We start from the raw sequence: 113,116 nt of genomic DNA on the forward strand, positions 1-113,116 counted from the left end.
CGGGTGGTACAGCCCCGTGGGGTGGAACTGGATGAATTCCATGTTGGCCACACGGCAGCCCGCGCGCCAGGCGGCGGCAATGCCGTCGCCCGTGGCGGTGTCGGGGTTGGTGGTGTACAGGTACACCTTGCCCGCGCCGCCCGTGGCCAGAATGGTCTGCGGCGCGCGGAAGGTCACAACCTCGTCGGTGTCGCTGTCCAGCGCATACAGGCCCAGGCAACGGTTGCCGGGCAAGCCCAGCTTGCGCGTGGTGATCAGGTCCACCAGCGTGTGCTGCTCCAACAGCGTGATGCCGGGCGTGGCGCGCACCACGTCGATGAGGGTGCGTTGCACCGCCGCGCCGGTGGCGTCGGTCACGTGCGCAATGCGGCGCGCGCTGTGGCCGCCTTCGCGCGTCAAATGCAGCTGGTCGCCTTCGAGCGTGAAGGGCACGCCCAGCTCGCGCAGCCAGTCGATGGAGGCGGGGGCGTTTTCCACCACAAAACGCGTGGCGGCCAGGTCGCACAGGCCCGCGCCCGCCACCAGCGTGTCTTCGATGTGCGCGGCAAAACTATCGTCATCGGCCAGCACGGCGGCAATACCGCCCTGGGCCCAGCCGCTCGATCCATCCTGCAGCGCGCGCTTGGTGATCACCGCCACGCGGTGTGTGGGCGCCAGGTGCAGGGCGGCAGAGAGGCCAGCGAGGCCGCTGCCTACGATGAGAACGTCAAAGTCGTGGGATGCCATGGCTTGTTTTCAAAGGGGTAAAGGGCCACGGCCACCGGCCAGGGCGGTGAACACTGGACGGGCCGCTACACCGGCGTGTAGGCCAGGCGCACGTAGATGGGCGCAAACGCCTCGGCCTGCGTGATCTCGATCAGCGTCTCTTTGGCCAGTTCCAGCAGGGCGATGAAGGTCACCACCAGCACGGTGCTGCCTTTTTCGGGCTCGAAGAGTTCTTCAAACTCCACAAAACGTCGGCCCTGCAAGGTTTTGAGCACCATGCTCATGTATTCGCGCACGCTGAGTTCTTCGCGCGTGATCCGGTGGTGCTGCACAAGCTTGGCGCGCTTCAAGATGTCGCGCCAGGCGTCTTGCAGCTCCACCACATGCACATCCGGAAAGCGCGGCTGCAGGCTTTGCTCGATGTACACCTGCGCCTTCAGAAAGTCGCGCCCGTATTGCGGCACCTGCGACAGGCGCATGGCGGCCATCTTCATCTGCTCGTATTCGAGCAGGCGGCGCACCAGGGCTGCGCGCGGGTCTTCAGGTTCTTCGCCCTCGGCCTGCTTCTTGGGCGGCAGCAGCATGCGCGACTTGATCTCGATCAGCATGGCCGCCATCAGCAGGTACTCGGCGGCCAGCTCCAGGTTGCGGCTGCGGATCTCGTCCACATAGCTCAGGTATTGGCGCGTCAACCCCGCCATGGGGATGTCAAGAATGTTGAAGTTCTGCTTGCGGATCAGGTACAGCAGCAAGTCCAGCGGGCCTTCAAAGGCTTCCAGGAAGACTTCCAATGCATCGGGCGGGATGTACAGGTCGGTAGGCATGGCGAACAGCGGTTCGCCATACAGCCGCGCCAGCGCCACCTGGTCGACCACCACGGGCATGCCGCCCGCGTCCAGCGCTTGCGCGCCTTGCGAGTCGGCGGCCTTGGCTTGGCTCGCAGTGGTCATGAATTGCTATGCTAAATATAGCTACTAGCGCTTATTGGATAAGCGCTAGAGGCCAATTTGATGCTTATTCTGCGTTCGTCTGGTAGACGTACGGCTTTTGTTCGACCTGGCCATCGCGGTACTCGACCCAGATCTTGCGGTCCACGGCCTTGTCCCACAGCAGGGCGCGGCCTGCGAGCTGTTCGGCTTCCAGTTCGGGCTTGCTGGCCTTGAGCTGGTTGATGAACTGGGTGGTGTCGGACTGGTAGTCGGGGCGGCGGAAGATGGACATGGACTGTTAATCTCTTTCTTGGTTCGCGTCAGGCACAGTGACGCACCAAAGGTCCAAGATTTTACCGGGACGAACTTATGCCCTTGATATATCGCGCCGCGGCCTTCGCAGCCGCCGCCTTTTCCCTGCTGGCGCTCGCCGCCTGCGACCCCCAGCGCATCAGCGAACTGCAGCCAGGCGTCTCTACCGAGGCGGACGTGCGCGACCGCTTTGGCGCCCCCGAAAACGTGTGGGACGAGCCCGGCGGCGCCCGCACCTTTGAATACAACCGCCAGCCCGCGGGCCAGGTCAACTACATGATCACCCTCGGTGCCGATGGGCGTTTGACCGCGGTGCGCCAGGTGCTGACCCCCGAGAACTTTGCGCGCGTGGTGCCCGGCATGCGCATGGACGAGGTGCGCCGCCTGCTGGGCAAGCCCGCCAAGGTCACTCCGTATGAACTGAAGAATGAAACCTGGGCGGACTGGCGGTTTTTGCAGGCGTCCAACCAGGCCCAAGTGTTCACCGTGGTCTATGGGCCGGGGCAGGTGGTGGTGCGCACCCAGACGGGTGCCGACACGGATGCACCGGAGTTCAAAGGCGGCAAGTAGACAGAGATAGCGGAGCGAAAGCCCTACACGTCCACCGACGCACCGCCCTGCGCCGCCAGCCGGTGGGCAAACCCCGAGCGTTCGATGAGCGAGCGCGGTTGTTCGTGCAGGTGGACCACGCTCAGCCGCCCGCCGCGCGCGGCCACGGCTTTCAGGATCTGCTCCAGCGCGTCCAGCCCGGTGGTGTCCAACGCCACCAGCTCGCAGGCGTCCAGCACCACATCCGTGCCGTGCGGGCCGGTCTCTATCGCTTGAATGATGGGGTCGACCTTGGCCGCGGCACCAAAGAACAGCGCGCCATGCAGGCGCCAGGTGGCAACGGGGTGGACGGGGTGAACGGCGGCCGACGGTGCCTGCGCGGCCAGATCGGTGGGCGGCAGTGGCGCCACATCGGGCTGGCGCTCGGCCCGGAACAGCCCGCTCATGCGGCGCACAAACAGCGCGCAGGCCATGAACAGGCCCACCTCCACCGCTACGGTCAGGTCAAACACCACGGTGAGAAAAAACGTGCTCAGCATCAGCAGCCGGTAGTGGTTGCTGAAGTGTTTGAGGCGCGCAAATTCGTGCCACTCACCCATGTTCCAGGCCACGAACAGCAGGATGCCCGCCAGCACCGCCAGCGGGATGTGCAGCGCCAGCGGCGCCCCCACCAACACGATCAGCGCCAGCGTGGCCGCGTGCACCATGCCCGCCACGGGCGACGTGGCGCCCGAGCGGATGTTGGTCACCGTGCGCGCAATGGTGCCGGTGGCGGGCATGCCACCAAAAAACGGCACGATCATGTTGGCCGCGCCCTGGGCCATCAGTTCCTGGTTGGGGTCGTGTTTTTTGTGGTGCGGGTCGGTGGCCAGCTGGTCGGCCACGCGGGCGCACAGCAGGGATTCGATGGCGCCCAGCAGGGCAATCGTCAGGGTGGGCGTGACCAGCAGCCGCACCGTCTCCCACGAAAAAGCGGGCAGCGCAAACACGGGCAGCCCTTGCGGAATGCCGCCAAACCGCGACCCGATCGTCTCCACCGGAAAGCTGAACGCCCAGGCCAGCAGGCTCAGCACCACCAGCGCCACCACGGGCGCGGGCACCCGCGCAAACTGGCGCACCTTGTGGCCTTCCAGCAACCGGATCACGGGCGAGTCCTTGAGGAACAGCCGCGGCCAGACAAACAGCAGCGCCACACAGGCCAGCCCCAGCGCAAAGGCGTAGGGGTTGAAGGTGTCGATGTGCTGCGCCACTGTGGCGACCTGCGAGAAGAAGTTGCCTGGCATCCGGTCAATCGACAGCCCCAGCCAGTCCTTGACCTGCGACAGCGCAATCAGCACCGCAATGCCGTTGGTAAACCCGATCACGATGCTGACTGGCACAAACCGCACCAGCGTGCCCAGGCGAAACAGCCCCAGTAGCACCAAAATCACGCCCGCGCAGGCGGTGGAGATCAGCAGGTTGGCTACGCCATAGCGCTCCACAATGCCGTAGACGATGACGATAAAAGCGCCCGCAGGCCCGCCAATCTGCGCATTGGTGCCGCCCAGGGCCGATATCAAAAAACCCGCAATGATGGCCGTCCACAGCCCCGCCTCGGGCTTGAGGCCACTCGCAATCGCAAACGCCATGGCCAGCGGCAGCGCCACGATGCCCACCGTCACCCCCGCGCCCACGTCGGCCAGACAGCGGGTTTTGGTGTAGCCGCGCAGGGCGTCGATCAGGCGGGGGCGAAAGGCGGTGGAAAACTGCATGAAGGCTCCGGGGCGTGTGAACGGTGGGCGTGTGGGGCGCGGCGCGTTCAGCTCGGAGGGCTGCCCCCGCGTGCGCACGGTGCGCTGCAGAGAGCTATGGGCTGGGGTTCTGACATGGAGGCGTTCAGTGTAGTGAGCACTTCTTAATGTGCAACCGATGGCAACTCCTGCGGCGCCAGAGCGCCACCACTCCGCACAGCGGCTTCAGCGTCGTGTCAGCGTTGTGCGGTAAACACTACACAATTGATAGCTGGTAGCGCTTGATGGATAAGCGCTAGAGGCCTAAAACACTTAAAAATGGTTCGAAAAGGATGATCGATGGAGTGGCTGCGCGGCTGCCCTTGCAAACTCCTCGGCATGCCGCACAGGCGTCGCATATCCTCCGTCCACCCCTTTCCTTGATTGGCGCGTTGCTTGCTAGCAGTGCCCCCAGGCAGATACCGCCCGGCACCGCACCACCCGCCCCTATGCACGACACTCCACCCCCTGCCATGCAACCGCCCGTCATTCCCCCCACGCCTTCGCTACGCCACGGCATGTTTGAAGACGCGCAGGCGCTGTTCGCCGGCACCTTGTTTGTGGCGATGGCGCTCATGCTGTTCAACCAGGCGGGCTTGCTGGTGGGCGGCACGGCGGGGGTGGCGTTTTTGCTGCACTACATCACGGGCATCTCGTTCGGCAAGCTCTTTTTTGTGGTCAACCTGCCGTTCTACTGGTTTGCGTGGACCCGCATGGGCCGCGAGTTCACCATCAAAACGTTTGTCTGCGTGGCCCTGCTGTCGCTGCTGACCGAACTCTTCCCGCACGTGATGCATGTGGACTACCTGAACCCGTTGTTTGCCTCGCTGCTGGGCGGGCTGCTGCTGGGCACGGGTTGCCTGTTTTTGGCGCGCCACCGATCCAGCCTGGGTGGCGCCACCGTGGTGTCGCTGTACCTGCAGGCACGGTATGGCATGCGCGCAGGCAAGGTGCAGATGATGATTGACGGCACGGTGGTGCTGCTGGCCCTGTTCGTGGTGCCGGTGGACCGCGTGGCGTATTCGGTGCTGGCGGTGCTGGTGATGAGCGGGTTTTTGTGGATCAGCCATCGGCCAGGGCGCTACACCGCAGAGTGAGCGTGCGGCGGGCCCCGCCGTTGGCCGGGGTCAGAACCGGTACAGAAACCCTGCCGTTACCGCTGGCTGACTCGACCGGTTGACCAAGGGGCTGTTGCGGATGCTGCTGCCCAGGCGGGTGGTGCTCACGTCCACAAACAGCCACTGGCGGGGTGCCAGCGTGTAGCCCACCCGCACGCCGACTTGCAGGTTGACGGCTGAACTGCCCTCGTAGGCGGGGCGGGCCAGCAAGGCCTCGCTGCTCTCCACGCCGTAGTAGTAGTCCACATACTTGCGGTCCTGCTGCTGTACCGCGAGGCGTGGCGTGATGTCGAACGCGCCCACCTGAAAGCGGCGATCGGCCTTGAGCGTGAACTGCCGCCCCTTGCTGTGGCCCGATGCATCGGCCAGCAGTTCGGCAGACAGTTGCACGGCGTCGGTGTGCCAGGTGGCGGCGGCGCCCAGCCACACGCTGCCCTTGCGCTCGTTCATGCCCGCCAGCCAGGGCGAATCCTTGGCTTCATAGCCCTCAAACCCAAAGCGCGACCGCAGCCGCAGTCCCACAGGGCCCACCGAGGGCAGCTTGAAGTCCACACCCGGACCGGCAATGCTGATCCAGCGGTTTTCGTAGGTCAGCAGGGGCAGTGGCTGCACCTTGTCATCAAAGTCGCGGTACGGCTTGCGGTCGGCGCTCACGGCCAGGCCGAGGCCCCAGGCAGACGCCGAGGCATCGGTGGTCGACTGAGCACAGGCGCTGGCAGGGGCCACCAGCGCCAGTGTGGCGGCCACGGACGCCACGGTGGCGAGACGGGGAACCTGCGCCAGGCAACGGGCAGCAGAAAATACAGCGGCAAAAAACGGCATGGTTGAGATGTCCACAAAAGAATGAAGTACGAAGGCAAGGCGGCCAGCCGTGGACACTTTGGCGCCCCGGTGTGAGCGTGCGGCGCAGAAAAATCTGGCCGAACGCGGCTGGCCAGGGCACTGTAAAAGCCGTTTCTTAGTGCCGCGTTAGCGGGGCTTTTGCGGTCTTTGCCGGGAAAGCGTTGTGGGCCCGCATGGTCTGCACAACACCTGCCGTGCTCATCCCCTGCTAAGAAACCCGCGTTACGCTCTGGCCCACCATCCCCAAGGAGACCCTGTTGCGTGTACTGCTGGTGGAAGATGACGACATGATCGGGCGCAGCCTTTCGCACGCGCTCAAGGGTGCGGGCTGGTCGGTGGACTGGGTGCGCGATGGCGCCCTGGCCCACAGCGCGTTGGCCGATGGCGACTACCGCTGCGTGCTGCTGGACCTGGGCTTGCCCGGGCTGGACGGCACCGAGGTGCTGCGCCGCGCCCGTGCGCGTGGTGACCTCACCCCCGTAGTCGTGCTCACCGCGCGCGACGGGCTGGATGACCGCATCCTGGGGCTGGATATCGGTGCGGACGATTACCTGCTCAAACCCTTTGAAGTGCCGGAGCTGCTGGCGCGCATGCGCGCCGTGGTGCGTCGGCGCAGCGGTGTGGCCCAGTCCATCGTGGGCAATGGGGCCGTGCAGCTGGACCTGGCCACGCGCGAGGTGTTGCTGGGTGGCGTGCGCGACGCGCTCACGGCGCGCGAATTTGCGCTGCTGCATGCGCTGCTGGAGCGCCCCGGCGCCATCCTGTCGCGCGAGCAGCTGGAGAACCGCATCTACGGCTGGGGCGAAGAGGTCAGCAGCAATGCCGTGGACGTGCTGATCCACGGCATGCGCCGCAAGCTTGGGCCCGACGCGATCCGCAATGTGCGCGGCCTGGGCTGGCGGGTGGCGGCGCCATGACGGGCGGCACACCGCAGCAGGCGGATGCCTCCGCCCGCTGGTACCAACCCCGTTCGCTGCGGGGGCAACTGCTTTTGTGGCTGACGCCCTGGGTGCTGGTGGGCGCCGTGGTGGCGGGCGGGGCGTTTTACGCCAGCTACGGCTACCTGCTGCAGACGTTTATGAAGAACCAGATGGAGGTGCTGGCCCGGTCCCATGTGCCGAGCGACGCGGGTGATGCGCCGCAGGCCCTGCCGGTGCTGGACGAAGAAAACATCGTGCGCTGGGGCGCACTGGTGGTGCAGGTGTGGTCCGCAGACGGACGTTTGCTGGCCACCTCCAGTCCCGATGTCGCTGTGCCCTTGCAGGCCGCTGTGGGCCATTCGCTGGTACGGCCGGGTTCTGCGTGGGAATACGGTTGGCGCGTATTTGCCGCAGCGCCCGCGGGGCCCGGTCGGCACCGGGTGCAGGTGCTGCAGAGCGAGCAGTTCCTGCGCGAAGAGGTGCTGGGGCGCACCTTGTACGTGCTGCTGCCGCTGGCCGTGCTGGTGCCCGCTTTGCTGTTCACGTTGTGGTGGGTGGTGGGGCGGGCATCGCGCTCGCTGCGCCGTGTGGCCGACGAGGTTGCGCAGCGGGACGACCGCAGCCTGGGCGCCATCCCGATGGGTCCGACAGACCGGGTGCCCGAAGAAATCGTACCGCTGGTGTTGTCCTTCAACGCCCTGCTGGCGCGGCTGGGCGAATCTTTTGCCGCCCAGCGCCGTTTTGTGCAGGACGCTGCACACGAGCTGCGCACCCCCATGGCCGCCATGGCGTTGCAGATGGAGAACTTGCGCCCTTGGGTGCCGTCGGGCGAGGCGCAGCAGCAGTTCGCGCAGCTAGACGCTGGCATGCGGCGCGCGCAGCACCTGATCGGCCAGCTCCTTCGCCTGTCAAGGCAGGAGGCGCCCGCGTCCTCCCAGCCGCTGGCCGCCGTAGACATCACCGCCTTGCTGCGCGACAGCGTGGGGCAGCTGATGCCACTGGCAGACCAGCGGCAGATCGAAGTGGGGTTTGAAGGTGCGGACCAGGTGATCGTTCAGGCCTCCGCCGGAGACCTGCGCAGCGTGTTTGACAACCTGCTCGACAACGCACTGCGCTACACGCCAGAAGGCGGCTCGGTCGAGGTGCGCCTGTACCGCCTGGAGGAAGGGGCCGTGGTGGACGTGGTGGACAGCGGACCGGGCATTCCCCCTGAACTGGTCGATCGGGTATTTGACCGCTTCTTCCGCGTGCCCGGCACCACGGCCGATGGCAGCGGGCTGGGCCTGTCCATCACCCGGGCCGCCGCGCTGCGGCAGGGGTTGCGCGTGGAATTGCGTGCGCGGGACGACGGCGCTGCCGGACTCGTGGCGCGGGTGTATCTGGGGGCCGAGGGCCTGGCTCATTCAGCGCTAAGTCGGTGCTAATGCTGGGCTGAGTCTCGCTTTCTAGAGTGGATGAACCTTCATCCTCTCGAAAGTTTTAGTCATGAAAACACGCCACCCCCTTGCAACGCTGGCCTGGGGCCTTCTGCCGCTGTCAGCCCTTGCAGTGGGCCTCTTCTCGCTGCGCTATGCGTTGCCTGGCATGCCCTTTCCGCTGGATCTGCCCAGCCTGCAGCTGTCGCGCCAGGCGTTCATCGTGCATGCGGTCAGTGCTTCGCTGGCACTGATGCTGGGCCCGCTGCAGTTTGTGGCTTGGCTGCGCAGCCGTTTTCCGGCTGTCCACCGCTGGACAGGCCGTGGGTACGCGCTGGCCATTGCCGTGGCCTGGCTTTCATCGCTGCCCATGGCTGTGCACACCATGACGGGCACCGTGGCGGCCACCGGGTTTTTTGCCCTGGGCCTGGCATGGGTGGTGACGACAGGCATGGGCGTGGCCTGCGCTCTGCAGCGGCGCTTTGCGGAGCATCGGCGCTGGATGATCCGCAGCTATGCGCTCACGGCGGCGGCCATCACGCTGCGCATCTACCTGGGCGCCAGCATGGCTGCGGGCATCGACGAGCAGCTGTCGTACCCCTTCATCGCCTGGCTCTGCTGGGTGCCCAATCTGCTGGGTGCCGAGTGGTATCTGCGGCGGTCACTGCACCAGCGGTTGTCACCGCTCAGCGTCGCCTGATGAAGGGGGGAGCTGCAGGGTTGGGGTGCACCGCAACAGATTGCGGGGCGCTTCGCCGCGCGGTTTAGCGCACGCGCATGCCGGGATTGGCTGGTGCCGCGCGGCTCTTACCCGTCTTCTCGCCGTTGTTTGCGGTCAGGAAGCCGTGCACGAAGATGTTGTTGGGCGGGCTCCTACTGGGCACTTGCTGGCTGTTTCTGGCACGCCACCGATCCAGCCTGGGCGGCGCCACGGTGGTGTCGCTGTACCTGCAGGCACGGTATGGCATGCGCGCAGGCAAGGTGCAGATGATGATTGACGGCACGTTGGTGTTGCTGGCCCTGTTCGTTGTGCCGGTGGACCGCGTGGCGTATTCGGTGCTGGCAGTGCTGGTGATCAGCGGGTTTTTGTGGATCAGCCACCGGCCGGGGCGTTACGTGGGGCATTGATGGCGGGTGTCCAAAGCGCGCGCAAGGACGCATGGGGCCGGCGGGGTGATGAAGCTGGAGAGCCGCAATGCTGCCGGAGAGCACGCGGTAACTGATGCGATCTGGCTTGGCGTCGTGCGTGCCCCTGCGGAGTCTGAATCAAGGTCGCCTGGAAGCTATAGTTCTGCACGTGAATTTCTGCCGGGTTTGGTCGGCATCTTTATCCCGGCTCTTGTACCGTGCGTCCGCCGAAAACCCCGGCTGCGAGCCACTTTCAGGCGGAGCCGGTGTCTCGAATATCTCCCATGGTCCAGTTTGTTTCGCAGGATTTTCGGGGAATATCACTTTAGGTGCCATGGACCAGCGGCTAGCCACCCTCATTGACGACTACATTGCTTTGGTGTGCTCCGCTGTGAGGCTTCTGGAGCAGGGCGGCATTGGCCGACCCGGTAGCAACACAGAATGGGCGTGTAACGGAATACCTGGGACTGGCGTACTCCCCGGCGGAGTGAAGTATTTCAAACATGGCTATGGTTGCGCGGTCCATCTCAAGCGAGGTACGGTGGCCTTCGATTTCGGAGAAACTGGGCAGATCAATGGCTTTGATGTTTGGCGCCTCTCCCGCTTCGCAGGCGGGAAACTTGGTCAGTACGGATTCCGCTCGGAGGCAGAGCTAGATGCCTGTTTCAAAGCCGAAGTCGCGGCTGGTTCGCTGATCTACTCCGGTTACATCCTTCACAACCTCCGCGCATGAGTATCCGTAGCGAAGCAGCTCTTGAAGCGCAGCTCATAGTCCTCGCGTTCAAGTCGAGCGGCTTCATGACTGCCCTTCAAGCGGCGAGAAGCTTGAAGCTGAGTTCTTGGTGCATCGGCGCGGGCGCCGTTCGCAATCTCGTATGGGATCACTTGCATGGCTTTAAAACGGAAACCCCGGCCGAAGACATAGACGTCGTGTTCTTCGACGCAAGTAACCTTTCCCAAGAGTTTGAGCGAGCCATCAACGACAGGCTCACCCTCGCAGAGCCAGGCTTCAACTGGGAGGCGGTCAATCAGGCGGGTGTTCACCGCTGGGTCCAGTCTCACGCCACGCAGGTGGGCCAACCATTTCGGTCACTGGCGGAAGGCATTGCTTCTTGGCCCGAAGTGGCTACCTGCGTTGGTGTCACGCTCTCTGGTTCAGGAGAAATTGAAGTAATCGCGCCGCACGGCTTAACCGATCTCTTTGAAATGATCGTTCGCCGGAATCCCAGTCGCGTATCCAGCGCAGTCTTTACTCAAAGAGTTGCCAAAAAACGCTTTGCCGAGCGCTGGCCTCAGGTCAGGGTCTTGGAAGCATCGTAAGAAATGCCTACTAAACTTCAATAGGGCGGCATCCGGTAAGCAGGGCGCCGCTTCACTTGTCAAATGCCACTCGCAATAAGCTCGATAGCATACACAACCTCTTTCCTGGCCCTTACCCTTCTGCACGGCTTGGCGTTCGCAGCGAAGTGCGTGCTGCCCTTGCCTGATGGTGGTGGCGAGACGCCTTCCCGGGAAAACCTTCACGGAACTATCGTCCTCATTCGTCCAGGCGAGGTTCAGATACTGCGCAAGGACCAGCGCCGCACCAGTGTGGCGATGCCTACAGCGGGAACCGTGTTCACGGCGTTCGGTGGGGATGGTGATCCCGTGGGCCTGAAGGTGGGACAGACAGTTTGGGTCTGGTTTAAGAACTGCCGTATGCCCAGGTCTGGATTGCCCGAACCCGCATATTTTCAGGTTTACTCGATGGACCCGAAGGACAGGCCATAACGATGGCACCGGAAAGGTCTCGCTTGTTGAACAGCTCGGATGCGGAGGGGTGGCCGCTGTTTGCGTTGACTCCTCTCATCGTCCGCCGGTCATCTTCACGTTGATCCTTACCCCATGAATTTTCGAGAACTTGAACAACTTGGTGATGCGGACCTCACGATCTGCGGTCTCAGACTGTGGGTTCACGGGCGGCAGTTTCCTGCAGCGACAGACTATTGGGATGGGAACTGGCTGCGAGTGACCGCCTACTGCATCTATCCACATTCGGCGGTTCGGATTCAGAACGATTCTTGTGTCCGGCTGGATGAATTGGCAGGTTTTTTGAGTGGCTGCGAACGCATGTACTCGACGTTAAGTGGCAAGGCCGGGCTTAATTGCATGGAGCCTTACCTCGCCGCTGAACTCTCGGCGTTGACCAATGGCCACATCGGCGTGTCGCTGTCAGTAACGCCAGATCACTGCTCCGAAACGCACGAATACAAAGACGAGATGGACCAGTCTTACCTGCCTGAGATCATCAATTCATGCCGGGCCATTCTGGAGAAATTTCCCGTTCGAGAACCTAAATGAAGCGTGTCGTTGCAACCATCCTGGCGTTGGCGCAGGGCCTCATGACTCGGTACCTCCTCCTGTCCACTCTGCTTCTCGCCCCTGCGCAGGTGGCACTCGCCCAGGACTGCGTAAGAGTTGCGTGCGCTCAAGGCGACCGCTGCGAGATCACGCACCTCGCGTTGACCGCAGTGCTTCCGCCCACCTTGGAGGTCCGCTCGATCAGAAGCAACACCAAGATCGCCACGCGGGGCGATGCCGCGCTGCTGGACAGCCGCCATGCGGGTCGCCTGGCGGCTGTGGTGTCTGCAGACCAGGCCAGCATTTACGGCGCTGTGTATGTGGCTGGCAACCTGTAAGCACGGGGCACGCTCCGGGTTTGAGCCCAACGATGGCGGCGAGGGGAGTTTCGCCCTGGCATGGACACGCTTCAAAGCAGTGGGCATTTCTTCAAGACAAACTTCGCCCGCATCAAGCTGGACGAAGCCCAACCGGCGGTGAAGATCGACCCGCCTCCGAGCCTTGCCAAAGCCGATTGCTGGCAAGCCAAGGTCGCCGCTGAACTGTCGGATTTCTCCGTTCTGGTCGGAGATACCCTCGGCCACTGAAACATACGCCCGGAAGGCGCGCATCACCCAGGTCAGCGGCTTTGCTCCGTGTACCTGGGGTGGCGAATAAGGCTTGAGCCCTCGCTCAACTGGACCGGCCGAGGCTAATGCGGCATCCCAGCCTGGGGTTAAGTCACTTGCCTGTGCAGGTGCCCCACAGTTAACTACCTAGCCCAAGCCCCGCCGCTCACCGCACCCGCATGCCCGGCGTTGCGCCTGGCCAGGGGTTCAGCACGTAGATGCCCGGGTTGGCCTTCTCGTCGCCGTGGCTGGCGGCCAGCACCATCCCTTCGCTGACACCGAACTTCATCTTACGCGGCGCGAGGTTGGCCACCATCACGGTGTGTTTGCCGACCAGGTCCTCCGGCTTGTAGGCGCTGGCGATGCCGCTGAAGACGTTGCGATGGCGTCCCTCGCCCACATCCAGCGTCAGGCGCAGCAGCTTGGTGGAGCCTTCCACCGGCTCGCAGTTCACGATCAACGCGATGCGCAGGTCGATCTTGGTGAAGTCGTCGATGGTGATGGTGGGGGCGAGTTCTTCTCCGCCGGGCGCTGCTACGGTTTCAGTAGCTGCCTGCGCTTGGTCTGTCTGGGCTGGAGGTTCAAACAATGCTTCAAGCTGTTTAGCGTCAACGCGCTTCATGAGATGCTCGTACGTGCCGATTTGATGGTTCGCCGGAAGGTCGAGTGCGCCGCCACCGGTCCATGACAGTTCATCGATCTTGAGGAAGGATTCAACTAATTGGGCTGTAGCTGGCAGAACGGGCTTCAGGCACAGCGTGGCGGTCTTAAAGACATTGAGCGCGACGGTGCAGACACCCTGCAAACGTGCTTCTGCTCCTTCCTGCTTGGCGAGTACCCAGGGGGCGTGAATGTCGATGTACTCGTTGCATGTGTCGAGCAATTCAGAAACCAGCCGAATCGCTTTTGCGTACTCTCGCGCTTCGTAAAGCCCAACAACCTCCTGCGCGACCCTCTCCGCGTTCATCAGCGGGGCAATTGGGCCTCTGGAGCCGATGCCATCTGACTCTTTGTGAGGAGGAGTCGCTGAACGAATTTCGTCTGGTAGTTCAGAGGCGGTAACGCTCGTGAGCTTTCCGTCGAACTTGTCATTGATGAACTTGGCGCAGCGACTGGCGATATTGACGTATTTGCCAATTAAGTTGCTGTTCACCCGCAGCATGAAATCTTCGGCGTTGAAGTCCATGTCTTCATTGCGTGCCGACAGCTTGGCCGCCAGGTAGTAGCGCAGCCATTCGGCGTTCATGCCCAGGCTCAGGTACTTGAGCGGGTCCAGGCCCGTGCCCCGGCTCTTGCTCATCTTCTCGCCATTGTTTACGGTCAAAAAGCCGTGCACGAACACGTTGTTGGGCGTTTTGCGGCCGCTGAAGTGCAGCATGGCGGGCCAGAACAGTGTGTGGAAGGTGACGATGTCTTTGCCGATGAAGTGGTACTGCTCCATGGTGGGGTCGGCCATGTAGGCGTCGTAGCTTTCGCCGCGCTTTTCGAGCAGGTTCTTCAGCGAGGCCAGGTAGCCCACGGGGGCATCCAGCCACACGTAGAAGTATTTGCCCGGCGCGTCCGGGATCTCGATGCCGAAGTAGGGTGCGTCGCGGCTGATGTCCCAGTCGCCCAGGCCTTCGCTTTGCGTGCCATTGGGGTTGGTGCGAACGCTGAACCATTCCTTGATCTTGTTGGCCACCTCGGGCTGCAGCTTGCCGTCCTGGGTCCACTTTTCCAGAAACTCCACGCAGCGCGGGTCAGAGAGCTTGAAGAAGAAGTGCTCGGAGTTCTTCAGCTCCGGCTTGGCACCCGACAGGGCCGAGAACGGGTTGATCAGGTCGGTGGGCGCATACACCGCGCCACACACCTCACAGTTGTCGCCGTACTGGTCCTTGGAGTGGCACTTGGGGCATTCGCCCTTGATGTATCGGTCGGGCAAGAACATGTTCTTCTCGGGGTCGAAGAACTGTTCGATGGTGCGCACTTCGATCAGGCTGCCATCGGCACGGTCGCGCAGGTCGCGGTAGATCTGGCGGGCCAGGTCGTGGTTTTCGGGCGCATCGGTGCTGTGCCAGTTGTCAAAGCTGATGTGAAAACCATCCAGGTACTGCTTGCGGCCCGCGGCAATGTCGGCCACGAACTGCTGGGGCGTCTTGCCCGCCTTTTCGGCGGCAATCATGATGGGCGCGCCGTGGGTGTCGTCGGCACCCACAAAATTGACGGCATTGCCCTGCATGCGCTGGTACCGCACCCAGATGTCGGCCTGGATGTATTCCATGATGTGGCCGATGTGGAAGTTGCCGTTGGCATACGGCAGGGCGGTGGTTACGAAGAGTTTGCGGGCGGATGACGTCATGAAAGCGGCTTTCTCAGGCGGAACCCGCGATTTTAGGCGGTTGGTGACCCGTGTTTTGTGGCGCCGTGCCTTGGTGGGTGTGGCGGGGGTGGGCTTTGCTGTGGAAAGATGGGGTGAATAGCGCTAGTGCAGTGTTTCACGCTATCCGGCACATAAAAAGGCGTCTTTTCGCCCCTGGCAGCGTTGCAAATCCTCGCGATACACCCGGTATCGCTCCGGTTTGCGCCTTGCTAGAGCCAAAAATCCATCCTTTTTATTTGTGCCATCAAGCATGAAACACTGCACTAGCACGCGTCTTGCTTTGTCTATATTCACAGTCTGTTCAAGGAAACCCATGGCATCCATCAATTTCATCGGCGGCGAAAAAGGCGGGGTCGGCAAGTCTGTGGTGGCACGGCTGCTGGCGCAGTATTTCATCGACCAGGGGCGCGCTTTTACCGGCTTTGACACCGACCGCTCGCACACCTCCTTCGCCCGGTTTTATGCCGACTACGCCGCACCGGTGGTGGTCGACACCTACGAAGGGCTCGATTCGATTGCCAGCGTGTACGAGGCCCCGCCCGCGGTGGGCCCCATGCCCCATGTCATCGTCGATCTGGCTGCCCAGACGGCTGCCCCTTTGGCGCGCTGGGTGCACGACTCGGACCTGGTGCCGCTGATGGCCAGCATGGGGGTGTCGGTCAACTTTTGGCACGTGGCGGATGCGGGCAAGGATTCGGTGGATCTGCTGGACCGCCTGGTGGCCACCTATGGTGTGGGCCCCAACTACATCGTGGTGAAGAACAAGGGCCGAGGCAGCGATTTTTCGCAGCTAGAAGCCTCGGGCGCGCTCAAGAAAGCCCAGGCGCTGGGCGGCCATGTGATTGAACTCGCGCAGTTGCACGAGGCCAGCATGCGCAAGATCGACCGGCAAAACGCCAGCTTCTGGGCGGCCGCCCACGCCACCACCGGAGTGGACGCCCTGGGCATGCTGGAGCGCCAGCGGGTGAAAACCTGGCTCAAGAACGCCTACGCCGCCCTGGACACCCTGCCGCTGGGCGCCTGACCTTGGGCGCAACGGCTGTGCGACTCGCAAAGGGCAGCACCACACCTGCCGCAACGGCAACGGCAGCGCGCAGCGGCGCAGCCTTTAACTGTGGTTCCGTATCTGCACTTCTGCGCCGCTGTCCGTCCAGCCAAAAAATCGGCACACCTCTGCCCGCATGGCCAGGGTGTCGGCCCGGCCCAGGGCGATCAGCTCTTGTGTGTAGCTGGCCTCAAACAGCAGGTAGCTGGCCAGTGCGGCCCCGCGCACATCGGCCATGTTGGACGTGACGCCCAGGGCGCCCAGCATGGCGCGCACGGGGCGTGGCAGGTCGCCCACGTGGCGCGCGGCCACGGCATCGAGCCGTTGCGAGGGCGCGATCACCAGCAGCTCAATGGGGCGCAGCGCGCTGTGCAGGCGCTTTTCTTCGGGGATCAGGGTGAGCGTCTGGTTGACGCGCTGCACGCGCTCCACGTCCACCGCCAGCGCATCCAGAAAGATGTTGGACAGCGCGTGCCCCGCAATCTGCGCCAGCGTGGGGTAGGTGGCCGTGGGGTTGGCGGCGGCATCGCCCTTGGGCTCGTGCATGCGGCCCGCGCCGATCACCACAATGCGTTCGGCCCCCAGGTGAATGGCGGGTGCGATGGGCGCCGATTGGCGCATGGAGCCGTCGCCAAAGTATTCGACATGGCCGTCGATGGTGATGCCTTTGGCCGGAAAGATGAAGGGAATGGCCGACGAGGCCAGCAAATGCTCGTGCGTGATGCGGTCGCTGGCCGCCTTGCGTTGTGACCGCACCCAGGGCTTGACGGGGGTGGCCGCTTCAAAAAAAGTGACGTGTTCGCCGGAGCTGTAGCTCGATGCCGTCACCGCCAGCGCCGTGAGGTGTCCTTTGCGGATCAGCCCTGGCAGGCGCACCAGCGGCACCATCTTGACCAGCAATTTTTCAAGCGGGGCGTTGTCCAGCAGCGAACGCGGACGCATGCGCCGCCACCGCGCCAGGGCCCAGCCCATCGACACCAGCGTGAGCCAGCGCGCACCGCTGCGCATCACACTGAGCGAGTCGGCGCCATACACATGGTGGGCGTGGAACTGGCGCCACACGCGGGCGATGCGGCGCACCGCGCGGTCGAAGTTGTCGGCGCCACAGGCCAGCGCGGCGGCGTTGATGGCCCCGGCGGACGTGCCGGTGATGATGGGAAAGGGGTTGGGCCCGCCGCCCTCTCCGCAGGCATTGCGAAGGTCGGCAATGGCCTCCAGCACGCCCACCTGGTAGGCGGCGCGGGCGCCACCGCCGGTCAGCAGCAGGCCGGTGGCGGGCGTTTTGGAGGCCGAGGGAGGGGTGTCGGTGCGGTCGTTGGAAGACATCGGCAAGCGGGGCAGGCAGGGCGGGCAAGTAGAAGAGCAGCAGGCAACGCCCCAAGTGTGGAGGGCCGCCTGCGCCGCACCATGTGGGAAAACCCGAAGATGCGCGAAGGCGGCGAGGGTAGGCGATGGAGGGCGCTAGATAGCCCTACAACGCGCTGTCGGCCCCGGCTACCGTTGGCTCAACAACAACCGCGCCACGCCTTCATCCTGCAGCACCGCAATGCTGTGGTCGCTGGCAAAGGTGCGGGCGGTGTCGCTGAGCTGCCCCTGGGTCATCACATACACACCCGCAGATGCGTCGCGTGCCTGCATGGCTGCGTGCAGCTCGCGCAGCGGCTCCACGCCATGGGTGGCGGCCTTCCAGCGGCGGGCGCTGACCAGCGTGGTTTTGCCGCCCAGGATCAGGGCCATGTCGGCGGCACCGCCGGGTTTCAGGCGCTCCACAGTGCAGCCCTCACGCGTCCATGCGGACTCCAGCGTGTCGGCAAAGCTGCGCCAGGGCATGCTGTTGACGGCATCCAGCATCTCGGCCACCTTGGCCGGGCTGGGTGCGCGCAGCTGTCGCCATGCGGCGATACAGCCCACCACAAAAATCGGAAACCCGGCCAGCGCGCCGACCACAAAATATTCCTTGGGCAGCAGCACGCCCGATGCCAGCGTGATGAGGCCCACCACCCCAAAGCTGATCCACCATGGCGAGCGCAGCAGCACGGCAAACAGGGATTTCTCGGCCATCTTGAATTTCACGGGGGTCCTTTTCTTTCGGGTGGCGGCGCTGGGATCGCGCGGCAAAGCGTGCGCATTGTCCTTCAGGCGCCGAGGTCTGAGCGCTTGGATAGACTACCTGCCCCACAGGAGTTATTTGAATGGCAGTCACCGAACAAGGCCTCTTGGCCGCACTTTCCACCGTGCTGGACCCGCATACGGGCAAAGATTTCGTCAGCAGCCGCGCGCTGCGCAACCTGCAGATCACCGGTGGCGACGTGGCTTTTGACGTCGAACTGGGTTACCCCGCCAAAAGCCTGGTGCCCGAGCTGCGCCGCAACCTGGTGGCCGCGGCCAAGGGCGTGGCGGGGGTCGACAACGTCTCGGTCAACATCACCACCAAAGTATTGGCACACGCCGTGCAGCGCGGCGTGCAGCTGTTGCCCCAAGTCAAGAACATCATCGCCGTGGCCTCGGGCAAGGGTGGCGTGGGCAAAAGTACCACCGCTGCCAACCTGGCCTTGGCCCTGGCCGCCGAAGGTGCCAGCGTGGGCGTGCTCGACGCCGACATCTACGGCCCCAGCCAGCCCATGATGCTGGGCATCAACCGCCGGCCTGAGAGCGACGACGGCAAGACCATGGAGCCGCTGGAGAACTACGGCGTGCAGGTCATGTCCATCGGTTTTCTGGTGGACCAGGACGAAGCCATGATCTGGCGCGGCCCCATGGCCACCCAGGCGCTGGAGCAGCTGCTGCGCCAGACCAACTGGAAAGACCTCGACTACCTCATCATCGACATGCCCCCTGGCACCGGTGACATCCAGCTCACCCTGAGCCAGCGCGTGCCCATGACTGGCGCGGTCATCGTGACCACCCCGCAAGACATCGCGCTGCTGGATGCCAAGAAGGGCATCAAGATGTTCGAAAAGGTGGGCGTTCCCATCCTGGGCATCGTCGAGAACATGGCGGTGCATGTGTGCAGCAACTGCGGCCAGGTCGAGCACATCTTTGGCGCCGACGGCGGCAAGAAGATGGCGGCCGAATACAACATGGACTACCTGGGCGCGCTGCCGCTCGATATGAGCATCCGCCTGCAGGCCGACAGCGGCAAGCCCACGGTGGTGGCCGACCCGGACGGCGACGTGGCCAAGATCTACAAGAAGGTGGCGCGGGATGTGGCGGTGAAGATCGCGCAGCAGGCCAAGGACTTTTCGAGCAAGTTCCCGACGATCTCGATCAGCAAGAACACCTGAGAAGGTCGATTGCTATTGAAAATATAGCTTGTGGCGCTTGATGGATAAGCGCTAGAGGCCAAAAACACTCAAAAATGCAGCCATGAGCGAAAAGCCTGTTGGCCTGACCGATCCCCCCGCAGGCTACGCCGATTGGCTGGCCGACCTGAAGGGGCGCATCCACAGCGCCCAGCAGCGGGCCACACTGGCGGTCAACCGCGAGCTGGTGCTGCTGTACTGGCAGATCGGGCGGGATATCCTGCAGCGCCAGGCGGCGCAGGGCTGGGGCGCCAAGGTGATCGAGCGGCTGGCGCTGGATTTGCGTGCGGCGTTTCCGGAGATGAAGGGGTTTTCTCCGCGCAACCTCAAGTACATGCGCGCGTTTGCCGAGAGCTGGCCGGACGAGACATTTGTGCAAGAGGTGCTTGCACAATTGCCCTGGTACCACCAATTGGCGTTGCTGGACAAGCTGCCAGGACCTGGGACCCGCAAGTGGTATGCGGCCAAAGCTGTTGAGCACAACTGGTCGCGCAACGTGCTGGTCATGCAGATCGAATCGCGCTTGCTGGAGCGAACGGGGGCCGCAGTCACCAACTTTCCCGTCACGTTGCCGAAGCCGCAGTCTGATCTGGCGCGCGAATCCATCAAGGACCCGTACCGTTTCGATTTTTTGGGCCTGACCGGAGAGGCTCACGAACGCGAGGTCGAGCATGCCTTGGTCAAACACGTCACCGAATTCTTGCTGGAACTGGGCGCGGGCTTTGCCTTTGTGGGCCGGCAGGTGTTGCTGGACGTGGGCGGCGACGAATTTTTCATCGACCTGCTGTTCTATCACCTCAAGCTGCGCTGCTATGTAGTGATTGAACTCAAGGGCGGCAAGTTCAAGCCCGAGCATCTGGGTCAACTGGGTTTCTACCTCACTGCCGTGGATCGCCAGATCAAGAGCGAGCACGACAACCCCACCATCGGCCTTTTGCTGTGCAAGACCAAGAACAAGGTGGTGGCGGAGTACGCGTTGGGCGACAAATCCCAGCCCATGGGCGTTGCCGAATACAAGCTACTCGAATCCTTGCCTGAAGAACTGCAAACCAGCCTGCCCAGCATCGAACAGATCGAACGCGAACTGGCGAGTGGCTCCTCGGTGTCGGACGGCAATGAGCATGTTGTTGCTCCTGAAAAATGAGCTATTGGCGCTTGATACATAAGCGCTACAGCCCAAAATGTCAAAAATTCATCTGCCATGAACCTGCTCGCCTCCCTGCGCTACCTCGTGGCGCTGCACGAGCATCGCCACTTTGGCCGCGCCGCCCAGGCCTGCCACATCACCCAGCCAGCGCTGTCCAACGCGCTGCGTGCACTGGAGAAAGAGTTTGGCGTGGTCGTGGTGCGCCGGGGCCGCAGTTTCGAGGGCTTTACGCCCGAGGGCGAACGCGTGCTGGCCACGGCCCAGCGCATGCTGCACGAACACCAGGTGCTGCAGCAGGATTTGAGCAGTGACGCGGCCCACCCGCGTGGCACGTTGCGTCTGGGCGCCGTGCCCACGGCCATGCCCATCCTGGCGCGGTTTGCGGCGCGGTTGCAGGCGCGGCACCCGGGCATCGTGCCGGTGGCGCTGTCGATGAGCTCGCAAGCGCTGGAGGCGGGGCTGGAGAACATTTCGTTGGACCTGGCGCTGGGCTACACCGAGCGCATGCCCGCGCGCGGCGGGCCATTGCGTGCTTGGCCGCAGTATGTGGAGCACTACTTTCTGCTGCGCCGCGCGCCTGCCGCCACGGCGCGCGGTTTGCAGATCGGCGCGCCCATGCCTTGGGCCGACGCTGCACGCCTGCCGCTGTGCCTGCTCACCCCCGAGATGCACAACCGCAGCTTGGTCGATGGCGCCTTTCGCAGTGCGGGCGCCACGGTGTTGCCCGCCATGGAAACCGATTCGGTGCTGACCCTGGCTTTGAGCGTGGTGGCGGGCGAGCTGTGCAGTGTGTTGCCCGGTGCGCTGGTTGACGCGGTGCGTGGACATGACGGGCTTCAGGCGCTGCCGCTGGTCGGCCCCGTGCTGACCACACCCATCGGTTTCATGTCGCACCGGCAGGTGCAGCCCACGCGGGCGCTCGACGCGGCACTGGCCTTGGCGCAGGACGCGGACTGGCTGCGGCACGCCACGGCGCACAGCGGGTTGTTGGCTGCGGGTTGACGGCCAAAGGCGTCGGTTGGGCGCTGTGGCTCATTTGCGCGACGAAGACTTTCACGCCGTTTCATTTGTTTTTGTGATCGCCCCATGTGCATCAGCAATTTGACGCGCGCAGTGGCCGTGATTGACACTGCGGCGGCGCGTCTGCCTATGCAGATGCCTTCATACAAAAAACAAACACCCCATGCACCTTGCTCCAGAAGCCCCTGCCGCAGCCGTCGTCGCTGCCGTGTCTGTGGACGACATGCGCGAGCGCATCCGCCGCAAAAGCCGCCTCAAGGGCCGCCAGCCGGAAGACGCCGCGATGGCCGAGGTGGCGCAGCTGCTGGGCCCGCGCCCGGCGGAGGGCTTTCGGCGCGACCTGCTCATTGAATTTCTGCACCGTCTGAACGACCATTTCGGCGTGCTGCGCGACCGGCACTTGGTGGCGCTGGCCAAGCAGATGAATGTGCCCATGGCCGAGGTGTATGAGGTGGCCAGTTTCTATCACCACTTCGACATCGTTCGCGGCGAGGATGCCGTGGCCCCGCGCCTGGTGCTGCGCGTGTGCGACAGCCTGAGTTGCAGTCTGGCGGGCGCACGCGAATTGCTGGCCCAGTTGCCCGAGCGCCTGCGCACCGCAGGGCAGGGCGATGTGCAGGTGGTGGCCGTGCCCTGCGTGGGCCGCTGCGAGCAGGCGCCTGTGGCCGTGGTGCACCAGTGCCCCGTGCCACACGCCACGGTGGATACGGTGCTAGAGGCGGTCAATTTGAAGCCAAATCGGGCTCTAGCGCTTCATCCACAAGCGCTAGCAGCTATCAATTTTGATATTGCAGCGTTGGCGGAGAAGAGCGTGCCCGCTCAGCCGGACGGGACCAGCCCCGCCCACACCGACCTCGCCATCTACCGCGCCCATGGTGGTTATCAGACGGCGGCCGCGCTGGTCAATGGCGAAATGGATGCCGAGGCCGTGCTTTCGGCCATGGAAAACTCGGGCCTGCGCGGACTGGGCGGCGCGGGCTTTCCGGCCGGGCGAAAGTGGCGCATCGTGCGCGACCAACCCGCCCCGCGCCTGATGGCCGTCAACATTGACGAGGGCGAGCCCGGCACCTTCAAAGACCGCACGTATCTGGAGCGCGACCCGCACCGCTTTCTGGAAGGCGTGCTCATCGCCGCCCAGGTGGTGGGCACCGAGGCGATCTACATCTACCTGCGCGACGAATACCACGGCTGCCGCGCACTACTGCAAGCGGCGCTCGACGACCTTCGCGCCGAGCCGCCATGCCCGCTGCCACACATCGAACTGCGCCGGGGCGCGGGCGCGTACATCTGCGGCGAAGAGTCGGCCATGATCGAGAGCATCGAAGGCAAACGCGGCGAGCCCCGCATGCGCCCGCCCTACATCGCGCAGGTGGGACTGTTCGGTCGGCCCACGCTGGAACACAACTTCGAGACGCTGTACTGGGTGCGCGACATCGTCGAGCGCGGGCCGCAGTGGTTTGCCAGCTTTGGCCGCCACGGCCGCAAGGGGCTGCGCAGCTTCAGCGTGAGCGGGCGCGTGAAGCACCCTGGCGTCAAGCTTGCGCCCGCAGGCATCACGGTGCAGGAACTCATCGACGAATACTGCGGTGGCATGCTGGACGGCCACCAGCTTTATGCCTACCTGCCCGGCGGCGCCTCGGGCGGCATCCTGCCCGCCAGCCTCAACCAGATTCCACTCGACTTCGACACCCTGCAGCCCTACGGCTGCTTCATCGGCTCGGCCGCCGTCATCGTGCTCAGCCAGCACGACCGCGCGCGCGACGCGGCGCTGAATGTCATGCGCTTTTTTGAACACGAAAGCTGCGGCCAGTGCACACCGTGCCGCGTGGGCACGGCCAAGGCTGCGGCGTTGATGGAGGCGCCGCTGTGGGATGAAGAACTGCTCGATGACCTGGCGCAGGTGATGGCCGACGCATCGATTTGCGGCCTGGGGCAGGCGGCGCCCAACCCCATTCGCTGCATCCACAAATATTTTCCGCACGAGGTGGGTGAGGCGCCGTGGCCGGGTGATTTGCCCAGGCCGCGCAACAGCCCGCTCACCGAGCAACTGCCTGGAGGGTTGAAGCCATGAGCGCCGTGTTGACCTCTGCCGCAGTGCAGCCCGGCGTGGCCTTCGAGCTGGACGGCCAGCCTGTCACCGCGCACCTCGGCGAGACCATTCTGAAAGCCGCGCAGCGCCACGGCGTGGACATTCCCCACCTTTGCTATACCGACGGCCTGCGCCCCGACGGCAACTGCCGCGCCTGCGTGGTCGAGATTGCGGGCGAGCGCACGCTGGCCCCCAGCTGCTGCCGCGCGCCCACCGACGGCATGAAGGTGTTGGCGGCCAGCCCGCGCGCCCGCAAAAGCCAGCAGATGGTGGTGGAGATGCTGCTGTCGGACATGCCGGATGTCGGATACCGGTGGAACGACGAAAATGCGAAAACTCCTGAATTGATAGCTGGTAGCGCTTATCCATCAAGCGCTAGAGGCCAATTTGACTTAAAAAATCCAGAAACGATAGGCCAACACGGCGAGCTGAGCGAATGGGCGGATCGCCTGGGCGTCTCGGTGCGCCCGGCGCTCAAGGCCCTGCGCCGCGAGCAGCCCGCGCCCGATCTGAGCCACCCGGCCATGGCCGTGAACCTGGACGCCTGCATCCAGTGCAACCGCTGCGTGCGCGCCTGCCGCGAAGAACAGGTCAACGACGTGATCGGCTACGCGCTGCGCGGCGCCGAATCCAAGATCGTGTTCGACCTCGACGACCCCATGGCCGAGAGCACCTGCGTGGCCTGCGGCGAATGTGTGCAGGCCTGCCCCACCGGCGCGCTCAGCCCCAAGACCCACATCGGCCCGCAGGCCGTGGACCGCAAGGTCGATTCAGTCTGCCCGTTCTGCGGCGTGGGTTGCCTCATCACCTACAACGTGCGCGATGAAAAAATCATCAGCGTCGAAGGCCGCGACGGCCCGGCCAACCATGGGCGCCTGTGCGTGAAAGGGCGCTTTGGTTTCGACTACGCCCACCACGCCGACCGCCTGACGCTGCCGCTGATCCGCAAACCCGGTGTGCCCAAAGAGGTGCGCCCCTACGGAGCCGACTGGCGCGACACCTTCCGCGAAGCGAGCTGGGAGGAGGCGATGGACCTCGCTGCGGGCACGCTGAAAGGCCTGCGCGATGCGCACGGCCCCAAGGCGCTGGCGGGCTTTGGTTCGGCCAAGGGCAGCAACGAAGAGGCCTACCTGTTCCAGAAGCTGGTGCGCACCGGCTTTGGCAGCAACAACGTGGACCACTGCACGCGGCTGTGCCACGCCTCCAGCGTGGCCGCGTTGCTCGAAGGCGTGGGCTCGGGCGCGGTGAGCAACCCGGTGCACGACGTGGAGCATGCCGAGCTGATCTTCGTGATCGGCTCCAACCCCACGGCCAACCACCCCGTGGCCGCCACGTGGATGAAAAACGCTGCACAGCGCGGCGCGAAGATCGTGCTGGCCGACCCGCGCATCACGGACATCGGCCGCCACGCCTGGCGCACGCTGCAGTTCAAGGCCGACACCGACGTCGCCATGCTCAACGCACTGATCCACACAGTGATCGACGAAGGCCTGGTGGATGAGGCCTTCATCCGCGACCGCGCCAACAACTTTGAGGCGCTCAAGGCCAACGTGATGGGCTGCAGCCCAGAGGCCATGGCCCCGGTGTGCGGCATCCCGGCCGAGACGCTGCGCGAGGTGGCGCGCGCGTTTGCAAAAAGCAAAGCCTCGATGATTTTGTGGGGCATGGGCATCAGCCAGCACGTGCACGGCACCGACAACGCACGCTGCCTGATCGCGCTGTGCGCTGTCACCGGCCAGATCGGCAAGCCGGGCTCGGGCCTGCACCCGCTGCGCGGCCAGAACAACGTGCAGGGCGCCAGCGACGCGGGCCTGATCCCCATGATGTTCCCCAACTACCAGCGCGTAGACAACGCGGGCGCGCATGCCTGGTTCGAGGACTTCTGGGGCACCCAGTTGGATGATGCGCCGGGCTATACGGTGGTCGAGATCATGCACAAGGCCCTGGCCGACGACAGCGACCCCCACAAGGTGCGCGGCATGTACATCATGGGCGAGAACCCCGCCATGAGCGACCCCGACCTGAACCACGCGCGCCACGCGCTGGCCAGCCTGTCGCACCTGGTGGTGCAGGACATCTTTATGACCGAAACCGCCTGGCTGGCCGACGTGGTGCTGCCCGCCAGCGCCTGGCCCGAAAAGACCGGCACGGCCAGCAACACCGACCGCATGGTGCAGATGGGCCGCCGCGCGTTGAACCCGCCGGGTGATGCGCAGCCGGATCTGTGGATCATTCAGCAACTTGCGGCGCGGATGGGCCTCGACTGGAACTACGAAGGCGAAGAGTCTGGCGTAGCCGCGGTGTACGACGAAATGCGCCAGGCCATGCATGCCAGCATCGAGGGCATCACCTGGGACCGGCTGGAGCGTGATTCGAGCGTGACCTACCCCTGCCTCACGGCGGACGACCCGGGACAGCCCATCGTCTTCACTGAAAAATTCCCCACGCCCACGGGCCGCCTGCAACTGGTGCCTGCCAGCGTGATACCGGCGGCCGAAAAGCCCGATGCCGACTACCCCCTGGTGCTCATCACCGGCCGCCAGCTGGAGCACTGGCACACGGGCAGCATGACGCGGCGCAGCACCGTGCTGGACGCCATCGAGCCCATGGCCACCGCGTCGCTGCATGGCGACGAACTGGCGCGGCTGGGCGTGGCGCCCGGGGCGCTGGTGGGCATCCGCTCGCGGCGCGGCATGCTGCAGGTGCGCGTGCGACGCGACGACGGCACGCCGCGTGGCACGGTGTTCATGCCGTTTGCGTATGTGGAGGCAGCGGCCAATCTGCTGACCAACGCGGCACTGGACCCGTTTGGCAAGATCCCGGAGTTCAAGTACTGCGCGGTGGCGGTGGAGGTGCTGGAAGGCATTGCAAGCTGACCGTGCGCAGAGGGGCTTTGCGGGCATTGCCGCCACTGGCCCTGCGCCGGGGTAAAGTCTGCGCCCATGACTGAGCGCCCCTACACCGACGTTGCCGTGATCATGCGGTGCGAGCACACTGACAACCGCTGGCAGCCCTGGCGCTGGTCGCTGGCCGAGGTGGTGATCAACCAGCCCACCTTTGGCACCGAGCCGCGCCAGATCATCAACGACGAGCGCGAACAGCGCTGGCTGTTTCCGGGGTTCCGCGCCGAGCTGTTTCGTGACGATGCAGAGGGCTACAGCCTGAACCTCACCTCACAAGCCCCCTGCTGGTTTGTGATGTGGCGCCGCGACGAAGACACCGGCACGGGCGAGATCCCGCTGGCCCGCCCCGTGGCGGTGAGCTTGAGTTACCACGACGCGGGCCGCTGGCTGGACGCGCAGGAAACCGTGGAGCAGGTGCCCGCAGCGCCTGAAGTGGTGCAAGCCATGCAAGCCTTTGTCGACGAGCACTACCAGCCCGAACCCAAGCGCCGTAAGCGGCCCGACAGCTTCCGCACGCTGCAGGACCGGTTTGGAAACCCCGCATCGGTGTCCACCGAAAAGCAGCGGGGCGGTGGTGGAGGTGGCGGTGGCGGAAACGCAGGCGGAGGTGGCCATGGCTGACGGATTTCTGGGCCGCTGGTCGCGCCGCAAGCAGGAGGTGCGTGAGGGCAAACCGGTGGAAGAACCGCCAACGCCGGTGCCACCCCTCGCGTCGTCCCCGTCGGTGGGGCCTTCGATGGCGCCAGCGTCTTCCTCTGCCGTCGCGCCCGGCAGCGCGGCAGGCGCCGCACCCGAGGCCGCCGCCCCGGCAGAGGCACCGCCGCCCACTTTGGCCGATGCCCAGGCGCTGACCCCAACATCCGACTTCAAGGCCTTTGTGGCCCACGATGTTGCGCCTGAAGTGCGCAACCTGGCCATGAAGAAGCTTTTTTCCGATCCGCACTTCAATGTGATGGATGGCCTGGACATCTACATCGGCGACTACACCCAGCCCGACCCGCTGCCCGAAGGCATGTTGCGCAAAATGACCAGCGCCCACGCCTTGGGGTTTTTTGACCACGAAAAGAAGGCCGAGGCTGCAGCATCGACCGTGGGGGCGACGGATGGCGTTGCTCTGGATGTGGGTGCTGACCCTGTGGCACACACTCAGCCAGACGTAAATGCAATAGCCCCTGCTGTTGCTCAGCCTCGGGATGATGCGGAGGAAGAAACGCGCTCAGACGTGGCACAGTCCGAGGTATGCAACGCTATTCCTAGCGACCCCTCCAGCGAGCTTGCGCTGGTTACCGGCTCCCCAGGGGATGCGGTGGCCATGCCAGCCAGCCACACAGAACATGACCACGACGCTCATCTGCGACTGCAACCAGACGATGCCCCTCAACGCGAAGGCGTTGGGCGCGGCACTGCATGAAGACCTGACCCTCCACTCCACCCTGTGTCGGCGCGATGCGGGGGCCTACCAAAAAGCCATCCGGTCGGGCGATCAGGTGGTGGTGGCCTGCACGCAAGAGCAACGCCTGTTCGCCGACCTGGGCCAACAGACCGAAGGTGCGGTGTCCCCCATCCGGTTTGTGAACATCCGCGAAACCGGGGGCTGGAGCCGCGACGCTGACAAGGCCAGCCCCAAGATCGCCGCACTGCTGGCCGCCGCGCATTTGCCCGAGCCGCCGCCCGTGCCCACGGTCACCTATAAAAGCACAGGCCGCTTGCTCATCATTGGGCCGCTGGACCAGGCCGAGCAGGCGGCCGCACTGGTGTCCGAGGTGCTGGATGTGACGCTGTTCACCCAAGGCCCCGGCAATGCGGGCGGTGCGCAGGCCCGGCGTTTTCCGGTGCTGGGCGGGCGCATCACGGGCCTCACGGGTTGGCTGGGCGCGTTTGAGCTGCAGTGGAAGGCCGACAACCCCATCGACCTCGATCTGTGCACGCGCTGCAACGCCTGTGTGGCGGCTTGCCCCGAGAACGCCATTGGCCTTGATTACCAGATCGACATGGCGGCCTGCAGTTCGCACCGCGACTGCGTGAAGGTGTGCCAGGTGGCCGGTGCCATCGATTTCACGCGCGAAGCGGCTGTGCAGCAAGAGCGCTTTGACCTCGTGTTGGACCTGCGCGCGGCTACCGCCACGCCCACCTTCTTGCAGCATGCGGTGCCTCAGGGGTACTTTCGCTGGGACGGGCGCCGTGATGGTGGTGATATGTCCACGCTGCTCAAGCTGCGCGAGCTGGTGGGCGAGTTCGAAAAGCCCAAGTTTTTTGTCTACAAACAAAAGCTCTGCGCCCACAGCCGCAACGAAACCGTAGGCTGCAATGCCTGCGTAGACATCTGCTCGGCCGAGGCCATTGCCAGCGACAAGAGCCGCCAGCAAATCAAGGTGAACCCCAACCTGTGCGTGGGCTGCGGCGCCTGCACCACCGTGTGCCCCACGGGCGCGCTGACCTATGCCTACCCCAGCGCGACGGAGCAGGGCACCAAGATTAAAACGCTGTTGTCCACCTACACCGCCGCAGGCGGCAAGGATGCCGTGCTGTTGCTGCACAGCCAGGAGCGCGGTCAGGCGCTGGTGGAAGAACTGGGCCGTGCCGCGCAGTTGAAACTGGCGCACGGCGTGCCCGCCAACGTGATCCCGGTGGCGCTGTGGCACACAGCCAGCACGGGCGTGGATCTGTGGCTTAGCGCCGTGGCCTACGGCGCCTCGCAGGTGGTGGTGCTGGCGACACATGAAGAAGCGCCGCAGTACCTTGATGGCCTGCAGGCGCAGATGGATGTGGCGCAGAGCCTTTTGCGCGGTCTGGGCTACACGGGCACGCATGTGCAGCTGCTGCGGGCTTCGAACCCGACCGACCTGGACGCCGCATTGCAGACCCTGGGCCAGACCCGTCAGAAGACGCCTGCGGTGGCCGCCCGTTTTGCCGTGGCGCAGGAAAAGCGCAGCACGCTGGAGATGGCGCTGGACCACCTCATTGAGCAGGCCCCGATGCCCATGGCCGAGCGGCCCCAGGCCATCGCCTTGCCCGCTGTGGGATCGCCCCTGGGCGCCATCGAGGTCAACAAAGACCGCTGCACGCTGTGCCTGAGCTGCGTGAGCGCCTGCCCCGCCAGTGCGCTGCAGGACAACCCACAGCTGCCCCAGCTGCGTTTCATCGAAAAGAACTGCGTGCAGTGTGGCCTGTGTGCCACCACGTGCCCGGAAGACGCGATCACCCTGCAACCCCGTTTGCTCTTGAGCCCCGAGCGCGCACAGTTGCGCGTGCTCAACGAGGCCAAGCCCTGGGCCTGCATACGCTGCAGCAAGCCCTTTGGCACCGTCAAGGCCATCGAAGCCATGCTGGGCAAGCTCTCGGGCCATGCCATGTTTCAGGGCGACGCGCTGGAGCGCCTGAAGATGTGCAGCGACTGCCGCGTGATTGATCTGTATTCCTCCCAAAGCGAAACGAAAGTGACCGACCTGTGAGCGCCAACCCTTCCCTGATCCCGCCGGGCAGTTCGGCCCTGGATGAAGAAACCGCGCGGGCAGAGCTGTATGGGGTGTTGTCGCAGCTTTACTACGCGGTGCCCAGCGCAGAACTGTTGGCCGCATTGCGCGTGGCGGTGACGGAGGCTCCGGCCGATGGTGCCTTTTTGCAGGAGCCCTGGCAGGTGTTGGTGGGCGCTGCCCGTGACCTGAGCGATGCCGTCATTGCGCTCGAGTTCGACCGCTTGTTTGGCGGGGTGGGCAAGCCCGAGATTTATCTGTACGGGTCGCACTATCTGAGTGGTTTTTTGAACGAGAAACCACTGGCGCGACTTCGCAATGATCTGGATGGCCTGGGCCTTGCGCGCGACGAGGCCATGTCAGAGACCGAAGACCATGTAGCGTACCTGTGCGAGGTCATGCGTTACCTGATCGCCGGGGATGACGTTGCTGTCTGCAACCTGACACGGCAGCGCGACTTTTTTGCAACGCATTTGCAGCCTTGGATTTTGCAGTTGTGCGATGCACTCGGAGCACATCCGCACGCACGCTTTTATGCTGCAGTGGCCCAGTTCACGCGGGCTTTCGTGTCGGTGGAAGCCCAGGGCTTCGACATGTTGGAGTGACCGTGGCGTCCGCAGAAACCCTGATGCGGACGCTATAAAAGATGAGTGAGTTAGTGGGAGGTGTAAAGCTCGATTGCAGTGTTTTACACACTGACATAGACTGTATGAAATCCGTTTCATAGCTGCCAGCCATTCTGGAGACACGCATGCAGAACCGCCAGCCGAATTCGTCCCGCCGGAGTTTCTTTTCCGGCGCCGCCACCGTAGGGGCTGCAGCAGCAGCCGTTGTGGCACTCCCCCATGTAGCACCGTCAGACGCCGTTGTGTCTGAGCCCGCTCGCGTTGCGCCAGAAAAAGGCGGTGGCTACCACCTGTCTGCGCACGTGAAGCAGTACTACAAGACCACCCAACTCTGACCGCGGGGCGTGCCATGTTGTTAACCAAGAAGTCCTCCCACGCGGTGCAGAACGCATCGTCGTCTGCCTCTCCTTTTGTGCACAGCCTGCGTCGCGGCCTGTCGCAAGCGCTGCCTACCATGGACCGGCGTTCGTTCCTGCGCCGCTCCGGTCTGGGCGTCGGTGTAGGTATTGCTGCATCGCAACTCACGCTGGTCAAAAAGTCGAACGCGGCCGAAGGCGCCAAGGTTGCGATCGGCGACAGCAAGATCGAAGTGCGCCGCACCATCTGCACCCACTGCTCGGTGGGTTGCGCGGTGGATGCAATTGTCGAGAACGGCGTGTGGGTGCGCCAGGAGCCCGTGTTTGACTCGCCCATCAACCTGGGCGCCCATTGCGCCAAGGGCGCGGCACTGCGCGAACACGGCCACGGCGAATACCGCCTGCGCTACCCCATGAAGCTCGTCAACGGCAAGTACGAGCGCATCAGTTGGGACACAGCGCTGAACGAAATCACCGCCAAGATGAAAGAGCTGCGCGCGGCCAGTGGCCCCGACAGCGTGTACTTTGTGGGCTCGTCCAAGCACAACAACGAGCAGGCGTATTTGCTGCGCAAGTTCGTGAGCTTCTGGGGTACCAACAACTGCGACCACCAGGCGCGCATTTGCCACTCCACCACCGTGGCCGGCGTGGCGAACACCTGGGGCTACGGCGCCATGACCAATTCGTACAACGACATGCAGAACAGCAAATGCGCGTTGTACATCGGCTCCAACGCCGCAGAGGCCCACCCGGTGAGCATGTTGCACATGTTGCATGCCAAGGAAACGGGCTGCAAGATGATCGTGGTGGACCCGCGCTTTACCCGCACGGCTGCCAAGGCCGACGAGTACGTGCGCATCCGTTCGGGCACGGACATTCCTTTCCTCTTCGGCTTGCTGTATCACATCTTCAAGAACGGCTGGGAAGACAAGCAGTACATCAACGACCGTGTCTACGGCATGGAGAAGGTGCGCGAGGATGTGCTGGCCAAGTGGTCGCCCGACAAGGTGGAAGAGGCCTGCGGCGTCAAAGAAGACCAGATGTTCAAGGTCGCCCAGATGATGGCCATGGCCAAGCCGGCCACCATTGTGTGGTGCATGGGGCAGACACAGCACACCATCGGCAACGCCATGGTGCGTGCGTCCTGCATCCTGCAACTGGCCCTGGGGAATGTCGGCAAGTCTGGCGGCGGCACCAACATCTTCCGCGGTCACGACAACGTGCAAGGTGCGACGGACGTGGGCCCCAATCCAGATTCTCTGCCCGGCTACTACGGCCTGGCCGAAGGCTCGTGGAAGCACTTCGCCGCCGTGTGGGGCGTGGACTTCGAGTGGATCAAGAAGCAGTACGCAACGCCAGCCATGATGTCCAAGAGCGGAATCACCGTGTCGCGCTGGATCGACGGTGTGCTGGAGAACAACGAGCTGATCGACCAGGACTCCAACCTGCGCGGCGTGTTCTTCTGGGGCCACGCGCCCAACTCACAGACCCGTGGGCTGGAAATGAAGCGCGCCATGGACAAGCTGGACCTGCTGGTTGTGGTGGACCCGTACCCATCGGCCACGGCAGCCATGGCTGCCATGCCGGGCAAGGCAGAGGACCAGAACCCCAATCGCGCCGTCTATTTGTTGCCAGCGGCCACGCAGTTTGAAACCAGTGGTTCGGTGACTGCGTCCAACCGCTCCATCCAGTGGCGCGAGAAGGTCATCGAGCCCCTGTGGGAGAGCCGCTCTGACCACATGATCATGCACCAGTTCGCTGAGAAACTGGGCTTTGCAACCGAGCTGTCCAAGAACTACAAGATGCAGAAGGTCAAGGGCATGGACGAGCCCGTGATCGAAGACATCCTGCGTGAAATCAACAAGTCGGTCTGGACCATCGGCTACACCGGCCAGAGCCCGGAGCGCCTGAAGGCCCACATGAAGAACATGCATTTGTTCGATGTGAAAACCTTGAAATCCAAGGGTGGCAAGGACAAGGAAACCGGCTACGACTTTGGCGGCGATTATTTCGGCCTGCCTTGGCCTTGTTATGGCACCCCTGAGCTGAAGCACCCGGGTTCACCGAACCTGTACGACACCTCCAAACACGTGATGGAAGGCGGCGGAAACTTCCGCGCCAACTTTGGTGTGGAGAAAGACGGTCAGAACCTACTGGCAGAAGACGGTTCGTATTCGGTGGGCAGCGAGATCACCACGGGCTACCCCGAGTTTGACCACGTGCTGCTCAAAAAGCTGGGCTGGTGGGATGACCTGACGGACGCCGAAAAGGCCAAGGCCGAAGGCAAAAACTGGAAGACCGACCCCACGGGGGCCATCATCCGAGTGACGATGAAACACGGTTGCCACCCATTCGGCAACGCCAAGGCCCGCGCCGTGGTGTGGAACTTCCCCGATGCGATTCCGCAGCACCGCGAGCCGCTGTATGGTACCCGGCCAGACCTCATGGCCAAGTACCCCACACACGACGACAAGAAGGCTTTCTGGCGCCTGCCCACGTTGTATAAGAGCGTGCAGGACAAGAACGTGGCCGACAAGGTGCACGAGAAATTCCCGCTCATCATGAGTTCGGGTCGCCTGGTCGAGTACGAAGGGGGCGGCGAAGAAACGCGCTCCAACCCTTGGCTGGCCGAGCTGCAACAAGAGTCGTTTGTCGAGATCAACCCCAAGACCGCAGCCGACCGCGGTATCCGCAACGGCGAACGTGTGTGGCTCAGTTCTCCTACCGGCGCGCGCATCAATGTGCAGGCGCTGGTCACCGAGCGCGTGGCACCCGACACCGTGTGGATGCCGTTCCACTTCTCGGGCCACTGGCAGGGCAAGGACATGCTGGCCTACTACCCCAAGGGCGCGGCGCCTGTGGTGCGCGGCGAAGCTGTGAACACGGCAACGACGTATGGCTACGACAGCGTGACCATGATGCAAGAAACCAAAACCACGATCTGCAACGTGGAACGCGCCTGAAGACATGGCCCCCACGCTTGTCCACCTTGTGTACTGCGCTGCCCCCCGAGGGGGCCGCGTTTTGCCTTGGGGCGGCCCGGCGGCAAAACCTGAATCGCTGATTGGAGACAGCAAATGGCACGAATGAAATTCATCTGCGATGCAGAGCGCTGCATCGAATGCAACGGTTGTGTGACCGCCTGCAAGAACGAGCATGAAGTCCCGTGGGGCGTGAACCGCCGCCGCGTTGTGACGCTCAACGACGGTGTGCCCGGCGAGAAGTCCATCTCGGTGGCCTGCATGCACTGCAGCGACGCGCCTTGTATGGCAGTCTGCCCCGTCAACTGCTTTTACCGCACCGAAGAGGGTGTGGTGCTGCATGACAAGGACGTGTGCATCGGTTGCGGCTACTGCAGCTATGCCTGCCCGTTTGGCGCTCCGCAGTTCCCTTCGTCGGGCACGTTTGGTGTGCGCGGCAAGATGGACAAGTGCACGTTCTGCGCTGGTGGTCCTGAGGCCCATGGCAGCCAGTCCGAGTTTGAAAAGTACGGCCGCAACCGCCTGGCCGAAGGCAAGCTGCCTGCCTGCGCAGAAATGTGCTCTACCAAGGCCTTGTTGGCTGGTGACGGTGATGTGGTGGCAGACATCTTCCGCAACCGCGTGGTGCAGCGCGGCAAAGGCGCCGAAGTGTGGGGCTGGGGCACGGCCTACGGTTCGCAACAGGCGGGTCAGCCTGCAGGAGGCAAGTCATGAAGCGTGTACACCTCATCCTCACAACCACGCTCGCAGTGGCCGCGTTGACGGCTTGCGGCGAGAAGCCGCAAACGGGTGCAGGCATCCGTGGCGACGCAGCGCCTTTCGCCGGTACCGGCAGCAACTTCATGGATCCAGGCTGGAAGGCGGGTGACAAAACCAGTTGGGAAGCCCAGTTGAAGACTCGCCAGCAGTACGGTCAAAACGAATACTCCCGCACCCAATCCAAGTGAGGCCCGCCATGAAACACATCGTGTGGTCTTTGGCGTTGGCGGCTGGCCTTGCCTGGGTGCCTGCCCATGCACAGGCACCCGCGGCTCCGGATGCATCGGCGGCCCCGGCCGCCGCGGCGCCTGCGCCTGCTCCCGCTGCAGCGCCCGGAGGCATTCAGAGCCAGAACATTTTTCAGGTGAAGCCTGACGCCAGCGCTGACCCCAAATATGCAGAGCAGACCAACGGCGAACGCGCCAAGGTGCAACCCGGCAACAACGCGCCCATGTGGCGCCAAGTGGGCGAGGGTGTCACCGGCTACAGCAGCCTGCCCAAAAGCCAGGCGCCTGAAGCGGGCAACCTGATCCAGCCTTTTGTGCAGTACCCCGGGTCCCGCGTGACGAACGCGGGTGAGGCGTGGAGACAGGTGCGCAACAACTGGATCATTCCCTACGGCGGGTCGCTGCTGCTGATCGTGGCGGGCGCCATTGCGCTGTTCTATTGGCGCAAGGGCATGATGATGCTGCACGGCGCCGAGACCGGCCGCAAGATCGAGCGCTTCACCCCGTTTGAACGCTCTGCGCACTGGTCCAATGCCATTGCTTTTGTGGCCTTGGCAGTGTCTGGCTTGGTGATGGCGTTTGGCAAGTTCTTCCTGCTCCCCATCATGGGCAGCACCTTGTTCGGCTGGCTGACCTACGCACTCAAGAACCTCCACAACTTTGCTGGTCCGTTGTTTGCAGTGTCTTTGATCATCGTGTTTTTCACGTTCCTCAAAGACAACCTGCCCCGCAAGGAAGACGCGACTTGGCTTGCCAAGGGCGGCGGTATGTTGTCCGGCAAAGAAGTGCCTTCTCATCGCTTCAATGCTGGCGAGAAAGTCGTGTTCTGGGGTGGCGTGCTGGGCCTGGGTTTCATCGTCGTGGCGTCGGGACTGGTGCTCGACATGCTGATTCCCGGCCTGATCTATGAACGCGGCACCATGCAGATTGCACACATGGTGCACGCTGTGGCCACGGTGGTGATGATGGTGATGTTCATGGGGCACATCTACATGGGCACCGTGGGCATGCAGGGCGCGTACAAAGCCATGAGGACGGGCTATGTGGACGAAACCTGGGCCAAGGAACACCACGAACTCTGGTACGACGATATTCAGGCTGGCAAGATCCCTAAACAGCGCAGTGCCACATCGCCCGTGGGCGAGGCCGCTGCAGGCAAGCCCGTTCAGGCATGAGGTCCCCCATGACGATGACATTCCTCGCACGTAAAACCCTGGTGGCACTGTGCGCCACCTGCGTCTGCACTTTGGCTGCTGCCAAGCTTCCCCCACCGTCACCCGAAGCAGCCGCCAAGGCAGCCGAAGCCGGCGCCAAAGCCGCCTGGGCGGGCAAGGTCGACAACTACAAGTTGTGCATTTCGCAAGACAAGGTCGCAGCGCACTACCGCAAGACCACGCCGACGGCAAAACCGGCTACGGCAGCCGGTGCGGCTTGCACCGAGCCGGGTCCGTTTGCCTACACACCTCCTGCCGCCAAGCCCATTGAGGCTGCGGGCGCCCATTCGCCACCGGGCACGGCCAGCAGCCCGCCCAGTACCCAGGTTCCGCAGGCACCTGCGGCGGCTGCATCCGCCCCCAAGTCCTGACTGACCGCGGCAGCGGTGGACCCCCCTGCGCAAAGCCGCACTACACAACGTGGTGCGGCTTTTTCTTTGGTGAAGCGCGAGGATCTGTCCCCGCGCAATTCGCACCTTCGTCTTTCGAAACCCTGCTCGGTGCGACGCCAATCCAATGCCCATCCCATGACATTGGGGCGCACTGCGTACATTTGACCCATGACTTCCCGCTCTGACCCTGCACTCGCCCCGCTCTGGCCCCGACTGACGCAGGCCCAGGCGCCTCTCACGCACACCGTCGACGTGGTCAACGAGCGCGGAGAGCGCGAGCAGGTGCAGATTCCTGCGGAGCGGCCGCTCACCGTGTATGTCGACAAACGCGAGCTGGTCACGCTCATGACCCTGGGCGCGCAGCCCGAGCTGCTGGTGTTGGGCTACCTGCGCAACCAGCGGTTGGTGGAGTCGGTGTTCGACATCGAATCCATCACCGTCGATTGGGAGGTGCACGCTGCAGCCGTGCGCACGCGCCACGGCATCGCGCGCATCGAAGAGCGGACCGCCAGCAAGGTGGTGACGACCGGGTGTGGGCAGGGCAGTGTGTTCGGTGGTCTGATGGACGAGGTAGACCGCATCGATCTGCCCGAAGCACGGCTGACCCAGGCCCAGCTCTACGGCATCGTGAACGCCATCCGCCTCAAGGAGACCACATACAAATCGGCAGGTTCGGTGCATGGCTGCGCCTTGTTTCGGGGGGAGGATCTGCTGACTTTTGTGGAAGACGTGGGCCGCCACAACGCCATCGACACCATTGCGGGCTGGATGTGGATGAATCCAGAACCGGTGCAGGCCGAATCTGCCGACCCGGGTTTGGAGCCCACCGCTGCTGCCAAACGCGCGCCCTCAGGCAGCGACGTTGTGGCCTCGTCCGCAGGGCCCCACGTCCCGATGTCTGGCACCGACAAGGTGTTCTACACCACGGGCCGCCTCACCAGTGAGATGGTCATCAAGTCCGCGCAGATGGGCGTGCCGATTGTGGTGTCGCGCAGCGGCATGACGCAGATGGGCCACGCGGTGGCCCAGCAACTGGGACTGTGTGCCATAGGCCGCGCTACCAACCGGCGGTTTGTCTGCTACAGCGGCGAGCATCGCCTGGTGTTGCAACCTGAATTGGCGACACCCCCAGCCGTGGCAGCCGCTGCGGTGCCTACCGCCCCGTAGGTCGCCGTTCTCTGTGGCGTTGCGGTGGCGTCGCCTTTTTGTGTGGCCCCGATGGGGTCACGTCGCAATGGCATGATGCGCGCATGAAAGACCTGCACGCCGCGAAAAAGAGCGCCTGGGCCGACACCCTCCCCAGCCAATGGGGCCCCGAGCCCGCCAAGATTGAGATCCCGCTGGAGGGACATCCAGAACTACCGCAGCCGCCCCAGCCGCTGCCATCGGCCTCTTCCACCACGGTGGCCGCTACGCGCCTGCCCCTGGTGCGTTGGCTGGTCGAAGGCCTGCGGGCCACGCTGTTTTTTCGTCCCCGCACCGGCGCCAGCACGCCCACGCCCTGGCAGCTGATTGTGGTGGTGATGATCAGCACTGCGCTGATGCTGGCCATGGCCCGGCTGGAGGTGGTGGGGCCTGCGCAGTTCAACCTGCGCAACTGGCTGACCCCCCTGTGGACCGGCCTTGTGCTTTTGTGGTTGGGCTGGTGGGCCATGGCGCCCGCGCAGTCCCGGCCTCCCACAGACGGGGATGCTCCATCGGGCGGTGTGGCGGCCTGGTATGTGTTGTCCACCTGGGCGCCACTGCTGCCCACGCTGGCGTTGTATGGCCTTTTGGCCACGGTGACGCACAAGCCCTCCCTGTGGGCTGGTGAGGTGGCGGGCATCGCCTTCTGGGTCATTTATGGTTTTCTCACACTGTGGCTGGTGGCCGCGCTGGTGGTGGTCAGTGGGCGGTTCATCCGCTCGGTTGCCCGCACAGCGGTGTACGCCGCCGGTTTGGTGGGCGTGATTGCGCTGGGCACGTGGCAGTTTCCGGACCGGCCGTGGGAGTTTGATGCCGAAGCGGCGCGTGCACAGGCCGCAGCTTCGGGCGAGTCGGGTGACGAAGCGCCCGAGCCCGTTCGGCTGGCGCTGTCGCAGGCCGTGTTCGAGGCGCAGCAGCCCCTGCTGGAGCAGCAGCTTCAGGCACTGACCCCCGAACGTGCCGGTGTGGCCGATGTGTATGGCCTGGTGTTTGCGCCCTATGCGGGCGAAGAAGTGTTTCGCCGCGAAAGCACCATGGTCAGCCAGTTACTGCAAGAGCGGTTTGACGCCCAGGGCCGGGTGATCCACCTGCTCAACCATGCCGAAACCGCTGCCACCCATGCGTGGGCCACGCCGCAAAACCTGCAACGTGCCATCTCCGGCCTGGCAGAGCGCATGGACCGCGACAACGACGTGCTGGTGATCTACATGACCTCGCACGGCGCCCGCAACCACGAGCTGGCCGCTGCCCACTGGCCGCTGCAGGTGCCGCCTGCCACGCCCGAAATGCTCCGCGCCGCACTGGACGAGGCGGGCATTCGCCACCGGGTGATCGCCGTGTCGGCCTGCTACTCGGGTGGCTGGATCGAACCCCTGGCCACCGACGGCACGCTCATCATGACGGCGGCCGATGCTACCCACACCTCGTATGGCTGTGGCACGCGCTCCGAACTCACCTTCTTTGGCCGCGCGGTGTTCAATGAACAATTGCGCCAGACGCATTCCTTCACGCAGGCCTTTGAAAAGGCCGTGCCCTTGATTGCCCAGCGTGAGGTCGAAGCGGGCAAGGCCGACGGGTTCTCTAACCCGCAGATCCGCGTGGGCACGCAGATTGCTCCGGTTCTTCAGGCGCTGGAGAAGCGGCTGGAGTCCACCGCCGTGGACGGGGCGCCTGCGACTCCCGCGGCCAAACCGCCCTGATCCAAACACCCCACGGGCTGCCAGCCCGTTCGCTTTGCGCTAAGGTCCACGCCATGAATCTGTCCTTCCTACGCCTTGGCTGGCGCACCCTGGCGCGTGACCTGCGCGCGGGCGAGTTGCGGTTGCTCATCGTTGCGGTCACTTTGGCGGTGGCCGCACTGACCTCCGTGGGCTTTTTTGCTGACCGCCTGCAGGGTGGCCTGCAGCGCGATGCGCTGCAACTGCTGGGCGGCGACGCCGTGGTGGCCAGCGACAACCCCACCCCCGCCGCGTTTGTCGAACGCGCCAAGTCCCTGGGCCTGCAGACGGTGACCACGCTGGGCTTCCCCACCATGGGGCGCGCCAGCGACGCACAAGGCGGGGCCAGCAAGCTCGTGGCGCTCAAAAGTGTGCAGCCCGGCTACCCGCTGCGCGGCAGCCTCACGGTGGCCGATGCGCCCGGTGCGCTGGACCAGCCCACGCGCGACATCCCGGCGCGCGGCGAGGTGTGGGTGGATGCCCCCCTGCTCGAATCGCTGAACCTCGCCATGGGCGACATGCTCTTGCTGGGCGACTCGCAGTTGCGCATCGCGCGCATCATCGTCATCGAGCCCGACCGGGGCGCGGGCTTCATGAGTTTTGCGCCGCGTGTCATGGTCAACGAGGCCGACCTGCCCGCCACCGGCCTGGTGCAGCCCGCCAGCCGCCTGACCTACCGATTTGCGGTGATGGGCGCGGCCCCCGCCGTCAAGACCTTCAACGACTGGGCCATTGCCGAGCTGAAAAAGCCCGAAGTGCATGGCGTGCGCGTGGAGTCGCTCGAAAGCGGCCGCCCCGAAATGCGCCAGACGCTGGACCGCGCACAAAAATTCTTGAGCCTGGTCGCGCTGCTGGCCGCACTGCTGTCCGCCGTGGCCGTGGCCTTGGCGGCACGCGGTTTTGCGGCCGACCACCTGGACGCCTCAGCCATGCTGCGCGTGCTGGGCCAGAGCCAGCGCACCATTGCGGGCGCCTACACCACCGAGTTCGCGCTGATTGGCCTGTTTGCCAGCGCGCTGGGCGTGCTGCTGGGTTACCTAGTGCACTACGTGTTTGTGCTGCTGCTGGCCGGCCTGGTCGAATCGGCCCTGCCGCCTGCCAGCCTGTGGCCGGTGGCGTTTGGCCTGGGCATGGGGCTGACGCTGCTGTTTGCTTTTGGCTTGCCGCCGGTGCTGCAACTGGCCCAGGTGCCGCCGCTGCGCGTCATCCGGCGTGATGTGGGCGGGCTCAAGCCTGCGTCGCTGGCCGTGCTGGGCGTGGGGATTGCCGGGTTTGCGGCCTTGCTGCTGGCTGTCAGCAGCGACGTGTTGCTGGGCTTGATCGCCGTGGGTGGCTTTGCGGGCGCAGTGGCGCTGTTTGCCGGGCTGTCGTGGGTGGCGGTGAAGCTGCTGCGCAAGAGCGTGAACGAGGCCACCGCCCCCCGCTGGCTGGTGCTGGCCACGCGGCAGATCTCTGCACGCCCGGCCTATGCCGTGGTGCAGGTCAGCAGCCTGGCCGTGGGCTTGCTGGCGCTGGTGCTGCTGGTGCTGCTGCGCACCGACCTCATCAGCAGCTGGCGCAACGCCACGCCGCCCGATGCGCCCAACCGCTTTGTGATCAATGTGATGCCCGACCAGGCGGACGCGTTTCAACAACAGCTCAAAGACGGCGGCGTCGCCAAGTACGACTGGTACCCCATGATCCGCGGCCGGTTGATCGCAGTGAATGGCAAGACCGTGGGCCCCGCCGACTACACCGATGACCGCGCCAAGCGCCTGGTGGACCGTGAATTCAACCTCTCCAACGCCGTCGAGGCGCCGCCCCACAACCAGGTGATTGCCGGTGCATGGACGCCGGGCGAAGAGGGTGCCATCAGCGTGGAAGAAGGCATTGCCGAAACCCTCGGCCTGAAGATGGGTGACCGCCTGCAGTTCGACATGGGCGGCGTGCAGAACGAAGCCCGCATCACCAGCCTGCGCAAGGTGGACTGGGGATCCATGCGCGCCAACTTCTTTGTGATGTACCCGGTGGCTACCGTCAAGGATGTGCCTGTGACGTACCTCGCGGCCTACCGTGCGCCCGAAACCAACGGTTTTGACAACGCGCTGGTGCGCCAATTCCCCAACATCACCAACGTGGACATGGGCGCCACCATTGCCCAGGTGCAGCGCGTGCTGGAGCAGGTGATCCGCGCGGTCGAGTTTCTGTTCGCGTTCACCCTGGCCGCCGGCCTGGTGGTGCTGTTTGCCGCCGTGACGGCCACGCGCGAGGAGCGCGCCCGCGAATACGCCATCATGCGCGCCGTGGGCGCCCGGGCCAGCTTGCTGCGCCAAGTGCAGCGTGCCGAGCTGGTGGGTGTGGGCCTGCTCGCGGGCTTCCTGGCGAGCGCGGTGGCGGTGGGTGTGGGCTGGGCCCTGGCACGCTTTGTGTTTGACTTCACCTGGACGGCGTCGCCCTGGGTGCCGCTGGCGGGCGCGCTGGCAGGCGCCGTGCTGGCGCTGGCCGCGGGCTGGTGGGGGCTGCGCGAGGTGCTGCTGCGCCCGGTGGTCGACACGCTGCGGCGTTCGGCAGAGTGAGCGCTGGGCAGCCGTGTTAGCACCTTTTAGTATGTTTTTGATAGCTACTAGCGCTTAATGGGTAAGCGCTAGCGCCTGATTTGATATGAATTCTGAGACTTCTCTACCCCATGGCAGTGGCGACGAGCCCGCCGCCGCCGTCATCCCTTTCGAATGGATCGGCGGCGAAAGCCGCGTGCGCGCGCTGGTCGAGCGGTTTTATGACCTGATGGACCTGGAGCCCGGTTACGCCGAACTGCGCGCCGCCCACGGCAGCGAGTTGGCCCAGGCGCGGCAAAAGCTGTTCATGTTTTTGTGCGGCTGGCTGGGCGGCCCTTCGTACTACACCGATCAGTTCGGCCACCCGCGCCTGCGCGCTCGGCACATGCCGTTTGCCATCGGCATCAAAGAGCGCGACCAGTGGGTGGCGTGCATGGACCAGGCCATGGGCGAAACCGGCGTGCCAACGGACCTGCGCACGCGGCTGAAAGAAAGCTTCATGGGCACCGCCGACTGGATGCGCAACAAAGGCGTGTGAACCCGTTTCAGCGCTTGATGTTCGGGATGATGATGCTCCTGAAAATATAGCTATAAGCGCTTATTGGATAAGCGCTAGAGGCCAAAAACACTAAAAATTCATGGCATTTTGTGGTGGGCAGTGGTACCGTGGCTGCCCCTTCCTTCACCGGTCCAGGACGCCTTCCATGAAACATTCCCTTGTCTTGTGTGCTGGCCTTCTGGCCTGTGTTGTGAGCCACGCGCAGCCCGCACCCGCTGCACCCGCTGCAGGCAACGACACCTGGGGCAACGTGCCCACTGCGTCGGACGACCGCTTCACCAACCCCAAAAGCAAACTCTACGCAGGCCCCAACGGTTGGCACAACTTTGGCGAAGTGCGCGCCGAGGTCGCAGGGGCTGCGGGCAAACGCTATGCCATGAAGACGGGGCTCAACTACCTCGAAACCCCCAAGTCCTTTGTCTTCGCCACCAATTCGCAGTTGCAGGTCACCGAGATCGACTTTGGCACCCAAAAACCCGCGCCCGGGGTGTACGAGGTCAGCGCCAAGCCCAACGCCGCACAGAAGAAGGCCAAGGTGTCGTTTATGGATTCGTCCGGCGGCAAGCTGCTGGGCTGGGAAAGCGGCGACAAGGCGGGCAGCGTGACCGTGTCGCAGGTCAACGGCTACCTGTACTTCAAGGCGCGCGGCCTGCGCCTGGCGCCCGTGGGCATGCACAACACCGGCGACCTCAAACAGCCCCTGGTGCTGGGCGTGGAGGGTGCCGTTGCCCCCGAGTGAAAGGCGCACGACGGGGCCATCGGCGGCCTCGCTAAGATGCGCTCATTCACAACAAGGAGGGCAGGGTATGTCAACAACCGCTTGGGTCGTTTTGGGTGTGGTGGTGGTCGCGCTGATCTGGGCCGTCACCGTGTACAACCGGTTGGTGCAACTGCGAAACCGCATTGCCAACGCGTTTGGCCAGATCGACGTGCAGCTCAAGCGCCGGTACGACCTGATCCCCAACCTGGTGGAGGTGGCGCGCGGCTATCTGGCGCACGAAGCCGCCACGCTCGAAGCGGTCATCAAAGCCCGGGGCCAGGCCCAGGGCGCTGCCGCCGCCGTGCGCGCCAGCCCCGAAAGCGCCAGCGCCATGGGTGCGCTGGCCGCGGCCGAGGGCGTGCTGGGTGGCAGCCTGGGGCGCCTGATGGTGGTGGCCGAGGCCTACCCTGACCTCAAGGCCGACGCCACCATGCAGTCGCTGTCCGAAGAACTCACCAGCACCGAAAACCGCCTGGGTTTTGCGCGCCAGGCGTACAACGACCAAGCGCTGGAGTTCAACGACGCGGCCACGCAGTTTCCTGACCTCATCGTGGCGCGGCTGATGGGTTTCCCGCCCGCGCCCATGCTCGAGTCGACCCAGAGCGAGGAAGAGCGCACCGCACCCAAGGTGAAGTTCTGAGCGGCCTGAACAGCCTGGCAACCCTGAGACGGGCACAGACACCATGAAATTCTGGGACCACCAGACCAACGCCCGCAGCGAAACACGCCGCCTGCTGCTGGGTTTTACGCTGGCCGTGGTCGTGCTGGTGGTGGCTGTGCATGCCGCGCTGGCGCTGGCCTGGCTGCTGATGGCGGCCGTGTTGCCGGGGCATCTGGACTTTCCCCAGGGGTTTCTGGCGGCCAATGTGGGCGTGTCGCTGCTGCTGGTGCTGGGCGGCTGGTGGGTGGAGACGTCCAACCTGCGCGCAGGCGGCGTCAAGCTGGCCAAGCGGGTGGGCGCGCGCGAGCTGCGGCCCACGCTGTCGCACGCCGAGCAGCGGTTGTCCAACATCGTGGACGAGCTGTGTATTGCGGCCCACATGCCACGCCCCGAAATCATGGTCATGCCGCGCACAGACGCCATCAACGCGTTTGCCGCAGGTTGGGACGAGAGCGACGCCGTGGTGGCCGTCACGCAGGGCGCGCTGGACTACCTCAACCGCGAAGAAATGCAGGGCATGGTGGCGCACGAGCTGAGCCACCTGCACGAGGGCGACACGCGTTTGAAGATGCGCCTGGCCGGCATGGTGTTCGGGCTGGAGCTGGTCTACAACTTTGGCGACACGATGCGCGAGCGGCGCGGCCTGGCCTGGTGGTTTGGCTCGGCCATCATGCTGGCCGGGTTTGCCGGCTGGCTGACGGGCCGCATGCTGAAAGCCGCCGTGTCGCGCCAGCGCGAATACCTGGCCGACGCCCGCGCTGTGCAGTGGACGCGCAGCAAGGACGGCCTGGGCGGCGTGCTGCGCAAGGTCATGGCCCAGCGCCGCGACACACCGCGCGGGTATGAGCAGCACAGCCACTCCGGCCTCTCGCATCCGTCGGTGCAGCACATGCTGCTGGTGGACGTGGCCAGCGGCAGCCGCCTGGAGCATTGGCTGGACACCCACCCCACGCTCGACGAACGGGTGCAGCGCGTATATGGCCGCCGCATGCAACCCCTGCCCGCGGTTCCCGTGGCTGCCGGGCCCGAACCCCTGCGGCGCGAAGGCGGTGTTGCAGCGCCTGGGGCCACCACCATCGCGTCATTGGTGGACCCGTTTGCGCGATTCACCTGAGGGAAGAACAACGCCACCATGACAGCCACCATGTCAGAGCCTGTTCATCACCGCGGCAGCTGTTTGTGCGGCAGCGTGCGCTTTGAGACCACCGCGCCGCTGCAGGCCGCATCCCACTGCCACTGCTCCATGTGCCGCAAGGCGCACGGCGCGGCGTTTGGCAGCTACGGCAGCGTGCGCGCCGAGCACCACCGTTTTGTGCAGGGACAAGACCACGTGCGCGCCTACCGGTCGTCCGCCCAGGTCACGCGCAGCTTCTGCGCGGTGTGTGGTTCGCCCCTGCTGTGGCACAGCGAGGCAGCCCATGCCGACTGGGTGGCGGTGCCGCTGGGCACGCTCGATACGCCGTATGAAACACCGCCGCAAAAACACATCTTTGTGGCGTCCAAAGCGCCTTGGGTGGTGATTTGCGACGGGTACCCGCAGCAGGCCGAAGGGTAGGCACCGTGCCCGAAGCCACTCACCCCCGCTTCAATGTCTTTGGCCGCATCGTCGAGGTGCGGCGAGAAGGCGCCCAGTGGCAGGTCTACCGCGTGGGGGCCGATGGCAAACGCACGCCTGCAGGTTTTGTGGTGCCCGACTTTGTAGAAGAAGAGGATCTGGCGCAGTTTCTGGAAGATCTGTTCCACGAGAGTGCGTCGCCACACAACGGCGATGTGCATCGCATCGCCTGATAGCGCGTTGTGGGGGCTCACACCCACTGGTCGTTGGCGACAGTCCGTTCCCCCTTGGCGCCATCGCCGGTGTTCACCACGCCTCGTGGTTCTATCAAGAGCATCTTCACCTCGTGCTCCGCAGAGGGCCGGTGTTCCACGCCCTTGGGCACCACGGCCATCTGCCCTGCGCGCAGCACGATGACGCTTGTCTCGCCGTGGGGGCTGGCGCGGTGCTCGATGCGCAGTTCGCCGTCCAGCACCAGAAAGGTCTCGTCCGTGTCGGCATGCAGGTGCCATGGAAAGTCACCCAGCACCTTGACGACCTTGAACTGGTAGTCGTTCATCTCCGCGACGACGCGCGGTTGCCAGTGACCCTCAATCCGGCCGATTTTTTCGACCAGATCGATGGTTTGGGATTGGCCGCGCTCGGCGGGTGCGGCGGTTGGGTTTGCGGTCGGGGTCATCGGTCGCTCCATTCGAAGAGAAAAAGATGCCAACCGTACGCGGGCTTTCCGTGGCTGTATTGAACGTTCGTGGGCGGTCCGACAGGTTCCTAGGCGCCGTGGGCTCCCCCCGCCATGCGCAGCCAACGCCCGGGCGTCAACCCGAAGGTTTTTGAAAAATGGCGCGTCATGTGGCTTTGGTCGGCGAACCCCGCTGCAGCCGCAGCGTCCGACAGCGAACTGCCCCGCACCAGCAGGTGGCGCACGGTGTCGAGGCGCCTCATGGTCTGAAAGCGGTAGGGGCTGGTCCCGTAGAACACGCGAAAGTCGTTGGAAAGGCTCCAGCGATCGCGCTGGGTGGCTGCTTCCAAATCGGCCAGCGTCACCACCTGCGCGCGATGTTCGTGCAAATACGCGTGGGCGCGCCGCGCTGCCAGAAAGTCGCCCTTCGAATGCCGCGCGGGGGCGCCCGCAACGGCGTCGAGCGCATGCGCCAGTTCTGCAATCGCGTCGCTGTGTTCCAGCGGCTCTATCGTTGCGTCCATTTGCTGCAACAAGGTTCTGGCGGCTGCCGACAGGCGCGGATCGGTGGTCACACCGCCTTCGATGAAGGGCAGCGGCCTTCCCTGCAGCACTGCCTGGAACAGCGCGGGCTCCACGTAGATCATGCGGTACTGAAATCCCTCCTCCGTGCCCGCCTGTCCGTCGTGGGCCTCGTCGGGGTGCAGCACCATGGTGTGGCCGGGCAGGCTGTTGCATTGGCCGCGCCGGTAGCTGAAGCTTTGCACGCCAGCCAGCGTGCTGCCAATCGCATACGTGTCGTGGCGGTGCATGGCATACGCCTTGCCGTGAAAGCGCGCTTCCATGCGTTTCACCCCGTCGATCGGTTCGGCGTGTTTCACCCAGTCCAGAGGTGCAGGGGCTGGGGGTCGGCTCATGGCGGCATGGTACTGAAAACTGCCTTCATGTCAGGCCATGAAGCGCTGGATGAATACTATTATTTTCATAGCTGGTGGCGCTTATGGAATAAGCGCTAGAGGCCATTTTCATGTGTTTTTTCGGAGCACAGGCTGCAGCAGCACCACCAGCGCCCCCGCACCGCCATCCATCGGCCGGGCCTGCACAAACGCCAGCACCTCGTTCTTTTGCACCAGCCAGCGCTGCACCCGGCTTTTGAGTACGGGGCTTTTGCCGGGCGAGCCCAGGCCCTTGCCGTGCACCACGCGCACGCAGCGCATGCCGGTTTTGTGGGCGTGGCGGATGAAGTCGCCCAGTGCTTCGCGCGCCTCGTCCACGCGCAGGCCGTGCAGGTCGAGCTGGCGCTGAATGCTCCAGTGGCCGGACCGCAGGCGGCGCGTCACCTCCACGCCAATGCCGGGGCGGCGAAAGCTCAGTTGATCGTCGGTGTCGAGCAGGGTGCTCACATCAAAATCGTCGCTGATGGATTCGAGCAGCACGCGCTCTTCGTCCAGCCAGTGCTGCACGGGCAGCGGCGGTGGCTGGAGGCGGCGCAGGCGCGCCACGTTGGGGTTGCGCAGGGGCGTGACGGCGCCCACGCTGCGGCTGAACAGGTGGCGCTCCGCATCCAACCGCGCGGCGGCTTCGCGGCGGGCTTTTTCTTCGGCCTCTCGGCGCTCTTGCTCGTCGCGCAGGCGGCGGGCCACGGTAGCCAGGTCTTGCAGCTGGGTGATGCGTTCGCTGGGGCGACGTGGCGCGGGCGGAGCGCGGCGCGGGGTGGGTGGGGTGTCCCCGCGTGCCACAGCGGGTGGCGGCGGATTGCGCAGGGGCCGCTGGGCGGCCTTGGCGGCGGCCTTTTTGTCGCCCAGCCCTGCGCGTCGGGCGGCCCGTGGCGTGGAAGGTGTGGGGGCGATGTCCGGGTCCGGGGGCGTACTGGCGACCACTGCCCGTGCTGCCCGTGCCGCACGCGCCAGCGCAGCCTGCAGCGCCGTCGGTGCCGCCGTGGGGTCTGGTGGGGCCGGTGGGCTCACATCAAGCCCTTGTCGGCCATCGACAGCGCCTGGCCCGGCGCCACGATGACGTGGTCCAGCACGCGCACGTCCACCAGCGCCAGCGTGGTTTTCAGGGTCTGGGTCAGCGCCTCGTCGGCGCGGCTGGGCTCCACGCTGCCGCTGGGGTGGTTGTGGGCCAGCACCACGGCTGCCGCCTGGTGGTGCAGGGCGCGCAGCACCACCTCGCGCGGGTACACGCTGGTCTGCGTGAGCGTGCCGCGAAACAGCTCCTCCATGGCCAGCAGGCGGTTTTGCGCATCGAGGAACAACACCGCAAACACCTCGTGGCCCTTGGCCGCCAGGTGCAGCTGCAGGTAGTGTTTGACGGCGTCGGGCGAGTCAAACACCTCCCGCTCGCGCAGTTGCTGGGCGAGGGCGCGGCGCGCGAGTTCCAGCACGGCCACCAGCTCGGCGCGTTTGGCGGGGCCCAGGCCCTTGATGCGGGTGAGGTCGGCCGCGCTGGTGTGCAGCAGCCCGGCCATGCCACCGAAGCCACCGCTCACTTTGCCGGTGGTGGCGTCCACGCTGGGCGCCTCCAGCAGCTCTTGCGCCATCTGCAGCACGCCTTTGCCCACGATGCCGGTGCGCAGCAGGATGGCCAGCAGCTCGGCATCGGCCAGGGCGGCGGGGCCACGCGCCAGCAGTTTTTCGCGGGGCTGGGCGTCGGAAGGCAGGTCTTTGAGGGGCATGAAGCTGGGTCTTTGACACCCGTCAGGCGCTGACGGGCGTAGGGCTTTGCCCGGTTTTCTACAATGCAGGCCAGTTTATCGGTACTTTCATGACCTCTCTCGACGCTTCTCTCCCCACCGTTCAGCCCGGCTCCTTCCTTACGCTGCACTACCGCCTGGCCGGCCCGGCAGGGGATGTGATCAACACCTTTACCGACAAACCGGCCACTTTGTCCCTCGGCACGGGCGAGCTGTCGCCCGCCATGGAGCAGCGCCTGTTGGGCCTGGCCGAAGGCACGCGCACCACGTTCGACATGCCCCCCGGCGAGGCTTTTGGCGAGCGCAATGCCGACATGCAGCAGTGGGTGGCCAAGAAGCTGCTGAACCAACTGGGCGACCCGGACGAAAAGTACAACGTGGGCGATGTGGTGCAGTTCCCCACGCCCGACGGGCAGGGCAGCTACGCGGGTGCGGTGCTGCAGGTGCGGGACGATGGTGCCGTGCTGTTTGACTTCAACCACCCGTTGGCAGGCCAGCCGGTGACGTTTGAAGTGCAGCTGATCGGGATCCTGTGATGCAAAAACCCCAGGAGATTTTGCTGGCCGAACCCCGTGGCTTTTGCGCGGGTGTAGACCGCGCGATTGAGATCGTCGAGCGCGCCATTCAAAAGTTTGGCGCTCCCATCTATGTGCGCCACGAAATCGTGCACAACACCTATGTGGTGAACGACCTCAAGGCCAAGGGCGCGATTTTTATCGAAGATCTGGCGGACGTGCCCCCCGGCGCCACGCTGGTTTTCAGCGCCCACGGCGTGAGCAAGGCCGTGCAGCAAGAGGCCGTGGCGCGCGGCTTCAGCATTTTTGACGCCACCTGCCCGCTGGTGACAAAGGTGCATGTCGAAGTCGCCAAGCTCGCCAAAGAAGGCTACGAGTTCATCATGATCGGCCACAAGGGCCACCCCGAGGTCGAAGGCACCATGGGCCAGCTCGACCACGGCATCCACCTGGTGGAAGACGTGGCCGACGTGGCCCACGTGCAGCCCGCGCAGACCGCCAAGCTGGCCGTGGTTACGCAGACCACGCTGAGCGTGGACGACGCCGCCGAAATCTCTGCCGCCGTGCGCGCGCGCTTCCCCAGCGTGCGCGAGCCCAAGCAGCAGGACATCTGCTACGCCACCCAGAACCGGCAAGACGCCGTCAAGGTGCTGAGCCCGCAGGTGGACGTGGTGATTGTGGTGGGCAGCCCCACCAGCTCCAACAGCAACCGCCTGCGCGAGCTGGCCGCCAAGCTGGGCACCACCGCCTACATGGTGGACAGCGCCGACGAACTGAAGGGCGAGTGGTTTGACGGCACCGCCCGCGTGGGCCTGACGGCCGGTGCCTCGGCGCCGGAAATTCTGGTGCAGCAGGTCATCGACCGCATCAAGGCACTGGGCGCGGTGTCGGTGCGCACCATGGCGGGCATTGAAGAAACCATCAAGTTCCCGCTGCCCAAGGGGCTCAAGATCGATGCTGCCACGGGCCTGAGCATCAGCGAGCGCACGCCAGAGACAGGGCCTGCCGGGCATTGAAGGCCACGGGGCACAACCGCCTGTGGTTCAGAAATACTTCTGTTTTGATAGCTGCTAGCGCTTGATGGATAAGCGCTAGAGGCCAATTTGACTCATATTTTTGGTGCCGGGCGGGTCAATGACAGGCAATGACCTACAGCGCCATCGCGGGCCCGCTCCACAAATCCAGCGGCGGGTCGGCCGCCACCGCGCGCAGGATATCGGTGCGCGAGATAAAGCCCGACAACACACCCGCCTCGTCCGTCACCGGCAGGCCGGGCAGGCCGGTCTCCAGCAGCACGGCCGCCACGCGGCGCAGTTCGGTGTCTGCGGCCACGGTGGGCACGGGGCTCACCATCACTTCAGACACGGGGCGGCGCGCCAGGTCAATGGCCTGTTTGACGGCACCGGGCTCGGGCAGCAAGTCCAGCGGCGCCATGTCGGCCCGCAGCAGCAGGCCAATCACGCGGCCCAGCGCATCCACCACCGGGGCCTGCGCCACCTTGTGCTCAGCCAGCGTTTGCCAAGCATCGTTGACCACCGCATCCGACAACACGCTGAGGGCGCCGGTGGTCATCACATCGCTCACCTTGGTCAGCGGCTGGCGCGCGGCCTGGGGGCCTTGTTCTGTCTGGGCGTAGGCGCTCACGGCGTCCTGCATGCGCAGATTGACCACGGCAGCGGGCGCGGCACTGGCGGCATCGGCCGCAGCGGGGTCATGGGGCATGCGGAAGGTGGGGACGGGTTCGTCGGGCACATCCAGCGCGCGGGTGCGCAGTGCCTGCGGGCGTTGCACATTGCGCACCGCAGAAATGCGCGCCAGGTTTTCGGGTCCGCCCCGGTACATCTGGCCTGACGGGCCGAACACAAAGAACATGCTTTTCTCCTGGGGGCAGGCCCGCAAAGGACGGTGGCAAAGGCGGTGGCAAGGGACTGCACTGGCCATGTTATCGGCAGTTGTGCGGCGCGCATGCAGTCATGCGTTGTGTCTGCATGTTGCGGCTGCCCCTACACTGCCCCCCTTTGCCTCACCGGAGCCCCTGCATGATCGACCGCGCCGCCATCGCCGCCGCCCGCCGCCAACTCGCCACCCAGCCCGACTTTCTGCGCACCACGCCGCTGATGCGCGTGTCCGGCCGGTCTCTGGGTGTGGACTGCGGCGAGGTCTGGCTGAAGCTGGAGCACCTGCAGGTGGGTGGCAGCTTCAAGGCGCGCGGCATGTTGTACCGGCTGCTCGCCAACCCCGTGCCCGACAGCGGCGTGATCATTGCGTCGGGTGGCAACGCCGGCATCGCCGTGGCGGCCGCTGCTAAAGCCCTGGGCGTGCGCTGCGAGGTGTTTGTGCCCGAAGTCTCGCCCGAGGCCAAGCGTGCCCGCCTGCGTGCCCTTGGTGCTGAGGTGGTCGTCACCGGCGCCGCCTATTCACAAGCATTCGAGGCCTGCGTCGCCCGCCAGAAGGCCACCGGCGCACTGCAGGCCCATGCCTACGACCAGCCCGAAGTGGTGGCGGGCGCAGGCACCCTGGCGCTGGAGATGGAAGAGCAGGGCGGCCGCCTGCCCGACACGGTGCTGGTCAGCGTGGGCGGCGGTGGGCTGATTGGCGGCGTGGCGGCGTGGGTAGAGAGCCGTGCCCACGTGGTTGCGCTGGAGCCCGAACGCGCGCCCACCCTGCACGCCGCGCGCGCTGCGGGACAGCCGGTGGATGTGGAAGTGGGCGGTGTGGCCGCCGATTCCCTCGGCGCCCGCCGCATCGGCGCCATCGGCTGGGAGGTCAGTCAGCGCCATGTGCATGAAGCACTGCTGTTGCCCGACGACGCGATTCGTGCTGCCCAACTGTGGCTGTGGAAAGAGCTGAAACTGGCCGTGGAGCCTGCTGCCGCGCTGGGCCTGGCAGCCTTGCAGACTGGCGCATACAAGCCCCAGCCGCAGGAAACCGTGGCGCTCATTCTTTGCGGTGCCAATTTTGACGCTGCAAGCCTCGCCTGAGCCCAGGCCGACCACCCCTTTAAAATCCAGCCATGCTTGACATCCTTCTTCTCCGCAAAGACCTCGACACCGCCATCGCGCGTCTGGAAACCCGCAAAAAGCCCCAGCCCTTCCTGGACGTCTCCGCGTTCCAGGCCCTGGGAAGCGAGCGCAAAACATTGCAGTCCCGCACTGAAGAGCTGCAGGCCCAGCGCAACCAACTGTCCAAGCAGGTCGGCATGCTGATGAGCCGGGGCGACAAGGACGGCGCCGAGGCCATCAAGGCCCAGGTGGCGGCAGGCAAGGCAGAGCTGGAGCAATCCGCCGCCCGCCTGGAACAAATTCAAGCCGAACTGCTGGCGATGCTGGTGGCCGTGCCCAACCTGCCGCACGCATCCGTGCCTGTGGGCGCCGACGAATCGGGCAACGTCGAAGTGCGCCGTTGGGGCACCCCCGCCACGTTTGCTTTCGAGGTCAAAGACCACGTGGATGTGGGCACCCCGCTGGGTCTGGACTTTGAAATGGGCGCCAAGCTGTCGGGCTCGCGTTTCACGGTGATGAAGGGCCAGATCGCCCGCCTGCACCGCGCCCTGGCGCAGTTCATGCTGGACGTGCAGACTACCGAACATGGCTACACCGAGTGCTACGTGCCGTATGCCGTGAACGCCGATTCGCTCAAGGGCACCGGCCAGTTGCCAAAATTTGAAGGCGATTTGTTCGCAGCCAAAAAGGGTGGCCAGGACGGTGAGGCCGTGCCGGACAACACCGCGCTGTACCTCATCCCCACCAGCGAAGTACCCCTGACCAACTTTGTGCGCGATGTGGTCACGCCGGAGGCCGACCTGCCCATCAAGCTGACCGCACACACGCCGTGCTTTCGCTCTGAAGCTGGCAGCGGCGGGCGTGACATTCGGGGCTTGATCCGCCAGCACCAGTTCGACAAGGTCGAGATGGTGCAGATCGTGCACCCCGACAAAAGCTACGAAGCGTTGGAAGAAATGACCGGCCACGCCGAAGCCGTGCTGCAAAAGCTGGGCTTGCCCTACCGCGTGATGAGCCTGTGCACCGGCGACATGGGCTTTGGCGCCGCCAAAACGTATGACCTGGAAGTGTGGCTGCCCGCGCAGAACACCTACCGCGAAATCAGCTCGGTCAGCAACTGCGAAGCCTTCCAGGCCCGCCGCCTGCAAGCCCGCTTCAAGAACGCGCAGGGCAAGAACGAACTGGTCCACACCCTGAACGGATCAGGCCTCGCCGTAGGCCGCACGCTGGTCGCCGTGCTGGAGAACTACCAGCAAGCCGATGGCAGCGTGACGATTCCGGACGTTCTGCGGCCTTACATGGGTGGGGTTGTAGTTCTGGCGGCCTGAAAACCTTGCTATACTCGAAGGCTTCGACACATAGGAGAGGTGGCAGAGTGGTCGAATGTACCTGACTCGAAATCAGGCGTGGTAGCAATATCACCGTGGGTTCGAATCCCACCCTCTCCGCCAGCATCAAGGCCCTGTAGCTATCGAATCAGTAGCACAGGGCCTTTTTCTTTTTGGGGGATGGGAAATCTTCGGCTCACCCACAGCTTTGGTGATGCGTCTGTGCTCAAGTGGTCGTAGCGCTGTGTGCTGCCACACGGGCCCTCGCGGCCCGTTTTTCATGTCGGCCGCGCTTTTGTTGGAGTGTCTTCGTGCAGCCTCAAGCCTCAACAGCGTTCAGCGCCGCAACCCGCAGCGGTAACACCAAGCGAAACTCTGCTCCCCGACCCACATCGCTGTCCACCTCCAGCGTCCCCCCATGCCGTTGCACGACGGTATGCACCAGCGCCAGCCCCAGGCCCACACCGCTGATGGCTGGGTGGCTGCGGTCGTGCAGTCGCTGAAACGGTGCAAACAACTGGCCCTGCAGTTCGGGGGCGATGCCTGGACCCTGGTCGCGCACCGACACCACCCAGTGGCGGTCGCGTTGTGTGATGGCACACACCACCGCGCTCCCGGTGGGGCTGAACTTGACGGCGTTGTTGAGCACGTTGGCCAGCGCGCGGCACAGCAGCGACCGGTCGCCCAGTGCGGGTGCCGTGTCTGGTGTGGTGCTGATGGTGACCTCCACCTCGCCTTCCCGAGCCAGGGCCCACACGTCGTCCACGGTCTCTGCCAGCACGGCCACCAGGTCCAGGGGCGCCATGCGGTATTCCTGTGTTTGTGCGCTGGCCAGTTTGACGAAGTTTTCGGCCATGCCCAGAGAGTTTTGTGCGTACCGTTCGATGCGCTGCATCAGCTCTTCGTGGGGCATGCGGTCTGGGTAGGCGCGTTGCATTTCCAGCAGGGTGAGGATGGACGCATTGGGCGCGCGGATGTCGTGCGAGATGAAGTTCATCGCCTGATCGCGCTGCTGCAGCGCGCGGCGCATGTCGGTGATGTCTACCAGGGTCAGCAACCATCCCGCCTGCGCAAGGTCGGTGAAGGGCTTGCATTGCACCAGCATGCTGCGGTCTTTGGCGTCGCGGCCTTCGGCTTGTTCTGGCATGCAGCCGCTGCGCAGCTTGTCTTGGGTGATGAGCGGCAGGTTGGTGCCCGTTTGCACCAGATCGCGCAGCAGCTCTACCGCCGACAAGCCCTGCAGCGACACGTCGGCGTCGCCACCCACATGGAGGCGCGCGGCCACGTTGGTCAGCAGGATGCGCCCTTGCGGGTCGCACACCAGCGTGGGGGAGGGCAGTTGCTGCAGGCTTTCGCTCACAAAGTGGTGCAGATCGCGCAATTGCCGAGAGGCGCGTTCTACGGCGTTGATGCGCCGTTCCAGAAAATCGCTGGTATCGCCCGGGCGTTCCCGCAACCGCATCGAAAGCCCGTCTTTCTGCAGGCGCTCCATCTCCAGTCGCAGAAAGTGCGCTGCTGCGCTCAGCCGCCGCCAGCTCCAAAGTGGGTAGGCCAGCACCAGTCCCACCAAGGCTGCGGCGGGGGCAAATTGCAGCCCGACCCACCCGGTCAGGGCCACGCTGAGCAGAACGGTGGTTGCGGCCAGCGCAGCGCTGGTGAGCAGCGCCACAAACGGACCCAGCAGCAACAGCGCCACCAGTGCACCCGCCACGGGCAGCAGATTGAAGACGAGGTTGCGCACCGGTGCCGCTGGCCGTATCTGCACGCCCGACAGACTCCCGTCCAGTACATGGCTCACCACTTCGACGCCCGGCATCAAACGCGACTGCTGGCTGACCGGTGTCGCAAACATGTCGCCCAGGCCCGACGCTGCGGCGCCCACCAGCACGTATTTGCCCTTGAAGGCGTCACCGGGCACCTGGCCGCGCAGAACGTCAATGTACGAGTACGTGGTGAAGTGCGCGGGGCCTCCTGCGTAGGCGATCAGCGCAGGCTCCGAGCGTTGCCAGGGGCTGCCCTCTGCCTGCGCGGGGTCTGCGGTCTGCGAGCCGGGCGTGGCGGTGGGCGCTGCTCCGCAGGGGCGCTTGCCTGCATCGGCCACGCACTGCATGGCCGTGCTGAAGTGGGGCCAGGGCGCTGTTGTGGGGCCCTCCTGCAGGTACAGGCCGCGCACCACGCCGTCGTCGTCGGGCGCTACATGCACATGGCCCAGGCCCGCCGCTGCGGCGGTAAACGCAGGCCAGGGCAGGTCGGCGGCATTGGCGGTGGGCCCATGGCCGCGCCGCAGCACGGGAAGCACCACGCGGCCACTGCGTGTCAGGGCACCTGCCAGCAACAGGTCGTCTGCGGGGTAGTCCAGATCCTCTTCGTTGAACAACACGTCCATGCCGATGACGCGCGGGCTTTGCGCGGAGATGCGGTTGATCAGCTCGGCGTGCAGGGCGCGCCGCCAGGGCCAACGCCCAATGGCAGCAATGCTGCGGTCGTCAATGGCGACGATGACGATGTCGGGGTGTGCGGGGCGTGCCACCAGGCGCAGACCCACGTCTTGCACCAGGTGGTTCGCGCCGCTCAGGCTTGTCGACACGCTGAGCCAGGCCACCAGGCCGAGCAAGGCGATGGCCAGCAGGCTCCACTCCAGCCGCCGCCGTTGCCCGCGGGTGCGCGCAATGGTCAAGGCCGTCCCACGGGTTGGCCGCTGGAGGTGGACACCGGCAAGCCGCTGCCAGTGCTGAAGCCGGACCCGACCCGGATCTGGCGAGGGGGCGAGAACTCACTTTGCAGGCCGGATGGGTCCAGCACCTGGATGCGCACCAGGTATTCCCCGGCGGGCAGGTCGCTGGCGGTCCATTCCGGACGGTCCAACACGGTGTCCAGCGTGATCTTGTCGAACGACGCGTCGCTGGCGCTGGCCAATTGCAGACGGAACCGCTGGCCCGGCTGGCCCTGCCAGTTCAGGCGCACGGTGGTGTCGCCGTCCTGCGCCTGCAGCGATTGCGCCGAGAGGGTCGCAGGGCGGTCTGCCACCGCAAATGCCTGCGGTGGCGCAAACGGGCCTTGGTCGGCCTGGCCGTCTGGCATTTGCAGCAGGCTGGCCATGCGCCAGAAGTAGCTGCCCGCAGGCAGGTCGGCAACGGGCAGGCGGCACTCGGACAACCGCTGCTCGTCTTTGATGGAGGCCGTGAACTGGGCATCGGTAGCCACCTGTACGCGGTACCAGCGCACACCGGGCACCGAGGTGCACCGCAGTTCGCCCGCGCCGGTGGCCAGGACGGTGCCGGGTGCGGGTAGTTGGTGGAGTGGTGCCACGGGCCGGGTCTTGATGGTGAAGGGCTGCACGGCGGGCAGGCCAACAATGCCTGCGTCGTCCACCGCCCGCACCGAGACGTAGTAGCGCCCGTCGTCCAGCACCTTCCAGCGCAGCTGGCCGTCGGCAAAGCTGCCGTGGCGCAATACCTGGGTGAAGTCCGCGTCTTGCGCCACTTGGGCCACGTAGCGCGCAGCGCCCGGCTGCGGGGGGATGTTGATGGCCAGAATGCTGGCGTCGCCCAAAGTGGCGGGGATGCCGGACGTGTCAGGCGCTGAAATCAGTGGACGTGGCATACCGACGGTGCCATCGGTTGCCACCGCCAGCCCCTGGCCCGGGGCCAGCAGGGCGGCGGCGGCGGATGGTTGGGCGGATGAGGCGCTACCGCCCAGGCCCTCATCCCGGCGCGATTGCACGGCCACCGATCCATTGAGCACCGATGCCGTGGTTTGGCCCGATTCAGCCAGCTCGACGCTAAAACGCGTGCCCCGCACGCTGGTCACCGCCAGCGGGGTCCGAATCTCCATGCGGCGAAACGCTTCGGCGCTGGGTGGCACGCTCGCCTCGACCGCGCCGCTGCGCATCTCCAGCACCGACTGCACGCTGCCTGCGCGACCGCGTCGGCGCAACTGCCGCAATTGCAGCTCGGACTGGGCCTGCACGCGCACCACCGTGCCGTCGGCCAATCTGACGGCCACAAACGCGTCGGGCCCGACCTGCAGCGCTGTTCCTTCGTCGAGCTTGCCGCCTTTGGCAACCAGGGCCGGTGCATCGCTCGCGCGTGCCTTTGCTGTGACAGCCCCATGCACAAACTCCACCGTGGCGGATTCGGCAGGCTGAAGGCGGACCGGAATCCACACGATGGAGCCCGGCTGCAACCGCCGCGGGTTGGCCACCTTGTTGCGCGCCTGCAGCAGGGGCCATTGGCGCGGGGCGTCCAGGTACGACTTGGCCAGGCCTTCGAGGGTGTCGCCGTCCTGCACCGTGTGGGCGATTTCATCCGCCTGCGAGGCGGTATCTGCTGCGGCAGGGTTGGCATGGGCGCTGGTGCCCGACAAAGCGGCCAAGGCACCGAGGGCCAGGGCTGCCATGGCGCAAAGGGGCCAGGGCGCGTGATGAGAGGGCATTGCCAAGTTGTATCTCCGTGTGCCAAAGATGGCGGACAAGTTGGGGTGGCGTGGGGGCGGCCTCAAAAGGTGTGAAGGAGTCCGGCGTGTTTGATCGGGCCGAGCGCGCTGGATGGTTTTTTCACACGTTTTCAGGCTTTGGGTGGTGTGTCAACGGCTTCAAACCGGTAACCGACGCCATAGATGGCGCTGACGATGAAGCCGTTGACGGGCCGCAGGTCCAGCAGCGTGCGCAAGCGCGAGATATGGGTGTCCAGCGAGCGGGACATCACCTCGGCCACCTGGCCCCAGACAATTTCCTTGAGGTGGTCGCGCGACAGCAATCGGCCCATGTTCTGAAAAAGAAACAGGGCAAGGTCGTATTCGCGGGCTTTCAGCTCCACCGGCACGCCGTCCATTTCGATAGAACGGGTCTCGGGCAGAAACCGGTAGCGTCCAAACTCCAGGACACCCGCAGAATTGTCAGGGTAGGCCCGGCGCAGCAAGGCAGCGACACGGGCATTGAGTTCGCCGATGCGCACGGGCTTCACCATGAAGTCGTCGGCGCCGCTTGCCAGGCCCTCCACAATGTCGCGCTCTTCCTGGCGGTTGGTGACAAACAAAATAGGCAACTGGGCCGCCACGTTCTTGCGCACCCAGCGCACCACTTCGGGGCCCGTTGTGTCCGGCAGGTGCCAGTCCACAATCAGCAGATCAAAGGTTTCGCGGCGCAAGGTGCGCAGCAGTTCTGCGCCGGTCAGGTGGGTGTGGCAGACATGGCCCATCGCCTCCGTGGCCTGTTTGAACAGGTCCAGCTGAAGCGCATCGTCGTCCAGAGCGGCTATGCGCATGGTTTCCCCAACAAAAGGACAAACGCGCATTATTTGCGATATCGCGCTGGTTGCGCGGCAGAGCCCGGCGGATGCCGACGGCGGTTGACATTTGTTAATGATTGGTGATGAGCACTTTGGGTGCACTTTGAGCGCTCCCAGGTGCACGCGGCTTGCGCACCGCTGGCCCCGCAGCCACGTCAGCCAAGCCTTCAGCGTTTGACCGGGTCGTTGGCTGGCGACCCCGGGGTAATCTCGCGCAGCAGCCGCATGCCGACCAGGGTGTAGCGCGTCTGGGGGCTGTTCCAGTTGCGGTATCCACAGCGGGCATAAAACGACCAGGTGTGCCAGGAGCCTCCGCGCCGCACCCGCACGGAACCGTCTGACGGGCCTTGCGGGTCACTGCGGGGTGAGTGGGCGTAGTAGGTGTCGCCGTGCCAGTCAGACACCCATTCCCATGCGTTGCCCAGCATGTCGTGCAGGTCAAAGGCATTGGGTGCATAGCTGCCCACGGGGGCTGTGAACGCATGGCCGTCGCTGCCAGCCAATGCGTGCTGCTGCCAGCGTGGCCACCAAGGCGCGGCGTCTTGGTCGAAGGTGTTGGCGGTCTGTAGCAGGCCCTGTGGGTCATCGCCGTGGGGGTAGCGGGTGCGGGTGCCCGCGCGGCAGGCGTGTTCCCACTCGGCCTCGGTGGGCAGGCGGTAGGTGTGGCCCTCGGTGCGGCTCAGCCACTGCGCAAGCGCCTGGGCGTCGTTCCACGTCACGTTGACAACGGGGTGGTCATCTCCCTGCGCAAAGCCGGGGTTGCGCCACGAGTAGCGCGGATCGCGCCCCTCGAACGCATCGCCACGCCGCGTGGTGGCAGGGTCGTAGTCGGCGTTGTAGCCATAGCCGCCTGTGCCGTCGGCTTCGGATTCGGGTTGATGGCCCGAGGCCTCCAGAAACCGCCGAAACTGCCCCACCGTCACCTCGTGCTGTCCCAGGTAGAACGCGCGGCGAATGCGCACCTGGTGTGCTGGTCCCTCGTCGGTCAGTTCGGCGAAGCGTTTGGCTTCCAACGCAGGGTAGGCGCGGGCCAGCGTGTTGGCGGGCTCCACTCCGCCCATCCAGAATTTTCCCGCGGGCACTCGCACAAACGCCATGCCGAGGCTGTTGGTCCACACCGTTGGCGCAGCAGGCACCTGGGGTGGCGCTGCATGCGCGCACGCGGCCACCAGCAGGGCTGCCAGCGCAATCGACGCTGCATACCACGGCTGCGCTTTCGCTGTGCAGCGGTTCAAGGCTGGCGATCAGGCGCTTCGCTCACGCATTCAAAGACCATGCGGGAACCGTCATTGCGCAAAAGCTTGGGAAACAGCATGAGTTTTTGGCATTCGCGCGTAGCGGCTGCCTGGGCAGGGCCCGTGTCGACCCCATACACCGGCACGCTGAAGGTGCGGTCGCGGCCGGAGGCCATGGGGCCCGAGGGTTGCTGGGGCGATGTGGCGTTGCAGCCCGCCAGTACGGCGAGCACGGTGACAGTGGCGATCAGCGATTTCATAGGGGCTCCGGGTGGGTGAAAGCGGTGGGGCAGTTTAAGCACGATCGGGGGCGCTCGGTGCGCGTGATGGAGTCTTCGCCGCGGCCCGCAGCGACCGAATAGGGGTGCGCCCGCTGGGCAGTGTGGGTGGATCGAGATACAGTGCGTTACACGTAAAAGCGCCGAGCTTGGCGTGTGTTGGGCGTGAATCCAACATGCGCCCGCATCCTATTTGTCGGCGCTCCACCCAGTTGCTCACACCCTTGGGAGGGTTCAGGATGGCAAGCAGTCTGGCACCGGGGGTGAAAGATGCCTGGCAGGCCTGGGCACTGCGGGTGGTGCTTGCGCTGGGGCTGCTCGGGGTGCTGCACGCCATGCCCGTGTGGACGCCATGGCAGCGCCTCGAATACGACCTGCTCAGCAGTCTGACCGCGTCCGTGCGGCCCGACGCGCGTGTGTTGGTGGTGGGCCTGGACGAGCCCAGCCTCGCGGCGCTGAACCTGGCGCCGCCGTTGCCTCGCCGCCTGCATGCCCAATTGGTCGATGCGGTGACCGCCGCAGGTGCTGCAGCGCTGGGCATCGACATGCTGTTTGGCGCCCCACAGACCCCGGCGGACGACGCGGCACTTGCACGGGCCTTGCAGGGCCGCATGCCCGTGGTGCTGGCCAGCGCCGAGGTGGCGGTGCAAAGCTCTCAGGTGGCGCACTACAAGCAGACCGTACCCAGCGTGTTCCCGGAGGCACGCCAGGGCAGCGTGGCAGTGGATGTGGACGACGACGGCGTGATGCGCCGCGCCCCGGCGCAGGACGATGCGCTGTGGCGGGTGCTGGCGCAAGCTGCCGGGCGCGCGGTCACCCAGCCGCCACCCGGCGCGCTGCTGCGCTATTACGCGCCCGAAGTGCCCTTGCCCTATGCCCACTACACCCAGGCGCTGGACCCGGCCGCGCATTTACCGCCTGGGGCCCTGCAGGGGCGGCTGGTGTTGCTGGGGCAAAACACCCCCGTGGCGGGCGTGGACCAGTTTGTGACACCTCTGCGCGCGCTGGGTGGCTTGGGGGGGCACGGTGGCGGCACGCAGTCGGGCGTGTTTGTGCACGCCACGGCCTTGATCAACGGATTGACGGGCGACTGGGTGGTGCCTGCGCACCCCGTGGGCCCGCTGCTGCAGGCGCTGCTGGCCGTGGCCTTTGTGGCGGCCATGACGCGCCGCTGGCGCGGGTGGCGGGCGGTGTGGCTCAGTGTGGCGCTGGCGCTGCTCGCGCTGCTGGGCGGGCTGTGGGCGTTTCTGGTGGGGGTGTGGTGGAGCGCGCTGCCCACACTGGCGGCGCTGGCGCTGCACCTGAACGTGGGCGCCGCAGGCAGCTACCTGCGCGAGCGACGCCGCCGCGAGCAACTGCGCAATGAGTTTGCGCGCTACGTGCCCCCGGCGGTGGTGGACGCGCTGGCGGCTGCGGGCGCCGCCCCGGCGCTGCACGGCGAGCGGCGCGTGCTCACGCTGCTGTTTTCTGATCTGGCAGGGTTCACTTCCGCCAGCGAACACCTGCCGCCCGAGGCCGTGGCCCAGGCGCTCAACGCGTTTTTTTCTCGCATGACCCACACCGTGCACCAGCACGGCGGCACGCTGGACAAGTTCATTGGCGACGCGGTGATGGCGTTCTGGAACGCACCGCTGCCAGAGCCCGCCCATGCCGCCCGCGCTTTGGCCTGCGCACAGGCCATGCAGGTGGACATGCAGGCCCTGCGCGCCCTGTGGCAGGGCACCCCGTTTGCCGACGTGCTGCTGCGCATCGGCCTGCACACGGGCGAGGCCGCCGTGGGGCATCTGGGTTCACACGAACGTTTCACCTACACCGCCGTAGGTGACGCGGTGAACACCGCCGCGCGGCTGGAGGGCGCCAACAAGGCGTTTGGCACGGGCGTGCTGCTGTCCGATGCCACCCGTCTGGCCCTGCCTGCCGATGACCCGCGCCGTGCACACCTGCTCTGGCTGGACACCGTGGTGCTCGCGGGGCGCAGCGCGGGGATCGATGTGTACACGCTGTTCGACGACGCCGCGCTGGTCACCACCAGCCTTGCGCTCCAGCGCCATCTGCACGCAGGCGAGTGGGCGCTGGCCCTGCGGCGCTGTGCGGACTGGCAGGCCCACGCCCGCCAGTTGGCCCCGCAGTGGACTGCGCATGCCGATCTGCTGTTTGCCAGGGTGAATGCCCTGGCCGAAGCCGCTGTGCTGACGCCGGATGCACCCGTGGCTGCACCCGTGGCTTTTGGTGCCCGCGCGCTCGACAAAACCTGACCGCACCACTCCGGACCCTGCTCACGAAAGGCCCCCCATGTCTGCACACCGCCTCTCCTGGTTGCCCCCTGTGGGACTTGTCGCGTTGGGAACCCTGGGCGCCCCGGCGGTTTGGGCGCAGTGCGCGGGGGCCCCGCTGGCACCCGGCGCCACGGCGGCGCAGATTGTGGCCCTGGCAGGCCAGGGGCAGACGCGCGCGCCGGGTGTGGAGCCCTGGTCGTCCGCTGCCCTGGCCCAGCAGCTGGGTGCCGGTGCCGACATGCGCACGCTGGCACTGTCGTCGGCCGCGCTGCTGCTGGCAGACCGCACGCAAATCCGCATGTCGGCCAACGCGCAACTGCGGCTGTGCGAATCGCAGCCCACCCGCACCCTGCTGGAGCTGGCGGCCGGTCGCCTGTGGGCGCGGACCAAAAAAACGCCCGCCACGCTGCAACTGCAAACCCCGGCCGCGCTGGCCGTGGTGCGCGGCACCGATTGGGATGTAGAAGTGGATGCCACCGGGCGCACCACGCTCACGGTGCTGTCGGGGATGGTGGAGCTGTCCAACGCCCAGGGCAGCGTGCAACTGGGCCCGGCCGAGCAGGGTTTTGTAGAGCCGGGCCGCGCGCCGGTCAAACGGGTGCTGGTGAACCCCCGTGAGCGCGTGCAGTGGGTGGCGGCGTACCCGGGGGACGCTACCCGCTGGGCCGAGCTTCAACGGGCGGACATCGCGGCCCCGCTGGCCGCGGTGCGTGCCGATCTGCGGTCCGGCAACTGGGGTGGCGCACAAACACAGCTGCAGGCCCTGTCCAGCCGGAGTGACGCCCCCGCCGTCGTGGACCTGGCCCTGGCGGACCTGGAGGTGTTCGCAGGCCAGCTGGATGCCGCGCAGGCGCGCCTGGCCAGCGCCTGGCAGCGCACCCAAGACCCACGCACCGCCGCGCGCCGGGCCGATCTGCTCCTGGCGCTGGACCGCCCTGCCGAGGCGCGCGCCTGGATCAACTCCACCCGCGCGGTGGCGCCCACATCGGTCGAGTTGCTGCTGGCCGATGCCGACGCGCACCGGCTGGAAGGCCAGGGTGATGCCGCGCTGGCCCTGTACCGGCAGGCCGTGGACCACGCCGAGACGCAGGCGCACCAAGCTGCGACATCGGCAGCGACATCGGACCCCGCCACCGCACGGCTGGCCGCCGCGCTGTGGGGCCTCGGTCGCGCCCTTCAAGAGCGTGGCGATCTGTACGCCGCCCGCGCCGCCCTGGCGCGTGCGGTGCAGCTTGCGCCCGACAACCCCAGCTACCGCGCCGAGCAGGCCACCGCAGACACCGAAGCCATGCGCCTGGGGGAAGCGCGCACGGGCTTCGATGCTGCCCTGGCGCTGGCGGGCGACGACTACACCAGCCTGGCGGGCGCCGGTTTGCTGGCTTTGCAACAGGGCGATGCCGAAACAGCGCGCAAAGAGCTGCTCAAGGCCCTGGTGATCGAGCCGCGGTATGCGCGGGCCCAGGTGTGGCTGGCTGTGGCCGAATACCAGTTGGGCGAACGTGCCGCAGCGCTCGACTCGCTGGACCGCGCGCGCCTGGCCGACCCGAATGACCCTTTGCCTTGGCAGATCGAATCCATATTGCGCAACGACAGCGGCGAGCCCGAGGCCGCCATCGCCGCCGCGCGCCAGGCGCTGGTGCGGCTGCCCTATCTAAAGTCGCTCAACCCACTGGTGTCCGACAGCCAGGGCTCGGCCAACCTGGGCAAGGCGCTGGGCGACTTTGGGCTGGAACACTGGGCGCGCGCCTATGCGCAGCAGTCGTACTACCCGCTGTGGTCGGGCAGCCACTTTTTCATGGCCAACCGGTACGAGAGCAGCTTCAGCCGCAGCTCCGAGCTGTACCAGGGCTATCTGGCCGACCCCCTGGCCTTTGGCGCCAGCGAAAAGCAGCCGCCCTTGTTGCGCACCACGGGCAGCGAGTGGCTGGGTGGCGCCAGCGCGCAGCGCGGACCGGTGCACGACGCGGGCGTGTTCGATGTGGGCCACCGAGGCCTGGCCGCGGCTCCGATGCCCATCGCCTGGCGCATCGGTATCGAAGGGCAGCAGCAAGACCCGCGCGACGGCACGGGCAGCTACCGCTTGTTGTCGTCGGGTGTGCGCCTGGGCGTGGGCATCAAACCCACGGATCGGCTTAGCCTGTTGCTGCTGCATTTCGAGGACCGCACCCGCTACTCCGTACCGGGCGGGCTGGTCGATATCGACGGCGTCGTGTTCAACACCCAGGCGCGCAGCCCCACGCGTCGCACGGACGTGGGCGGCGCGTGGCGCTGGTCAGCCGACGAGCAAACCTGGTTCAAGGTTGGGCGTGCCAGCTACGGCGACCGCAAGACGCTGCAGCAAGCACCGGTCGGTGCATACGACGAGCGAAGCGCCGATACGGCTGACAGCCTGATGCTGCGCCACACGGTGCAGCAGGGCGCCCAGCGCTGGAGCGCGGGCTGGGAGCGCAGCCGGGTGCGTCTGGGTTTCCAACGCGCATATTCGCTCGTCACGAGCAGCGAGAACTCCGACCTGCGTTTTGACATGCCGTGGCTCGCGCTGGAGAGCACCCACGGCCCGTGGACCTGGCATGCCCAGGCCTCCTGGCCGCACTTTGACATGCACTACCGCTCCCGCGTGTTTGCAGGCGCCACGGGCGACGACCTGCGCGCGCCCTTGCTGGACCAGGGCGGCCACCCGCGACGCTTGTTGCCGCGACTGGGCGTGTCGTACCGCTTCGCCCCTGGGCGCGCACTGCACGCGGCCTACATCGAGAGCCTGCATGCGCCGGCGGCCAACACGCTGGCACCCGTGTCCGTGGGCGCCATCCCCATCGACCACCAGTACCAGATGCCGGGCAGTCTGGTGCGCAAAACCGCCGTGCAGCTGGACTGGGAATTCAACGCGCGCACCTTCGGCTATGCCAGCCTGTCGCAGCAGACCATCGCCAACGCCATGTACTCGGACGGCAGCCTGCTGTACATGCCCAGCGTGCTGGTGGGCGAGCGGGTGGAGTCGCTGGGCCCGCTGATCCAGACCGCCGAGACCTCCGTGGATGCCTACAACGGCACCCCCTTGTTCGACAAGGGCCAGCTTCGGCAGGCGGGCGTGGCGCTCAACCGCATCCTCACTCCGCGTTGGAGCCTGCTGGCGGGCTACACCTGGGCGCAGACGCGCAACACGGGCGACTGGGTGCCGGGCAACGCGTTGCCAGGGTTTCCGCGCCACACGCTGGTGCTGGTGAATGTGTGGAAACACGGCGGGCGCGACTACACCTATGGATCGCTGGTGTACCGCAGCGCACGCTTCACCACCGCGCTTAACGGCCGCAGCGAGGCGCCCGGCTGGAGCCTGGCGCTGGCGCATTCCATGGATTTTGCGGACCGGCGCTGGTCACTGATCGGGTCGGTGCAGACGCCGCTCGATGGCCGGGACAAGCCCACGCTGTGGCTGCGCGTGCGCTTTCGTGAGTGAATTTTGAGTGTTTTTGGCCTCTAGCGCTTATCCAATAAGCGCTAGTAGCTATCAAAAACAGAGTGTCTGAGGCGTTGGGTTACGCGGCGGCGGCGTCCGCCAGCGCCTTCAGCGCAGCAGCCACATCGGCATCCACCACGCCATCCACAGGCGCCAGCTGCCCGGCTAGCGCACCCAAGCCCTCGCGCTGCAACCGCGCAATCGCCTGGCCTGCCTCCTTGGGCGCGTCAAAACCGGTGCTCTGCAGCAGCAGGCGGGCATCGGCATCGACCAGCTTGAAGTAAAACTTGCCATCCGCCTCGCGGTATTGCTTGAACGAGGGCAGCGCTGCCTTGGCTGCCTTGGCAGGCTTGGCCGTCGCGGTGCCCTGCACCAGGCTGCGCAAGCCCACGGCCGAGCGCAGTTCGCGGATGAAGGGCGTGGCCAGCGCGCGGGCGCGCTCGGCACCGGCCAGCAGCGTCTGCTCGATGCGGGCAGGGTTGTGGATCAGCGCTTCATACTCGGCACGCATGGGCGCAATCACTTGGTCCACACGTTCCAGCAGCACCTGCTTGGCGTCGCCCCAGGCGATGCCATCGGCGTAGGCCTTGCGCAGCGCGTCCGTCTCATCGGCCGTGGCAAACGCCTGGTAGATCTGGAACAGTGCAGAGCCTTCGACCTCCTTGGCCTCGCCGGGCGCACGCGAGTCGGTCAGGATGCCGCCGATCAGCTTTTTCAGCTGGTCGCGCGAGCTGAACAACGGGATGGTGTTGTCGTAGCTCTTGCTCATCTTGCGGCCGTCCAGCCCGGGCAGCGTGGCCACGTGGTCGTCAATGGCGGCCTCGGGCAGCACAAAGTGCTCGCCGTACAGGTGGTTGAAGCTGGCCGCCATGTCGCGCGCCATTTCGATGTGCTGGATCTGGTCGCGGCCCACGGGCACCTTGTGGGCCTTGAACATCAAGATGTCTGCGCCCATCAGCACCGGGTACATGAACAGGCCCGCCGTCACGCCGTCGTCGGCATCGCGCTCGGCGGCCGTGTTCTTGTCCACGCTGGCCTTGTAGGCGTGGGCGCGGTTCAGCACGCCCTTGCCGGTCACGCAGGTCAGCAGCCAGGTCAGCTCGGGGATTTCCGGGATGTCGGACTGGCGGTAGAACGTGACCTTCTCGGGGTTCAGGCCCGCCGCCAGCCAGCTGGCGGCGATCTCCAGCGTGGAGCGCTGGATGCGCGCCGGGTCTTCACACTTGATGAGCGCGTGGTAGTCGGCCAGAAAATAAAAACTCTGCACGTCCGGCGTCAGGCTGGCCGCCACCGAGGGGCGGATGGACCCCACAAAGTTGCCCAGGTGGGGCGTACCCGTGGTGGTGATGCCGGTGAGAAAACGCGTGATGCTCATGGGGACGGTGTCAGCAAAAAGGGGAGAGAAGAACACGACTTACGCAAAACGGGCTTAGGCAAGGCGCTTGGCTTTTAGCAATGCCGTTGTTGCATCCTTGTTTGCGTAAGTCCTAAAGAATTAACGCAACAGGGCTGTGAGCGGGGTGAGCAGAAACTGGATGACGGTGTAGCCCACCGACATCAGCGGGCGCAGCCACACAGTGCCCACCACACCTGCAACCACCAGGGCCAGCACGATGAAAAAGCCATAGGGCTCGATGCGCGAAACCATGTGCGCCTGCTTCCAGGGCAGCAACCCGACCAGAATGCGCCCGCCATCCAGCGGCGGCAGCGGAAACAGGTTGAAGGCCCACATCACCAGGTTGACCAGCACACCGGCACGCGCCATCTCGATGAAAAAGCGCTCTTCCACGCCCGAACCCACCAGCGCCACCAGCAAGATCGCCCAGCCAATGGCCTGAATGAAGTTGGACGCCGGGCCCGCCAGCGCCACCCACACCATGTGTTTTTTGGGATTGCGCAGGTTGCCGAAGTTGACGGGCACCGGCTTGGCATAACCAAACAGGAAGGCGCCCGAGGTGGCGAAGTACAGCATCAGCGGCATCAGGATGGTGCCGACCGGATCGATGTGTTTCAGCGGGTTGAGGGTGATGCGCCCCATCATGTACGCGGTGTTGTCGCCAAAGTGGCGCGCGGCGTAGCCATGGGCTGCCTCGTGCACGGTGATGGCAAACAACACCGGCAGGGCGTAGATCAGAACGGTTTGGATGATGTTTTCCACCGGGCGATTGTCTCAGGCTGTGAATTGCTACAAAAAAGAGAGCTACCAGCGCTTATTGGATAAGCGCTAGAGGGTGGTTTGGCTTGAAATTGGCAAAGAGCTCAAAGCCCCAGCGCCTGCAGGCTGCCGCGGCCTTCGCGGATCACTTCAGGGTCGCCGCCCGCGCCCATGGGCGTCAGGTCCACCACGGTGGTGGGCTCCAGCGGGCAGGCGCCCGCGTCCACGATGGCGTCGAGCAGCTTCTCGTAGCGGTCGCGAATCTCCTGCGGGTCGTTCAGGGGCTCGGTCTCGCCCGCAGGGATCAGGGTGGTGGCCAGCAGCGGGGCGCCGTGCAGTTCCAGCAGCAACTGCAGGCCCTTGCGGTCGGGCACGCGCAGGCCAATGGTCTTGCGCGATGGGTGGCTCACCCGGCGCGGCACTTCCTTGGTCGCTTCAAGGATGAAGGTGTAAGGCCCGGGCGTACCCAGCTTGAGCAACCGGTACTGCCGGTTGTCCACGCGGGCGTAGTTGGCCAGCTCCGACAGGTCGCGGCACAGCAGGGTCAGGTGGTGTTTGTCGTCCACCTGGCGGATGCGGCGCATGCGGTCGACCGCGTCCTTGTCGTCCAGGTGGCACACCAGTGCGTAGCTGGAGTCGGTGGGCACGGCGAGAATGCCGCCCTTTTGCAGCAGCATGGCGCCTTGCTTGAGCAAGCGCGGTTGCGGGTTGTCGGGGTGAACTTCGAAATACTGGGCCATGGCAATCGCTGGAAAGGACGAACGAACGCGGTCAGTGCGCGGCGGGCTGAATACGGTCAGCCAGCAGCTCCCACACGGGGGTCAGCGCGCCGGGCAACGGCGGCAAGGTGCCCAAGTCGGTGTGCGATTCGTCGGGGCTGTGAAAGTCGCTGCCGCGGGAGGCGGCCAAGTCAAACTCTTTGGCCATGGCCGCGTAGGTGACGTATTCGGCCGGGCTGTGGCTGCCGGTGACCACCTCTACGCCGCGCCCGCCGTGGGCCTTGAACTCTGAAAACAGCGCAAATTCTTCGTTGGCGCTGAACTTGTAGCGTGCGGGGTGGGCAATCACCGCCATGCCGCCCGCCTGGGTGATCCAGCGCACCGCGTCGCCCAGGGCCGCCCAGCGGTGGGGCACGTAGCCCGGTTTGCCTTCGGTGAGGTACTTGCGAAACACTTCCGACGTCTCTTTGCACACGCCGGTTTCCACCAGAAACCGCGCAAAGTGGGTGCGCGAGATCAGCGCCGGGTTGCCCACAAACTTCAGGGCGCCTTCGTAGGCGCCCTTGATGCCCACCTGGGCCAGTTGCTCGGCCATGTCCTTGGCGCGTTCGCCGCGGCCACCGCGGGTGGCGGCCAGGCCATCGGCCAGTTGGGCGTTGTCGGGGTCAAACCCCAGGCCCACGATGTGCACCGTGGTGTCGGCAAAGGTGACGGAAATCTCCACACCCGTCAGGTAGGCCATGCCCTGCGCGCGGGCTGCGACTGCGGCGCGGTGCTGGCCGCCGATTTCGTCGTGGTCCGTCAGGGCCCACAGCTCGACCCCGTTGGCTTTGGCGCGTGCCGCCAGTTCTTCGGGCGACAAAGTCCCGTCGGAAACCACAGAGTGGCAGTGCAGGTCGGCGTTGAGTAGGGGAGTCACCGGGTCATTTTAGGGCTTGTACTGATAACACGCCCTCTGGAATCCGGGAACACTGGCTGTTGGGGCACTGCGCCTTTCCGGGTGGCGTTCTGGCTTGATGTCAGTACCGGCAGTGAGTGGAGACGGTTTTCCTTTGATAAACAACACCACGCGGGCCGTCGGGCTTTGCGCAGAGCATCAGGAGCAACCATGAAATTCAACGACCTGCGCGTCGCCCACAAGATGTGGAGCGTGATCCTGGGTCTGCTGGCACTGATGCTGGTGGCCGCCATCTGGACCCAGTGGTACGGACGGCAGGTGACTGCTGCCACCGAGCAGTCCGTCAACCAGTACGAGTCGGCCATCACGACGGCCGTGACCTGGCGGGGCCTGGCTGAAGTGGCCGTCACCATGTCGATGGCCAGCTTTGTCACCACGGACGAGGCCCTCAAGGCCGACTTTGGTACCCGGGTCACCGCGCTGACCGCACGCATCACCCCGGTGCAGGAAAAGATCAACAAGGCGGCGGTATCGGCCGAGGACAAGGCGGCGCTGGCCAGTGTGGCCGCTGCACGCGCCGATGTGCGGGGCCAGACCGACAAGCTCAAAGAGCTGACCGACGCGGGCGACGCTGCCGCCAAACAAGCCTATCTGGCCAACACCTACCGCCCGAAGGTGGTGGCGTACCTGGAATCCATCGACAAATTTGTGGCCGTGCAAGAGCGTCAGCGCGAGGCGGCGATGCTGGCCGCGAGTGCCGCGCGCGGCCGTCTGGTGCTGATTGGCGCGGCAGCGGCCATTGCGGTGGTGTTGCTGGGCATGCTGATGGCGACCGTGCTGGTGCGCTCCATCACCCGACCGCTGGACCGTGCCGTCGCGCTGGCCGAAACCATCTCGGCCGGAGACCTCACGCAGGACATTCACGATGACCGCAAGGACGAACTGGGGCTGCTCACGCGGGCCTTGTCGGGCATGTCGACCCGCCTGCGGGCAGTGGTGAGTGAAGTGCGCTCGGGCGTTCATTCGGTTTCATCGGCGTCCATCGAGATCGCCAACGGCAACCAGGACCTGTCCGCGCGCACCGAGCAAACGGCCTCCAACCTCGAAGAAACCGCGGCCAGCATGGAGCAGCTCACCGCCACCGTCAGCCAGTCGGCCGACACCGCCCGCCAGGCCAACCAGCTGGCAGGCACCGCCGCGCAGGCCGCGGCCCGGGGTGGCGAAGTGGTGGGCCAGGTGGTCACCAGCATGCAGCACATCACCGACAGCTCGCGCAAGATCAGCGACATCATTGGCGTGATCGATGGCATTGCGTTTCAGACCAACATCCTGGCCCTGAACGCGGCGGTGGAAGCCGCCCGGGCCGGTGAACAAGGCCGGGGTTTTGCCGTGGTGGCCAGCGAAGTGCGCAGCCTGGCCGGGCGCAGCGCCGAGGCCGCCAAGGAGATCAAGAACCTGATCGGCGCCTCGGTCGAAAACGTGGAATCGGGCTCGGCCCAGGTCGCCCAGGCCGGGCAGACCATGGAAGAGATTGTGGCCAGCGTGCGCCGCGTGAGCGACCTCATCGGCGAGATCACCGCCTCGTCCACCGAACAGCGCGACGGCATCGCCCAGGTCAACCAGGCGGTCACCCACCTCGATCAGATGACCCAGCAGAACGCGGCCCTGGTGGAAGAATCCACCGCCGCTGCCGCCTCCATGCGCGACCAGGCACAAAAGCTGGCCGAAGTGGTGTCCATGTTCAACGTCGGCGCCGTGGCAGCCCCGCCACCCGCCGCGGCCAGGGCACCCGCGCCCCGGCCGATGACGAAAGCGCCTGCCAACGCTCCCCGCGCCGTCGGTACCCCAACAGCCGCCAAGCCGCCGCCATCGGCCGCCCGCTTGTCTTCGTCCACGCCACCCGCTGCAAAAAAGCCTTCGTCTGCTTCTTCATCATCTGCTGCAGCAACGTCATCGGCCCCCGCCGCCGCGCCGCGTGCGCAGGCCAAAGGCGGTGATGACGATTGGGAAAGCTTTTGAGAATTTCGAGAATGAAATACTACTGATTTGATAGCTGGTAGCGCTTATGGAATAAGCGCTAGAGGCCAATTTGGCTTGTATTTTTCTACCATTTCACAAAAGGCAGCCCACGCTGCCTTTTGTTTTTGCGACAACACCCGAAAGGACTCGGCCATGCCTTTGGTCAATATCCGCCTGGCCCGGCGCGACCTGCCCACCACCGCTGCACAAAAGGCAGCATTGATCGCGGGTGTTACCCAACTCATGCAGCAGGTGCTGGACAAACAGCCTGAAAGCGTGACCGTGATCATTGACGAAGTGGACCCCGAAAACTGGGGCCAGGGCGGCGAACCCGTGACGGTGATTCGCCAGCGTCGCAAGGGTCAGACGCCCGTGGTTCTCTAAAGCAACGACACAATCGATTGGTGTCGAAACAGCGTCGGCTAGGCAGCATCAAGTGCTAAATTTTGATTTTTATATCAATAAAAGATAGTATTGCCAAAATTTTTGATGCAAATATCAATTGCAAACCCTTCAAGAACTCGGTGAGGCCGTCGCCGCACGTCGCAAACTGCTAGGCCTTAAGCAGGGCGACGTCGCGGCCCAAGCGGGCGTGTCGGCTGAATCCCTGTCGCGCTTCGAGCGGGGCCGGTCAGCAGAGTTTGGCTCACGCAAACTGCTGGCTGTGCTGGCCGTGCTGGGGGCTGAGCTAGACATCGTGGTGCGAGGCCAAGCCGGCAACCTGGACGAACTGCGCCGCGAGCGTGCGCAATCTCCAGCCGGGCGCGCGGCCGATGTGCACAACACGTTCAAGACGGGGAGCCGGTGATGCAGCTGTCCGTGTACGTGCTCGGCCGCGAGGTGGCCACACTAGAGCAATCCGGCGACTTCAAAAGCGTGCTCACCTACCACCCGCACGTAGCCGCGGACGACTTGGTTTCCCTCACCATGCCCGTGAGGCTGGAGAGCTACGTGTGGGACGACCAGCTCCCACCCGTGCTGCAGATGAACCTGCCCGAGGGCTACCTGCTCCAGGTGCTGCAAGAGCAGTTTGGCCCGCACATCGGCGCCAGCCCCATCGCCCTGCTGTCCGTCATCGGCCGCAACATGGTGGGCCGCCTGCAGGTGGCCGCGCCCGGCGCGCAGCTCCATGAACCTGCCCAGCCCATCGAAGTGGCCGCACTGCTCAAAGGCGACAACTCCGAAGCCGCCTTTGCCGCGCTAGTGCGCCAGCACGCCACCAGCGGCGTATCGGGCGTGGTGCCCAAGTTTTTGGACGCGCAGACCGAATCCAACCCCCTGCGAGCCCAGCCTTCACCCCCAACCGTTCAGGCTGAGCCTGTCGAAGCCCTTCACCCCCTCCCCCCTGCACTCGCCCCCCACCCAAAAGCCAGCCTCACCACCCGCCGCCACATCATCAAAGGCTCCAGCGCCCAATTGCCCTTTGTGGCACTGAACGAACACCTGTGCATGCAGGTAGCCCGCCGCGTCATGCCCGCCGCCACCACAGAGGTGTCTGACGACGGCCAGGCCCTGGTGGTGCACCGTTTTGATGTGGACGAACACGGCCAGCCGCTGTGGGGCATGGAAGACTTTTGCAGTCTGCTGGGCCTGCGCCCCGCCGCCAAGTACGACACCACCTGGGAACGCATCGCCAAAGCCGTGCGCGACCACGTACCCGGCGCCCAGCGGCTGACCACCTATCGCCAGCTGGCCACCACCTTGCTGCTGACCTACGCCCTGCGCAACGCCGACTGCCACGCCAAAAACCTGGCCCTGCTCTACACCAGCCGGGCCAACGCCCACCTGTCACCCGCCTACGACATGCTCACCACCAGCGTGTACGCAGGTTTTCAGCACAACCCGCCCGCTATCGACTTCATGGGTAAACGCACCTGGGCGCCCGGCAAGAACCTGCAAAAGTTCATCGCTGCCACGTTTGGCATCCAGCCCAAAGAGCAGCAGCACATGGTGCAAGCCATCAGCGACGCCGTGGCCGACGTAGCGCCCCAAGTGCGCCAAGCCATGGCGCAGCACCCAGGGTTTGAAGACATCGGCAAACGCATGCTGATGGCCTGGGCCGAGGGCGTGCAGGGTTTGCGGGATGCGCGGGTGTATGCGGTGGGGGATTGGAAAGCGGGGGAGGCGTTTGAAGGGTTTTCCGCGCTGCCGAAGCTGGTGGCGCCGCAAGAAAAAATCGGCCGATCCCCTTTACTGGGCAAGCGGTGACTTGAATCAGAGCTAAACGGAGGCTATGAATGGCTGAAATCACCCGCCGCCGCACCGGCGAACTTTTGCGCGAGCTGTTCAAGCTGTTGATGGCCGCGCCTGAAGGCTTGCAGGCTAGTGCGGCCTTGGCTGCACTGGCAGAGCGCGTGACCCTGACACCCTACGAGGCAGATAACTACGATTCTGGCGGGCGGCGCTTCGACAAGATCGTGCGGTTCGCCACGGTGGACTGTGTGAAGGCTGGTTGGTTGGTTAAGGAAAAGGGCATCTGGACCATCACCGACGAGGGCCGCAAGGCGCATGCCGAGCTGACGGACCCGGAGGCCTTTTATCGCCGTGCCTGCAAGCTGTATGCCGAATGGAAGGCCGCGCAGCCTGATGCGGACGCAGCACCATCGCCCAGCACCGCCGCTGACCCCGACCCGCTGGCGCACGACAACACCGCCAAGGCCGTGAGCATTACGTTTGAAGAGGCTGAGGAGCACGCTTGGGCCGAGATTGCGCAGTACCTGCGCAACATGCCGCCCTATGAGTTTCAGGAGCTGGTAGCCGACCTACTGCGGGCTATGGGCTATTACGTGAGCTGGGTGTCGCCACCGGGTAAGGATGGCGGCATTGACATCCTGGCCCAGCCCGATGTGTTGGGCACTCGACCGCCTCGCATCAAGGTGCAGGTGAAGCGGCAAAAGGACGCTGTCAGTGTGGATGGTTTGCGCTCTTTCATGGCGCTGCTGGGCGATAGCGATGTGGGGCTGTTTGTGTGCACGGGCGGTTTTACCAAAGATGCTGCCACCGAGGCGCGCACGCAGGAGAAGCGGCGCATCACGCTGATTGGGCTCGACACCTTGTTTGACCTGTGGGTGGAGCACTACGGCAAGCTGACGGACCAGGCCCGGCGGCGTTTGCCGCTGCGGCCTATTCAGTTTTTGTCGCCGCAAGGGTGAGGGGCGTTTGGGGCAAGCATCTGCTTTTGCTACTGAAAGCGTAGCTGCTAGCGCTTGACTACCAAGCGCTAGAGGCCAATTTGGCTTGATAAGGGCGGCCGGGGGTTAGGTCGTTTGCCTGGAGTCTGTCGAAGGGGCTGTTCGGGCAAAGTGCCCTGGCTTCGACAGGCTCAGCCTGAACGGGTGGGGGATGAACTGGCTTCGACGAGCTCAGCCCGAACGGGGTTGGGGGGCGTCACCTGCTCGTCCCGCAGCGGTAGCCTGGCTTCAAGCCGCGTCCACCCAGTTGTCCAGCTGCAGGCCGGGCACCTTGGCAAATTCGCGGGTGTTGTTGGTGACCAGCATGGCGTGCTGGCTCAGGGCGTGGGCGGCGATCATGGTGTCTAGCGCGCCGATGGGGGTACCACTGCGCTCCAGGGTAGCGCGCAGGTCGCCGTAGGTCCACACGGCGGCCTCGTCAAACGGCAGGATGGTGAGCGGGGCCAGAAACATCTCCAGCGCCTGGCGGTTGCGGGCCGACCCGCTTTTGGCTACCCCGTAGGCCAGCTCGGCCGCCACCACGCTGCACACACCAATGTCGCCCATGCGGTATTGCTGAAAGCGCGCCAGCACGGCGGGGGGCTTGTTGTTGATGATGTAGATGCAGATGTTGGTGTCGAGCAGGATCATGGGTTGATCTCTGTGCGTTGCTGCTCTTCAGGCTGCTCGCGGGTGAGGGTAAAGCCGGGTTCAAAAGCATCCAACCCGGCTTGCAGCGTTTGCCAAGGGTCGTCTGCGGGCAGCAGCAGCACGCCGTTGCCAAAGTGCTTCACGACGACTTCGGTCCCCGCAAAACGGTATTCCTTGGGCAGTCTCACCGCTTGGCTGCGGCCGGATTGGAAAAGGCGTGCGGTGTCCATGGCGGGGCTCTCCTGAATTGGTGACTACCAATGGTAGCTATCGGCGGGTGCTTTTGTCCAGCGCCGACGGGTTCGACTTCAGGGTTGCTACTGTTTGAGTAGCTGCTCACGCTGTATAGGAAAGCGTTGGAGGGTAATTTGGCATGATTAGGTCCTACCTCAGATAGACCGTTCGCCCTGAGCCTGTCGAAGGGCTGTTTGCAAAAAGCGCCCTGGCTTCGACAAGCTCAGCTCGAACGGTTTGGGCCCAATCTGAGGCATGTAGCGAATCAAATAATTTGGCCCTTCACGTCGGAGGCAACGCTGACCTACAGTTGCGCCCCCTCCACCAAAAACTGCACCTTGCGCTCGCCCTTCCACTCGTTTACATCGAGCCGAAAGGCCAGCAGCACCCGCGCAGGCAACTGCTCGGTGTGGCCGAACCAGATCGCGTCCACCGGGTTGCCTTGGTGCAGCAGTTTGATGGACAGGTGGTTTTTGGCCTCGCCCACCAGGCGCTGGCTGAGCACCTGCACTTCTTCGCTGAAGGTGGGCGGCAAAAATCCCTGGCCCCAGACCTCGTGGTGCAGGGTGTCCACCATGTCGGCGCGGCAGTATTCTGGGGCCAGGGGGCCGTCGGTTTCGATGCGGCGGGTGAGGGTGGCGGCGTCCAGCCATTCCTGGGCGACCTGGGCCAGCGCCTGCTCGAAGGTGTCGAACGAGTCTGCGTCCACCGTGCAGCCTGCGGCCATGGCGTGGCCGCCAAATTTCAGCAACACGCCGGGGTGGCGCTTGGCCACCAGGTCCAGCGCATCGCGCAGGTGAAAGCCGGGGATGGAACGGCCTGAGCCTTTCAGTTCGTGCTCCTTGCCCGGCGCGCTGCTGGCCGCAAACACAAAGGTGGGGCGGTGCAGCTTGTCCTTGATGCGGCTGGCCACGATGCCCACCACGCCTTCGTGAAAGTCCGGGTCGAACACGCTGATGGCCGGGGGCGGTTCTTCGTCTTCCTGAAACAGGCTTTCGGCCATCAGCATGGCCTGGTCGCGCATGCCGCCTTCGATCTCGCGGCGCTCGCGGTTGATGCCGTCCAGCGTGCCTGCCAGTTCGGCGGCGCGGCCCGCGTCGTCGGTCAGCAGGCATTCAATGCCTAGCGTCATGTCGGCGAGGCGGCCAGCGGCGTTGATGCGGGGGCCTAACGCGAAGCCAAAGTCGAACGTGGTGGCCACGGGTGCCTTGCGGCCTGCCGCATGAAACAGCGCGGCGATGCCTGGGGGCATCTGACCCGCTCGGATGCGTTTCAGGCCCTGGGCGACCAGGCGGCGGTTGTTGGCGTCGAGCTTGACCACGTCGGCCACCGTGCCCAGCGCCACCAGCGTGAGCAGCGGGTCGAGCTTGGGTTGGGTGGCTGCGTCAAAGATGCCGCGCGCCCGCAGCTCAGCGCGCAGGGCCAGCAGCACATAAAACATCACGCCCACGCCGGCCATGGACTTGCTCTCGAAGGTGCAGCCGGGCTGGTTGGGGTTGACGATGGCATCGGCCGCGGGCAGCTCGGGGCCGGGCAGGTGGTGGTCGGTGACGACGACCGTGAGGCCCAGCGCCTTGGCCTCGGCCACGCCCTCCACGCTGGCGATGCCGTTGTCGACGGTGATCAGCATGTCGGCGCCGCGCTCGGCCACACGGCGGGCTATTGAAGCGGTCAGGCCGTAGCCGTCCGTCACGCGGTCGGGCACCAGATAGTCCACGTTTTGTGCGCCCAGCAGGCGCAGGCCACGCACGCCCACGGCGCAGGCCGTAGCGCCATCGCAGTCGTAGTCGGCCACGATGAGGAGGCGTTTGTTCTGCGCCATGGCGTCGGCCAGCAGGCGGGCGGCGGTGTCGATACCTTTTAAACCCGAGGGAGGTAGCAGGCGGCCCAGGCCGTCATCCAGTTCGTCCTTGGCACGCACGCCGCGCGCGGCATACAGGCGGGCCAGCAGCGGGTGTACACCGGCCTGCTCCAGCGCCCAGGCGGCGCGGGGGGGAATGTCTCTTGCTACTATTTTCATAGCTTTTCGCGAACGTCCATAAAGCGCTGGGGCCTGAAAAGGCTTTGAAAACGTTGGGCCAGGGTGCGGGGGGCGGTGTGGAAGGCCAGCGTATTGCGCTCGCCGCACAGAGTCAGTTGCACGGGCGTGCCGCTTTCGGATGTGCGCAGCAGGCCTGCAACGGGGCCTGCGTCCAGCGCCGTCCAGGCGGCGGCCCAGGCGCGCCAGTCTTCGTTCAGCGCAGCGTCGCGCAAGGTGTTCGGGACGGTTGGTGTGTTGGCAGGAGACGGGGCGGGAGAGGGAAGGACGCCGGTGCCATGCACCCAGAACGAGTTGATCACGGGCAACCCGCGCTCCGAACGCTCGTCGTTGAAGGCGTGGGTGTAGAGCAGCATCTGCATCTCACTGTGCAGGCGGTGGAGGGTGCGGGCCGCTTTCGCATCGGGCATCCAGGCGCGCACGTCGCGCTGCAGCACGCGCTCCAGCGAGGCGGTGGCCAGGTCGGCAAACAGTGGGCTGCTGGCCAGCCAACGCGTGGGCTGGTCGTAGTGCAGGGTGATGCCATCTTCGGTAAACCAGGGGGACACGATGGCAAGCAAAGCGCGCGATGCCGCTTCGTCCAGGGCCAATTGCTCGGGCCCGCGCAGCGTGACGTGGTCGGTGCTGACCTGCCACTGGCAGGGCGTGACAAACGCCCAGGCGTAGCCGTTGGGTGACAGGCCTTGCTGCTGGCGGTGCCACGCAGCCCAGGGGATGCGCCCGTCATCTTCAAAGGGCAGGCCCAATGCGCGGGCCAAGGCATGTTCGTGGGGGGTAGAGAAGCTGGTTTCCTCGCCGCCGCTGTCACTGTGAGCGGGGGAGGGGCTGAGCCGGGCCAGAAGCCGGTCCAGGTGGGGCAGGGCCAGGGCCTGCAGGGCTTGCTGGCATCCCTGGGAGGCGCTGGCGGCGTAGGGAATGAGCAAATGGGTGGTGTCCGACATGGGCCTATTGTCCGGGATGCCACAATCTGCCCCGGCCCGCGGTATGCACCCGCACCGTGTGGGCCCTTCTTTCCAAATCCATGCAAATTCCCTACGAACTGGCCCTGGGCTGGCGCTACACGCGCGCGGGCCGCGCCACGCGGCGCAATGGCTTCATCTCGTTCATCTCGGGCGTGTCCATGCTGGGCATTGCGCTCGGGGTGGCGGCACTGATCATCGTGTTGTCGGTGATGAACGGCTTTCAAAAAGAAGTGCGCGACCGCATGCTCAGCGTGGTTTCGCACATCGAGATTTTTGCGCCCCAAGGAGCTGCGCTGGCCGACCCGGCGCTGACTCTGGCAGAGGCCAAGGCGAACCCCAATGTCGTGGGAGCGGCGCCTTTTGTGGCCGCGCAGGCATTGCTGGCGCGCGGCGAGGACATGAAGGGTGCGCTGGTGCGCGGCATCGACCCGGCGCTGGAGGGCTCGGTCACGGACCTTGCCGCCACCAATGAAAAAACCCTCAACCTGCTCGTGCCCGGCGAGTTCCGCGTGGTGCTGGGCGGCGAGCTGGCCCGCGCTTTGGGCGTGCGCGCTGGCGATGTGGTCACATTGATCGCCCCCGCAGGCCAGGTCACCCCGGCAGGTGTGGTGCCACGCCTCAAGCAGATGACGGTGGCGGGCACGTTTGACTCGGGCCACTACGAATACGACTCGGCCCTGGTGCTGCTGCACCACGAGGATGCGCAGCGCATCTTCCGCCTGGAAGGCCCCACGGGCGTGCGGCTGAAGCTTAAAGACCTGCACCAGGCCCGTGAGGTGGCGCAGCAACTGGCGGGCAGCCTGAGTGGCCAACTGCTGATCCGCGACTGGACGCAGCAGAATCGCACCTGGTTTGCGGCTGTCCAGCTCGAAAAACGCATGATGTTCATCATCCTCACGCTCATCGTGGCGGTGGCTGCCTTCAACCTCGTCTCTACGCTGGTCATGACGGTGACCGACAAGCGCGCCGACATCGCCATCCTGCGCACGCTGGGCGCCAGCCCCAAAAGCATCATGGGCATCTTTGTGGTGCAGGGCGCCATGGTGGGCGTCATCGGCACGGCCGTGGGCCTGCTGTTGGGCCTGGGCATCGCCTTCAACATCGACGTGATCGTGCCCGCCATCGAGAAGGCGCTGAACGCGAGCTTCTTGCCCAAGGACATCTACCTCATCAGCAAGATGCCCAGCGAGCCGCAAAGCAGCGACATTCTGCCCATCGGCATCATCTCGCTCGTGCTGGCCTTTGTAGCCACCCTGTACCCCAGCTGGCGCGCCAGCCGCGTCAACCCTGCCGAGGCCCTTCGCTATGAGTAATCCGACCCCCACGCTCGGCACTGGCGTGTCCTCGCTGCCCCCCGAGGGGGCGCTCGCCGCCTTGGGGCGGCCCGGCGGCGGCTCGGCGGTCAACTCCGCAAAGGCTGCATCGGGCGCGCAGGTGGTTCTCGAAGCTCGCGGCATCACCAAGCGCTTTACCGAAGGCCGCCTGGACGTGACCGTGTTGCAGGGCGTGGACTTGCAGATCCACGCGGGCGAAACGCTGGCCATCGTCGGTGCGTCGGGCTCGGGCAAAAGCACGCTGCTGCATCTGCTGGGCGGGCTGGATGCGCCCACGTCGGGCACGGTGCGGTTGAAGGGCGAAGAGATGTCTTCGCTGTCTGCCGAACGCCAGGGCCAGCTGCGCAACCAGCACTTGGGTTTTATCTACCAGTTTCACCACCTGTTGCCCGAGTTCAGCGCGTTGGACAACGTGGCCATGCCGCTGCGCATCCGCCGCCTGCCGTTGGCGCAGTGCCATGCCGAGGCGGAGCGGGTGCTCACCTCCGTCGGTTTGAAAGAGCGCCTGATGCACCGCCCCGCCGAACTGTCGGGCGGTGAGCGCCAGCGCGTGGCGATTGCGCGTGCGCTGGTCACGCGGCCCGCCTGTGTGCTGGCCGATGAGCCCACGGGCAACCTCGACCGCACGACGGCAGACGGCGTGTTCGATTTGATGCTGCAGCTTGCGCGAGATCAGGGCACTGCGTTTGTGATGGTCACGCACGATGAATCGCTGGCCGCGCGCTGCGACCGCGTGGTGCGGCTGGTGCTGGGGCGGTTGAGCTAGGTCACGCCCCGCTGGCACCGCCGCCATGCCAAGGCGAGCGGGCCGTGTGGGCTGCGTGGACCGCGTTGGGGTCAGATGCCGAGAATCTTCTTGGCGCCCGCCAGTGCTTTCATCGAATCGTCGTGTTTGCCCGCCTTGTGGTGCATCTCGCCCTCGGCGCGCAACTGTTTGACCTTGGCGGCGTTGTCGGCTGTCAGCGTGGGGTTGGTGGCCAGCTTGGCGTCGATGGCCTTCATTTCGTTGGGGCAGTTGTGGGCCAGCGCGGCGCCCGCGGCCAGCGAAAGCAGCACAAGGGCCGAGGCCCGGATCAGAGAACGCATGGATGTCTCCTGGTTGGAACATGTGTTGATGACATTGCTACATCACCCTCCCATACCACCACACCGACAGCGCCGCTGCCAGCAAGGCCAGCGCCGCGCCTGCCAGTGCCAGCAGCGCAGAGATCTCGGTCTCCTTTTTTTCGACCGTCAGCCGTGAGCTGAGCGTTTCGTACACCTTTTTCAAGTCGGCCGCCGTGGCGGCATGAAAGTATTCGGCGTTGGTGCGCGTGGCCACAGCCTTCAGGGTTTCTTCGTCCAGCCGCACGCGCATCGACCAGCCTTCAAACCCAATGGTCTCGCCCTGCAGCGTGCCCACGCCCACGGTGTACACGCGCACGCCCCGGTCCGCGGCCCACTTGGCGGCCTCCAGCGGGTCGACACCCGTGGTGCGTTGCCCATCGGTCAGCATGATGATGGCGGCCGAGTTGTAGGAGCCGGGTGCGACCGGCGTGAAGGATTTGGCAGGGTCTTGCTTGCCAATCTCGTCGATGGGGCGGGGGCGCATGGCTTGGCGGCCGCCCAGGGCCGAGATGTCGATGCCCGCATCCGGAAAGATGGTGGCGAGCGACAGCATGATGCCGTTGCCCGTGGCGGTGCCGCGCTGCAGCTGAAAGCTGTCGATGGCCTTGACCAGGTCTTCGCGGCTTTGGGTGGGCAACTGGGCCAGTTGCGCGCTGCCCGCAAACGCCACGATGCCGACGCGCACGTGGCGGGGCAGCTCGGTAATGAAGGCCTTGGCGGCGTTTTGCGCGGCCGTGAGGCGGTCGGGCTCCACATCGGTGGCGCGCATGCTGCCCGACACGTCCATGGCCAGCATGATGGTCTGGTCCTGCGAGGGCAAGGTGATGACGGCCAGCGGGCGCGCCGCGGCCAGCAGCAGGGCGATCAGTGCCAGCAGAAACAGCGCGGGCGGGATGTGGCGGCGCAGGTGCTGGCCGGGGCCCATGGCCTCGCGCACCAGAGACAGGCTGGAATAGCTGAGCGCCGTTTTTTTGCGGCGGTGCAGCAGCCACCAGTACAGCAGCACCAGCACGGGGACTACCAGCATCAGCCAGAGCAGGGTGGGCCAGAGAAAAACCATGGTGGCGTGTCCTTGGGGCGTGGGTTCGGTGGTGGGTGGCGTGGGCGACCTACTTACGCGGCCACCGGTTCGGCGGTCCACGCCAGGGACGTCGCCAGAGGGCGGCGCACGCGGCGCTGGCGCATGTCCATGAATCGCAGCAGTGCGTCGACCAGGTCGTCGTCGGTGCACAGCTCCAGCGTGTCGGCGCCCGCTTTGGTCAGGCCTTCGCGCAGCACGGCCTCGCGTTGGGCGGCTAGACGGGCGAAGCGGTGTCGAAAGCCGGCGTCGTGGGTGTCCACCTGAAGTTGTTCGCCGCTTTCGGCGTCGCGCAGCGTGACCAGGCCCACATCGGGCAGTTCCAGCTCCAGAGGGTCGAGCAGGCGCACGGCCACCACGTCGTGGCGCTGCGCCAACTGGGCCAGGGGCTTTTCCCAGCCGGGTGCACTGATGAAGTCAGACACCACAAACACCGTGGACCGGCGGCGCAGGTTGGCCAAGCCGGTTTGCAACAAGCGATGCAGCTCGGTGGCGCCGCCTTTTTGTTGTTTTGACGGGCCTGCCGCGGTTGCAGGCGGCTTCAACAACTGGTGCACGAGATGCAGCACATGTGCGCGGCTGCTGCGGGGGGGCAAAACGGTGTCCACCGCACGGGCAGCGGTATCGCCTGCGCCGTAGAGCATGGCGCCCACGCGGTTGCCGTGGCGCGTCAACAGGCGTGCCAACACCGCCACAAAGCCGGTCAGGATGTCGCGCTTGGCGTTGCCTTGTGGCCCGAAGTTGATGGACGGGCTCAGGTCGAGCAGAAACCAGGCGGACATCTCGCGGTCTTCAGTGAACACCCGCACATGCGGGATGTTCAAGCGCGCGGTCACGTTCCAGTCGATGTGGCGCACATCGTCATGGGGCTGGTACTCGCGCAGGTCGGCCAGATCCAGGCCACCGCCACGCATCAGCGTGCGGTAGTCGCCTTGCAGCAGGCCGTCCAGGCGGCGAATCACCTTCCAGTCCAGCTCGCGCAGCAGGCGGTCTGCCTGCCCGGGCAGGGTGGGCAGCGTGCGGGGTGCGGGGGCGGGTGTGGTGCTCATGGTGAAAAACGCAAGTCGCCCTCAGGCGGCTTTCTGCTCGTGGTGCAGGGGGCGCGCAGGCGCTGGGATCTTGGCCATGATGCGGGAGATCAGCGCATCGGCATCCAACCCTTCAGACAAGGCCTCATACGACAGTGCCACGCGGTGGCGCAGCACGTCGGCGGCCAGGTCTGTCATGTCTTCGGGCAGCACATAGTTGCGCCCGCGCAGCATGGCCAGCGCCTGGGCGCCTTCGGCCAGGGCAATGGTGGCGCGCGGGCTGGCGCCGCAGCTGATGTAGCCCGCCAGTTCCTTCAGCCCGTGTTTGGCAGGCACGCGGGTGGCGGCCACCAGCTTGACGGCGTACTGCAGCATCGACGGGTCGACATACACGGTGCGGCATTCGGCCTGCAGCGCGGCCAACTGCGCGGTGGTGGCCACAGGCAGCACCTGCACGGGCAGGTCGAGCGCGCGCTGGGCGATCACAAATTCTTCCTCCTCGGTGGGGTAGCCCAGCAGCACCTTCATCATGAAGCGGTCCACCTGGGCCTCGGGCAGGGCGTAGGTGCCTTCGGTCTCGATAGGGTTCTGCGTGGCCATCACCAGGAAGGGCGAGGGCACCTTGTGCGTTTCGCCAGCAATCGTTACTTGGCGCTCCTGCATCACTTCCAGCAGCGCGCTCTGCACTTTGGCCGGGGCGCGGTTGATTTCGTCGGCCAGCAGCAGGTGGGTGAACACGGGGCCCAGCGTGGTGCTGAACTCTCCGGTCTTCTGGTTGTACATGCGCGTGCCCACCAGGTCGGCGGGCACCAGGTCGGGCGTGAACTGGATGCGCTTGAAGCTGCCCTGGATGGTGCTGGCCAGGGTCTTTACCGTGAGCGTCTTGGCAAGGCCCGGCACGCCTTCCACCAACAGGTGGCCCTGCGCCAGGATGGCGACCATGACGCGCTCCAGAAAGCGGTCCTGGCCGACCACCACGCGTTTGACTTCGTACAGCACCTGTTCCATCAGCGTGGCGGTAGATGCGTGGGTTGCGATGGGCGATGGGGTGGCTTCCATGGGGCTCCTTGGGAGGGTAAGTCGCAAAAATGGGGTCAAACGATCAGAAAGGAGGCATGCCTACCGCCGAGGCGGCGTTCTCAATAGGCACGGCAAAACCGATGCCGATGAAGGTGCGGGCCGGTGTCGGGTTGAGGATCGCCGTGACGATGCCGACCACCTCGCCATCCATGGTGACCAGCGGCCCCCCGGAGTTGCCCGGGTTGGCCGCCGCGTCGAACTGGATGAGATTGCTGAGCTGGCGTTTGCCCTCGGGCGACGTGAACTCGCGTTTGAGCCCTGACACCACCCCCGCCGACGCCGATGGGCCGATGCCGAAGGGGAACCCCACGGCCACCACCTGATCGCCTGCGCGCAGGTCCTGGGTGGACCGCATGGGAGCTGCCTCCAGATCATCGGGCACCTTGTGGGCCTGCAATACCGCCAGGTCGTTCTCGGGCTGCGCGCCGGTAATGCTGGCCGTGGTCTCCAGCCCGTCGTGGAACGTAATGGCAATGCGGTCCGAACCCAGCACCACATGCAGGTTGGTCAGGATGATTCCTTTGTCCACGATGACCACGCCCGTGCCTACGCCCCGCTCCACCTCTTCCTTGCCATTTTTGCTGCGGCCGTAACCCACCACACGCACCACCGATGGCGCAATTGCATCCACCGCCCGCGCTGCGGCCGAGGGCAGGGTGGTGGTCTCCAGCGTGCGCAGCACGGCGGCGTCAATGTCTTCCTGGGTGATCTTGCGGTCGTTGGGGCGCTGGTGTAGCCATAGGCTGGTGACCAGCAACGCGGTAAGCAGCAACACCACCGACCACAAGGTGCGCAGGTGGCGTTTGGAGATGCCGGTGACACCGGTCGGCGTCGCGGGCGATGCGGTGGGCGAGGCGTCTGCAACGGTGGCGGCCATCGGTGCGCCCGCGTCCGGTGCGGGGCGTCGCGCATGGCGGGAGCTGCTGTAGAGGGCGGGCCGGGGCATCCTGTCACCTTTACTTACGCCGCAAACGGGCGCACGGTTTTCACGGTAGCACGGATCGATGCCAAATGCACTTGCGGGGTTTCATCGGGCATCATCCCTGCATGACTGTATGGATTGATACCCATTGCCACCTGGATGCGCCTGAATTTGATGCTGACCGCGACGCCGTGCGCGGCGCGGCAGCCCGCCAAGGCGTTGGTCACTGTGTGATTCCTGCGGTGGAGCGCAGCAACTGGGACACGGTTCGGTTGTTGGCGCACCAGTATGGGGACAGCTACGCGCTGGGGATTCATCCGCTGTACACAGGGCGTGCCGACGACGGAGACGTGGCGTTGCTGACAGAAATGCTGGAGCAACACGGTGCCGACCCGCGCCTGGTGGCCATTGGCGAGATCGGACTCGACTACTTTGTGCCGGGGCTGGACCCGGTGCGGCAAGAGCGCTTTTACCGTGCCCAGTTGCAGCTGGCCCGCCGGTTTGACCTGCCCGTGATCTTGCATGTGCGCCGCTCTGCGGACAAGTTGCTCAAGGGGCTGCGTGATCTGCCGGTGCAAAGCGGGATTGCCCATGCGTTCAACGGCAGCCTGCAGCAAGCAAAAGCGTTCGTATCCATGGGCTTCAAGCTCGGCTTCGGTGGCGCCGTGACGTACGACCGCGCTCTGCAGTTGCGCCGCCTGGCGGCCGAACTGCCCGCCGATGCCTTGGTGCTGGAAACCGATGCGCCCGACATTCCTCCCCATTGGTTGTATGCCACGGCTGCCGAGCGATCCGCGGGACTTCCGCAGGGGCGCAATGCGCCCGGAGAGTTGCCACGCATTGCCCAAGAGGTTGCTCTGCTGCGTGGAGATCCGATAGACCAGTTGGCCCAAACCACCCGACGCAATGCCGTGCGGGCCTTGCCCAGGCTGGAAGCGCTTTTGTGTTGAATCGCCAAAGTGGGTCGGACCCCGTCGAGACACAACCTACATCGCTCCGTAGGACTTTTCAGGGAAGAGATATCTGATGACGCAGACGATTGCCGTGGGTGAGCGGCTGTTGGGGTTGCCCCCCGTGGTCTCGCCGCGCACAGGGGTGCTGATACTGGGCAGTTTCCCGGGCATCGCGTCCTTGCGGGCGCGGCAGTACTACGGGCACCCGCAAAACCATTTTTGGCGCATTTTGCAGGCGCTGTGGCCGCAGGATGCCTTGCCTTCGGGCCCCGGCAGCTACGCCGAGCGGTGCCAATGGCTGCTCGATCATCGCCTGGGGGTGTGGGATGTATACGCGAGCTGCGTGCGCGAGGGCAGCCTGGACACTGCCATCCGCGAGGCCATCGTCAATGACTTTGCCTTGCTGCGCGCGCATTGCCCTGGGTTGAGCGCCATTGCCCACAACGGGGCAGAAAGCTTCAAGCACGCCCCTCAGGTGCTGCGCAGCCTGCAGGCGCCCGCAGCGGACGTGGCCAGCGCACCCATCGAATCCATTAAGCTGCCCTCCACCAGCCCGGCAAATGCCTCCTGGAGTTTTGAACGTAAATTGGCTGCCTGGGCGGATCTGATGGCCCGGCACGGATTGTTGTGAATGACCCGAAAAAAAGAGAAATCAATAGAACTGCCGGAAGTCAGCGTGTCGGACGATGGCGAGGTGCGCCATCTGCATCTGGGAACGCCTTGGATTCAAGGCTCCATGCGTGTCGATCAGCCGTTCGAGATTGAGCTGGAATACGTGCAGCGCATGATGGCCTGGTTGCTGTTTGCCGACCCGGCCCAGGTGTCCAAGGGCCATGCGATGCAGCTGGGCCTCGGGGCAGGGGCCATCACCAAGTTTTGCCACAAAAAGCTGCGCGTGTGTACCACTACGATTGAACTGAACCCCCAGGTGCTGACCGTGTGCCGCCAGTGGTTCAAGCTGCCGCCCGACGGCCCCAAGCTGCGCGTGGTGATTGCCGATGCCGCGCAGGAAATCAAGAACCCGATGTGGCTGGGCACGGTGGACGCGCTGGCCGTGGACCTGTATGACCACGACGCGGCCGCTCCCGTGCTCGACAGCCCTGACTTCTATGCCGATTGCCGGGCCCTGTTGACCGAAACCGGCAGCATGACCGTCAATCTGTTTGGCCGTGCATCCAGCTTTGATCGCAGCTTGAAAAGCATGGCGCAGGCTTTTGGCGACGATGCTTTGTGGGCGTTCAAGCCCACGCGTGAAGGCAATACCGTGGTGTTGGCCCAGCGGACGCCATTGCGGCCCAAACGCACCGAGCTTGCCGCCCGGGCCGAGGCCATTCAGGCCCGATGGGGCCTGCCCACCAGCAAATGGTTGCGGGTGTTCAAACCCGTGGCCGCCTGAGCTGCAACGCTGCACCGTGGCGCCCGCCAACCAAGGATTGAGATGAAAACGAATTCAGTGTCCACCCCGCTTGCAACGCCGACGCCGTACGTGGGCCCGGTGGACTGGCGCCGCATGGTCGGCTGGCTCAATGATGACGGCGTGATCTCCGCAGAGGAGGCCCAACGCACCATCGCGCGTTGCTCGCAGGCCGAAAGCTCGCAGCATGCCTTGGTGCGCCTTGCCAACGTGGCCATGGCGCGCGCGAGTGATGGCAAGCCGCTGGACATCGAAGCGCTGTCCGAGTACCTCGCCAAACGTGCGGGTCTGCCGTATCTGCGCATTGACCCTTTGAAGGTGGACGTGGGGCGTGTGTCAGACACCATGAGCGCCACGTACGCTGAGCGCCACAAGGTGCTGCCCGTGCAAGTGACCACCAAGGAGGTGGTGGTGGCCACTGCCGAGCCGTTCATCGACGACTGGGTGGCCGAGGTGGAGCGCCAGTCCCGGCGCACCGTGCGCCGCGTGGTGGCCAGTCCCGTAGATATCCACCGGTTCACCGCCGAGTTTTTTGCGCTGGCCAAATCGGTGCGCGCTGCACAAAAGGCCGGGGGCGCGTCCGGCGGCAGCAGCTTTGAGCAGCTGGTGGAGCTGGGCAAAAGCAACAAGCAGCTCGACGCCAACGACCAGGGTGTGGTCAAGGTCGTGGACTGGCTCTGGCAGTACGCGTTTGATCAGCGCGCCAGCGACATTCACCTGGAGCCACGGCGCGACCAGGGCGTGATCCGGTTCCGTATCGACGGGGTGCTGCACCCCGTCTACCAGATGCCCATGGGCGTGCACAACGCCATGGTGTCGCGCATCAAGCTGCTGGGCCGCATCGATGTGGTGGAAAAGCGCCGTCCGCAGGATGGCCGCATCAAGACACGCAACCAGCGCGGCGACGAGGTGGAAATGCGCCTGTCCACCTTGCCCACCGCGTTTGGCGAGAAGATGGTGATGCGGATTTTTGACCCCGACAACGCTGTCAAGGACCTGGATGCACTGGGTTTTGCCCAGCACGATGCGCAGCGCTGGGAAGCGCTGGTCAAGCGCCCGCACGGCATCATTTTGGTGACGGGGCCTACAGGCTCGGGCAAGACCACCACGCTGTATTCCACCCTCAAACGGGTGGCGACCGAAGAGGTCAACGTCAGCACGGTCGAAGACCCCATCGAAATGATCGAGCCCAGCTTCAACCAGACGCAGGTGCAGCCCCAGCTCGATTTCAACTTTGCCGAAGGCCTGCGCGCGTTGATGCGGCAGGACCCGGACATCATCATGGTGGGCGAAATCCGCGACCTGGAAACCGCCGAAATGGCCATCCAGGCGGCGCTGACGGGCCACCTGGTGTTCTCCACCCTGCACACCAACGATGCCCCGTCTGCCATCACCCGGATGATGGAGCTGGGGGTGCCGTCGTACCTTATCAACGCCACTTTGCTGGGTGTGCTGGCCCAGCGGCTGGTGCGCACGCTGTGCAAGCAGTGCAAACAAAAGGACGAAGCAGCCGCCCGCGAGACGCTGACTGAAGTAGTCAAGCCCTGGAAGATCAACGGCGCTTACCAGCCTTACAAACCTGTGGGTTGTGTGGACTGCCGCATGAGCGGCTTCCGGGGCCGAATGGGCCTGTACGAATTGCTCACGGTGAGCGAGGCGCTCAAGGACAAAATTACGCAGGCCCCCTCCATCGATGTGCTGCGCCGCCAGGCCGTTGCCGACGGCATGCGCCCCCTGCGCCTGGCGGGTGCGCTGCGGGTGGCCGAAGGACTGACGACGCTGGAAGAAGTGGTCGCAGCCACGCCGCCCATGGAACACACATAGAGGTCTCCAGCACGGGTGATTGCCTGCCGGTTTGGCTTCGGGCAGGCGGTTCTGGCGTTACCGGATGTAGGTGGAATCCACATCGTCAAAGGGGGTGCTTGCCCGCACAATCGCCCAGTTGAGATTTCCCCCAAAGGAGACAATTCGTGAAAATCAAGAGTCAAAAAGACTTTTTTGCCGGCCTCATGTTCATGAGCATCGGCGTAGCGTTTGCGTGGGGAGCCACCACGTACAACGTTGGCAACGGCGCCCGCATGGGCCCCGGTTACTTCCCCCTGATGCTCGGTATCTTGCTTGCCTTTATTGGCAGCCTGATCGCCTTCAAGGCCACCACGGTGGAAACCCAGGACGGCGACAAGATCGGAAAGTGGGCCTGGAAGCCACTCTTCTTCATTTTGGCTGCCAACTTTGCGTTCGGTATTTTGCTGGGTGGCTTGCCCACCATGGGCATTCCGGCGATGGGCCTCATTGTGGGCATCTATGCACTGACATTCATTGCCAGTCTGGCGGGCCAGGAGTTTCACGCGAAGTCCGTGTTCATCCTTGCCACCGTGCTGGCAGTGGGCAGTTATGTGGCATTCGTCTGGGCGCTCAAGCTGCAGTTCCCTGTGTGGCCGAGTTTCATCACAGGTTGATCAGGAGCACCGACCATGGATCTATTTGACAATCTGGCGCTTGGTTTTGGCGTCGCGTTCACGTTTCAAAACCTTATCTACTGCTTTGTTGGCTGTCTGCTGGGCACGCTGATTGGCGTGCTCCCTGGCATTGGCCCCGTGGCGACCATCGCCATGCTGCTGCCGGCCACCTATGCGCTGCCTCCTGTTGCCGCGCTGATCATGCTGGCAGGTATCTACTACGGTGCGCAGTACGGTGGTTCGACCACGGCCATTCTGGTCAATTTGCCCGGCGAGTCATCGTCTGTGGTGACGGTGATCGATGGCTACCAGATGGCGCGCAAGGGGCGAGCCGGCCCGGCGCTGGCGGCGGCTGGCCTGGGTTCGTTTTTTGCGGGTTGCGTGGGTACGCTGATTCTGGCGGCCTTCGCGCCACCGCTGACCGAAGTGGCCTTCAAGTTCGGCCCTGCGGAATACTTCTCGCTGATGGTGCTGGGTTTGATTGGCGCCGTGGTGCTGGCCTCGGGCTCGCTGCTCAAGGCGGTGGCCATGATCGTGCTGGGCCTGCTGATGGGCCTGGTGGGCACCGATGTGAATTCGGGTGTGGCCCGCTTCAGCTTCGACATTCCTGAGCTGACCGACGGTATCGGCTTTGTGACCATCGCCATGGGCGTGTTCGGCTATGGCGAAATCATCGCCAACCTCTCGCGTCCCGATGACGAGCGCGAGGTGTTCACTGCCAAGGTGGAAGGCCTGTTCCCCACCAAGGAAGACTTCAAGCGCATGATTCCTGCGGTGCTTCGCGGAACAGCGCTAGGTGCGGCCCTGGGCATCTTGCCCGGTGGTGGCGCGCTGCTGGCGGCGTTTGCTGCGTACACGGTCGAAAAGAAGACCAAGCTCAAGCCCGGTGAAGTTCCTTTCGGCCAAGGCAACATCCGCGGTGTGGCTGCGCCTGAGTCTGCCAACAATGCGGGTTCGCAAACCTCGTTCATCCCATTGCTGACACTGGGTATTCCACCCAACGCCGTGATGGCGCTGATGGTGGGTGCGATGACGATCCACAACATCCAGCCTGGCCCTCAGGTGATGACGAGCAACCCCGAACTGTTCTGGGGCCTGATCGCTTCGATGTGGATTGGCAATGCCATGCTGATCGTTCTGAACCTGCCGCTGATCGGTATCTGGATCAAGCTGCTGACCGTGCCTTACCGCTGGCTGTTCCCGTCCATCGTGTTGTTCTGTGCGGTGGGCGTGTATTCCACCAACAACAACACCTGGGACATCTGGATGGTGGGGGCCTTTGGCCTCGTGGGCTACATCTTCCACAAGCTGGGCACCGAACCTGCGCCACTGCTGCTCGGATTCATTCTGGGCCCGATGATGGAAGAAAACCTGCGCCGGGCGCTGCTGCTGTCACGGGGTGACTGGAGCGTGTTTGTGACGCGTCCTTTGTCTGCAGGCCTGCTGGCTGCCGCAGCCCTGTTGCTCATCATCGTGTTGCTGCCTTCGGTCAAGAGCAAACGCGAAGAGGCTTTTGTCGAAGACTGATCGACAACCCCTTGTTTTGATTCCCCAACAGCGGCACCTTCGGGTGCCGTTGTTTTTTGGGCGGTCTGCCTGCCCGTGGACAAGTTTGTAGGGCGGCGCGCCACCAGGGCCGGTACACAATTGCGGACAAAGGTCCGTCCGCATGCCAACTCCTGTTCATCCAGTGCAGCACCCCCACCGGGCGATGTTGCACAACGAAATCCACGCCCGCCCGCCCGAGGCAATGACGGCCCCTCTGGCCATTGCCCACATCGTGATGCTGGCCGATGCGGCAGGGCGCGAAGCCAGCCGCGCCCACGTAGCGGCCCTTTTGCGGGATCACCACATGGCGTTGCCCGACGCCCACACCACCCACCTGCGCATGGACCTGGGCGCCTACCGTATCCGCTGGGAGATGCACACCGAATTTGTGTCGTGGACCTTTACGGTGTCGACTGCGGTGGATGCTTTTGGCGAACGCGAGCCCGCCAGTGCTACCGATGCCGTGCCGCACGAATGGCTGGCCGCTTTGCCCGGCCAGTGCCTGTGCAGCCTCAATTTATGGGTGTTGCCGACACACACGTTTGGCTCTGGCTCGCTCGTCAAACATGTGCTGCATGAAGACACGCTGGTGGCCTCGACCGTGGCCGACGGCCACGGCGAGGTGTACACCGACTTTGCCATCCATGCGGACGGTTTCTCTCGCATGGTGCTGCTGGCGGGGGGCATGACGCCGCGCCGCCTGGGCCGACTGGTGCAGCGCTTGCTGGAGATTGAGACCTACCGCATGGCCGCCCTGCTGGGCCTGCCTGCCGCCCGCGAGGCCGCCAGTGAACTGGCCTTTGCCGAGCGTGAACTGGCGGCGCTGGCCGATGCCATCCGCACCGCCAACCGCGATGCCGAACCTGCGCTGCTCGACCGCCTGACCCGGCTGGCCGGGCAGGTGGAAAGCCAGTACGCGGCCACCCACTCGCGCTTTTCTGCCAGCAGCGCTTATTTTGAGTTGCTCGACAAACGCATTCAGGACATCGCCGAGTCGCGTCTGGCGGGCATGCAGACCATTCGCGAGTTCATGGACCGGCGCCTGACCCCCGCGCGCAGCACCTGCGAATGGGCAGCGCGGCGGCAGGACGCGCTCTCTCAGCGCGTCTCGCGCATGAGCAACCTGCTGCGCACGCGGGTGGAGATTGAGCAACAGCAGAGCAGCCAGGCGCTGTTGACCACCATGAACCACCGGCAGGATTTGCAGCTCAAGATGCAGTCCACGGTGGAGGGCCTGTCGGTGGCGGCCATCACCTACTACATCGTCGGGCTGGTGAGCTACCTGGCCAAAGGGGCGCAAAAACTGGGCTGGCCCTTGTCGCCCGAAAGCACCGCCGCCCTGGCCATTCCGGTGGTGGCGGTGGGCGTGTGGTGGTCGTTGCGGCGGCTGCACCACCGCGTGTTTGCCAAGCACCGCTGAGGGATTTGCGGCGTTGTCAGGGCGCGTCTCCAAAGCCCCACCATCGCCGATGGAGGTGGCACCAGCGCAAATGATCGATGCCGTGTTCAGGTCGTCCCGTGCCACACTCATTGGCAGTAGCCCAGCGGACTTCGCGCAGAGCCTGTTCAGCTGGCATATCAGCAGTCATAAGGCGCAATCCGACACCGCCATGTTTCCATGTGGTGAGACTGCCGAGGCAGCAGCGATGGAACATCTCTGGCCCGTTTTGACGAATTTTGAGTAAAAAGTGCCTCCAGCCCAATCACCACAAGCGCTAGCAGCTAGAAAAAACGTAGCAACCGGTCTTTTGCTGGCCTTGTTTGGCTCCATTGCGTTCAGCGGCAAGGCCATCATCGTCAAGCTGGCGTACCGCTACGGCGTGGATGCGGTCACGCTCATCATGTACCGCATGTTGTTTGCGCTGCCCATCTTTGCCGTCATGGCCTGGTGGGCCAGCCGCGGCAAGCCACCGTTGACCCGCAAGGACTGGCTGGGGGTGCTGGGCCTGGGCTTCACCGGCTACTACCTGGCCAGCTTTCTGGACTTTGCCGGGCTGGCGTACATCAGCGCCAGCCTGGAGCGGCTGATTCTGTACCTCAACCCCACGCTGGTCGTGATGCTGGGCTGGGCTCTGTACGGGCGCGGCATCCGCTGGGGGCAGGCGGTGGGCATGCTGATCAGCTACTGCGGGGTGCTGCTGGTGTTTGGGCACGAGGCCAATTTGCAGGGCACCAACGCCGCGCTCGGAACGCTGCTGGTGTTCTTGAGCGCCGTCAGCTACGCCATCTACCTCGTCTACAGCGGCGAGATGGTGCAGCGCCTGGGCGCGCTGCGCCTGGTGGGTTTGGCCACCACCGTGGCCTGCCTGTGTTGCCTGCTGCAGTTTGTGGTGCTGCGGCCCATGAGCGCTGCCGTGGTGGCGCCCGAGGTGATCTGGCTGTCGGTGCTTAACGCCACGCTGTGCACAGCGGTGCCGGTGCTGATGGTGATGATGGCAATTGAGCGCATTGGCGCGGGCATGACCGCGCAGACCGGCATGGTGGGGCCGCTGTCCACCATCCTGATGGGGGTGTGGATTTTGGGCGAGCCCTTTACCGTATGGGTGGCCGCGGGCACGGTGCTGGTGATCACCGGGATTTTTGTGTTCACCCGCATGGCGCGCCGGCCGTCGGCTTGACGGTTGGACCTTCCAAAACGAAACAAGGGCGGCTAAAAAAGCCGCCCTTGTGGGTTGGGACTTCACCGGCTGGGGCGTGTCACGACGCCTTTTCTTTCTTCTTGGGCGGTGGCGGTTTGCGCGCTGGGGCTGCTGCCGGTGGTGTGGCAGCCTTCGCAGCGGGTGCGGCGGCCGCTGCCGGGGCGCGAGTGTTCATGCGTTGGGCCACGGTGATCGGTGCGGCTCCGGTGAAACCATCCAGGTTTTTGCCCATGGACAGCTCCAGCTGATCCAGCCGCGTTTGTGCCGGGGGGTGGGTGGCCAGGGCCAGCGTAAACATGGGGTTGTCTGGCGTGGCAGTGCGCAGTTGCTGCAGCACGGCCACCAGGCCATACGGGTCAAACCCCGCCCGTGTGGCCAGGGCCACGCCGGATCGGTCGGCATCGTATTCGTCGGTCTGGTCCAGGCCACGCGCATACAAGTTGCGGCCCAGAGCCAGAAACTGCGAGGCCACGATGTTGCCCACGGCATTCGTTTTGATCTGCGACGCCACCAGTTGGGTCAGCAGGCCAGACTGCGCGGTTTTGCGCATGGCGTGCAGGTGGTGTTTGGCGGTGACGTGGATGATTTCATGCGCCAGGATGCCCGCCAGCTCGGCCTCGTCCGCGCAGCGGTCGATCAGCCCCTTGGTCACAAACACGTAACCCCCGGGCGCTGCAAAAGCGTTGTAGCCCGCGTCGTCCAGCACCACAAAGGTCCAGGGCAGGTTGGGGCGCTCGGACTGAAGGCTGATCCAGCGGCCCAGCTGGTTCACATAGCGCTGCAGCGCCATGTCGGGGTGCAGGGGCTTGCTGCCCAGCAGCACGGCGGCCAGCTGGCGGCCGATCTGGACCTCGCGGGGCTCGTCAATGCTGTCGACCGAGCGGCTGAGCATGCCGATGAGGTCATCTCCTTGGGGCGCACCACCGCCCGTGACCGCACCCAGAATGCCCCCCGAGTTGCCACCCCCACCCAGGGAGTTCAGCAGGTTCATCACGTTCTGGCTGTGCCCCTGGCTGGGCAACAAGGTCAGGGCCAAAGCCGCGCAGGCCGTGGCCACCAGCCGCGTGCGCGCAAGACGAGTCAAAGGCAGTCGCATGGCGATGCTCCTTATCAGTTGGGGCTGAAGTTGGGGTCAGACGGGTTGTTGGACGACCCGGTGGCCCCCGAGCCGCCACTGGTCGTGGGGCGAGGTGGTTCGGCCAGCGGCGGCACCGTGCGGGACTGCAGCGATGCGGTGGTGGCGAACTGGCGGGCCTGGTCGGCATTGACCCGCAGACCTTCGGCCTGGTTCACAGCCGCCGGGTTGGGTTGTGCGTTGGCAATGTCTTCGGCACCCAGGCCGCGAATACCCACGGTCGACGTGGCTGTGGTGGTCGAGCCGCTGTTGCCGCCAAACAGACCCCCCAGGCCGCGCAGCCCGCCCGTGGCGGCGTTGCCGGTGCCTGATGCGGACCCCGCCTGCGGCCCCAGGTCAAACATGTGCACCCAGCCTGTGGCGCCCTGGGGCGTGCTGACCTTGGCCCACGGCCCCTTGCGTTCGCTGCTGCGCGTGACCACCGTGTTGGCGGCCAGAGGCGCCACGCTGGCGCCACTCTCGGCAGGGGTGTCACGCAACTGGGTGGCACGCTTGACGACGGCCGCATCCTGGGCGTGTGTGATGCCCGCAAAGGTCACCAATGCGGCCAATGCCAGCCAGGTGGCAAGGGCTCCGCGGTGCAGCCAGTTCATGGTGGTGCTCTCCATTTATGATTTGACGACGCTACATGTATCAGTGTGCAACTAGGGAGATTGTTATGGATTTGGGTATTGCAGGCAAATGGGCGCTGGTGTGTGGCGCCAGCAAGGGATTGGGCTACGGTTGCGCACAGGCGCTGGTGCGCGAGGGGGTCAACGTGGTCATCAATGCCCGCAATGCCGATGCGTTGAATGCAGCTGCTGCAAGATTGATAGCTGACAGCGCTTATCCATCAAGCGCTAGCGGCCAAAATGGCATCAAGCCTCAGGTGCTGGCCGTTGCCGCCGACATCACCACCCCAGAAGGCCGCGCCGCCGTGTTTTCGGTGGCCGGAGGCCCCGGGCGCGACTTCGACATGGTGGTGACCAACGCAGGTGGCCCGCCCACCGGCGACTTCCGCGACTGGGACCGGGATGCATGGATCAAGGCCGTGGACGCCAACATGCTCACCCCCATCGAACTCATCAAGGCCACGGTAGACGGCATGGCCGCACGGGGCTTTGGCCGCATCGTCAACATCACGTCCAGCGCCGTCAAGGCGCCCATCGACATCCTGGGCCTGTCCAACGGCGCACGCAGCGGCCTGACCGGGTTTGTGGCGGGTGTGTCGCGCAGCAAGATCGCCGCGCGCGGCGTCACCATCAACAACCTTTTGCCCGGCAAGTTCGACACCGACCGCCTGGCCGCCACCGTGACGGCCGCCGCCAGCAAGGCCGGCAAAAGTGTGGACGACTTCCGGTCCACCCAGCAGGCACAAATCCCAGCCGGGCGGTATGGCACGGCCGATGAATTTGGTGCCATCTGCGCGTTTTTGTGCAGCGTGCAGGCGGGCTACATGACCGGGCAAAACGTGTTGGCCGACGGCGGCGCGTACGCGGGAACCTTCTGAAAAGGCACTGTTGCACCGGTCTCGATGGCTGCCGGTGCACATGGCCGGGGTGGGGGCCGGGGTTGGGGATACCCCCTGCTTTTGCCCGCCTGAAAGCGCTGCGATAGTCGGCACAATGGATGCTAGTGGTGTGTGCCTTGTGGTGCATGCCGCTCACAGGCGCCACCTCCCCAGTGGTGTTTTGCCCACAGCTTTTCCGATTCGCGGAAAAATTGGGTGAAGAATGGGGCCGGAGACTCCGCCATGCACATCTTGTCCGCCTTTTCCCCTGCCATGCGCCGAGGCGCAGTGGGGTGGTGCGTGGCGTTTGCCGCCGCCGGTGGCCTTCAGGCGCAGACGGCGCCAGCGCCCCAGCCTTCCCCTTCGCCTTCGCCTTCCACGCCCGCCGGGCAGGCGCCCTACAAGCTGCGCATCGTGGGGGGCCTTGCGGGGCTCAATCAGTACACACGCCAGGAAGAGCCTTTCTGGAACAAGGAACTTTCGCGCCTGAGCAGCGGCCGGTTCGAGGCCGAGATCGTCCCCTTCGACCGCGCGGGGGTGCCGGGCTCCGAAATGCTGCGGCTGCTGCAACTGGGGGTGGTGCCGTTTGGCACCACGCTCATGAGCTCGTTCACCGCGCAATACCCCGAATACACCGCGCCCGACCTGGCCGGGCTGAACCCCGACATCGCCACGCTCAAGACCACCCTGGCGGCTTTTCGCCCCTATCTCGAAAAGGCCCTGCGCGACCAGCATGGGGTGGAGGCTTTGGCCATCTACGTGTACCCCGCGCAGGTGGTGTTCTGCAAAAAACCGCTGCGCTCGCTGGCCGAACTGTCGGGGCGGCGCATTCGTGTGTCTTCGTCCACGCAGGCTGACTTTGTCGGGGCCCTGGGGGGGGTGCCGGTGCTCACCGGTTTTGCGCAGATCGTGCCCGGCCTCACCGCGGGCAATGTCGAATGCGCCATCACCGGCACCATGTCGGGCAACACGCTGGGCCTGCCCGCGCTGACCTCGCATGTACACGCCTTGCCGGTGACCTGGGGCCTTGCGGTGTTTGGGGCCAACCGGACGGCCTGGACGGCTTTGCCGCCCGATCTGCGTGCGCTGCTGGGGCGCGAACTGCCCAAGCTGGAGGCCGCCATCTGGGAGGAGTCCGAACGCGAGACCGCCGATGGCATGGCCTGCAACCGGGGGGCGCCCCACTGTGTGGCGGGCCGCAAGGGCAGCATGGCGCTGGTGCCCGTGTCCGCGCAGGATGAGCGCAGCCGCCAGGACATCCTGTCCTCTACCGTCTTGCCCCGTTGGGTACAGCGCTGCGGAGCGCGTTGTGCCGAGATATGGAACCAGACCATCGGACCCGTGCGCGGGCTGGTGGCGGCGCCCGCCAGCAAATGAGTGAGCGGACCACACCACTGCGCATCAGGACTTTTGTCGGGTCCGGTGTGGTGATGTTTGTGGTAGCGGTGGTGCTGGTGGCAGCGACCCTGGCGTGGAACGCCCGCAAGGTGGCGCTGGCCGACAGCGAGGCGCAGGGCACCCGGTTTGTGGCCGGGGCAGAGGCGGCGCTCAACCGGTCTTTGCTGGCGGTGGATGTGCTGCTGGCCAGCACCGACGAACTGCTGGGCCTGTCCACGGCCATGGCCGACTGGATTGATCCGGAAGTTGCCAGCCAGCGCCTGCGCAGCTCGGCCCGGCAAAACCTCATGGTGCGTTACGTGGCCGTGCTCGATGGCACGGGCAAGGCCATCGCGTCTTCAGATGCTGCGGGCAGTGGGCTGCAGGTGCAACTGCCGCTGGGGTTTTTGGCGGCGGTGATGGAGCAGCCCGTGTCCACCCTCATGATCAGCGCGCCCGTGATCAGCTTTGCCAGCTCGGAGCGTGTGCTGTATGTAGCGCGCTATCTGCGCATGGCCGACAGCTCGCTGGTGGTGGCGGTGGCCGAGCTGCCGGTGGCGGCGCTCAGCTCGGTGCTGGTGCAGGGCGTGGACATCAATGGCCTGCAGGTCACGCTGGAGCGGGCAGGCGGGCAGCTGCTGCTGAGTGTGCCCAACCGCGAAGAGGCCATCGCCCCCACGCTCACGCCCCAACTGGGGGATCTGACGGAAACCGGCCAAAACTGGGACGCCCCTGCGCGGCTCACCGGTGAGCCTGGCCTGGTGGTGTACCGGCCCATCCTGTACCAGGACCTGCGCATTGCGGCAAGCATTCCGCGGGTGGCAGCGCTGGCGGGCTGGCGTGATCAGCGCAACGCCATTGCGCTCACCGGCGCACTGTTTGTGGCGATGATTTTGGCGGCGGGGGGCTTGGCGCTGCGTTATCTCAGCAGCCTCTCGCAGGCCCGCATGGCCATTGCGCAGTCCAAGGCCACGCTGGACCAGGCGCTTGAATCCATGGTCAGCGGGTTCATGCTGCTAGACCGCGAGTACCGCGTGGTGCAGTGGAACAGCCAGTTCGAGCAGATTTACCCCTGGCTGAAGGATGTGGTGGCCCCCATGGTGCCGTTTCGGCGCGTGATGGAAGAAACATCGCGGCACCACCTGCCGCGCGGCACCCACGACGAGCGCATGCGCTGGGTGGAGCAGCGCCTGCTCAAGCAAAAACAGCACGAGGCGGCGCACGAACAGACCTTGCCCAGTGGCCGCACCATCCAGATCATCGAGCGCCCCACGCCCGACGGCGGCCTGGTCATCACCTACCACGACGTCACGGCGCTGCGGCAGGCCAGCGCCGAGATCGAAAGCCTGGCGTTTTATGACCCGCTCACCAACCTGCCCAACCGCCGCCTGCTCATGGACCGCATGCAACAGGCGGTGGCCGCCAGCGTGCGCAGCGGGCAATACGGCGCCTTGTTGTTTTTGGACCTGGACCATTTCAAGACCCTGAACGACACCCTGGGCCACGAGGTGGGTGACATGCTGCTGCGCCAGGTGGCCCAGCGCCTGAAAACCTGCGTGCGGCGCGAAGACACCGTGGCCCGCCTGGGCGGCGATGAATTTGTGGTCATGCTGCACGAGTTGTCCGTCAACAGCGATGAGGCCGCGGCCTATGCGCGCCGCGTGGGCGAGAAGATCCTGCGCAAGCTCAATGTCCCCTATTCGCTGGGCGGCAACACCCACCACAGCACGCCCAGCATTGGCGCCACCCTGATGGGCGGGGCGCTGCAGCCCACGGTCGACCTGCTCAAGCAGGCCGACATTGCGATGTACCAGGTCAAGTCCCAGGGGCGCAATGCGCTGTGCTTTTTTGACCCGCAGATGCAGATCGCCATCAGCGCGCGCGCCCAGCTAGAGGGCGACTTGCAGCAGGCGCTGACGGGGCGGCAGTTTGTGCTGCACTACCAGCCGCAGTTCCATCTGGACGGCCGCATCGTGGGCGCCGAGGCCCTCATCCGGTGGGATCACCCCGAGCGCGGGCTCATTGCCCCCGGCGCCTTCATCAGCGTGGCCGAAGAGAGCGAACTCATCGTGCCCATGGGCCACTGGGTGCTGCGCACCGCGTGTGAACAACTGGCCGCGTGGGAGAACGACGCCCGCTACCGGCACGTGCAGCTGTCCGTCAACGTGAGTGCGCGGCAGTTCCGCCAGCGCGACTTTGTGGCGCGCGTGGTCGAGGTGCTGCGCGAAACCGGCGCCCGGCCGCACCTGCTCAAGCTGGAACTCACCGAGTCCCTGGTGCTGGACAACGTGGACGACACAGTGGCCAAGATGGGCATGCTCAAGACCAAGGGCGTGCGCTTTTCGGTGGACGACTTTGGCACCGGCTATTCGTCGCTGGCCTACCTCACGCGGCTGCCGCTGGACCAGCTCAAGATCGACCAGTCGTTTGTGCACAACCTGGGCGTGCGGCACACCGACGACGTGATCGTGCAGACCATCATCGGCATGGCGCGCAACCTGGAGCTGGACGTGATTGCCGAAGGCGTGGAGACGCAGGCGCAAAAAGACTTTTTGGCAGAGTACGGATGCCAGCTGTTCCAGGGCTACCTGATGGGCCGACCCACCCCGGTGGCGGCGCTGGAAGCCCTGCTGGACAACGCGGTACCGGTGCAGGGTTGACAGGGTTTATTGGCACCTTTGAACTGGAATCACCCGTTCGGGCTGAGCCTGTCGAAGCCTTGCGCGGCGCTTCGACAAGCTCAGCGTGAACGGTTTCAAGTGGACGTGCCCACTCAAAACTCCTGTTTTGATAGCTGCTACCGCTTGATGGATAAGCGCTAGAGGCCAATTTGGCTCAAATTCTGAGCCGCAGCGTCAGCGCCGCGACGACACCACGATGCCGCCCACAATCAACGCAAACGCCACCCCATGGAACAGCTGCGGCGTTTCGCCCAGAAACGCGGTGGACAACATCGCTGCAAACAGCGGCGTGAGATTGACAAAAAACCCCGCCACCGCAGGCCCCGCGCGCTGCACGCCCACACCCCAGCAGCGGTAGGCCAGCACGGCCGGGCCCACGGCAATGAACACCAGCGCCGCCATCAGCGGCCAGCCCCATGTGATGTGGCTGTACCCCGTGGCCCATTCCACCCCCGCAAAACTGCCGGACCACGCCAGGCCAAACACCATCTGCGCCATCAAAAACGCCGCCCAGTCGTTGCGAATGCTGGTGGGCTCGCGGGTGGCGGCCAGCAGCCAGCTGTAAAACGCCCACGACACCGTGGCCAGCAGCATGAACAAATCGCCGGGCACGAGGCGAAACGCCATCAGTTGCGACCATTCGCCCCGGCTGAGCACCAGCAGCACGCCACACATCGACAAAAATGCGCCCAGCAACTGGCGCCGCGTGATGGCCGCCTTGAAGAACAGTGCCCCCACCGCCAGCATCCACACCGGCATGCTGGACCCCACCAGCGTCGCGTTGATGGGCGTGGAGGTTTGCAGCGCCATGTACTGCAGCGCGTTGTACAGGCCAATGCCCAGCAGCCCCAGCAGCGCATAACGGCGCCAGTGGGGCCACAGGGGGCTGTCCTTGCGCAGCACGCCGTGGGCCAGGGGCAGCAGGATGGCAAAGGCCAGCACCCAGCGGATGAAATTGAGGGCAGAGGGGGAAATCAGCTCGTGCACCAGCCGCCCCACCACGGCATTGCCAGCCCACAACAAGGGCGGTATCACCAGCAGCACGGCTGTGCCGGGTGTGAGTTTTTGTGTCATGGGGCTGCACTGTAACGGTGCGCGCTGCGCCTTGCTGCGTGCAGCCACATGGCCCCAGCGCAAATCGCTGTCGCGCCGGGTGTCGGCAGCGTTGCGCAATTCATGGCAGGATGGCCGCCGTTTGCCTTACCCGTTACCTACCGAATTCCAGGAGCGTTTGCCATGAGCCTTGCCGTCCAGATCCGCCAACACGGTGGTCCCGAAGAACTCCACATCGTCGACGTCAGCGTGGGCGAGCCCGGCCCCGGCGAGATCCGCATCCGTCACCACGCCATCGGCCTGAACTTCATCGACGTGTACCACCGCACCGGCCTGTACCCCTTGGGCATGCCTGCCACCATCGGCATGGAAGGCGCTGGCGTGGTGGAGGCCGTGGGCGAGGGCGTGACGCACCTCCAGGTGGGCGACCGCGCCGCCTACGCCAGCAACCCGCCCGGCGCGTATTGCGAAGTGCGCGTGATGCCCGCCAAGTGCGTGTGCAAGCTGCCCGACGCCATCAGCTTTGAAACCGGCGCGGCCATGATGCTCAAGGGCCTCACTGCGCAATACCTGCTCAAGAAGACGTTGCCGGTGGAAGGACTGCAGAGCGGCGACCACGTGCTGTTCCACGCCGCAGCGGGCGGTGTGGGCCTCATTGCCTGCCAATGGGCCAAGGCGCTGGGCCTGAAGCTCATCGGCACAGCAGGCAGCGATGCCAAGTGCCAGTTGGCCCTGGCCAACGGCGCCACGCACGCCATCAACTACAACACCGAAGACTTTGCGGCCCGCGTGAAGGAGATCACCGGCGGCAAGGGCGTGAAGGTGGTGTACGACTCGGTGGGCAAAGACACCTGGGACAAGTCGCTCGACTGCCTGCGCCCCTTCGGCCTGATGGCCAGCTTTGGCAATGCCTCGGGCCCCGTGGCACCGTTTGCGCCGGGCTCGCTGGGTGCCAAGGGCTCGATCTACGTCACGCGCCAGACGCTGTTCACCCACATCGCCACGCGCGAAGCCACGCAGGCCATGGCCGATGAATTGTTTGCCGTGGTGGCCAGCGGGCAAGTCAAGATCCACATCGAGCAGCGGTTTGCGCTGGCCGACGTGCAGGAGGCGCACCGCGCACTCGAAGCACGCAAGACCACCGGCTGCACCATCCTCACGCTGTGACGGCGTCGCAACCCCACGCGTCGTTCGACCAGTGGCTGGTGGGCGCGCGGCAACTGGCGCACCAGCCCGCCCTCCAGCCACGGCAACCGCTGGTGGTGGCGGGGCAGGTGGTGGGGTCGGTGGCAGAAGGTTTTTTAAGCCAAATCAGCCTCCAGCGCTTATTGGATAAGCGCTACCAGCTATCAATCGGTGAGCATGGCGGCGCCGCCGTATGGTGCCTGCACCTGCCGCCCGAAGCGGCCTCTGATACCAACGTCAACGCCACCACCGACGCCCTGAACACCTTGGCCGCAGCGCTGCGCGACGCCAACCTGTGTGGCCCGTGGCGCAACGAGCAACTGGCGGTCACCAACGCCCAGGGCGACGTGGTGGGCACCGTGGAACGCGGTGCGGTGCGCGTGCTGGGCATCACCACCTGCGCCGTGCACCTGGTGGGCCTGGCGCCCGACGGGCGCATGTGGGTGCAAAAGCGGTCGCTGAACAAACCCAACGACCCGGGCCGGTGGGACACGCTGATGGGCGGCATGATCTCGGCCGCCGACTCGCTGCCCCAGGCCCTGGCGCGCGAGACCTGGGAAGAAGCCGGGTTGCACATCGATGCACTGGCGGAGGTGGCGCAAGGCGGCCATGTGCTGTTCAGCCGCCCCAGCAGCGAAGGCGGTGGCACGGGTTACATGGTCGAGCGCATCGACTGGTTCAGCGCCGTGGTGCCTGATGGCATGGCGCCCGACAACCAGGACGGCGAGGTGGACGAGTTCGCGCTGCTGCCCTTGGCCGATGTGCGTGCGCAGGTCGCCCAGGGCCTGTTCACGCTGGAAGCCGGGCTGGTGATTGCGGGCTTTTTGGGGCTTTGAGCGGCGCTTTGGACGCTGGCAGGCAGCCCAGGCCCTGCAGCGTGGCCTCCACCGCCGCATCCAGCGGTGTGTGGGGTTCTTCGCCCAGCACAGCGCGCAATGCGTCGTTGGCCATGCGCACCGGTTGTTTCCACAGGTAGCGCATCTCCCGCAGCTCGCGCAAGGTGGCCACCAACGGCGAGGCCAGTGTGATCAGCCACCACGGAAACTCCCGCACACGCGGAGCGGCACCGCCGTGTGCCACCACGGCGCGGCCAATGGCGGCGGCCATCTGCGTGCCGTCCGCATCCCAGTGCCCGGCCATGTGAAAGCGCGCAAACGCGGGCAGCGCGGCGCGGCGCTCCAGCAACTGCACCATGGTGCGTGCCACGTCGGGCAGGTACGACCATTGGTGGCCCACGCCGGGTGCGCCGGGAAGGTTCACCACTTTCACGGGTTTGCCGGGCTTGACGAGGCCTTGCGAGAACCAGCTGTTGCCCACCTGCGGGCCAAAAAAGTCTCCCGCCCGCACGATGATCACGCGGCAGGTTTTCTCCTCCAACGGGTGTGGCACGGTGGCCTGCTGCAGGCGCCGTTCCAGCTCTACCCGCACCGCGCCTTTGCGGGTGTGGGGGTGCTGGGGCGAATCCTCGTGCAACACCGGAAACGCATCGGGCCCGTAGTTGTAGACCGTGCCCGGCAGCACCACCGTGGCGCCCTGCGCGCGGGCGGCGGCCAGGGTGTTGTCGATCATGGGCAGCACCAGCTCGGCCCAGCGGCGGTAGCCGGGCGGGTTGACGGCGTGCACGATCACCCTGCAGCCCTCGGCGGCGGCCATCACATCGGCCCGGTGCATGGCGTCGCCGCGGATCCAGGCGATGCCGTCGTGCTGCTCCCTGGCCAGTGGCCCGCCACGGCGCAGGGCCCGCACGTCCCATCCCTGGTCGCGCAGCTGGCGCGCCACCTCGCCACCAATGCCCCCGGTGGCACCGAGAACCAGGACCTTGTTGTTGCCGTTTGTCATGTCGTTTGCCATGTGTGTGCTCCAAAAGCGTTGCGATGGAGGCAGTGTGGGCGTGTTGTCCGTGAAATGGAATTGCCGACAATGATGGGGTGGCTATACATTTATGTATGAACCCACGTGAACACGAAGACGCCAAGAACCCCAAAGACCCCAACGCCATCGGCTGGGAGCTGTACCGCTCGTACCTGGGCGTGTTGCAAGAGGGCTCGCTCTCGGGCGCAGCCCGCGCGCTGGGCGTGACGCAGCCCACGGTGGGCCGCCACATTGCCGCGCTGGAGCATGCCCTGGGGCTGACGCTGTTCACGCGCTCGCAACAGGGCCTGCTGCCCACCGAGGCGGCGCTGGCACTGCGCACCTATGCCCAGGCCATGGGCCACACCGCCGCCGCCCTGGTGCGCGCGGCCAACAGCCATGGCGACGGGGTGCGCGGCACGGTGCGGGTCAGCGCCAGCGAGGTGATGGGGGTGGAGGTGCTGCCACCCATCCTGGCGCAGCTGCAGGCCGAGCACCCGGCGCTGACGGTAGAGCTGGTGCTGAGCAACCGGGTGCACGACCTGCTGCAGCGCGAGGCCGACATCGCCATCCGAATGACCGAGCCCCGGCAGGACGCGCTGATCGCCCGCCGCGTGGGCACCATCGCCCTGGGCCTGCACGCGCACCCCAGCTACCTGCAGGCGCACGGCGCGCCAGAGACGCTGGCCGACCTGGCGCACCACCGGCTGATCGGCTTTGACGCGGAAACCCCGTTCCTGCGCGCGGCACAAAAGGCGGTGCCCGCGTGGCGGCGCGACCGGTTTGCGGTGCGCAGCGACAGCGACGTGGCACAACTCGCATTTATCCGCGCAGGCGCGGGCATTGGCATCTGCCAGGTGGCGCTGGCCCGCCGCAGCACCCCCGCGCTGGTGCACCTGCTGCCGCAGCAGCTGGAATACGGCCTGGAGACTTGGGTGGTGATGCACGAGGACCTGCGCGCCAGCCCGCGCTGCAAGGTCACGCTGGATGCGCTGTGGACGGGGCTGCAGCGCTATGTGGGGGAAGCGGAGTGACGGGCGCTGCCACGCTGTGCAGGGCTCAGTAGCGATGATTCGCTACTGAATTTATAGCTATTAGCGCTTATAGATAAAGCGTTAGCGGCCAAAAAGGCTTGAAATTTTAGAGTTTCACCAACTTCAAGCCTGGTCCGCCATCGCCCGCAGCCGGTTGGGCGCCAGCGCCCCGGCCGATTCGAGAATGGGGTAGGCCACCGAGCACAGCAGCGAGTTGATGCGCTTGAGTTCGCTGATCAAATCGATGTGCAGCGAACTGGTCTCGATGCTCTGCACCGTGTTGTCTGACAGCCGCGCCAGGTGGGTGACCGAATACGCATGCTCCAGGTCGCGAAAGCGCGCTTTTTCTTCGAGCAGCTTTTGTGCATCGCGCACGCTGCCGTTCAAGAACACGCTCATCGCCAGCCGCAGGTTGTCGATCAGGCGCGCGTGCAGCTCGTTGATTTCTTCCATGCCGGCTTCAGAGAACTGGCGGTTTTTCTTGATCTTCTTGTCTTCGATGTCGATGAGCACGCGCTCGATGATGTCGCCGATCTGCTCCATGTTGATCGTGAAGCTGATGATGTCGGCCCAGCGGCGCCCCTCGCGCTCGTCCAGCGCCTCGCGCGAGATCTTGGTCATGTAGTACTTGATGGCCGAGTACAGGCCGTCCACCTGGTCATCGAGTTTGCGCAGGTCTTCGGCCAGCCGCAGGTCGTCGGTGCGGATCACGGTGTGCAGGCCCAGCAGCATCGACTCCACCACATCGGCCTGGTGCAGCGCCTCGCGTGCAGCGCACGAGATGGCCAGCGACGGCGTGGCCAGCGCAGATGGGTCCAGATGCTGGGGCCGTGTGCCTGCGGTGGACTGCTGGGTGTTTTCGGGCGGCAGCAGGCGCTGCACGGCGCGCGACACGGTGCCGGTCAGGCCAATGCAGACAATGCCCACCACGATGTTGAACGCCAGGTGGAACAGCACCACCAGCGTGGCCGTCTCGGGCACGTAGGGGCGCACATGCTGCAGCCACAGGCCGGTGAGCGGCGTCATGATGATTACGCCAATGATCTTGAAGACCAGGTTGCCCAGCGGCACCTGCCGCGTCTGCACATTCGCCTTCATGGTGGTCAGCACCGCCAGCACGCCGCTGCCCAGGTTGGCGCCCAGCACCAGCCCCAGCGCCACATCGGCCGGAATGCCGCCCGAGCCCGCCAGCGCTGCCGTGAGCAGCACGGTGGCCAGGCTGGAATACGAAACGATGGCCAGCACGGAGCCGGTAAAGATCTCCAGCAGCAGATCGCTGGTGAGCGCGCCCAGCAGCGTCCGCACGGTGGGCGACTGGGTGAGCACGGTGGTGGACTCGGTGATCAGCCGCAGCGCCAGCAGCATCAGCCCCAGGCCAATCAGCACCCGGCCCACGCGGCCCACGGTGGTGTCTTTGCGCGAAATGAACAGCACCACGCCCACAAAAATGAACAGCGGCGACAGCCACGACAGGTCCATCGAGAACACCACTGCCATCACGCTGGTGCCCACGTCCGCCCCCAACATCACCGCCAGCGCCGCAGGCAGGCCCACCAGCCCCTGGCCCACAAACGACGACACGATGAGCGCCGTGGCCGTGCTGGACTGCACCACCGCCGTCACCCCGATGCCCGACAGCACCGCCGTGAACCGGCTGCTGACGCTGTGCGCAATCAACTGCCGCAAATTGGCCCCAAACACCCGCAGGATGCCGGTGCGCACCAAGTGGGTGCCCCAGATCAGCAGCGCCACGGCTGCCAACAAATTCAAAAGATGCTTCATGAAAAACCGTGTTTCTTCTTCTTGTGTCGACCCAAACAAGCATGCGCCATGCCATGCGCCGACGCAAGCGGCTAACTCTGGGTTAACGCTGGCGCCCGTGCAGGGAGGCGGGTTCATTCATTTTTGTGCCCGTAGGCGGCGGCAGGCGTGGCGGAGGCTGCGCGGCTTCCGGGATGAAGAGCACGCAGATAAAAAACTGCGGCACCCGGATCATTTGTCACAAAATTGACACATAAGCATACTCCTGATTCTGCCCAGCCGCGGGGATGCCCATGTCGCTACTGGGTGCGCTCGGGCGTTTTGCCGCCGTTTGCCGCCGTTTGTCACCGTTTGCGCGGTGCTCCAAAAACAAACAGCCCGCACGGGGCGGGCTGTTGCAGGGAGCTGGGTGCCAACAAGCAGTGGCAGTCAGCGCTCGCGCCGCACGCGCAGCAGTTCGTCGAGGATCAGACACACCGCCCCCAGCGTGATCGCTGAGTCCGCCACGTTGAAGGCCGGAAAGTGCCAGCCGCTGACATGGAAATCCAGAAAATCCACCACGTAGCCGTGCATCAGCCGGTCCACCACGTTGCCGATGGCGCCACCCAGAATGCTGGCCAGCGAAAAGCAGAACAGCTTTTGCCCCGGATGGGCGCGCAGTTGCCACACGATAAAAATCGTGGCCACCGCACCAATGCCGGTGAACAGCCAGCGCTGCCAGCCGCCCGCGTCCGACAGGAACGAAAACGCCGCACCCGTGTTGTGCGCCCGCACGATGTTGAAGAAGCTCGTGATGAACGTGGAGTCGCCGAGCCGGTAGTGGTTGAGGATCAGGGACTTGGTGACCTGGTCGGCGATCAGGATGACCACCGCCCACGCCAGCCAGGGCCACATGCTGGCGCCCGAGCGCCCAAACGCGGAGGAGGACGAGCGCGCCATTTATGCAAACGCCCGTTGTTCGCCTGCGCCATGCAGGTTGCTGGTGCAGCGGCCACAAATGGTGGGGTGCGCGGCATCGTGGCCCACATCGCTGCGGTAGTGCCAGCAGCGCTCGCATTTGGTGGCCAAAGTTTGAGTAACTTTTGAGGCCAGCAGTCCAATATCAACGGAGCCGATTGACAGCCCACCCATCTGTCGTGGGGGGGAAGCTCCAGCGGCTGCAACTTCGCCGGCTTCGTAGGTGCGTACTACGGCGTTTGACACGATCAACACAAACTTAAGCTCATCATTGAGCGAAGCCAAGTCCTGGTATACCTGTTTGTCTGCCCAAAGACAGACCTCAGTTTGAAGCGAAGATCCAACTTTGCCGTCGGCGCGCAGCACTTCGATCTCCTTGTTCACCACGTCGCGGATCTCGCGCAGGCGCGACCACTTGGCCAGCAAGCCTTCGTCGGCCCCGGCGATGGAACCGTAGGTTTCCAGGAAGATCGAGTCGGATTTGCCGAACACCTTCCATGCCTCTTCGGCCGTGAACGACAGGAACGGTGCCATCCAGCGCAGCATGCCGTGGGTGATCTGGTACAGCGCGGTTTGGGCACTGCGGCGTGCCAGGCTCTTGGGCGCCGTGGTGTACAGGCGGTCTTTCAGCACATCCAGATAGAAACCTCCCAGGTCTTCCGAGCAGTACAGCTGCAGCTTGGCCACCACGGGGTGGAACTCGTACACCTTGTAGTGCGCAAGCACCTCCGCCTGGAACTCGGCCGCGCGTGTGAGCGCGTAGCGGTCGATCTCCAGCATCTGGTCGAACGGCACCGCATCGGTGGCCGGGTCGAAATCGCTCACGTTGGCCAGCAAAAAGCGCAGCGTGTTGCGGATGCGGCGGTAGGCGTCCACCACGCGCGCCAGGATCTTCTCGTCGCCCGCGATGTCGCCCGAGTAGTCGCTGGCGGCCACCCACAGGCGGATGATTTCGGCGCCCAGCTTCTTGTTGATCTCCTGCGGGTCGATGCCGTTGCCCAGCGACTTGCTCATCTTGCGGCCCTGGCTGTCCACGGTGAAGCCGTGGGTCAGCAGGCCTCGGTAGGGCGCGCGGCCTTCGAGCGCCGATGCCAAGAGCAGCGAGCTGTGGAACCAGCCGCGGTGCTGGTCGTGGCCTTCCAGGTACAGGTCGGCCTCGGGGCCGGTGTCGTGGTGCACGTTGGGGTGCGTGCCACGCAGCACATGGCTGAAGGTGGAACCCGAGTCGAACCACACTTCGAGGATGTCGGTGCTCTTGGTGTAGCAGGCCGCGTCCTCGGCGCCCAGGATCTCTTCAGGCGTCACGCGGCTCCAGGCCTCGATGCCGCCCTTCTCGACGATTGCGGCGGCCTGGTCCATGATTTCCATAGTGCGTGGGTGCAGCTCGCCCGAATCCTTGTGCAAAAAGAACGGGATGGGCACGCCCCAGCTGCGCTGGCGCGAGATGCACCAGTCGGGACGCCCGGCGATCATGTCGTGCAGGCGGGTCTTGCCGTTTTCGGGGTAGAAGCTGGTGTGTTCGATGGCGTCCAGAGCGATCTGGCGCAGCGTCTTGGCGGGCTTTTCGCCGGCCTTGGTGAACACGCCTTCGCCTTCGTCCATGCGGATGAACCACTGCGCGGCTGCGCGGTAGATCACCGGCGTCTTGTGGCGCCAGCAGTGTGGGTAGCTGTGGGTGATGTCCTTGGTGGTCATCAGGCGGCCCGCGTTGCGCAGCGCCTCGATGACGACGGGGATGGCCTTCCAGATGTGCTGGCCGCCGAACAGGGGGAAGTCGGCCGCGTAGGTGCCGTTGCCCTGCACGGGGTTCAGGATGTCGTCCAGCGCCAGGCCGTGGGACACGCAGGAGTTGAAATCCTCCAGCCCGTAGGCGGGCGACGAGTGCACGATCCCGGTGCCATCGTCGGCCGTGGCGTAGTCGGCCAGGTAGACGGGGGACAGGCGTTGGTAGCCAAAGCTTCCATCTTCACTCGCTACGTCGTACAGCGGGTGTTCAAACTCCAGGCCGCCCAGGTTTTTGCCCAGCGTGGTGGCGATCACGCTGCCTGCCAGGCCATAGCGCTCCAGGCAAGAAGCGACCAGTGGCTCGGCCACGAGCAGGATGCGCTCGCCCGCATCGACCAGTGCGTAGGTGATTTCGGGGTTCAGGTTCAGCGCCTGATTGGCGGGGATGGTCCAGGCGGTGGTGGTCCAGATGACCACGAAGGTTTCTTTGGTCAGCGCGGGCAGGCCAAAGGCGGCTGCCAGCTGGGCCTGGTCGTGGGATTTGAACGCCACGTCCAGCGTCGTGCTGCCTTTGTCCTGGTACTCGATCTCAAACTCGGCCAGTGATGATCCGCAGTCAAAACACCAGTAGACCGGCTTGAGGCCCCGGTACACAAAACCGCGCTCGATCACGCGCTTGAACGCACGGATCTCGCCCGCCTCGTTGGCCGGGTTCATGGTCTTGTACGGGTTGTCCCATTCGCCCAGCACACCGAGGCGCTGGAAGTCGCCCATTTGCTGTGCGATCTGTTCGGTGGCAAACGCGCGGCTTTTGGCCTGCATGTCGTCGCGCGACAGTTTGCGGCCGTGTTTCTTTTCAATGGCGTTCTCGATCGGCAGGCCGTGGCAGTCCCAGCCGGGCACGTACAGCGCGTCAAAGCCTTCGAGCTGGCGCGCCTTGGTGATCATGTCCTTCAGGATCTTGTTGACCGCATGGCCCATGTGGATCTGGCCGTTTGCGTACGGTGGGCCATCGTGCAGGATGAACTTGGGGGCACCCCGGCGTGCGTCGCGCAGCCGTTTGTAGATGCCTTTGTCGTCCCACTCCTTGACCCAGCCCGGCTCGCGCTTGGGCAGGTCGCCACGCATGGGGAAAGGGGTGTCGGGCAGGTTCAGCGTGCTGCGGTAGTCCGTGGCAGGGGGCGCTGCGGAGGCTGTGGTGGGGGTGCTGGCGTTGTCGTCGGACATGAGGGAGCCTTAAAAACAGGGCATTCCGGGGCAAGGCCCAGAGCAAGAGCGGGGTGGGAGCGCGAAGGATGACGGGCCCGCCAGGCGGGCGCTGCGAAAAGCAGCCCCCCTCAAATTCGGTCGCGGGTGGTCTGGCGCCGGGTTTCTGTGTGGTTGGGTGCCTGGGCCGAAGCAAAGTAGGCACGCGCGTCGGCGCAGTCTTTGGCAATGCCCACCGTCAGGGCATCCAGACCGTCGTATTTCAGCTCGTCGTGCAGTTTGTGCAGTAGTTCCACGCGCACGATTTTACCGTACGCCCCTTCGGGCCCCAGATCGGCAGGCCACTGCAGGCAATGGGTCTCCAGCAGCACGCGGCCGCCGTTGACGTCATTCGGGTCCAGCGAGGGGCGCACGCCCAGGTTGGCCACGCCTGGCAGCGGGGTGTCAGAGAGACCATGCACCAGCACCGCAAAGATGCCGCTGGCGGCGGGCTTCCAGTGCGCAAAACGCAGGTTCAGGGTGCGAAAGCCGTTGCCTGCACCGGCTGCGGTGGCACCCAGTTCGCGTCCCAGTTTGCGGCCATGGACGACGTGACCGCTGATGGTGTAGGGCCGTCCCAGCAGTCGCGCTGCGGCTTCCATGTCGCCTGCCGCCAGGGCCTGGCGCACGGCAGAACTGGAAACCCTGAGGCCGTGTACCTCATAGCTGTTCATGCGCGCGACATCAAAGCCTTTGGCCTGCCCCGCCGCGTCCAGCATGGCGTAGTCGCCCGCGCGCTGGCGGCCAAAGCGGAAGTCGTCGCCCACCAGTACGTACTTTGTGCCTAGCCCCTTCAACAGCACCTCGTCGATGAACGCTTCAGGCGACTGCGCAGCCAGCTTGGCGTCAAACGGTAGCACCACGGTCTGCTGCACGCCGCAGCGCGCCAGTTCGGTCAGCTTGTCGCGCAGCGTGCCGATGCGTGCGGGCGCGAGGTCGGGTTTGTGGTGCGCGCCTGCAAAGT

At 65.1% G+C, this 113,116-nt stretch carries 101 protein-coding genes, 1 tRNA gene and 1 pseudogene (1 of these 103 cut by a window edge); 64 read left to right on the forward strand and 39 right to left on the reverse strand.

The features are described 5' to 3' along the window. The 3 genes from ACK41V_RS03195 to ACK41V_RS03205 form a co-directional block, all read right to left on the reverse strand. Nucleotides 1-726 (reverse strand): FAD-dependent oxidoreductase (locus tag ACK41V_RS03195; protein ID WP_409777716.1); only part of this gene is annotated, 726 nt, incomplete at its 3' end. Nucleotides 727-791: 65 nt separating this feature from the next. Next, entirely contained in the window at nucleotides 792-1,655 is an 864-nt protein-coding gene (locus ACK41V_RS03200) for a segregation and condensation protein A (protein WP_409777719.1), read from the reverse strand. 64 nt (nucleotides 1,656-1,719) lie between these two features. Then, a complete protein-coding gene (locus tag ACK41V_RS03205) occupies nucleotides 1,720-1,926 on the reverse strand; it encodes a DUF3460 family protein (RefSeq protein ID WP_409777722.1) in 207 nt (68 codons plus the stop codon). Nucleotides 1,927-2,003: 77 nt separating this feature from the next. Between ACK41V_RS03205 and ACK41V_RS03210 the strand changes: the two genes are divergently transcribed. Further along, nucleotides 2,004-2,516, forward strand: coding sequence for an outer membrane protein assembly factor BamE (locus ACK41V_RS03210; protein WP_409777725.1), 513 nt, complete (start codon nucleotides 2,004-2,006; stop codon nucleotides 2,514-2,516). A gap of 23 nt (nucleotides 2,517-2,539) precedes the next feature. Here ACK41V_RS03210 and ACK41V_RS03215 read toward each other — a convergent pair whose 3' ends face one another. Beyond that, a complete protein-coding gene (locus ACK41V_RS03215; RefSeq protein WP_409777728.1) occupies nucleotides 2,540-4,246 on the reverse strand; it encodes a SulP family inorganic anion transporter in 1,707 nt (568 codons plus the stop codon). Nucleotides 4,247-4,713: 467 nt separating this feature from the next. On the opposite strand from ACK41V_RS03215, the gene ACK41V_RS03220 reads away from it, so the two are divergent. Continuing rightward, nucleotides 4,714-5,361, forward strand: coding sequence for a YitT family protein (locus tag ACK41V_RS03220; RefSeq protein WP_409777730.1), 648 nt, complete (start codon nucleotides 4,714-4,716; stop codon nucleotides 5,359-5,361). 30 nt (nucleotides 5,362-5,391) lie between these two features. Here the strand turns inward: ACK41V_RS03220 and ACK41V_RS03225 are convergent, their stop codons facing one another. Beyond that, the gene (locus ACK41V_RS03225) at nucleotides 5,392-6,204 is read right to left on the reverse strand and encodes a MipA/OmpV family protein (RefSeq protein ID WP_409777732.1); all 813 of its coding nucleotides are present in this window, start codon (nucleotides 6,202-6,204) and stop codon (nucleotides 5,392-5,394) included. 278 nt (nucleotides 6,205-6,482) lie between these two features. Here ACK41V_RS03225 and ACK41V_RS03230 point away from each other — a divergent pair, with 278 nt between their 5' ends. The 9 genes and pseudogenes from ACK41V_RS03230 to ACK41V_RS03270 all read left to right on the forward strand — a co-directional run bounded on the left by ACK41V_RS03230 (nucleotide 6,483) and on the right by ACK41V_RS03270 (nucleotide 12,615). Further along, a complete protein-coding gene (locus tag ACK41V_RS03230; protein WP_409777734.1) occupies nucleotides 6,483-7,142 on the forward strand; it encodes a response regulator in 660 nt (219 codons plus the stop codon). After that, nucleotides 7,139-8,569: an ATP-binding protein gene (locus ACK41V_RS03235; protein ID WP_409777736.1), complete on the forward strand. Its 1,431-nt coding sequence runs from the start codon at nucleotides 7,139-7,141 to the stop codon at nucleotides 8,567-8,569. Before ACK41V_RS03230 ends, ACK41V_RS03235 begins: the two co-directional genes overlap by 4 nt. A 61-nt stretch (nucleotides 8,570-8,630) precedes the next feature. Beyond that, the gene (locus ACK41V_RS03240; protein ID WP_409777739.1) at nucleotides 8,631-9,260 is read left to right on the forward strand and encodes a DUF2306 domain-containing protein; all 630 of its coding nucleotides are present in this window, start codon (nucleotides 8,631-8,633) and stop codon (nucleotides 9,258-9,260) included. Nucleotides 9,261-9,418: 158 nt separating this feature from the next. Next, nucleotides 9,419-9,688, forward strand: a pseudogene (locus ACK41V_RS03245) (YitT family protein); the annotation flags it as partial. Nucleotides 9,689-10,022: 334 nt separating this feature from the next. Continuing rightward, nucleotides 10,023-10,421, forward strand: a complete 399-nt coding sequence (locus tag ACK41V_RS03250) for a DUF6896 domain-containing protein (protein WP_409777741.1) — start codon at nucleotides 10,023-10,025, stop codon at nucleotides 10,419-10,421. Further along, nucleotides 10,418-11,008 (forward strand): nucleotidyltransferase family protein, encoded by a 591-nt coding sequence (locus ACK41V_RS03255; RefSeq protein ID WP_409777743.1) that lies wholly within the window; start codon nucleotides 10,418-10,420, stop codon nucleotides 11,006-11,008. The genes ACK41V_RS03250 and ACK41V_RS03255 overlap by 4 nt, the downstream gene beginning before the upstream one ends. 564 nt (nucleotides 11,009-11,572) lie before the next feature. Continuing rightward, entirely contained in the window at nucleotides 11,573-12,028 is a 456-nt protein-coding gene (locus tag ACK41V_RS03260) for a hypothetical protein (protein WP_409777745.1), read from the forward strand. Beyond that, nucleotides 12,025-12,366: a hypothetical protein gene (locus ACK41V_RS03265; protein WP_409777748.1), complete on the forward strand. Its 342-nt coding sequence runs from the start codon at nucleotides 12,025-12,027 to the stop codon at nucleotides 12,364-12,366. Before ACK41V_RS03260 ends, ACK41V_RS03265 begins: the two co-directional genes overlap by 4 nt. Nucleotides 12,367-12,426: 60 nt before the next feature. Next, nucleotides 12,427-12,615, forward strand: a complete 189-nt coding sequence (locus tag ACK41V_RS03270; RefSeq protein WP_409777751.1) for a hypothetical protein — start codon at nucleotides 12,427-12,429, stop codon at nucleotides 12,613-12,615. A 187-nt stretch (nucleotides 12,616-12,802) separates the two neighbouring features. On the opposite strand, the gene metG is transcribed toward ACK41V_RS03270, so the two are convergent. Continuing rightward, on the reverse strand, nucleotides 12,803-14,974 hold the full coding sequence (gene metG / locus ACK41V_RS03275) for a methionine--tRNA ligase (protein ID WP_409777754.1): 2,172 nt from the start codon (nucleotides 14,972-14,974) through the stop codon (nucleotides 12,803-12,805). Between the two features lie 334 nt (nucleotides 14,975-15,308). Between metG and ACK41V_RS03280 the strand changes: the two genes are divergently transcribed. After that, nucleotides 15,309-16,019 (forward strand): mobilization protein, encoded by a 711-nt coding sequence (locus tag ACK41V_RS03280; RefSeq protein WP_409777757.1) that lies wholly within the window; start codon nucleotides 15,309-15,311, stop codon nucleotides 16,017-16,019. Between the two features lie 84 nt (nucleotides 16,020-16,103). On the opposite strand, the gene ACK41V_RS03285 is transcribed toward ACK41V_RS03280, so the two are convergent. Continuing rightward, nucleotides 16,104-17,366, reverse strand: a complete 1,263-nt coding sequence (locus ACK41V_RS03285) for a patatin-like phospholipase family protein (protein WP_409777761.1) — start codon at nucleotides 17,364-17,366, stop codon at nucleotides 16,104-16,106. Nucleotides 17,367-17,534: 168 nt separating this feature from the next. Continuing rightward, nucleotides 17,535-18,113: a restriction endonuclease gene (locus ACK41V_RS03290; protein ID WP_409777764.1), complete on the reverse strand. Its 579-nt coding sequence runs from the start codon at nucleotides 18,111-18,113 to the stop codon at nucleotides 17,535-17,537. A gap of 119 nt (nucleotides 18,114-18,232) precedes the next feature. Here ACK41V_RS03290 and apbC point away from each other — a divergent pair, with 119 nt between their 5' ends. From apbC to ACK41V_RS03410, 24 genes are all read left to right on the forward strand, one after another. Beyond that, nucleotides 18,233-19,324 carry an iron-sulfur cluster carrier protein ApbC gene (gene apbC / locus ACK41V_RS03295; RefSeq protein WP_409777767.1) on the forward strand — a complete coding sequence of 364 codons (1,092 nt, stop codon included), beginning with the start codon at nucleotides 18,233-18,235 and terminating at the stop codon, nucleotides 19,322-19,324. A gap of 82 nt (nucleotides 19,325-19,406) precedes the next feature. After that, nucleotides 19,407-20,486 (forward strand): YhcG family protein, encoded by a 1,080-nt coding sequence (locus tag ACK41V_RS03300; RefSeq protein ID WP_409777769.1) that lies wholly within the window; start codon nucleotides 19,407-19,409, stop codon nucleotides 20,484-20,486. A gap of 57 nt (nucleotides 20,487-20,543) precedes the next feature. After that, a complete protein-coding gene (locus ACK41V_RS03305; protein ID WP_409777771.1) occupies nucleotides 20,544-21,491 on the forward strand; it encodes a LysR substrate-binding domain-containing protein in 948 nt (315 codons plus the stop codon). A gap of 181 nt (nucleotides 21,492-21,672) precedes the next feature. Continuing rightward, on the forward strand, nucleotides 21,673-23,580 hold the full coding sequence (locus ACK41V_RS03310; RefSeq protein ID WP_409777774.1) for an NAD(P)H-dependent oxidoreductase subunit E: 1,908 nt from the start codon (nucleotides 21,673-21,675) through the stop codon (nucleotides 23,578-23,580). Further along, entirely contained in the window at nucleotides 23,577-26,474 is a 2,898-nt protein-coding gene (gene fdhF, locus ACK41V_RS03315) for a formate dehydrogenase subunit alpha (RefSeq protein WP_409777777.1), read from the forward strand. Before ACK41V_RS03310 ends, fdhF begins: the two co-directional genes overlap by 4 nt. A 66-nt stretch (nucleotides 26,475-26,540) precedes the next feature. Next, entirely contained in the window at nucleotides 26,541-27,122 is a 582-nt protein-coding gene (locus ACK41V_RS03320; RefSeq protein WP_409777780.1) for a DUF3305 domain-containing protein, read from the forward strand. Next, entirely contained in the window at nucleotides 27,115-27,912 is a 798-nt protein-coding gene (locus ACK41V_RS03325) for a DUF3306 domain-containing protein (protein ID WP_409777783.1), read from the forward strand. Before ACK41V_RS03320 ends, ACK41V_RS03325 begins: the two co-directional genes overlap by 8 nt. After that, nucleotides 27,872-29,953, forward strand: coding sequence for a 4Fe-4S binding protein (locus ACK41V_RS03330; RefSeq protein WP_409778011.1), 2,082 nt, complete (start codon nucleotides 27,872-27,874; stop codon nucleotides 29,951-29,953). Before ACK41V_RS03325 ends, ACK41V_RS03330 begins: the two co-directional genes overlap by 41 nt. Beyond that, nucleotides 29,950-30,579 (forward strand): molecular chaperone, encoded by a 630-nt coding sequence (locus tag ACK41V_RS03335; protein ID WP_409777786.1) that lies wholly within the window; start codon nucleotides 29,950-29,952, stop codon nucleotides 30,577-30,579. The genes ACK41V_RS03330 and ACK41V_RS03335 overlap by 4 nt, the downstream gene beginning before the upstream one ends. Before the next feature lie 146 nt (nucleotides 30,580-30,725). Continuing rightward, nucleotides 30,726-30,935, forward strand: a complete 210-nt coding sequence (locus tag ACK41V_RS03340) for a formate dehydrogenase (RefSeq protein WP_034692953.1) — start codon at nucleotides 30,726-30,728, stop codon at nucleotides 30,933-30,935. A gap of 14 nt (nucleotides 30,936-30,949) precedes the next feature. After that, nucleotides 30,950-33,919: a formate dehydrogenase subunit alpha gene (locus ACK41V_RS03345; protein WP_409777789.1), complete on the forward strand. Its 2,970-nt coding sequence runs from the start codon at nucleotides 30,950-30,952 to the stop codon at nucleotides 33,917-33,919. A 114-nt stretch (nucleotides 33,920-34,033) separates the two neighbouring features. Continuing rightward, nucleotides 34,034-34,651, forward strand: a complete 618-nt coding sequence (gene fdh3B, locus ACK41V_RS03350) for a formate dehydrogenase FDH3 subunit beta (protein WP_409777792.1) — start codon at nucleotides 34,034-34,036, stop codon at nucleotides 34,649-34,651. Further along, entirely contained in the window at nucleotides 34,648-34,884 is a 237-nt protein-coding gene (locus ACK41V_RS03355; protein ID WP_409777795.1) for a hypothetical protein, read from the forward strand. Before fdh3B ends, ACK41V_RS03355 begins: the two co-directional genes overlap by 4 nt. Nucleotides 34,885-34,892: 8 nt before the next feature. Then, nucleotides 34,893-36,098 carry a formate dehydrogenase subunit gamma gene (locus ACK41V_RS03360; RefSeq protein ID WP_409777798.1) on the forward strand — a complete coding sequence of 402 codons (1,206 nt, stop codon included), beginning with the start codon at nucleotides 34,893-34,895 and terminating at the stop codon, nucleotides 36,096-36,098. Nucleotides 36,099-36,112: 14 nt separating this feature from the next. Next, on the forward strand, nucleotides 36,113-36,508 hold the full coding sequence (locus tag ACK41V_RS03365; RefSeq protein ID WP_409778013.1) for a hypothetical protein: 396 nt from the start codon (nucleotides 36,113-36,115) through the stop codon (nucleotides 36,506-36,508). A gap of 189 nt (nucleotides 36,509-36,697) precedes the next feature. Beyond that, nucleotides 36,698-37,696 carry a formate dehydrogenase accessory sulfurtransferase FdhD gene (locus ACK41V_RS03370; protein WP_409777801.1) on the forward strand — a complete coding sequence of 333 codons (999 nt, stop codon included), beginning with the start codon at nucleotides 36,698-36,700 and terminating at the stop codon, nucleotides 37,694-37,696. Nucleotides 37,697-37,779: 83 nt separating this feature from the next. Beyond that, the gene (locus tag ACK41V_RS03375; RefSeq protein WP_409777804.1) at nucleotides 37,780-39,414 is read left to right on the forward strand and encodes a C13 family peptidase; all 1,635 of its coding nucleotides are present in this window, start codon (nucleotides 37,780-37,782) and stop codon (nucleotides 39,412-39,414) included. A gap of 53 nt (nucleotides 39,415-39,467) precedes the next feature. Continuing rightward, entirely contained in the window at nucleotides 39,468-41,987 is a 2,520-nt protein-coding gene (locus tag ACK41V_RS03380; RefSeq protein WP_409777807.1) for an ABC transporter permease, read from the forward strand. Between the two features lie 85 nt (nucleotides 41,988-42,072). Next, nucleotides 42,073-42,504 (forward strand): group II truncated hemoglobin, encoded by a 432-nt coding sequence (locus ACK41V_RS03385; protein ID WP_409777810.1) that lies wholly within the window; start codon nucleotides 42,073-42,075, stop codon nucleotides 42,502-42,504. A gap of 166 nt (nucleotides 42,505-42,670) precedes the next feature. Further along, nucleotides 42,671-43,264: a hypothetical protein gene (locus ACK41V_RS03390; RefSeq protein ID WP_409777812.1), complete on the forward strand. Its 594-nt coding sequence runs from the start codon at nucleotides 42,671-42,673 to the stop codon at nucleotides 43,262-43,264. Between the two features lie 67 nt (nucleotides 43,265-43,331). Continuing rightward, a complete protein-coding gene (locus ACK41V_RS03395; protein ID WP_409777815.1) occupies nucleotides 43,332-43,925 on the forward strand; it encodes a LemA family protein in 594 nt (197 codons plus the stop codon). A gap of 43 nt (nucleotides 43,926-43,968) precedes the next feature. Next, complete coding sequence (locus ACK41V_RS03400) at nucleotides 43,969-45,060, forward strand: M48 family metalloprotease (RefSeq protein ID WP_409777818.1); 1,092 nt, start codon at nucleotides 43,969-43,971, stop codon at nucleotides 45,058-45,060. Nucleotides 45,061-45,078: 18 nt separating this feature from the next. Then, nucleotides 45,079-45,501, forward strand: coding sequence for a GFA family protein (locus ACK41V_RS03405; RefSeq protein ID WP_409777821.1), 423 nt, complete (start codon nucleotides 45,079-45,081; stop codon nucleotides 45,499-45,501). 5 nt (nucleotides 45,502-45,506) lie between these two features. Next, nucleotides 45,507-45,734 (forward strand): hypothetical protein, encoded by a 228-nt coding sequence (locus tag ACK41V_RS03410; protein WP_409777824.1) that lies wholly within the window; start codon nucleotides 45,507-45,509, stop codon nucleotides 45,732-45,734. Nucleotides 45,735-45,751: 17 nt separating this feature from the next. On the opposite strand, the gene ACK41V_RS03415 is transcribed toward ACK41V_RS03410, so the two are convergent. The 4 genes from ACK41V_RS03415 to radC all read right to left on the reverse strand — a co-directional run bounded on the left by ACK41V_RS03415 (nucleotide 45,752) and on the right by radC (nucleotide 48,857). Then, nucleotides 45,752-46,180, reverse strand: a complete 429-nt coding sequence (locus ACK41V_RS03415; RefSeq protein WP_409777826.1) for a cupin domain-containing protein — start codon at nucleotides 46,178-46,180, stop codon at nucleotides 45,752-45,754. An 89-nt stretch (nucleotides 46,181-46,269) separates the two neighbouring features. Then, nucleotides 46,270-47,097, reverse strand: coding sequence for an AraC family transcriptional regulator (locus ACK41V_RS03420; protein WP_409777829.1), 828 nt, complete (start codon nucleotides 47,095-47,097; stop codon nucleotides 46,270-46,272). A 108-nt stretch (nucleotides 47,098-47,205) separates the two neighbouring features. Further along, nucleotides 47,206-47,832: a Smr/MutS family protein gene (locus ACK41V_RS03425; RefSeq protein WP_409778016.1), complete on the reverse strand. Its 627-nt coding sequence runs from the start codon at nucleotides 47,830-47,832 to the stop codon at nucleotides 47,206-47,208. A gap of 311 nt (nucleotides 47,833-48,143) precedes the next feature. Next, nucleotides 48,144-48,857, reverse strand: coding sequence for a RadC family protein (radC, locus tag ACK41V_RS03430; RefSeq protein ID WP_409777832.1), 714 nt, complete (start codon nucleotides 48,855-48,857; stop codon nucleotides 48,144-48,146). Between the two features lie 89 nt (nucleotides 48,858-48,946). Here radC and ACK41V_RS03435 point away from each other — a divergent pair, with 89 nt between their 5' ends. Both ACK41V_RS03435 and ispH read left to right on the forward strand, forming a co-directional pair. Continuing rightward, the gene (locus ACK41V_RS03435; protein WP_409777835.1) at nucleotides 48,947-49,411 is read left to right on the forward strand and encodes a peptidylprolyl isomerase; all 465 of its coding nucleotides are present in this window, start codon (nucleotides 48,947-48,949) and stop codon (nucleotides 49,409-49,411) included. Beyond that, the gene (ispH, locus tag ACK41V_RS03440; RefSeq protein WP_409777838.1) at nucleotides 49,411-50,406 is read left to right on the forward strand and encodes a 4-hydroxy-3-methylbut-2-enyl diphosphate reductase; all 996 of its coding nucleotides are present in this window, start codon (nucleotides 49,411-49,413) and stop codon (nucleotides 50,404-50,406) included. The genes ACK41V_RS03435 and ispH overlap by 1 nt, the downstream gene beginning before the upstream one ends. A 133-nt stretch (nucleotides 50,407-50,539) precedes the next feature. Here the strand turns inward: ispH and ACK41V_RS03445 are convergent, their stop codons facing one another. Continuing rightward, the gene (locus ACK41V_RS03445; protein WP_409777841.1) at nucleotides 50,540-51,262 is read right to left on the reverse strand and encodes an HPP family protein; all 723 of its coding nucleotides are present in this window, start codon (nucleotides 51,260-51,262) and stop codon (nucleotides 50,540-50,542) included. Nucleotides 51,263-51,429: 167 nt separating this feature from the next. On the opposite strand from ACK41V_RS03445, the gene ACK41V_RS03450 reads away from it, so the two are divergent. The 3 genes from ACK41V_RS03450 to ACK41V_RS03460 all read left to right on the forward strand — a co-directional run bounded on the left by ACK41V_RS03450 (nucleotide 51,430) and on the right by ACK41V_RS03460 (nucleotide 53,843). Further along, complete coding sequence (locus tag ACK41V_RS03450; RefSeq protein ID WP_409777844.1) at nucleotides 51,430-52,371, forward strand: threonine/serine dehydratase; 942 nt, start codon at nucleotides 51,430-51,432, stop codon at nucleotides 52,369-52,371. Between the two features lie 32 nt (nucleotides 52,372-52,403). Continuing rightward, a complete protein-coding gene (gene serS, locus ACK41V_RS03455) occupies nucleotides 52,404-53,720 on the forward strand; it encodes a serine--tRNA ligase (RefSeq protein ID WP_409777846.1) in 1,317 nt (438 codons plus the stop codon). A gap of 33 nt (nucleotides 53,721-53,753) precedes the next feature. After that, a tRNA-Ser gene (locus tag ACK41V_RS03460) sits at nucleotides 53,754-53,843 on the forward strand. A gap of 196 nt (nucleotides 53,844-54,039) precedes the next feature. On the opposite strand, the gene ACK41V_RS03465 is transcribed toward ACK41V_RS03460, so the two are convergent. From ACK41V_RS03465 to ACK41V_RS03485, 5 genes are all read right to left on the reverse strand, one after another. Continuing rightward, the gene (locus ACK41V_RS03465) at nucleotides 54,040-56,391 is read right to left on the reverse strand and encodes a CHASE2 domain-containing protein (protein ID WP_409778018.1); all 2,352 of its coding nucleotides are present in this window, start codon (nucleotides 56,389-56,391) and stop codon (nucleotides 54,040-54,042) included. 2 nt (nucleotides 56,392-56,393) lie between these two features. Next, the gene (locus tag ACK41V_RS03470; RefSeq protein WP_409777849.1) at nucleotides 56,394-58,118 is read right to left on the reverse strand and encodes a FecR domain-containing protein; all 1,725 of its coding nucleotides are present in this window, start codon (nucleotides 58,116-58,118) and stop codon (nucleotides 56,394-56,396) included. Between the two features lie 167 nt (nucleotides 58,119-58,285). Further along, entirely contained in the window at nucleotides 58,286-58,984 is a 699-nt protein-coding gene (locus ACK41V_RS03475; protein ID WP_409777852.1) for a response regulator transcription factor, read from the reverse strand. 191 nt (nucleotides 58,985-59,175) lie between these two features. Then, entirely contained in the window at nucleotides 59,176-60,105 is a 930-nt protein-coding gene (locus ACK41V_RS03480; RefSeq protein ID WP_409778021.1) for a formylglycine-generating enzyme family protein, read from the reverse strand. Between the two features lie 134 nt (nucleotides 60,106-60,239). Continuing rightward, on the reverse strand, nucleotides 60,240-60,503 hold the full coding sequence (locus ACK41V_RS03485) for a hypothetical protein (protein WP_409777855.1): 264 nt from the start codon (nucleotides 60,501-60,503) through the stop codon (nucleotides 60,240-60,242). A 257-nt stretch (nucleotides 60,504-60,760) separates the two neighbouring features. On the opposite strand from ACK41V_RS03485, the gene ACK41V_RS03490 reads away from it, so the two are divergent. After that, nucleotides 60,761-62,776 (forward strand): CHASE2 domain-containing protein, encoded by a 2,016-nt coding sequence (locus tag ACK41V_RS03490; protein WP_409777857.1) that lies wholly within the window; start codon nucleotides 60,761-60,763, stop codon nucleotides 62,774-62,776. A gap of 37 nt (nucleotides 62,777-62,813) precedes the next feature. Further along, the gene (locus ACK41V_RS03495) at nucleotides 62,814-66,251 is read left to right on the forward strand and encodes a FecR domain-containing protein (protein ID WP_409777860.1); all 3,438 of its coding nucleotides are present in this window, start codon (nucleotides 62,814-62,816) and stop codon (nucleotides 66,249-66,251) included. Nucleotides 66,252-66,330: 79 nt separating this feature from the next. Here the strand turns inward: ACK41V_RS03495 and ACK41V_RS03500 are convergent, their stop codons facing one another. From ACK41V_RS03500 to ACK41V_RS03515, 4 genes are all read right to left on the reverse strand, one after another. Further along, nucleotides 66,331-67,626, reverse strand: a complete 1,296-nt coding sequence (locus tag ACK41V_RS03500; protein WP_409777862.1) for a tryptophan--tRNA ligase — start codon at nucleotides 67,624-67,626, stop codon at nucleotides 66,331-66,333. Nucleotides 67,627-67,746: 120 nt separating this feature from the next. After that, nucleotides 67,747-68,409 carry a site-2 protease family protein gene (locus ACK41V_RS03505; protein ID WP_409777865.1) on the reverse strand — a complete coding sequence of 221 codons (663 nt, stop codon included), beginning with the start codon at nucleotides 68,407-68,409 and terminating at the stop codon, nucleotides 67,747-67,749. A gap of 101 nt (nucleotides 68,410-68,510) precedes the next feature. Beyond that, complete coding sequence (locus ACK41V_RS03510) at nucleotides 68,511-69,146, reverse strand: L-threonylcarbamoyladenylate synthase (protein WP_409777867.1); 636 nt, start codon at nucleotides 69,144-69,146, stop codon at nucleotides 68,511-68,513. 31 nt (nucleotides 69,147-69,177) lie between these two features. After that, nucleotides 69,178-70,044, reverse strand: coding sequence for a 3',5'-nucleoside bisphosphate phosphatase (locus ACK41V_RS03515; protein ID WP_409777870.1), 867 nt, complete (start codon nucleotides 70,042-70,044; stop codon nucleotides 69,178-69,180). Nucleotides 70,045-70,233: 189 nt separating this feature from the next. Here ACK41V_RS03515 and ACK41V_RS03520 point away from each other — a divergent pair, with 189 nt between their 5' ends. The 5 genes from ACK41V_RS03520 to ACK41V_RS03540 all read left to right on the forward strand — a co-directional run bounded on the left by ACK41V_RS03520 (nucleotide 70,234) and on the right by ACK41V_RS03540 (nucleotide 75,194). Beyond that, on the forward strand, nucleotides 70,234-72,042 hold the full coding sequence (locus ACK41V_RS03520; RefSeq protein WP_409777873.1) for a methyl-accepting chemotaxis protein: 1,809 nt from the start codon (nucleotides 70,234-70,236) through the stop codon (nucleotides 72,040-72,042). 153 nt (nucleotides 72,043-72,195) lie between these two features. Next, nucleotides 72,196-72,426 (forward strand): tautomerase family protein, encoded by a 231-nt coding sequence (locus ACK41V_RS03525; protein ID WP_409777875.1) that lies wholly within the window; start codon nucleotides 72,196-72,198, stop codon nucleotides 72,424-72,426. Between the two features lie 118 nt (nucleotides 72,427-72,544). After that, the gene (locus ACK41V_RS03530; protein WP_409777878.1) at nucleotides 72,545-72,850 is read left to right on the forward strand and encodes a helix-turn-helix domain-containing protein; all 306 of its coding nucleotides are present in this window, start codon (nucleotides 72,545-72,547) and stop codon (nucleotides 72,848-72,850) included. Next, nucleotides 72,850-74,250, forward strand: a complete 1,401-nt coding sequence (locus ACK41V_RS03535; RefSeq protein WP_409777881.1) for a type II toxin-antitoxin system HipA family toxin — start codon at nucleotides 72,850-72,852, stop codon at nucleotides 74,248-74,250. The genes ACK41V_RS03530 and ACK41V_RS03535 overlap by 1 nt, the downstream gene beginning before the upstream one ends. Before the next feature lie 29 nt (nucleotides 74,251-74,279). Next, on the forward strand, nucleotides 74,280-75,194 hold the full coding sequence (locus ACK41V_RS03540; protein WP_409777884.1) for a restriction endonuclease: 915 nt from the start codon (nucleotides 74,280-74,282) through the stop codon (nucleotides 75,192-75,194). A 267-nt stretch (nucleotides 75,195-75,461) separates the two neighbouring features. On the opposite strand, the gene ACK41V_RS03545 is transcribed toward ACK41V_RS03540, so the two are convergent. The 4 genes from ACK41V_RS03545 to ACK41V_RS03560 all read right to left on the reverse strand — a co-directional run bounded on the left by ACK41V_RS03545 (nucleotide 75,462) and on the right by ACK41V_RS03560 (nucleotide 79,076). After that, a complete protein-coding gene (locus tag ACK41V_RS03545; protein WP_409777886.1) occupies nucleotides 75,462-75,863 on the reverse strand; it encodes a type II toxin-antitoxin system VapC family toxin in 402 nt (133 codons plus the stop codon). After that, nucleotides 75,860-76,093: an antitoxin gene (locus tag ACK41V_RS03550; protein WP_409777889.1), complete on the reverse strand. Its 234-nt coding sequence runs from the start codon at nucleotides 76,091-76,093 to the stop codon at nucleotides 75,860-75,862. Before ACK41V_RS03550 ends, ACK41V_RS03545 begins: the two co-directional genes overlap by 4 nt. A gap of 308 nt (nucleotides 76,094-76,401) precedes the next feature. Continuing rightward, nucleotides 76,402-78,117: a single-stranded-DNA-specific exonuclease RecJ gene (gene recJ, locus ACK41V_RS03555; protein ID WP_409777892.1), complete on the reverse strand. Its 1,716-nt coding sequence runs from the start codon at nucleotides 78,115-78,117 to the stop codon at nucleotides 76,402-76,404. Then, a complete protein-coding gene (locus tag ACK41V_RS03560) occupies nucleotides 78,114-79,076 on the reverse strand; it encodes a phosphoglycerate mutase (RefSeq protein WP_409777895.1) in 963 nt (320 codons plus the stop codon). The genes recJ and ACK41V_RS03560 overlap by 4 nt, the downstream gene beginning before the upstream one ends. 80 nt (nucleotides 79,077-79,156) lie before the next feature. Between ACK41V_RS03560 and ACK41V_RS03565 the strand changes: the two genes are divergently transcribed. Further along, the gene (locus ACK41V_RS03565; protein ID WP_409777898.1) at nucleotides 79,157-80,410 is read left to right on the forward strand and encodes a lipoprotein-releasing ABC transporter permease subunit; all 1,254 of its coding nucleotides are present in this window, start codon (nucleotides 79,157-79,159) and stop codon (nucleotides 80,408-80,410) included. Continuing rightward, nucleotides 80,403-81,197 carry a lipoprotein-releasing ABC transporter ATP-binding protein LolD gene (gene lolD, locus ACK41V_RS03570; RefSeq protein ID WP_409777901.1) on the forward strand — a complete coding sequence of 265 codons (795 nt, stop codon included), beginning with the start codon at nucleotides 80,403-80,405 and terminating at the stop codon, nucleotides 81,195-81,197. Before ACK41V_RS03565 ends, lolD begins: the two co-directional genes overlap by 8 nt. A 71-nt stretch (nucleotides 81,198-81,268) precedes the next feature. On the opposite strand, the gene ACK41V_RS03575 is transcribed toward lolD, so the two are convergent. From ACK41V_RS03575 to ACK41V_RS03595, 5 genes are read right to left on the reverse strand one after another with little or no spacing between them, the layout of a single operon-like run. Further along, on the reverse strand, nucleotides 81,269-81,517 hold the full coding sequence (locus tag ACK41V_RS03575; RefSeq protein WP_409777903.1) for a hypothetical protein: 249 nt from the start codon (nucleotides 81,515-81,517) through the stop codon (nucleotides 81,269-81,271). Nucleotides 81,518-81,554: 37 nt separating this feature from the next. Beyond that, nucleotides 81,555-82,598: a VWA domain-containing protein gene (locus tag ACK41V_RS03580; protein ID WP_409777906.1), complete on the reverse strand. Its 1,044-nt coding sequence runs from the start codon at nucleotides 82,596-82,598 to the stop codon at nucleotides 81,555-81,557. 53 nt (nucleotides 82,599-82,651) lie between these two features. After that, a complete protein-coding gene (locus ACK41V_RS03585; RefSeq protein WP_409777909.1) occupies nucleotides 82,652-83,665 on the reverse strand; it encodes a DUF58 domain-containing protein in 1,014 nt (337 codons plus the stop codon). Between the two features lie 21 nt (nucleotides 83,666-83,686). Further along, a complete protein-coding gene (locus ACK41V_RS03590) occupies nucleotides 83,687-84,703 on the reverse strand; it encodes an AAA family ATPase (protein WP_409777910.1) in 1,017 nt (338 codons plus the stop codon). A gap of 43 nt (nucleotides 84,704-84,746) precedes the next feature. Then, a complete protein-coding gene (locus tag ACK41V_RS03595) occupies nucleotides 84,747-85,670 on the reverse strand; it encodes a S1C family serine protease (protein ID WP_409777913.1) in 924 nt (307 codons plus the stop codon). A gap of 101 nt (nucleotides 85,671-85,771) precedes the next feature. Between ACK41V_RS03595 and ACK41V_RS03600 the strand changes: the two genes are divergently transcribed. The 8 genes from ACK41V_RS03600 (at nucleotide 85,772) to ACK41V_RS03635 (ending at nucleotide 94,638) form a co-directional block, all read left to right on the forward strand. After that, nucleotides 85,772-86,596, forward strand: coding sequence for a TatD family hydrolase (locus ACK41V_RS03600; RefSeq protein ID WP_409777916.1), 825 nt, complete (start codon nucleotides 85,772-85,774; stop codon nucleotides 86,594-86,596). A gap of 76 nt (nucleotides 86,597-86,672) precedes the next feature. Beyond that, nucleotides 86,673-87,230 carry a DNA-deoxyinosine glycosylase gene (locus tag ACK41V_RS03605; RefSeq protein WP_409777919.1) on the forward strand — a complete coding sequence of 186 codons (558 nt, stop codon included), beginning with the start codon at nucleotides 86,673-86,675 and terminating at the stop codon, nucleotides 87,228-87,230. Next, complete coding sequence (locus ACK41V_RS03610; protein ID WP_409777922.1) at nucleotides 87,231-87,995, forward strand: spermidine synthase; 765 nt, start codon at nucleotides 87,231-87,233, stop codon at nucleotides 87,993-87,995. Nucleotides 87,996-88,037: 42 nt separating this feature from the next. Beyond that, nucleotides 88,038-89,837 (forward strand): GspE/PulE family protein, encoded by a 1,800-nt coding sequence (locus tag ACK41V_RS03615; RefSeq protein WP_409777925.1) that lies wholly within the window; start codon nucleotides 88,038-88,040, stop codon nucleotides 89,835-89,837. Between the two features lie 146 nt (nucleotides 89,838-89,983). Then, on the forward strand, nucleotides 89,984-90,472 hold the full coding sequence (locus tag ACK41V_RS03620) for a tripartite tricarboxylate transporter TctB family protein (RefSeq protein WP_409777928.1): 489 nt from the start codon (nucleotides 89,984-89,986) through the stop codon (nucleotides 90,470-90,472). A 15-nt stretch (nucleotides 90,473-90,487) separates the two neighbouring features. After that, entirely contained in the window at nucleotides 90,488-91,999 is a 1,512-nt protein-coding gene (locus ACK41V_RS03625) for a tripartite tricarboxylate transporter permease (RefSeq protein ID WP_409777931.1), read from the forward strand. A gap of 184 nt (nucleotides 92,000-92,183) precedes the next feature. Further along, nucleotides 92,184-93,440: a DUF3422 family protein gene (locus ACK41V_RS03630; RefSeq protein WP_409777933.1), complete on the forward strand. Its 1,257-nt coding sequence runs from the start codon at nucleotides 92,184-92,186 to the stop codon at nucleotides 93,438-93,440. Between the two features lie 268 nt (nucleotides 93,441-93,708). Then, nucleotides 93,709-94,638 (forward strand): DMT family transporter, encoded by a 930-nt coding sequence (locus ACK41V_RS03635; RefSeq protein ID WP_409777936.1) that lies wholly within the window; start codon nucleotides 93,709-93,711, stop codon nucleotides 94,636-94,638. A 79-nt stretch (nucleotides 94,639-94,717) separates the two neighbouring features. Here the strand turns inward: ACK41V_RS03635 and ACK41V_RS03640 are convergent, their stop codons facing one another. Both ACK41V_RS03640 and ACK41V_RS03645 read right to left on the reverse strand, forming a co-directional pair. After that, entirely contained in the window at nucleotides 94,718-95,755 is a 1,038-nt protein-coding gene (locus ACK41V_RS03640) for a M48 family metalloprotease (RefSeq protein WP_409777939.1), read from the reverse strand. A gap of 14 nt (nucleotides 95,756-95,769) precedes the next feature. Continuing rightward, nucleotides 95,770-96,387 (reverse strand): SH3 domain-containing protein, encoded by a 618-nt coding sequence (locus tag ACK41V_RS03645; protein ID WP_409777942.1) that lies wholly within the window; start codon nucleotides 96,385-96,387, stop codon nucleotides 95,770-95,772. Between the two features lie 65 nt (nucleotides 96,388-96,452). Here ACK41V_RS03645 and ACK41V_RS03650 point away from each other — a divergent pair, with 65 nt between their 5' ends. From ACK41V_RS03650 to ACK41V_RS03660, 3 genes are all read left to right on the forward strand, one after another. Further along, nucleotides 96,453-97,283 carry an SDR family oxidoreductase gene (locus ACK41V_RS03650; RefSeq protein ID WP_409777945.1) on the forward strand — a complete coding sequence of 277 codons (831 nt, stop codon included), beginning with the start codon at nucleotides 96,453-96,455 and terminating at the stop codon, nucleotides 97,281-97,283. 273 nt (nucleotides 97,284-97,556) lie between these two features. Further along, on the forward strand, nucleotides 97,557-98,660 hold the full coding sequence (locus ACK41V_RS03655) for a TRAP transporter substrate-binding protein (RefSeq protein ID WP_409778024.1): 1,104 nt from the start codon (nucleotides 97,557-97,559) through the stop codon (nucleotides 98,658-98,660). Further along, nucleotides 98,657-101,320: an EAL domain-containing protein gene (locus ACK41V_RS03660; protein WP_409777948.1), complete on the forward strand. Its 2,664-nt coding sequence runs from the start codon at nucleotides 98,657-98,659 to the stop codon at nucleotides 101,318-101,320. Before ACK41V_RS03655 ends, ACK41V_RS03660 begins: the two co-directional genes overlap by 4 nt. Before the next feature lie 195 nt (nucleotides 101,321-101,515). Here ACK41V_RS03660 and ACK41V_RS03665 read toward each other — a convergent pair whose 3' ends face one another. Next, nucleotides 101,516-102,415, reverse strand: a complete 900-nt coding sequence (locus ACK41V_RS03665; protein ID WP_409777951.1) for a DMT family transporter — start codon at nucleotides 102,413-102,415, stop codon at nucleotides 101,516-101,518. 162 nt (nucleotides 102,416-102,577) lie between these two features. Between ACK41V_RS03665 and ACK41V_RS03670 the strand changes: the two genes are divergently transcribed. Further along, a complete protein-coding gene (locus tag ACK41V_RS03670; protein ID WP_409777954.1) occupies nucleotides 102,578-103,561 on the forward strand; it encodes a quinone oxidoreductase family protein in 984 nt (327 codons plus the stop codon). Beyond that, entirely contained in the window at nucleotides 103,558-104,415 is an 858-nt protein-coding gene (locus ACK41V_RS03675; protein WP_409777957.1) for an NUDIX domain-containing protein, read from the forward strand. Before ACK41V_RS03670 ends, ACK41V_RS03675 begins: the two co-directional genes overlap by 4 nt. Here ACK41V_RS03675 and ACK41V_RS03680 read toward each other — a convergent pair. Continuing rightward, on the reverse strand, nucleotides 104,369-105,430 hold the full coding sequence (locus ACK41V_RS03680) for an SDR family oxidoreductase (protein WP_409777960.1): 1,062 nt from the start codon (nucleotides 105,428-105,430) through the stop codon (nucleotides 104,369-104,371). The genes ACK41V_RS03675 and ACK41V_RS03680 overlap by 47 nt on opposite strands. Nucleotides 105,431-105,525: 95 nt before the next feature. On the opposite strand from ACK41V_RS03680, the gene ACK41V_RS03685 reads away from it, so the two are divergent. Then, a complete protein-coding gene (locus tag ACK41V_RS03685; RefSeq protein WP_409777962.1) occupies nucleotides 105,526-106,464 on the forward strand; it encodes a LysR family transcriptional regulator in 939 nt (312 codons plus the stop codon). Between the two features lie 123 nt (nucleotides 106,465-106,587). Here ACK41V_RS03685 and ACK41V_RS03690 read toward each other — a convergent pair whose 3' ends face one another. From ACK41V_RS03690 to ACK41V_RS03705, 4 genes are all read right to left on the reverse strand, one after another. Continuing rightward, the gene (locus tag ACK41V_RS03690) at nucleotides 106,588-108,246 is read right to left on the reverse strand and encodes a Na/Pi cotransporter family protein (RefSeq protein ID WP_409777965.1); all 1,659 of its coding nucleotides are present in this window, start codon (nucleotides 108,244-108,246) and stop codon (nucleotides 106,588-106,590) included. Between the two features lie 408 nt (nucleotides 108,247-108,654). Next, nucleotides 108,655-109,164 carry a signal peptidase II gene (gene lspA, locus ACK41V_RS03695; RefSeq protein WP_409777968.1) on the reverse strand — a complete coding sequence of 170 codons (510 nt, stop codon included), beginning with the start codon at nucleotides 109,162-109,164 and terminating at the stop codon, nucleotides 108,655-108,657. Then, on the reverse strand, nucleotides 109,165-112,134 hold the full coding sequence (gene ileS / locus ACK41V_RS03700) for an isoleucine--tRNA ligase (protein ID WP_409777971.1): 2,970 nt from the start codon (nucleotides 112,132-112,134) through the stop codon (nucleotides 109,165-109,167). A 110-nt stretch (nucleotides 112,135-112,244) separates the two neighbouring features. Further along, a protein-coding gene (locus tag ACK41V_RS03705) for a bifunctional riboflavin kinase/FAD synthetase (protein ID WP_409777974.1) crosses the window boundary here: on the reverse strand, nucleotides 112,245-113,116 show its 3' portion. Its footprint extends 178 nt past the window's final position; the window shows 872 of its 1,050 coding nt (coding positions 179-1,050); the start codon falls outside the window, past its right edge — the gene reads right to left on this strand; it ends in the stop codon at nucleotides 112,245-112,247.

It is taken from the genome of Acidovorax sp. (assembly GCF_046291265.1).
GTDB lineage: Bacteria > Pseudomonadota > Gammaproteobacteria > Burkholderiales > Burkholderiaceae_C > Acidovorax.

Excerpts from the sequence above, each read along its gene's own strand:
- ACK41V_RS03200 (WP_409777719.1), bottom strand. The coding sequence starts at position 1,655 with ATGACCACTGCGAGCCAAGCCAAGGCCGCCGACTCGCAAGGCGCGCAA.
- ACK41V_RS03205 (WP_409777722.1), bottom strand. The coding sequence starts at position 1,926 with ATGTCCATCTTCCGCCGCCCCGACTACCAGTCCGACACCACCCAGTTC.
- ACK41V_RS03210 (WP_409777725.1), top strand. The coding sequence starts at position 2,004 with ATGCCCTTGATATATCGCGCCGCGGCCTTCGCAGCCGCCGCCTTTTCC.
- ACK41V_RS03215 (WP_409777728.1), bottom strand. The coding sequence starts at position 4,246 with ATGCAGTTTTCCACCGCCTTTCGCCCCCGCCTGATCGACGCCCTGCGC.
- ACK41V_RS03220 (WP_409777730.1), top strand. The coding sequence starts at position 4,714 with ATGCACGACACTCCACCCCCTGCCATGCAACCGCCCGTCATTCCCCCC.
- ACK41V_RS03225 (WP_409777732.1), bottom strand. The coding sequence starts at position 6,204 with ATGCCGTTTTTTGCCGCTGTATTTTCTGCTGCCCGTTGCCTGGCGCAG.
- ACK41V_RS03235 (WP_409777736.1), top strand. The coding sequence starts at position 7,139 with ATGACGGGCGGCACACCGCAGCAGGCGGATGCCTCCGCCCGCTGGTAC.
- ACK41V_RS03240 (WP_409777739.1), top strand. The coding sequence starts at position 8,631 with ATGAAAACACGCCACCCCCTTGCAACGCTGGCCTGGGGCCTTCTGCCG.
- ACK41V_RS03250 (WP_409777741.1), top strand. The coding sequence starts at position 10,023 with ATGGACCAGCGGCTAGCCACCCTCATTGACGACTACATTGCTTTGGTG.
- ACK41V_RS03255 (WP_409777743.1), top strand. The coding sequence starts at position 10,418 with ATGAGTATCCGTAGCGAAGCAGCTCTTGAAGCGCAGCTCATAGTCCTC.
- ACK41V_RS03260 (WP_409777745.1), top strand. The coding sequence starts at position 11,573 with ATGAATTTTCGAGAACTTGAACAACTTGGTGATGCGGACCTCACGATC.
- ACK41V_RS03265 (WP_409777748.1), top strand. The coding sequence starts at position 12,025 with ATGAAGCGTGTCGTTGCAACCATCCTGGCGTTGGCGCAGGGCCTCATG.
- ACK41V_RS03270 (WP_409777751.1), top strand. The coding sequence starts at position 12,427 with ATGGACACGCTTCAAAGCAGTGGGCATTTCTTCAAGACAAACTTCGCC.
- metG (WP_409777754.1), bottom strand. The coding sequence starts at position 14,974 with ATGACGTCATCCGCCCGCAAACTCTTCGTAACCACCGCCCTGCCGTAT.
- ACK41V_RS03280 (WP_409777757.1), top strand. The coding sequence starts at position 15,309 with ATGGCATCCATCAATTTCATCGGCGGCGAAAAAGGCGGGGTCGGCAAG.
- ACK41V_RS03285 (WP_409777761.1), bottom strand. The coding sequence starts at position 17,366 with ATGTCTTCCAACGACCGCACCGACACCCCTCCCTCGGCCTCCAAAACG.
- apbC (WP_409777767.1), top strand. The coding sequence starts at position 18,233 with ATGGCAGTCACCGAACAAGGCCTCTTGGCCGCACTTTCCACCGTGCTG.
- ACK41V_RS03300 (WP_409777769.1), top strand. The coding sequence starts at position 19,407 with ATGAGCGAAAAGCCTGTTGGCCTGACCGATCCCCCCGCAGGCTACGCC.
- ACK41V_RS03305 (WP_409777771.1), top strand. The coding sequence starts at position 20,544 with ATGAACCTGCTCGCCTCCCTGCGCTACCTCGTGGCGCTGCACGAGCAT.
- ACK41V_RS03310 (WP_409777774.1), top strand. The coding sequence starts at position 21,673 with ATGCACCTTGCTCCAGAAGCCCCTGCCGCAGCCGTCGTCGCTGCCGTG.
- fdhF (WP_409777777.1), top strand. The coding sequence starts at position 23,577 with ATGAGCGCCGTGTTGACCTCTGCCGCAGTGCAGCCCGGCGTGGCCTTC.
- ACK41V_RS03320 (WP_409777780.1), top strand. The coding sequence starts at position 26,541 with ATGACTGAGCGCCCCTACACCGACGTTGCCGTGATCATGCGGTGCGAG.
- ACK41V_RS03325 (WP_409777783.1), top strand. The coding sequence starts at position 27,115 with ATGGCTGACGGATTTCTGGGCCGCTGGTCGCGCCGCAAGCAGGAGGTG.
- ACK41V_RS03330 (WP_409778011.1), top strand. The coding sequence starts at position 27,872 with ATGCCCCTCAACGCGAAGGCGTTGGGCGCGGCACTGCATGAAGACCTG.
- ACK41V_RS03340 (WP_034692953.1), top strand. The coding sequence starts at position 30,726 with ATGCAGAACCGCCAGCCGAATTCGTCCCGCCGGAGTTTCTTTTCCGGC.
- ACK41V_RS03345 (WP_409777789.1), top strand. The coding sequence starts at position 30,950 with ATGTTGTTAACCAAGAAGTCCTCCCACGCGGTGCAGAACGCATCGTCG.
- fdh3B (WP_409777792.1), top strand. The coding sequence starts at position 34,034 with ATGGCACGAATGAAATTCATCTGCGATGCAGAGCGCTGCATCGAATGC.
- ACK41V_RS03355 (WP_409777795.1), top strand. The coding sequence starts at position 34,648 with ATGAAGCGTGTACACCTCATCCTCACAACCACGCTCGCAGTGGCCGCG.
- ACK41V_RS03360 (WP_409777798.1), top strand. The coding sequence starts at position 34,893 with ATGAAACACATCGTGTGGTCTTTGGCGTTGGCGGCTGGCCTTGCCTGG.
- ACK41V_RS03365 (WP_409778013.1), top strand. The coding sequence starts at position 36,113 with ATGACATTCCTCGCACGTAAAACCCTGGTGGCACTGTGCGCCACCTGC.
- ACK41V_RS03370 (WP_409777801.1), top strand. The coding sequence starts at position 36,698 with ATGACTTCCCGCTCTGACCCTGCACTCGCCCCGCTCTGGCCCCGACTG.
- ACK41V_RS03375 (WP_409777804.1), top strand. The coding sequence starts at position 37,780 with ATGAAAGACCTGCACGCCGCGAAAAAGAGCGCCTGGGCCGACACCCTC.
- ACK41V_RS03380 (WP_409777807.1), top strand. The coding sequence starts at position 39,468 with ATGAATCTGTCCTTCCTACGCCTTGGCTGGCGCACCCTGGCGCGTGAC.
- ACK41V_RS03385 (WP_409777810.1), top strand. The coding sequence starts at position 42,073 with ATGAATTCTGAGACTTCTCTACCCCATGGCAGTGGCGACGAGCCCGCC.
- ACK41V_RS03390 (WP_409777812.1), top strand. The coding sequence starts at position 42,671 with ATGAAACATTCCCTTGTCTTGTGTGCTGGCCTTCTGGCCTGTGTTGTG.
- ACK41V_RS03395 (WP_409777815.1), top strand. The coding sequence starts at position 43,332 with ATGTCAACAACCGCTTGGGTCGTTTTGGGTGTGGTGGTGGTCGCGCTG.
- ACK41V_RS03400 (WP_409777818.1), top strand. The coding sequence starts at position 43,969 with ATGAAATTCTGGGACCACCAGACCAACGCCCGCAGCGAAACACGCCGC.
- ACK41V_RS03405 (WP_409777821.1), top strand. The coding sequence starts at position 45,079 with ATGACAGCCACCATGTCAGAGCCTGTTCATCACCGCGGCAGCTGTTTG.
- ACK41V_RS03415 (WP_409777826.1), bottom strand. The coding sequence starts at position 46,180 with ATGACCCCGACCGCAAACCCAACCGCCGCACCCGCCGAGCGCGGCCAA.
- ACK41V_RS03420 (WP_409777829.1), bottom strand. The coding sequence starts at position 47,097 with ATGAGCCGACCCCCAGCCCCTGCACCTCTGGACTGGGTGAAACACGCC.
- radC (WP_409777832.1), bottom strand. The coding sequence starts at position 48,857 with ATGCCCCTCAAAGACCTGCCTTCCGACGCCCAGCCCCGCGAAAAACTG.
- ACK41V_RS03435 (WP_409777835.1), top strand. The coding sequence starts at position 48,947 with ATGACCTCTCTCGACGCTTCTCTCCCCACCGTTCAGCCCGGCTCCTTC.
- ispH (WP_409777838.1), top strand. The coding sequence starts at position 49,411 with ATGCAAAAACCCCAGGAGATTTTGCTGGCCGAACCCCGTGGCTTTTGC.
- ACK41V_RS03445 (WP_409777841.1), bottom strand. The coding sequence starts at position 51,262 with ATGTTCTTTGTGTTCGGCCCGTCAGGCCAGATGTACCGGGGCGGACCC.
- ACK41V_RS03450 (WP_409777844.1), top strand. The coding sequence starts at position 51,430 with ATGATCGACCGCGCCGCCATCGCCGCCGCCCGCCGCCAACTCGCCACC.
- serS (WP_409777846.1), top strand. The coding sequence starts at position 52,404 with ATGCTTGACATCCTTCTTCTCCGCAAAGACCTCGACACCGCCATCGCG.
- ACK41V_RS03470 (WP_409777849.1), bottom strand. The coding sequence starts at position 58,118 with ATGGCAGCCCTGGCCCTCGGTGCCTTGGCCGCTTTGTCGGGCACCAGC.
- ACK41V_RS03475 (WP_409777852.1), bottom strand. The coding sequence starts at position 58,984 with ATGCGCATAGCCGCTCTGGACGACGATGCGCTTCAGCTGGACCTGTTC.
- ACK41V_RS03480 (WP_409778021.1), bottom strand. The coding sequence starts at position 60,105 with ATGGCGTTTGTGCGAGTGCCCGCGGGAAAATTCTGGATGGGCGGAGTG.
- ACK41V_RS03485 (WP_409777855.1), bottom strand. The coding sequence starts at position 60,503 with ATGAAATCGCTGATCGCCACTGTCACCGTGCTCGCCGTACTGGCGGGC.
- ACK41V_RS03490 (WP_409777857.1), top strand. The coding sequence starts at position 60,761 with ATGGCAAGCAGTCTGGCACCGGGGGTGAAAGATGCCTGGCAGGCCTGG.
- ACK41V_RS03495 (WP_409777860.1), top strand. The coding sequence starts at position 62,814 with ATGTCTGCACACCGCCTCTCCTGGTTGCCCCCTGTGGGACTTGTCGCG.
- ACK41V_RS03500 (WP_409777862.1), bottom strand. The coding sequence starts at position 67,626 with ATGAGCATCACGCGTTTTCTCACCGGCATCACCACCACGGGTACGCCC.
- ACK41V_RS03510 (WP_409777867.1), bottom strand. The coding sequence starts at position 69,146 with ATGGCCCAGTATTTCGAAGTTCACCCCGACAACCCGCAACCGCGCTTG.
- ACK41V_RS03520 (WP_409777873.1), top strand. The coding sequence starts at position 70,234 with ATGAAATTCAACGACCTGCGCGTCGCCCACAAGATGTGGAGCGTGATC.
- ACK41V_RS03525 (WP_409777875.1), top strand. The coding sequence starts at position 72,196 with ATGCCTTTGGTCAATATCCGCCTGGCCCGGCGCGACCTGCCCACCACC.
- ACK41V_RS03535 (WP_409777881.1), top strand. The coding sequence starts at position 72,850 with ATGCAGCTGTCCGTGTACGTGCTCGGCCGCGAGGTGGCCACACTAGAG.
- ACK41V_RS03540 (WP_409777884.1), top strand. The coding sequence starts at position 74,280 with ATGGCTGAAATCACCCGCCGCCGCACCGGCGAACTTTTGCGCGAGCTG.
- ACK41V_RS03545 (WP_409777886.1), bottom strand. The coding sequence starts at position 75,863 with ATGATCCTGCTCGACACCAACATCTGCATCTACATCATCAACAACAAG.
- ACK41V_RS03550 (WP_409777889.1), bottom strand. The coding sequence starts at position 76,093 with ATGGACACCGCACGCCTTTTCCAATCCGGCCGCAGCCAAGCGGTGAGA.
- recJ (WP_409777892.1), bottom strand. The coding sequence starts at position 78,117 with ATGAAAATAGTAGCAAGAGACATTCCCCCCCGCGCCGCCTGGGCGCTG.
- ACK41V_RS03560 (WP_409777895.1), bottom strand. The coding sequence starts at position 79,076 with ATGTCGGACACCACCCATTTGCTCATTCCCTACGCCGCCAGCGCCTCC.
- ACK41V_RS03565 (WP_409777898.1), top strand. The coding sequence starts at position 79,157 with ATGCAAATTCCCTACGAACTGGCCCTGGGCTGGCGCTACACGCGCGCG.
- lolD (WP_409777901.1), top strand. The coding sequence starts at position 80,403 with ATGAGTAATCCGACCCCCACGCTCGGCACTGGCGTGTCCTCGCTGCCC.
- ACK41V_RS03575 (WP_409777903.1), bottom strand. The coding sequence starts at position 81,517 with ATGCGTTCTCTGATCCGGGCCTCGGCCCTTGTGCTGCTTTCGCTGGCC.
- ACK41V_RS03580 (WP_409777906.1), bottom strand. The coding sequence starts at position 82,598 with ATGGTTTTTCTCTGGCCCACCCTGCTCTGGCTGATGCTGGTAGTCCCC.
- ACK41V_RS03585 (WP_409777909.1), bottom strand. The coding sequence starts at position 83,665 with ATGAGCACCACACCCGCCCCCGCACCCCGCACGCTGCCCACCCTGCCC.
- ACK41V_RS03590 (WP_409777910.1), bottom strand. The coding sequence starts at position 84,703 with ATGGAAGCCACCCCATCGCCCATCGCAACCCACGCATCTACCGCCACG.
- ACK41V_RS03595 (WP_409777913.1), bottom strand. The coding sequence starts at position 85,670 with ATGCCCCGGCCCGCCCTCTACAGCAGCTCCCGCCATGCGCGACGCCCC.
- ACK41V_RS03600 (WP_409777916.1), top strand. The coding sequence starts at position 85,772 with ATGACTGTATGGATTGATACCCATTGCCACCTGGATGCGCCTGAATTT.
- ACK41V_RS03605 (WP_409777919.1), top strand. The coding sequence starts at position 86,673 with ATGACGCAGACGATTGCCGTGGGTGAGCGGCTGTTGGGGTTGCCCCCC.
- ACK41V_RS03610 (WP_409777922.1), top strand. The coding sequence starts at position 87,231 with ATGACCCGAAAAAAAGAGAAATCAATAGAACTGCCGGAAGTCAGCGTG.
- ACK41V_RS03615 (WP_409777925.1), top strand. The coding sequence starts at position 88,038 with ATGAAAACGAATTCAGTGTCCACCCCGCTTGCAACGCCGACGCCGTAC.
- ACK41V_RS03625 (WP_409777931.1), top strand. The coding sequence starts at position 90,488 with ATGGATCTATTTGACAATCTGGCGCTTGGTTTTGGCGTCGCGTTCACG.
- ACK41V_RS03630 (WP_409777933.1), top strand. The coding sequence starts at position 92,184 with ATGTTGCACAACGAAATCCACGCCCGCCCGCCCGAGGCAATGACGGCC.
- ACK41V_RS03640 (WP_409777939.1), bottom strand. The coding sequence starts at position 95,755 with ATGCGACTGCCTTTGACTCGTCTTGCGCGCACGCGGCTGGTGGCCACG.
- ACK41V_RS03645 (WP_409777942.1), bottom strand. The coding sequence starts at position 96,387 with ATGAACTGGCTGCACCGCGGAGCCCTTGCCACCTGGCTGGCATTGGCC.
- ACK41V_RS03650 (WP_409777945.1), top strand. The coding sequence starts at position 96,453 with ATGGATTTGGGTATTGCAGGCAAATGGGCGCTGGTGTGTGGCGCCAGC.
- ACK41V_RS03655 (WP_409778024.1), top strand. The coding sequence starts at position 97,557 with ATGCGCCGAGGCGCAGTGGGGTGGTGCGTGGCGTTTGCCGCCGCCGGT.
- ACK41V_RS03660 (WP_409777948.1), top strand. The coding sequence starts at position 98,657 with ATGAGTGAGCGGACCACACCACTGCGCATCAGGACTTTTGTCGGGTCC.
- ACK41V_RS03665 (WP_409777951.1), bottom strand. The coding sequence starts at position 102,415 with ATGACACAAAAACTCACACCCGGCACAGCCGTGCTGCTGGTGATACCG.
- ACK41V_RS03670 (WP_409777954.1), top strand. The coding sequence starts at position 102,578 with ATGAGCCTTGCCGTCCAGATCCGCCAACACGGTGGTCCCGAAGAACTC.
- ACK41V_RS03680 (WP_409777960.1), bottom strand. The coding sequence starts at position 105,430 with ATGGCAAACGACATGACAAACGGCAACAACAAGGTCCTGGTTCTCGGT.
- ACK41V_RS03685 (WP_409777962.1), top strand. The coding sequence starts at position 105,526 with ATGAACCCACGTGAACACGAAGACGCCAAGAACCCCAAAGACCCCAAC.
- ACK41V_RS03690 (WP_409777965.1), bottom strand. The coding sequence starts at position 108,246 with ATGAAGCATCTTTTGAATTTGTTGGCAGCCGTGGCGCTGCTGATCTGG.
- lspA (WP_409777968.1), bottom strand. The coding sequence starts at position 109,164 with ATGGCGCGCTCGTCCTCCTCCGCGTTTGGGCGCTCGGGCGCCAGCATG.
- ileS (WP_409777971.1), bottom strand. The coding sequence starts at position 112,134 with ATGTCCGACGACAACGCCAGCACCCCCACCACAGCCTCCGCAGCGCCC.